Source organism: Amycolatopsis sp. FU40, assembly GCF_021903635.1.
Taxonomy (GTDB): Bacteria; Actinomycetota; Actinomycetes; order Mycobacteriales; family Pseudonocardiaceae; genus Amycolatopsis; species Amycolatopsis dendrobii.
Window position 1 is genome coordinate 1,705,324 of record NZ_CP091381.1, and the last position, 112,954, is coordinate 1,818,277.

General features: G+C 71.4%; 104 protein-coding genes (2 of these 104 running past the window's edge). 63 read left to right on the top strand and 41 right to left on the bottom strand.

Going from position 1 to position 112,954, the window contains the following annotated elements:
* The 3 genes in view from L3Q65_RS08845 to L3Q65_RS08855 are tightly spaced (at most 12 nt apart) and all read left to right on the top strand, a layout consistent with a single transcriptional unit that may run on beyond the window.
* Positions 1-111: the final stretch of a type I polyketide synthase gene (locus tag L3Q65_RS08845; RefSeq protein ID WP_237599302.1), read on the top strand. Its footprint begins 5,103 nt before the window's first position; only the last 111 of its 5,214 coding nucleotides appear in the window; the start codon falls outside the window, past its left edge; the stop codon is at positions 109-111.
* Entirely contained in the window at positions 108-539 is a 432-nt protein-coding gene (locus L3Q65_RS08850) for a thioesterase family protein (RefSeq protein WP_182895078.1), read from the top strand. Before L3Q65_RS08845 ends, L3Q65_RS08850 begins: the two co-directional genes overlap by 4 nt.
* A gap of 12 nt (positions 540-551) precedes the next feature.
* Positions 552-1,247: a winged helix-turn-helix transcriptional regulator gene (locus tag L3Q65_RS08855; protein WP_237599303.1), complete on the top strand. Its 696-nt coding sequence runs from the start codon at positions 552-554 to the stop codon at positions 1,245-1,247.
* 142 nt (positions 1,248-1,389) lie between these two features.
* On the opposite strand, the gene L3Q65_RS08860 is transcribed toward L3Q65_RS08855, so the two are convergent.
* The 6 genes from L3Q65_RS08860 to L3Q65_RS08885 form a co-directional block, all read right to left on the bottom strand.
* Positions 1,390-2,127, bottom strand: a complete 738-nt coding sequence (locus L3Q65_RS08860; RefSeq protein WP_182895080.1) for a twin-arginine translocation signal domain-containing protein — start codon at positions 2,125-2,127, stop codon at positions 1,390-1,392.
* 170 nt (positions 2,128-2,297) lie between these two features.
* Positions 2,298-2,972, bottom strand: coding sequence for a 3,4-dihydroxy-2-butanone-4-phosphate synthase (locus tag L3Q65_RS08865; RefSeq protein WP_237599304.1), 675 nt, complete (start codon positions 2,970-2,972; stop codon positions 2,298-2,300).
* Entirely contained in the window at positions 2,969-3,550 is a 582-nt protein-coding gene (locus L3Q65_RS08870) for an NADPH-dependent FMN reductase (RefSeq protein ID WP_237599305.1), read from the bottom strand. Before L3Q65_RS08870 ends, L3Q65_RS08865 begins: the two co-directional genes overlap by 4 nt.
* A gap of 24 nt (positions 3,551-3,574) precedes the next feature.
* Positions 3,575-4,357: a creatininase family protein gene (locus tag L3Q65_RS08875; protein ID WP_237599306.1), complete on the bottom strand. Its 783-nt coding sequence runs from the start codon at positions 4,355-4,357 to the stop codon at positions 3,575-3,577.
* A gap of 23 nt (positions 4,358-4,380) precedes the next feature.
* Positions 4,381-4,788 (bottom strand): RidA family protein, encoded by a 408-nt coding sequence (locus L3Q65_RS08880; RefSeq protein ID WP_182895084.1) that lies wholly within the window; start codon positions 4,786-4,788, stop codon positions 4,381-4,383.
* Positions 4,785-6,152: a cytosine permease gene (locus L3Q65_RS08885; RefSeq protein ID WP_237599307.1), complete on the bottom strand. Its 1,368-nt coding sequence runs from the start codon at positions 6,150-6,152 to the stop codon at positions 4,785-4,787. The genes L3Q65_RS08880 and L3Q65_RS08885 overlap by 4 nt, the downstream gene beginning before the upstream one ends.
* Positions 6,153-6,344: 192 nt before the next feature.
* Here L3Q65_RS08885 and L3Q65_RS08890 point away from each other — a divergent pair, with 192 nt between their 5' ends.
* Positions 6,345-7,511, top strand: coding sequence for an LLM class flavin-dependent oxidoreductase (locus L3Q65_RS08890; RefSeq protein WP_182895086.1), 1,167 nt, complete (start codon positions 6,345-6,347; stop codon positions 7,509-7,511).
* A gap of 39 nt (positions 7,512-7,550) precedes the next feature.
* Here L3Q65_RS08890 and L3Q65_RS08895 read toward each other — a convergent pair whose 3' ends face one another.
* A complete protein-coding gene (locus L3Q65_RS08895; protein ID WP_182895087.1) occupies positions 7,551-8,135 on the bottom strand; it encodes a helix-turn-helix domain-containing protein in 585 nt (194 codons plus the stop codon).
* 120 nt (positions 8,136-8,255) lie between these two features.
* Complete coding sequence (locus L3Q65_RS08900) at positions 8,256-8,477, bottom strand: hypothetical protein (protein ID WP_182895088.1); 222 nt, start codon at positions 8,475-8,477, stop codon at positions 8,256-8,258.
* 439 nt (positions 8,478-8,916) lie between these two features.
* On the opposite strand from L3Q65_RS08900, the gene L3Q65_RS08905 reads away from it, so the two are divergent.
* The 5 genes from L3Q65_RS08905 (at position 8,917) to L3Q65_RS08925 (ending at position 13,999) form a co-directional block, all read left to right on the top strand.
* The gene (locus L3Q65_RS08905; protein ID WP_182895089.1) at positions 8,917-9,636 is read left to right on the top strand and encodes a GntR family transcriptional regulator; all 720 of its coding nucleotides are present in this window, start codon (positions 8,917-8,919) and stop codon (positions 9,634-9,636) included.
* Positions 9,633-10,568, top strand: coding sequence for a carbohydrate kinase family protein (locus tag L3Q65_RS08910; protein ID WP_182895090.1), 936 nt, complete (start codon positions 9,633-9,635; stop codon positions 10,566-10,568). Before L3Q65_RS08905 ends, L3Q65_RS08910 begins: the two co-directional genes overlap by 4 nt.
* A gap of 14 nt (positions 10,569-10,582) precedes the next feature.
* Complete coding sequence (locus tag L3Q65_RS08915) at positions 10,583-11,605, top strand: ADP-ribosylglycohydrolase family protein (RefSeq protein WP_237600867.1); 1,023 nt, start codon at positions 10,583-10,585, stop codon at positions 11,603-11,605.
* 38 nt (positions 11,606-11,643) lie between these two features.
* Positions 11,644-13,014 carry an MFS transporter gene (locus L3Q65_RS08920; protein ID WP_182895092.1) on the top strand — a complete coding sequence of 457 codons (1,371 nt, stop codon included), beginning with the start codon at positions 11,644-11,646 and terminating at the stop codon, positions 13,012-13,014.
* A 331-nt stretch (positions 13,015-13,345) separates the two neighbouring features.
* Positions 13,346-13,999 (top strand): alpha/beta fold hydrolase, encoded by a 654-nt coding sequence (locus tag L3Q65_RS08925; RefSeq protein WP_237599308.1) that lies wholly within the window; start codon positions 13,346-13,348, stop codon positions 13,997-13,999.
* A 63-nt stretch (positions 14,000-14,062) separates the two neighbouring features.
* On the opposite strand, the gene L3Q65_RS08930 is transcribed toward L3Q65_RS08925, so the two are convergent.
* Positions 14,063-14,272, bottom strand: coding sequence for a CsbD family protein (locus L3Q65_RS08930; protein WP_037812879.1), 210 nt, complete (start codon positions 14,270-14,272; stop codon positions 14,063-14,065).
* A gap of 183 nt (positions 14,273-14,455) precedes the next feature.
* On the opposite strand from L3Q65_RS08930, the gene L3Q65_RS08935 reads away from it, so the two are divergent.
* From L3Q65_RS08935 to L3Q65_RS08965, 7 genes are read left to right on the top strand one after another with little or no spacing between them, the layout of a single operon-like run.
* The gene (locus L3Q65_RS08935; RefSeq protein ID WP_182895094.1) at positions 14,456-14,917 is read left to right on the top strand and encodes an Asp23/Gls24 family envelope stress response protein; all 462 of its coding nucleotides are present in this window, start codon (positions 14,456-14,458) and stop codon (positions 14,915-14,917) included.
* Positions 14,914-15,144, top strand: a complete 231-nt coding sequence (locus L3Q65_RS08940; protein ID WP_182895095.1) for a hypothetical protein — start codon at positions 14,914-14,916, stop codon at positions 15,142-15,144. The genes L3Q65_RS08935 and L3Q65_RS08940 overlap by 4 nt, the downstream gene beginning before the upstream one ends.
* Positions 15,141-15,455 carry a hypothetical protein gene (locus L3Q65_RS08945; RefSeq protein WP_182895096.1) on the top strand — a complete coding sequence of 105 codons (315 nt, stop codon included), beginning with the start codon at positions 15,141-15,143 and terminating at the stop codon, positions 15,453-15,455. Before L3Q65_RS08940 ends, L3Q65_RS08945 begins: the two co-directional genes overlap by 4 nt.
* The gene (locus tag L3Q65_RS08950) at positions 15,452-15,628 is read left to right on the top strand and encodes a hypothetical protein (protein ID WP_037370607.1); all 177 of its coding nucleotides are present in this window, start codon (positions 15,452-15,454) and stop codon (positions 15,626-15,628) included. Before L3Q65_RS08945 ends, L3Q65_RS08950 begins: the two co-directional genes overlap by 4 nt.
* Before the next feature lie 3 nt (positions 15,629-15,631).
* A complete protein-coding gene (locus tag L3Q65_RS08955; RefSeq protein WP_182895097.1) occupies positions 15,632-16,000 on the top strand; it encodes an Asp23/Gls24 family envelope stress response protein in 369 nt (122 codons plus the stop codon).
* The gene (locus L3Q65_RS08960; protein ID WP_182895098.1) at positions 15,997-16,524 is read left to right on the top strand and encodes a DUF6286 domain-containing protein; all 528 of its coding nucleotides are present in this window, start codon (positions 15,997-15,999) and stop codon (positions 16,522-16,524) included. The genes L3Q65_RS08955 and L3Q65_RS08960 overlap by 4 nt, the downstream gene beginning before the upstream one ends.
* The gene (locus L3Q65_RS08965) at positions 16,521-17,084 is read left to right on the top strand and encodes an alkaline shock response membrane anchor protein AmaP (protein ID WP_237599309.1); all 564 of its coding nucleotides are present in this window, start codon (positions 16,521-16,523) and stop codon (positions 17,082-17,084) included. Before L3Q65_RS08960 ends, L3Q65_RS08965 begins: the two co-directional genes overlap by 4 nt.
* Positions 17,085-17,117: 33 nt before the next feature.
* Here L3Q65_RS08965 and L3Q65_RS08970 read toward each other — a convergent pair whose 3' ends face one another.
* The 4 genes from L3Q65_RS08970 to L3Q65_RS08985 are packed head-to-tail and all read right to left on the bottom strand — an operon-like array spanning position 17,118 to position 19,305.
* On the bottom strand, positions 17,118-17,612 hold the full coding sequence (locus L3Q65_RS08970; protein ID WP_182895100.1) for a nitroreductase family deazaflavin-dependent oxidoreductase: 495 nt from the start codon (positions 17,610-17,612) through the stop codon (positions 17,118-17,120).
* A 26-nt stretch (positions 17,613-17,638) separates the two neighbouring features.
* Positions 17,639-18,148, bottom strand: a complete 510-nt coding sequence (locus tag L3Q65_RS08975; protein ID WP_182895101.1) for a pyridoxamine 5'-phosphate oxidase family protein — start codon at positions 18,146-18,148, stop codon at positions 17,639-17,641.
* A gap of 7 nt (positions 18,149-18,155) precedes the next feature.
* The gene (locus L3Q65_RS08980; protein WP_182895102.1) at positions 18,156-18,812 is read right to left on the bottom strand and encodes a TetR/AcrR family transcriptional regulator; all 657 of its coding nucleotides are present in this window, start codon (positions 18,810-18,812) and stop codon (positions 18,156-18,158) included.
* Between the two features lie 55 nt (positions 18,813-18,867).
* Positions 18,868-19,305 carry a MarR family winged helix-turn-helix transcriptional regulator gene (locus tag L3Q65_RS08985; protein ID WP_237599310.1) on the bottom strand — a complete coding sequence of 146 codons (438 nt, stop codon included), beginning with the start codon at positions 19,303-19,305 and terminating at the stop codon, positions 18,868-18,870.
* Between the two features lie 95 nt (positions 19,306-19,400).
* Here L3Q65_RS08985 and L3Q65_RS08990 point away from each other — a divergent pair, with 95 nt between their 5' ends.
* Entirely contained in the window at positions 19,401-20,657 is a 1,257-nt protein-coding gene (locus L3Q65_RS08990) for an alpha/beta hydrolase (protein ID WP_237599311.1), read from the top strand.
* 47 nt (positions 20,658-20,704) lie between these two features.
* Here L3Q65_RS08990 and L3Q65_RS08995 read toward each other — a convergent pair whose 3' ends face one another.
* A complete protein-coding gene (locus L3Q65_RS08995) occupies positions 20,705-21,634 on the bottom strand; it encodes an NADP-dependent oxidoreductase (protein ID WP_237599312.1) in 930 nt (309 codons plus the stop codon).
* A 127-nt stretch (positions 21,635-21,761) separates the two neighbouring features.
* Between L3Q65_RS08995 and L3Q65_RS09000 the strand changes: the two genes are divergently transcribed.
* From L3Q65_RS09000 to L3Q65_RS09025, 6 genes are all read left to right on the top strand, one after another.
* Entirely contained in the window at positions 21,762-22,259 is a 498-nt protein-coding gene (locus L3Q65_RS09000; RefSeq protein ID WP_182895106.1) for a MarR family winged helix-turn-helix transcriptional regulator, read from the top strand.
* 45 nt (positions 22,260-22,304) lie between these two features.
* A complete protein-coding gene (locus L3Q65_RS09005) occupies positions 22,305-22,949 on the top strand; it encodes a metalloregulator ArsR/SmtB family transcription factor (RefSeq protein WP_182895107.1) in 645 nt (214 codons plus the stop codon).
* 32 nt (positions 22,950-22,981) lie between these two features.
* Positions 22,982-23,449, top strand: a complete 468-nt coding sequence (locus L3Q65_RS09010) for a DUF3291 domain-containing protein (RefSeq protein ID WP_182895108.1) — start codon at positions 22,982-22,984, stop codon at positions 23,447-23,449.
* A 112-nt stretch (positions 23,450-23,561) separates the two neighbouring features.
* Complete coding sequence (locus L3Q65_RS09015; protein WP_237599313.1) at positions 23,562-24,041, top strand: DoxX family membrane protein; 480 nt, start codon at positions 23,562-23,564, stop codon at positions 24,039-24,041.
* A 39-nt stretch (positions 24,042-24,080) separates the two neighbouring features.
* A complete protein-coding gene (locus L3Q65_RS09020) occupies positions 24,081-25,307 on the top strand; it encodes a hypothetical protein (RefSeq protein WP_237599314.1) in 1,227 nt (408 codons plus the stop codon).
* Between the two features lie 109 nt (positions 25,308-25,416).
* Positions 25,417-26,004, top strand: coding sequence for a dihydrofolate reductase family protein (locus L3Q65_RS09025; RefSeq protein WP_220508308.1), 588 nt, complete (start codon positions 25,417-25,419; stop codon positions 26,002-26,004).
* Here the strand turns inward: L3Q65_RS09025 and L3Q65_RS09030 are convergent.
* Genes L3Q65_RS09030 through L3Q65_RS09045 form a run of 4 tightly spaced genes read right to left on the bottom strand, consistent with a single transcriptional unit; the run spans position 25,994 to position 31,008 of the window.
* Positions 25,994-27,739 carry an ABC transporter ATP-binding protein gene (locus tag L3Q65_RS09030; RefSeq protein WP_237599315.1) on the bottom strand — a complete coding sequence of 582 codons (1,746 nt, stop codon included), beginning with the start codon at positions 27,737-27,739 and terminating at the stop codon, positions 25,994-25,996. The two genes, L3Q65_RS09025 and L3Q65_RS09030, sit on opposite strands and share 11 nt — an antisense overlap.
* Position 27,740: 1 nt before the next feature.
* Positions 27,741-28,574 carry an ABC transporter permease gene (locus L3Q65_RS09035; protein WP_237599316.1) on the bottom strand — a complete coding sequence of 278 codons (834 nt, stop codon included), beginning with the start codon at positions 28,572-28,574 and terminating at the stop codon, positions 27,741-27,743.
* A complete protein-coding gene (locus tag L3Q65_RS09040) occupies positions 28,571-29,509 on the bottom strand; it encodes an ABC transporter permease (RefSeq protein ID WP_237599317.1) in 939 nt (312 codons plus the stop codon). The genes L3Q65_RS09035 and L3Q65_RS09040 overlap by 4 nt, the downstream gene beginning before the upstream one ends.
* Positions 29,506-31,008 carry an ABC transporter substrate-binding protein gene (locus L3Q65_RS09045; protein ID WP_237599318.1) on the bottom strand — a complete coding sequence of 501 codons (1,503 nt, stop codon included), beginning with the start codon at positions 31,006-31,008 and terminating at the stop codon, positions 29,506-29,508. The genes L3Q65_RS09040 and L3Q65_RS09045 overlap by 4 nt, the downstream gene beginning before the upstream one ends.
* A 173-nt stretch (positions 31,009-31,181) precedes the next feature.
* Between L3Q65_RS09045 and L3Q65_RS09050 the strand changes: the two genes are divergently transcribed.
* Entirely contained in the window at positions 31,182-31,649 is a 468-nt protein-coding gene (locus tag L3Q65_RS09050) for a hypothetical protein (protein ID WP_182895115.1), read from the top strand.
* A gap of 37 nt (positions 31,650-31,686) precedes the next feature.
* Here the strand turns inward: L3Q65_RS09050 and L3Q65_RS09055 are convergent, their stop codons facing one another.
* Together L3Q65_RS09055 and L3Q65_RS09060 are read right to left on the bottom strand one after the other, a co-directional pair.
* Positions 31,687-32,739 (bottom strand): LacI family DNA-binding transcriptional regulator, encoded by a 1,053-nt coding sequence (locus tag L3Q65_RS09055; RefSeq protein ID WP_182895116.1) that lies wholly within the window; start codon positions 32,737-32,739, stop codon positions 31,687-31,689.
* A gap of 147 nt (positions 32,740-32,886) precedes the next feature.
* A complete protein-coding gene (locus L3Q65_RS09060; RefSeq protein WP_182895117.1) occupies positions 32,887-33,870 on the bottom strand; it encodes an NAD(P)H nitroreductase in 984 nt (327 codons plus the stop codon).
* A gap of 230 nt (positions 33,871-34,100) precedes the next feature.
* Here L3Q65_RS09060 and L3Q65_RS09065 point away from each other — a divergent pair, with 230 nt between their 5' ends.
* Positions 34,101-34,361: an ANTAR domain-containing protein gene (locus tag L3Q65_RS09065; protein ID WP_182895118.1), complete on the top strand. Its 261-nt coding sequence runs from the start codon at positions 34,101-34,103 to the stop codon at positions 34,359-34,361.
* A gap of 7 nt (positions 34,362-34,368) precedes the next feature.
* On the opposite strand, the gene L3Q65_RS09070 is transcribed toward L3Q65_RS09065, so the two are convergent.
* Positions 34,369-35,127, bottom strand: a complete 759-nt coding sequence (locus L3Q65_RS09070; RefSeq protein WP_182895119.1) for a GAF domain-containing protein — start codon at positions 35,125-35,127, stop codon at positions 34,369-34,371.
* A complete protein-coding gene (locus L3Q65_RS09075) occupies positions 35,124-35,831 on the bottom strand; it encodes a GAF and ANTAR domain-containing protein (RefSeq protein ID WP_237599319.1) in 708 nt (235 codons plus the stop codon). The genes L3Q65_RS09070 and L3Q65_RS09075 overlap by 4 nt, the downstream gene beginning before the upstream one ends.
* Before the next feature lie 127 nt (positions 35,832-35,958).
* Between L3Q65_RS09075 and L3Q65_RS09080 the strand changes: the two genes are divergently transcribed.
* Positions 35,959-36,426 carry an SRPBCC family protein gene (locus tag L3Q65_RS09080; protein WP_182895120.1) on the top strand — a complete coding sequence of 156 codons (468 nt, stop codon included), beginning with the start codon at positions 35,959-35,961 and terminating at the stop codon, positions 36,424-36,426.
* Here the strand turns inward: L3Q65_RS09080 and L3Q65_RS09085 are convergent.
* On the bottom strand, positions 36,417-37,997 hold the full coding sequence (locus tag L3Q65_RS09085) for an NAD(P)/FAD-dependent oxidoreductase (RefSeq protein ID WP_237599320.1): 1,581 nt from the start codon (positions 37,995-37,997) through the stop codon (positions 36,417-36,419). The two genes, L3Q65_RS09080 and L3Q65_RS09085, sit on opposite strands and share 10 nt — an antisense overlap.
* A gap of 4 nt (positions 37,998-38,001) precedes the next feature.
* Positions 38,002-39,072, bottom strand: coding sequence for an NAD-dependent epimerase/dehydratase family protein (locus tag L3Q65_RS09090; RefSeq protein WP_237599321.1), 1,071 nt, complete (start codon positions 39,070-39,072; stop codon positions 38,002-38,004).
* Positions 39,073-39,328: 256 nt separating this feature from the next.
* On the opposite strand from L3Q65_RS09090, the gene L3Q65_RS09095 reads away from it, so the two are divergent.
* Entirely contained in the window at positions 39,329-39,658 is a 330-nt protein-coding gene (locus L3Q65_RS09095; RefSeq protein ID WP_237599322.1) for a hypothetical protein, read from the top strand.
* Between the two features lie 76 nt (positions 39,659-39,734).
* Entirely contained in the window at positions 39,735-40,559 is an 825-nt protein-coding gene (locus tag L3Q65_RS09100) for a DUF72 domain-containing protein (protein WP_237600868.1), read from the top strand.
* 41 nt (positions 40,560-40,600) lie between these two features.
* On the opposite strand, the gene L3Q65_RS09105 is transcribed toward L3Q65_RS09100, so the two are convergent.
* On the bottom strand, positions 40,601-41,497 hold the full coding sequence (locus tag L3Q65_RS09105) for a LysR family transcriptional regulator (RefSeq protein WP_237599323.1): 897 nt from the start codon (positions 41,495-41,497) through the stop codon (positions 40,601-40,603).
* A 100-nt stretch (positions 41,498-41,597) separates the two neighbouring features.
* Between L3Q65_RS09105 and L3Q65_RS09110 the strand changes: the two genes are divergently transcribed.
* The 7 genes from L3Q65_RS09110 (at position 41,598) to L3Q65_RS09140 (ending at position 49,237) form a co-directional block, all read left to right on the top strand.
* Positions 41,598-42,791 (top strand): CaiB/BaiF CoA-transferase family protein, encoded by a 1,194-nt coding sequence (locus tag L3Q65_RS09110; RefSeq protein WP_182895125.1) that lies wholly within the window; start codon positions 41,598-41,600, stop codon positions 42,789-42,791.
* A 44-nt stretch (positions 42,792-42,835) separates the two neighbouring features.
* The gene (locus L3Q65_RS09115) at positions 42,836-44,110 is read left to right on the top strand and encodes an MFS transporter (protein ID WP_237599324.1); all 1,275 of its coding nucleotides are present in this window, start codon (positions 42,836-42,838) and stop codon (positions 44,108-44,110) included.
* Positions 44,107-44,877, top strand: coding sequence for an enoyl-CoA hydratase family protein (locus tag L3Q65_RS09120; RefSeq protein WP_237599325.1), 771 nt, complete (start codon positions 44,107-44,109; stop codon positions 44,875-44,877). The genes L3Q65_RS09115 and L3Q65_RS09120 overlap by 4 nt, the downstream gene beginning before the upstream one ends.
* Positions 44,874-45,662 carry an enoyl-CoA hydratase/isomerase family protein gene (locus tag L3Q65_RS09125; RefSeq protein WP_237599326.1) on the top strand — a complete coding sequence of 263 codons (789 nt, stop codon included), beginning with the start codon at positions 44,874-44,876 and terminating at the stop codon, positions 45,660-45,662. The genes L3Q65_RS09120 and L3Q65_RS09125 overlap by 4 nt, the downstream gene beginning before the upstream one ends.
* 5 nt (positions 45,663-45,667) lie before the next feature.
* Complete coding sequence (locus L3Q65_RS09130; protein ID WP_220508276.1) at positions 45,668-46,738, top strand: acyl-CoA dehydrogenase family protein; 1,071 nt, start codon at positions 45,668-45,670, stop codon at positions 46,736-46,738.
* Positions 46,735-47,628, top strand: coding sequence for an acyl-CoA dehydrogenase family protein (locus L3Q65_RS09135; RefSeq protein WP_237599327.1), 894 nt, complete (start codon positions 46,735-46,737; stop codon positions 47,626-47,628). The genes L3Q65_RS09130 and L3Q65_RS09135 overlap by 4 nt, the downstream gene beginning before the upstream one ends.
* A gap of 445 nt (positions 47,629-48,073) precedes the next feature.
* Positions 48,074-49,237: a hypothetical protein gene (locus L3Q65_RS09140; RefSeq protein WP_237599328.1), complete on the top strand. Its 1,164-nt coding sequence runs from the start codon at positions 48,074-48,076 to the stop codon at positions 49,235-49,237.
* Here L3Q65_RS09140 and L3Q65_RS09145 read toward each other — a convergent pair.
* Positions 49,234-49,998 (bottom strand): helix-turn-helix domain-containing protein, encoded by a 765-nt coding sequence (locus L3Q65_RS09145; RefSeq protein WP_182895132.1) that lies wholly within the window; start codon positions 49,996-49,998, stop codon positions 49,234-49,236. The two genes, L3Q65_RS09140 and L3Q65_RS09145, sit on opposite strands and share 4 nt — an antisense overlap.
* A gap of 86 nt (positions 49,999-50,084) precedes the next feature.
* Here L3Q65_RS09145 and L3Q65_RS09150 point away from each other — a divergent pair, with 86 nt between their 5' ends.
* Positions 50,085-51,026, top strand: coding sequence for an amidohydrolase family protein (locus L3Q65_RS09150; protein WP_237599329.1), 942 nt, complete (start codon positions 50,085-50,087; stop codon positions 51,024-51,026).
* A gap of 44 nt (positions 51,027-51,070) precedes the next feature.
* Here L3Q65_RS09150 and L3Q65_RS09155 read toward each other — a convergent pair whose 3' ends face one another.
* Positions 51,071-51,997 carry a TauD/TfdA family dioxygenase gene (locus tag L3Q65_RS09155; protein ID WP_304504552.1) on the bottom strand — a complete coding sequence of 309 codons (927 nt, stop codon included), beginning with the start codon at positions 51,995-51,997 and terminating at the stop codon, positions 51,071-51,073.
* Between the two features lie 369 nt (positions 51,998-52,366).
* Here L3Q65_RS09155 and L3Q65_RS09160 point away from each other — a divergent pair, with 369 nt between their 5' ends.
* Genes L3Q65_RS09160 through L3Q65_RS09185 form a run of 6 tightly spaced genes read left to right on the top strand, consistent with a single transcriptional unit; the run spans position 52,367 to position 58,164 of the window.
* Positions 52,367-53,371 (top strand): ABC transporter substrate-binding protein, encoded by a 1,005-nt coding sequence (locus L3Q65_RS09160; RefSeq protein ID WP_237599330.1) that lies wholly within the window; start codon positions 52,367-52,369, stop codon positions 53,369-53,371.
* On the top strand, positions 53,371-54,189 hold the full coding sequence (locus tag L3Q65_RS09165; protein ID WP_237599331.1) for an ABC transporter ATP-binding protein: 819 nt from the start codon (positions 53,371-53,373) through the stop codon (positions 54,187-54,189). The genes L3Q65_RS09160 and L3Q65_RS09165 overlap by 1 nt, the downstream gene beginning before the upstream one ends.
* A complete protein-coding gene (locus L3Q65_RS09170) occupies positions 54,186-55,019 on the top strand; it encodes an ABC transporter permease (protein ID WP_237599332.1) in 834 nt (277 codons plus the stop codon). The genes L3Q65_RS09165 and L3Q65_RS09170 overlap by 4 nt, the downstream gene beginning before the upstream one ends.
* Before the next feature lie 14 nt (positions 55,020-55,033).
* On the top strand, positions 55,034-56,611 hold the full coding sequence (locus tag L3Q65_RS09175) for an FAD-dependent oxidoreductase (protein ID WP_237599333.1): 1,578 nt from the start codon (positions 55,034-55,036) through the stop codon (positions 56,609-56,611).
* A complete protein-coding gene (locus L3Q65_RS09180) occupies positions 56,608-56,961 on the top strand; it encodes a ferredoxin family protein (RefSeq protein ID WP_237599334.1) in 354 nt (117 codons plus the stop codon). Before L3Q65_RS09175 ends, L3Q65_RS09180 begins: the two co-directional genes overlap by 4 nt.
* 27 nt (positions 56,962-56,988) lie before the next feature.
* On the top strand, positions 56,989-58,164 hold the full coding sequence (locus tag L3Q65_RS09185; RefSeq protein ID WP_237599335.1) for an ROK family protein: 1,176 nt from the start codon (positions 56,989-56,991) through the stop codon (positions 58,162-58,164).
* Here L3Q65_RS09185 and L3Q65_RS09190 read toward each other — a convergent pair.
* The 4 genes from L3Q65_RS09190 to L3Q65_RS09205 all read right to left on the bottom strand — a co-directional run bounded on the left by L3Q65_RS09190 (position 58,161) and on the right by L3Q65_RS09205 (position 61,708).
* Positions 58,161-58,649, bottom strand: coding sequence for a carbonic anhydrase (locus L3Q65_RS09190; RefSeq protein WP_237599336.1), 489 nt, complete (start codon positions 58,647-58,649; stop codon positions 58,161-58,163). The two genes, L3Q65_RS09185 and L3Q65_RS09190, sit on opposite strands and share 4 nt — an antisense overlap.
* A gap of 92 nt (positions 58,650-58,741) precedes the next feature.
* Complete coding sequence (locus L3Q65_RS09195; RefSeq protein ID WP_182895134.1) at positions 58,742-59,479, bottom strand: adenylyltransferase/cytidyltransferase family protein; 738 nt, start codon at positions 59,477-59,479, stop codon at positions 58,742-58,744.
* A gap of 70 nt (positions 59,480-59,549) precedes the next feature.
* Positions 59,550-61,121 carry a 4-hydroxyphenylacetate 3-hydroxylase family protein gene (locus tag L3Q65_RS09200; protein ID WP_237599337.1) on the bottom strand — a complete coding sequence of 524 codons (1,572 nt, stop codon included), beginning with the start codon at positions 61,119-61,121 and terminating at the stop codon, positions 59,550-59,552.
* A 23-nt stretch (positions 61,122-61,144) separates the two neighbouring features.
* Entirely contained in the window at positions 61,145-61,708 is a 564-nt protein-coding gene (locus L3Q65_RS09205; RefSeq protein ID WP_037819593.1) for a flavin reductase family protein, read from the bottom strand.
* 128 nt (positions 61,709-61,836) lie between these two features.
* Here L3Q65_RS09205 and L3Q65_RS09210 point away from each other — a divergent pair, with 128 nt between their 5' ends.
* Both L3Q65_RS09210 and L3Q65_RS09215 read left to right on the top strand, forming a co-directional pair.
* Positions 61,837-62,646, top strand: coding sequence for an IclR family transcriptional regulator C-terminal domain-containing protein (locus L3Q65_RS09210; RefSeq protein WP_370648179.1), 810 nt, complete (start codon positions 61,837-61,839; stop codon positions 62,644-62,646).
* Positions 62,647-63,458: 812 nt separating this feature from the next.
* Complete coding sequence (locus L3Q65_RS09215; RefSeq protein WP_182895136.1) at positions 63,459-65,438, top strand: hypothetical protein; 1,980 nt, start codon at positions 63,459-63,461, stop codon at positions 65,436-65,438.
* Positions 65,439-65,548: 110 nt separating this feature from the next.
* Here the strand turns inward: L3Q65_RS09215 and L3Q65_RS09220 are convergent, their stop codons facing one another.
* The 5 genes from L3Q65_RS09220 to L3Q65_RS09240 all read right to left on the bottom strand — a co-directional run bounded on the left by L3Q65_RS09220 (position 65,549) and on the right by L3Q65_RS09240 (position 71,226).
* Positions 65,549-66,514, bottom strand: coding sequence for a M28 family metallopeptidase (locus L3Q65_RS09220; RefSeq protein ID WP_182895137.1), 966 nt, complete (start codon positions 66,512-66,514; stop codon positions 65,549-65,551).
* Between the two features lie 108 nt (positions 66,515-66,622).
* On the bottom strand, positions 66,623-68,236 hold the full coding sequence (locus L3Q65_RS09225) for a M4 family metallopeptidase (protein ID WP_237599338.1): 1,614 nt from the start codon (positions 68,234-68,236) through the stop codon (positions 66,623-66,625).
* Positions 68,237-68,699: 463 nt separating this feature from the next.
* The gene (locus L3Q65_RS09230; protein ID WP_237599339.1) at positions 68,700-69,362 is read right to left on the bottom strand and encodes an alpha/beta fold hydrolase; all 663 of its coding nucleotides are present in this window, start codon (positions 69,360-69,362) and stop codon (positions 68,700-68,702) included.
* A complete protein-coding gene (locus L3Q65_RS09235; RefSeq protein ID WP_220508277.1) occupies positions 69,359-69,748 on the bottom strand; it encodes a RidA family protein in 390 nt (129 codons plus the stop codon). The genes L3Q65_RS09230 and L3Q65_RS09235 overlap by 4 nt, the downstream gene beginning before the upstream one ends.
* Positions 69,745-71,226 carry an FAD-dependent monooxygenase gene (locus L3Q65_RS09240; protein ID WP_237599340.1) on the bottom strand — a complete coding sequence of 494 codons (1,482 nt, stop codon included), beginning with the start codon at positions 71,224-71,226 and terminating at the stop codon, positions 69,745-69,747. The genes L3Q65_RS09235 and L3Q65_RS09240 overlap by 4 nt, the downstream gene beginning before the upstream one ends.
* Positions 71,227-71,293: 67 nt before the next feature.
* Here L3Q65_RS09240 and L3Q65_RS09245 point away from each other — a divergent pair, with 67 nt between their 5' ends.
* The gene (locus tag L3Q65_RS09245) at positions 71,294-71,941 is read left to right on the top strand and encodes a TetR/AcrR family transcriptional regulator (RefSeq protein WP_237599341.1); all 648 of its coding nucleotides are present in this window, start codon (positions 71,294-71,296) and stop codon (positions 71,939-71,941) included.
* A gap of 273 nt (positions 71,942-72,214) precedes the next feature.
* Here L3Q65_RS09245 and L3Q65_RS09250 read toward each other — a convergent pair whose 3' ends face one another.
* Complete coding sequence (locus L3Q65_RS09250; protein WP_237599342.1) at positions 72,215-73,195, bottom strand: GlxA family transcriptional regulator; 981 nt, start codon at positions 73,193-73,195, stop codon at positions 72,215-72,217.
* 132 nt (positions 73,196-73,327) lie between these two features.
* On the opposite strand from L3Q65_RS09250, the gene L3Q65_RS09255 reads away from it, so the two are divergent.
* The 5 genes from L3Q65_RS09255 (at position 73,328) to L3Q65_RS09275 (ending at position 77,085) form a co-directional block, all read left to right on the top strand.
* A complete protein-coding gene (locus L3Q65_RS09255; RefSeq protein ID WP_220508311.1) occupies positions 73,328-74,278 on the top strand; it encodes an NADP-dependent oxidoreductase in 951 nt (316 codons plus the stop codon).
* A gap of 32 nt (positions 74,279-74,310) precedes the next feature.
* Positions 74,311-75,216, top strand: a complete 906-nt coding sequence (locus L3Q65_RS09260) for a class I SAM-dependent methyltransferase (protein WP_237599343.1) — start codon at positions 74,311-74,313, stop codon at positions 75,214-75,216.
* Positions 75,213-75,731 (top strand): oxidoreductase, encoded by a 519-nt coding sequence (locus L3Q65_RS09265; RefSeq protein WP_237599344.1) that lies wholly within the window; start codon positions 75,213-75,215, stop codon positions 75,729-75,731. The genes L3Q65_RS09260 and L3Q65_RS09265 overlap by 4 nt, the downstream gene beginning before the upstream one ends.
* Positions 75,732-75,938: 207 nt before the next feature.
* Positions 75,939-76,352 (top strand): hypothetical protein, encoded by a 414-nt coding sequence (locus L3Q65_RS09270; protein WP_182895144.1) that lies wholly within the window; start codon positions 75,939-75,941, stop codon positions 76,350-76,352.
* Between the two features lie 214 nt (positions 76,353-76,566).
* Positions 76,567-77,085, top strand: a complete 519-nt coding sequence (locus L3Q65_RS09275; protein ID WP_237599345.1) for a hypothetical protein — start codon at positions 76,567-76,569, stop codon at positions 77,083-77,085.
* A gap of 3 nt (positions 77,086-77,088) precedes the next feature.
* Here L3Q65_RS09275 and L3Q65_RS09280 read toward each other — a convergent pair whose 3' ends face one another.
* Positions 77,089-77,499 (bottom strand): nuclear transport factor 2 family protein, encoded by a 411-nt coding sequence (locus tag L3Q65_RS09280; RefSeq protein WP_182895146.1) that lies wholly within the window; start codon positions 77,497-77,499, stop codon positions 77,089-77,091.
* Between the two features lie 38 nt (positions 77,500-77,537).
* On the opposite strand from L3Q65_RS09280, the gene L3Q65_RS09285 reads away from it, so the two are divergent.
* Positions 77,538-78,428: a helix-turn-helix transcriptional regulator gene (locus L3Q65_RS09285; protein WP_237599346.1), complete on the top strand. Its 891-nt coding sequence runs from the start codon at positions 77,538-77,540 to the stop codon at positions 78,426-78,428.
* An 11-nt stretch (positions 78,429-78,439) separates the two neighbouring features.
* On the opposite strand, the gene L3Q65_RS09290 is transcribed toward L3Q65_RS09285, so the two are convergent.
* The gene (locus L3Q65_RS09290; protein ID WP_237599347.1) at positions 78,440-79,624 is read right to left on the bottom strand and encodes an epoxide hydrolase family protein; all 1,185 of its coding nucleotides are present in this window, start codon (positions 79,622-79,624) and stop codon (positions 78,440-78,442) included.
* Positions 79,625-79,925: 301 nt separating this feature from the next.
* On the opposite strand from L3Q65_RS09290, the gene L3Q65_RS09295 reads away from it, so the two are divergent.
* The 7 genes from L3Q65_RS09295 to L3Q65_RS09325 all read left to right on the top strand — a co-directional run bounded on the left by L3Q65_RS09295 (position 79,926) and on the right by L3Q65_RS09325 (position 86,622).
* Entirely contained in the window at positions 79,926-81,581 is a 1,656-nt protein-coding gene (locus L3Q65_RS09295; protein WP_237599348.1) for a hypothetical protein, read from the top strand.
* Positions 81,582-81,615: 34 nt separating this feature from the next.
* Complete coding sequence (locus L3Q65_RS09300; RefSeq protein ID WP_237599349.1) at positions 81,616-82,020, top strand: DUF6389 family protein; 405 nt, start codon at positions 81,616-81,618, stop codon at positions 82,018-82,020.
* Entirely contained in the window at positions 82,017-82,439 is a 423-nt protein-coding gene (locus L3Q65_RS09305) for a hypothetical protein (protein ID WP_237599350.1), read from the top strand. Before L3Q65_RS09300 ends, L3Q65_RS09305 begins: the two co-directional genes overlap by 4 nt.
* 78 nt (positions 82,440-82,517) lie before the next feature.
* Positions 82,518-82,922, top strand: a complete 405-nt coding sequence (locus L3Q65_RS09310) for a hypothetical protein (RefSeq protein WP_182895150.1) — start codon at positions 82,518-82,520, stop codon at positions 82,920-82,922.
* Positions 82,923-83,420: 498 nt separating this feature from the next.
* On the top strand, positions 83,421-84,440 hold the full coding sequence (locus L3Q65_RS09315; protein WP_182895151.1) for a streptomycin biosynthesis protein: 1,020 nt from the start codon (positions 83,421-83,423) through the stop codon (positions 84,438-84,440).
* 94 nt (positions 84,441-84,534) lie between these two features.
* The gene (locus L3Q65_RS09320; protein WP_182895152.1) at positions 84,535-85,833 is read left to right on the top strand and encodes an acyltransferase domain-containing protein; all 1,299 of its coding nucleotides are present in this window, start codon (positions 84,535-84,537) and stop codon (positions 85,831-85,833) included.
* 24 nt (positions 85,834-85,857) lie between these two features.
* Positions 85,858-86,622 carry a thioesterase II family protein gene (locus L3Q65_RS09325; RefSeq protein WP_182895153.1) on the top strand — a complete coding sequence of 255 codons (765 nt, stop codon included), beginning with the start codon at positions 85,858-85,860 and terminating at the stop codon, positions 86,620-86,622.
* Positions 86,623-86,635: 13 nt separating this feature from the next.
* Here the strand turns inward: L3Q65_RS09325 and L3Q65_RS09330 are convergent, their stop codons facing one another.
* Positions 86,636-88,318 (bottom strand): non-ribosomal peptide synthetase, encoded by a 1,683-nt coding sequence (locus L3Q65_RS09330; RefSeq protein ID WP_237599351.1) that lies wholly within the window; start codon positions 88,316-88,318, stop codon positions 86,636-86,638.
* Positions 88,315-89,556 (bottom strand): acetyl-CoA carboxylase biotin carboxylase subunit family protein, encoded by a 1,242-nt coding sequence (locus L3Q65_RS09335; RefSeq protein WP_182895155.1) that lies wholly within the window; start codon positions 89,554-89,556, stop codon positions 88,315-88,317. Before L3Q65_RS09335 ends, L3Q65_RS09330 begins: the two co-directional genes overlap by 4 nt.
* 150 nt (positions 89,557-89,706) lie before the next feature.
* On the opposite strand from L3Q65_RS09335, the gene L3Q65_RS47580 reads away from it, so the two are divergent.
* The 5 genes from L3Q65_RS47580 to L3Q65_RS09360 form a co-directional block, all read left to right on the top strand.
* Positions 89,707-90,189: a transposase gene (locus tag L3Q65_RS47580; protein WP_182895156.1), complete on the top strand. Its 483-nt coding sequence runs from the start codon at positions 89,707-89,709 to the stop codon at positions 90,187-90,189.
* 234 nt (positions 90,190-90,423) lie between these two features.
* Entirely contained in the window at positions 90,424-91,665 is a 1,242-nt protein-coding gene (locus L3Q65_RS09345) for an aminotransferase class V-fold PLP-dependent enzyme (RefSeq protein ID WP_237599352.1), read from the top strand.
* A gap of 17 nt (positions 91,666-91,682) precedes the next feature.
* Positions 91,683-103,181, top strand: coding sequence for a non-ribosomal peptide synthetase/type I polyketide synthase (locus L3Q65_RS09350; RefSeq protein WP_237599353.1), 11,499 nt, complete (start codon positions 91,683-91,685; stop codon positions 103,179-103,181).
* Positions 103,182-103,219: 38 nt separating this feature from the next.
* Positions 103,220-107,791: a type I polyketide synthase gene (locus L3Q65_RS09355; RefSeq protein WP_237599354.1), complete on the top strand. Its 4,572-nt coding sequence runs from the start codon at positions 103,220-103,222 to the stop codon at positions 107,789-107,791.
* Positions 107,788-112,954 carry the 5' portion of a non-ribosomal peptide synthetase gene (locus tag L3Q65_RS09360; protein WP_237599355.1) on the top strand. It continues 2,834 nt past the right edge of the window, so the window shows 5,167 of its 8,001 coding nt (coding positions 1-5,167); it begins with the start codon at positions 107,788-107,790; its stop codon lies beyond the right edge, outside the window. Before L3Q65_RS09355 ends, L3Q65_RS09360 begins: the two co-directional genes overlap by 4 nt.

Below are 112,954 nucleotides of genomic sequence, written 5' to 3' on the forward strand. Positions count from 1 at the left end.
TGGCTCGTCCTTGCCGCCGGGGACGCGCGGATCGCCTCGGCCGTGTTCACTGTGGACGGTTACCGCCTGCCGATCGCGATCGCCCTGCTGACGGTTGGCGGCGTCGCATGACTCCCGCCTACCGGTACCGCCACCCGGTCACGCTGGAGGAGACCAATCTCGTCGGCAACGTCTACTTCGCGCATTACATTCGCTGGCAAGGACATTGCCGGGAGAGCTTCCTCGCCGAGCACGCCCCGGACGTCCTCGCGTCGCTCGCCGACGGCTTCGCCGTGGTCACCACCGGCTGCGGCTGCGAGTACTTCGGCGAACTGACCGCAGGGGACGTCGTCGAACTGCGGATGACCCTGAGCGAACTCGAGGGCAACCGGGTGGCGATGGCGTTCGACTACTACCGGACCGAGGTCGCGGTGCCCCAGCTGGTGGCCCGGGGCCATCAGTCGGTCGCCTGCATGACCCGCGGGCCCGCCGGGCTCGAACCGGTCCCGGTCCCCGGACAGCTGCGGACAGCCCTGACGCCGTACTTGAAAATCCAGTAGTACGCTGGGCTGGTGACGACCACCGCCCGAGGAGAACGGCAGTACCGCCAGTACTGCGGGCTCGCCGCCGCCCTCGACACCGTCGGCGAACGCTGGACGCTGCTCATCGTGCGCGAACTGCTGCTCGGCCCGCGGCGCTACACCGAGCTGCTCGCGGACCTGCCCGGCATCGGCACCAACCTCCTGGCGGACCGGCTGAAAAAGCTGGGCGCCGCCGGAATCGTCGAGCGCTCCGCAACGGGCACCGGACACGCCTACCGGCTCGGCCCGCTGGGCGAACAGCTGCGGGAACCCGTGCTGGCGTTGTCGAAATGGGGCATCGGGCTGCTGGGCGAACCGAGCGCGGACATGGTCACGCGCCCGCACTGGGCCCTGCTGGCGGTCCAGTCCATGGCGGACGCGAGCCGGCTGCCGGCGGTCGCGGAAACCTACGAATTCCAGGTCGACGCCGAGACCTTCCACCTGACCGTCGACCGCGGCGCGCTCACCACGGCGCGCGGCCCCGCCGAGGCCCCGGCGCTGAGCATCCGCACCGACGCGACAACCTTCGTCCGGATCGGCGCGGGGGCGCTGGGCCCGTTCGAAGCGCTGGCGACCGGGAAGCTGACGTTCTCCGGCGACCCGGACGCAGTGGTGCGCTGCTCGACCGTGCTGGGGTTGATGGCGCGGCCCGAGCAGATGGTTCGTGAGCGGCTGCGCCGGTTCTAACCGGGGTGAACACTCACGAGACCCACGCCGCCGGAAACGCGCACCAGCACCGGCAGCCATCCCACTCCCGACCCCCTGACCTCGCAAAGCGACCCAGCCCGCCCGGCAAGGACGAACCGGGCCGCTCAGCACGCCCGAGACCTCAGAGCCCGCCCACCTTCACCGGGAACTTCTGGATCGTCGCGATCGTGGTGTCCGGGTCGTCCGGCAGCACCAGGTCGATCGGGTTCTGCAGCTGGTAAAGATCCCCTCGCGGCGGGAACTGGGTCAGCTTCCCGACCAGCAGCCCCGGGTCCTTCGTGGTCAGCACCAGCGGCTCGTACGCCTTCCGGGACCGGATGCCCGCCCGGCGCAGCATGTCGTCGGGCTGGTCGATCGTCATGGTGAAGCTGAGCACCATGACCTGCTCGAAGCGCGGCGGGAACCGCTGGGTCAGCTTGAGCAGGCTCTTGGCGTCCACGTCGACGTCGTTCTGCTCGATCGTGATCGTGCCGCCGCCCTGCTCCGCGCTGTCGCCGCCGGGCAGTTCGGCCGACACCCGGTGCCCGACCACCCGCAGCCGCACCGAGTTGACCGGGTCGTCGGGGTTCACGTCGACCCGCACCTTGATCCCGCCGCGGAAATCGACGCTCACCAGGGAGGTCCGGATCTGCAGCGGCGTGTTGATCGCCAGGCAGCTGCACGGGATCTCCGCCCCGATCGGCGGGAGACCGGTCTGCTGCGGGAAGGCCTGGGCCTGCTGCCCGCCCAGCAAGCCGCCGGCCGCGACCCCGCCCACTCCCAGCGCGGCCGCGGCGGCGGCGCCCTTCAGGAAGTCCCGCCGGTCCTTGCCGGACCCTTGCCCGGGCTGGTCGGGTTTCTCGTCGTTCGGAGCAGGCATCCCCTACCTCCGCGGGTGCGTTTCGAAGACTCTGGCTCGCTTGAATTTAAGGTAGTGCCCGCGTTGGCGAACAGGGCCCGGAGCAAGATCGACCCGGTCGTGTCCGTCCTCGGCGACCCATGGCGACCGGACCCGGGGGAGTGCGCCAGCCGGACAGGCGACACCGGTCATCAGGTCGGGTGTCGCTCGCCGGAACCGGCCGCCGAGAGCGCACGACACGATGCGTCGCGCGGGATTCCGGAACGGCCCGCCGCAGCCGAATCGAGTAGCGGCAACCCGTGCGTGGCGGCGAAGGCGGCCGCTTCGCCCGGCGTCGCCATTCGCGTCGGATCTTCGGGGCTGACCAGCGCGGCGAACGCGGCCGCAGCGGGCAGTCCGGCTCGCAGGCACAGTTCTACGCTCGCTTCGGGGACCCCGAAGACTCCGTCCGGACGGGTGGCGTAAGGCAGCACGTGTCCTGGCCGGTTGAGGTCTTCCGGCCGGGTGTCGCGGTGGGCGAGGCGCCGGATCGTCTCCGCCCGGTCCGTGGCTGAAATCCCGGTGGCGACGCCATTCGCGGCGTCGACCGCGACACACCAGCCACGCTGGTCGTCGTGGCGGAAACTCGGTCGCATGGGCGGCAGTTCGAGCGCGTCGCACCGATCGCCGGGCAATGCGACGCCGACCAGACCGGAGGAATGCCGGATGACGAACGCCAGCGCCGCGGTGGGCGCCTCCGCGGCGGGCAGGACGAGGGCCGCGTCCTCGAGGGCGGTGAGCACGACCGGCTGGCCGCGCGCGAGGGCATCGAGCAGAGCGTCGATCGGGCGTACGTCGAGCGAAGTCGCTTGAACCGGCAGCGTCATGCGACCGTCCGGATCTCCGCCGTCGCGAACCGGGCCACCTGCTCGGCGACGGTCGCGAGCTGGGCGGCGAGTTTCCGGTCGGCGACACGGCCGTCGGCGGCGAACGGCTGGGCAGTCGAGTCGACCACGACGCCGAGCGGGGTCGGCCAGCCGCGCAGTGCGTGCACGGTCGAGCGCAGCGACGTCAACGTCGTCACCCCGGCTTGCGGACCGTACGCGCTGACGATGCAGCCGACGGCGCGTCCGTGCAGGTAAGGACGGTCGTCGTCGGCGAGGTCCTGGAGGTAGTCCAAGGCGTTCTTGAGCAGGCCGGACAGTCCGCCGTGGTAGCCGGGCGTCGAGATCAGCACGCCGTCGGCGCGGCGGACGGCGTCGAGAAACGCGGTCGCGGAAGGGGAGCGATGCGCGAGATCCGGTTCGTACATGGCGAAATCGAGGTCTCGCGCGGTGAACAGTTCGGTGCGAGCCCCGTGCGCCCGCACGGCGCCGAGGACCGCGCGGAGGGCTCGTTCGGAGGAGGAGTCGGGGCGGACGGTGCCGCCGACGCCCACGATCATGGGTTCCTGGACGGTATGCATGGCGAACCGGCTTCCTGCGGTGGGTTATCGCGATCGGGCGGAATCGGGGAAGTCGAAGCGGGCGACTTCCGCGAGCTGGTCGCCCAGGGTGGCGACCATCGACTTGAACCCGCTCGCGCCCGCTTCGGCGGTGGCCAGGGTCGGGTCGCCGAGGTAGCCCTCGGCGCCGAAATCGTTGGCCAGCCAGCCGAAAGCGACGCTGCCGCCGAATCGGGCGTGGACGTTGCCGGCCATCCGCGCGGGGATCCGCCGTTCCGCGGCGGAGAGGTCGACCAGGTCGGGACGCAGGTGCAGCATCAGGGACGTTTCCGCGGCGCCGCCGTGGACGCCGAGCCCGTCCTCGCTCGCTGCCCAGGCGGGATCGTGCTCCTCGGCGAGGAAAACGTTGATGCCGAAGGTCAGGAGGCCGTAGGCCAAGCGCAGATCGCGCAGCGCGGTCTGGATCTCGGACACGTTCCCGCCGTGGCCGTTCACGAGGACGATCCGGCGGATGCCGGCGGCGGCGACCGAACGTCCGATGTCGTCGAGCACCGCGGCGAAAGTCGCGGTGGACAGGGAAAGGGTTCCGGCCGCCCACGTGTGTTCGACAGAGCGGCCGTAGCTGATCGTCGGCAGCAGCCAGAGGTCTTCGCCTTGGGCGGCAACGACTTCTTTCGACACTGCTTCGGCGACGAGTGCGTCGGTGGCCAGCGGGAGGTGCGGGCCATGCTGCTCGATCGCGCCGACGGGCAGCACCGCGATCGAGGACGGCCCGCACGCTGCCTCGACCTGCGAGGCCCGCAGCTCGGCGAAGAACCGTGAAGCCATAAGGAATTCTCCTTCCAGCGCGCTCAGGCGCCGAGATAGGCGACGGCCCGGATTTCCACCCGCATCTCCGGGGTGGCCAGCGGGGGGTAGATCAGCAACGACGCGTACGAACGCTCGGACAGCAGTTTCGGCGCGTGCTCGGCCAGCCAGCCGTCGCGCACCCGCATGTACTCCGCGCGGTCGGCGGGATCGGCGAGGAACTGGTCGAACTGCACGATGTCCTCGAAGTCCGCGCCCGCGTCGGCGAGCAGCCGGTGCACGCGGTCGAGCGTGACCAGGGTTTGCGCGGCGACCCCGTGGGCGGGCCGGCCGTGCTCGTCGGTGACGCCGTCGATTCCGCTGAGGAAGACGAAGCCGCCCGCCGCGGCTCCTCTGCCCCATGGCTGGACCGTGGTGCCGTATTTCAAGGGGCCAAGCGCTTGTTTTGTCACTCGTCGGCCTTTCGATAGCGTCGGATGAGGTAGTAGGCCAGGGCGGCGACCGCGCCCGCGACCCACGGGGTGAGGTCGCCGAACTGCGGGAAGCGCGCCGCGAACGCGCCGGTGTAGAGGCTTTGGTCCATGAACGGCACGGAGACCGCGATGGCGATCACGAACGCCGCCAGGCCAGGGCGGAACCGCCGGGCGCGGTCGAAATACCGCCGCGGGTCGATCTCCTGGCGGCCGAATACCACGGCGTCCACGACGACGATCCCGAGCCAGGGGCCGATCCAATACCCCATCAGGAACAGGAAATTCTGGAAGGTGCCGAAGACGGATCCGGCGTTGTGCCCGGCGACGAAACCCACTGCGGTCCCGAGTACGCCGATGATGATCGCGGAGATCCAGCGGCGAACCTTCGCACCCGCCATCAGCAGGCCGAGCGACGCGGTGTAGATGTCCAGGACGCTGCCGGAGATCGAAGCCGCGAGCAGTGCCACCAGGATGACGGCGGCGAGGCCGGCCGGGATCAGCTTCGCCACCAGGTCGGTCGGACTGTCCACAGTGATCACGGTGCCGATCGCCGCTCCGACGACCGCCATCCACAGCCCGGCCAGCGACGCGCCGGAGAACGCCGCGAGCAGCACCCGCCGCCGGGACGTGTCGCGCGGCAGGTAGCGCGTGTAGTCCGAACCGCCGATCGACCAGCCGAACGTCCTGGTCGAAGCGAGGGCGACGGTGGTCAGCATGCCTCCGGCGACTCCGCCCGCGCCCCGGTGCAGGACGTCGCCCGGCGCGGCGAGATCGCCTTTCGCCAGGCCGTACCAGGTGAGGATCACGAACAGCACGGACGCGACGATCGCGAGGAAGCGTTCGGCCTGGTGCACCAGATCGTGCCCGACGATCGCGATGACGATCTGCACCGCCGCCACCGCGACGAGCGAAACCAGGAACGGCAGCCCGAACAGTTCGCGGACGATGTAGGCGCCGAGCACGGTGTTCACCGCGAAGTAGCCGAGGCCGGTCAGGCACAGGAGCAGCACCGGCAGGAAATTGCCGTAGTAGCCGAACGGAATCCGCGACTGGATCATCTGCGGCACCCCGGCGCGGGGTCCCATCGAGGCGGCGAAGCCCAGCAGGACGCTGCCGATCAGGATGCCGACGGCCAGCGAGAGGACGGCCTCGCCGAAGCCGAGGCCGAGGAACGCGGTGGGAATGGCGCCGACCGCGAGCGCGGAGTACTGCAGATTTCCCGCGAACCACAGGGAAAAGGCGGAGCGCGGCGAACCGTGGCGCTGGTCGTCGGGAATCCTTTCGATGCCGTGGTGCTCGACGGACACGGCGGGTGGGCGGACTGCGTGGGCGTCTTTGACCATCTGTCCTCCAGCGGAGAGCCCCCTGCGACGGAAGTGTTGATATAGGTAACACGGCTGGCACAGCCTGCGCTGTGCCTTCCCGAGATGTCAAGAGGCCGCTGGGGTCTTGACACTCCGCAGGTCGCACCGCACAGTGTTGATATTACTTACATTTGCCGACGACCCGGCGAGCCCGGGCGGGATGGAGGCGCTGTGCGGCACGGAGTGTTTTTCTTCGGCTCGGTCGAGATGCCGGACGTGCTGGCCGGGAACCCGGTGCCCGCCGCGCGGCGCCGCGCCACTCGCGAGCAGGTGTGGCACGCGCACGAGCGGCTGGTCGGGATGGGCGAGCTGGCCGAGGAGCTGGGGTACGACAGCTATTGGCTGGCAGAGCACCATTTCCAGCACGAGGGCTACGAGGTCGTGCCCAACGCGATGATGCTCGAAGCGCATCTGGCCGCGCGGACGTCGCGGATCCGGCTGGGTTCGATGTTCAGCATCGTCCCGCAGTGGAATCCGCTGCGGCTGGCCGAGGACTTCAGCAGCCTGTTGAACCTCTCCGGCGGACGAGCCGTGCTCGGCGTCGGCCGGGGAACGGTTTCTCGCGAACTGCGCAGCCTCACCGCGCATCAGGCGGACATCGGCGTGATGACGTCCAGCGAGGAACGCAAGGTCATCGACGCGCACAACCGCGAGGTGTTCGCCGAGTACATGGACATCGTGCGCACGGCGTTGAGCCAGGAAACCTTCTCGTACAACGGGAAGTTCTTCGAACTGCCGCCGCCGGACAACCGCGACCCCGAGCACGAGGCGGACACGCTGACGCTGGTGCCGGGTCCGTTGCATCCCGTGGAGATCTGGCAAGCGGTCACCAGCCCGCCCACTTTGGACTACGCGGCCGAGGTCGGCCACGGCTGTGTCTGGTGGAACCAGTACCACGGATACATCCGCGAGCAGTGGGAGCGGTACGCCGAACTGTACGAACGGCGCCACGGCACGCGGCTGGCCCCGGGGCAGAACCGCATTCTGGTGCTGCCGGTGCACATCGCCGACACTCACGAGGAGGCTTGGCGCACCGGGCGGATCGGGCACGACGAGTTCTGGAACCTGCTCGCGCCGTTCGGCTGGAGCAGCGGCTACCGCGGCGACGACGGGAAGCGGGCCCCGGCCGGGCTGGTGCCGACGCTGGAGCAGTCCACGCAGCAGAAGTGCTGGGCGGTGGGCACGCCGGAGGAGGTCGCGGAGATCGTGCAGCACCACAAGGACACGCTCGGCCTCGAACAGCTCGTGGTGTTCCCGCATTTCCCCGGGCACACCTACGACATGGCCGCCGAGCAGATGCGGCGCTTCAGCGAACAGGTCGTTCCGCTGCTGCGCTGAGCCTTTTTCCGGACCGCGCGGCTCGCCAGGGCCGCGCGGTCATTCCCCTGCGTTGATCAGCAGGACCCGGACCGGTTCGTCGCCCAGCCTGCGCCAGCGATGCGGCCGCGACCCCGGATAGGTCGCCACGTCGGCCTCGCCCAGCTGCTCGCGGCGCCCGTCGGCGAAATCCAGCTCGATCCGCCCGGTGACGACGTAGAGCATCTCCTGCCCGACGTGCTCGAAATACTCGCCGAACTCGGCCGGTCCGCCGGTGTATTCGATGGGCTGCACCGGAAAACCCGCCCTGGACAGCGCCCGCGCCGTGGACCCGGTCGGGATCTCGGCTCCGGGCATCACCATTCCCTCGTCGGCGCGCAGCAATCCGACGCCTTGTTCCGCAGGTCCCGCGAGAAGCGCGGACACGGTGGTGTCCAGCGCGACCGCGATGCGCTGCAACGTGCTGACGCTCGCGGCGGCCAGGCCGCGTTCGAACTGGCTGAGAAAAGCGTGCGACAGGCGGGAAACCTCGCCGACTTGCTTCAGGGTCAGCCCTCGGCCGCGCCGCAATTCGCGCACCCGCGCCCCGAGCATCCGCGCCGGATCCGGCGCGTCTCCGGCATCGGGGGCGGGAGGGGTTCGCATGGGGCCGACTATACCGGAGCCGGGGTGCTCCGAAGTGGACGCCGGATCCGAATGCGGCGATGTGCAAGGGAAATCCTTGCCGGGGACCTTGGCGGCGCGCCGCCGTGGGGAACCGCGAACTCACCAGCAGGCACCGGTGTGCATGCGTCCGCCTCGGCAGACGCGTTCGAAGGCCTTGATCGAGCTGCAGAAGCCGTCGAGAACGTCGGTATTGACGGCGTCCTCGACGGTCGCGCCGTCCTGGAGCGCGGTCCAGACGCCCGGTGCGAGCTGTACGGCCCGGGCGGTGCCCTGCATCTGGAACCAATTGCGCACCTGGCTCGGCAATGACGAGACCTGCACGACCTTGGGGTAGCCGGCCGGAAGCGGTGCGGATGGCGAGGATGTCGCCGGTGCTTCCGCGGTGGTGGAGACAGCGGTCGTGTCCGACGGCGGCGGGCTGGCGGACGACGGAGCGCTCGAAGCCGCGGCTGACGAGGACGGCGTGCCTGGCGGGCTCGCAGCTTGAGTGCCGGGGCCTGCGCACGCGGCACAGGCGAATGCGCAGAGCGCGCTGAGAAGTACGCGCTTGCCCGGTCGTTTGCGCTGCGTCATCGCGGTTCAACCTCCTTGGCCGTGCCAACGCGGATCTCGTTCGCTGAGCGCCTGACCAGTCCGGCTGGTGCTCTTCGAGTCGGCGCCGGCCGGACGGCTGTTGCTCGGCTGGACCGGCTCGTCGTCGAAAAGCGATGCCAGAGGCAAGGGCGGCGAGCCAGTTGACACACTTAGTACACTAAGTTGCATGACCGGTCGACCCAGTCGTGCGCCGCTGTATCGCACGATTCAGAGCGAGATCCAGCGCGACATCCTGAGCGGCAGGCTGAAGCCGGGGGACTGGCTCCCGTCGGAGAGCCAGCTCCGGGCGCAGTACGGGGTGTCCCAGACGTCCGTCCGGCGCGCCTTTCAGGAGTTGCAGCGGCTCGGGCTGGTGGAGCGGTTCCACGGCCGGGGCAGCATCGTCGCGTCGAACGAGATCCGGGCGATGAGTCCGATGCTCGGGCTGGGGCGCGAGCTCCGGCAGCGCGGCTTCGCGATCCGGCCCGAGTTGCTCGGCAATGCCGAGGAACCCGCCGGGAAGGCAGTCGCCAAGGCGCTCGACCTCGAACCCGGCGACACCGTGAGCCACATCGAGCGGCGGTACTGGATCGGCGACGATCCGTTCGTCTTCCTCGACCACTATCTGGCGCCCCAGCCGGGAATCGACTTCGCCGAGTTCACCGGGGATTCGCTGTACGCGTTCCTCTCCGGCCGCGACGCGCAGCCCACGCACGCCCGCGAACGGGTCAGCGCCGTCAATCTCTCCGCGGCGGAGGCTGAGCGGCTCCAGGTCGAGCCCGGGGTCGCGGCGATGCTGCGCGAGCGCACGTCCTTCGGAGCCGATCAGCGTCCGGTGGAGTTCACCCGGTACATCCTGCGCGGCGATCGCTACCACCTCGACATCGACCTCAGAAGCGAGCGATGAGCGCCGGGCCGCGGCTCGTCGTCGTGGGGGACGCGAGCATCGACTACTTCGTCCAGGTTCCGCACATCGCGGGCAACGACAACAAGGCCATCGGCTCCCTGTCCGGCGTGTACGGCGGCGGAATGAGCGCCAATCTCGCCGCCGCGGCGGCGCAGCACGGCATCGCGGTCGACCTGATCACGAAGACCGGCGCGGGGCCGGACACCGACGCCGCGCTGGCCGAGCTCAGCAGGCTCGGCGTGTCGATCGAGCATTCCCTCCGCGACCTCGAGCATCCGACCTGGATGTGCTTCGTCCAGCTCGACGCGAGCGGCGAGAAGGCGCTGACCGGCGCGGACACCGGGATCAAGATTCCGGCGATCGACGAGATCGACGCGTCGGTCCTGGCGGGCGCGGACATCGTGGCGCCGCTGGCCGACGACCTCGGGTGGGCGGCCGCCGTCGGCGAACTCGCCCGGGAACGCGGAGCGCGGGTCGCCGTCGATCTCGAACCGGACGCGTTCGAGCCGGGCCAGCCTGAGTTCGCGCGGCTGCTCGGGCTCAGCGACATCGTCTTCGTCAACGCCGCCTCGGCGGCCAAACTCGCGGCCACCTCGCGCGGTGCGGCCCGGCGGCTGATCCAGCTCGGCGCGGAACTCGTTGTCATCAGCGAAGGCGCGCACGGAGCGTCCACTGTGGACAAGGACGGCATCGTGCATCGCGCGCGGTTGAACGGCGAGGTGACCGCCATCGACACGACCGGTGCCGGGGACGCGCTGGCCGGGGCGTTCCTGGGCGCGTTGCTGGCCGGAGCCGAAGCAGCCGAAAGCCTTCGCCGGGCAGTAGCCCAGGCGACCCGTTGCGTCACCGCTGTCGGCGGACGCACCTATCTGTCCGGCTCGCAGCGCGGCGACTGGCCAGACGACCTGATCACGATCACGACTGAGAGGTAACCGACTTGAATTCTGTGCTGCGTTCCAAGATCCACGGCAGTCTCGCCGCGGCCTGCCTGGCCGACGCGCTCGGCGCGCCGACCGAGGAACTGAGCCGGGACCAGATCCGGGCCGCGTTCGGCGGCTACGTCACCGAATTCCACGCCCCGCTCCCCGGCGCGCCCTACGCCAAGGGGCGCGCTGCCGCGCAGATCACCGACGACTCCAGCCAGATGATCCTGCTGACCCGGCTGCTCGCCCGCACCGGAGCCGCGCTGAGCCCGGACGACATGGCGCGGCTGCTGATCGAGTGGTCCAAGAACGAGAACTACTTCCCGCACTTCGCCGGGCCGACCACCCGCGAGGCGATCGCCCGGCTGGAACGCGGCGAGGACCCGCGCGAGGTCGGCCGCACCGGGACGATCATGACCCAGGGCGCCAGCAACGGGGCCGCGATGCGGGTCGGGCCGGTCGGCCTGTTCCATCACGGCGACCCGGACGCGGCGGTCCGTACCGCGTTCACCACGTGCGTGCCCAGCCACAACACGCCGCCCGGAGTCGCGGGCGCCGCGGCCGTCGCCGCTGCTGTCGCGCGGGCTTGCACTCCCGGAGCGGAGATCGTCGACATCGTCCGCGCGGCCGTCGACGGCGCGCGAGCCGGTGCCGAACTCGGCCGGACCGAGGGTCGCGACGTGCCGGGCGCGTCGGTCGAACGGCGGATCGAGCGGGCGGTCGCGCTGGCCATCACGGCTCGCGACGACGAGCACGCGATCGACCTGATCGCCGGGGAGATCGGCGTCGGCCTGCCTGCCGCGGAAGCGGTACCGGCGGCGCTCGGGTTTTTCGTCGCCGCAGGCGGGGATCCGGTGCGCGTCGCGCGGCTGGCCGCCAACGCGGGCGGGGACAGCGACACCATCGGCTGCATGGCGGCCGCGATCGCCGGCGCGTACCGGGGGATCGAGGCGATCGACGCGGACGCCGTCGCCGAGGTGGAACGCGCGAACGACCTCGACCTCGCCGCGCTCGCCGACGAACTCCTGGCCGCCGCGCAGCACTGACCCTCTCTCCCCGCCCCGATCCGAAGGGACGCTCGACGATGAGCGCACGAAGCGAAGAATTCGCCACGGTGACCTGGAAGGAACGCCTCTCCTTCGGAGGCGGTGATCTGGCCACGAACATCGCCTGGGGTGCGCTGGCCACCTACGTGGTCTTCTTCTATACCAACGTGATCGGGGCGGCGGCGTCGGCGGTCGGCACGATCGTGCTCATCGCGCGGCTGTTCGACGGCGTCGTCGACGTCGGGATGGGCGCGATCGTCGACCGGACCTCGACCCGCTGGGGCAAGGCACGGCCCTGGGTGCTGTGGGCCGCCGCGCCGTTCGCCGTCGCGCTGATCCTGGTGTTCACCGTGCCGGGCATGGAACCGGCGCCGACGCTGGTGTACATCGCGATCACCTACGCGCTGATGAACATCGCTCTCAGCGCGGCGGTGATCCCGTACGGAACGCTGAACACCCGGATGACGCGCGACTTCACCGAACGCTCCCGGCTCAACGTCACCCGGATGTTCGGCGCCACCCTCGGCTCGCTGGTCGTCACCGTCCTCACCCTGCCGCTGGTGAGCGCGCTCGGCGACGACCAGCGCGCGTGGATCATCACGTTCTGCCTGTTCGGTGCGGTCGCGGCGGTGCTGTTCTTCATCACCTTCCGCAATACGCGGGAACGCATCGTGGACACCGCCCCGCCGAAGGACCAGCCGGGGATCGTCGAATCGCTGAAGCTCGCCGGGCGCAACCGTTATTGGCTGCTGCTGTTCGCGATCTTCATCGTGTTCAGCGTCGCGGAATCGCTCTACACCGGAGCGACGGCCTACTTCGCCCAGTACTTCCTTGGCGACGCCGGATTCGCCGCGCTGATGTCGTTCATGCTCTACATTCCGGCGCTGCTCGGAATGCTGTTCATGCAGCCGGTGTACCAGCGTTTCGGCAAAGTCGCCCCGATGATCGCCGGCGCCGCGATCTTCGTGGCGGGGTCGGTGATCATCGCCGTCGACCCGACGGACATGACGCTGGCGGTCACCGGTTCGATTCTCCGCGGCATCGGGCGGATCCCGATCTTCGGCGCGATCTGGGGCATGCTCCCCGACACCATCGAGTACGGCGAGTGGAAAAACGGCCGCCGGCTGGAAGGTGTGCTGTACAGCGCGGGAAGCATGGGCCAGAAACTCGGCTACGGCCTCGGTGCGGCGGTGCTGGGCTGGGTCATGGGCGCGGCGGGCTACAACGGCTTGAACCGCACCCAGCCGGATTCGGCGCTGTCGGCGATCAACGCGTTGTTCGTTTATGTGCCGATGGCGTTGTTCGTGCTGTTGATCGTCCTGTTCTGGGCGTACCGCCTGGAACGGATCTACCCGACAGTGGAGAAAGACCTGGCCGAACGGCGTGCGTCGGCTGGAGTCGCGTCGTAAGCGGTCTCGAGGTGGGGTTGTCCCTACCGTGCTCGGGCAGCCAGCGGTATCGAGGTTGACCGGGTTGTTCGCCACGCTGATGTAACGGAAGTTCCGTTGCGTGGAGGGGGATTCGGTGACCGATTCTGGTGTGCGGCGGGGAAGATCGAGTCGGCCGCTGGCTGCTCTGACGGCGGCGGTCGTCGCGGTCGGCGGTGTGGCCGGGTGCGCTGCCGGCGCGGCTGGTCCTCCGGCCGCCGGACCGCATCTGGTTGCAGTGAATGGCCGCAAGATGGCGTTTTCCGTCGCTCCTGGGCGATAGCCCGCCATTGTGCTCGACGCGGGCGGCGGGATGGATTCTTCGGAATGGCGCAAGGTCGTCCCGGACCTCGCGGCCAGGACCGGATCCGAGGTGATCGCCTACGACCGGGCGGGGGAAGGCAAGAGCGACGAGGCGTCCGGCCCGTGGCGAGCGGACAATGCCGCCGCTGATCTCGCGGCCGGACTGACGCAGCTGGGGGTGACTGGAAACGTAATCCTGGTGTCGCATTCGCTGGCAGGCGAAATCGCCTTTTCTTTTGCCCGGAGCCATCCGAAATGGGTTACGGGTGCGGTGTTCGTGGACGCTAATCTGCCGCAGTTCTTCACGCCGAGCGAGACCGCCAAGCTGGTGGCGTTGAACGAGAAACAAGTCGAAGCGCTCAAGAAAGCGCCGTCCACCCGGCAGACCCGTCAGCTGCTCGCCCAAGCCGACGGTTACGGGCCGGTGCACGCGGCGTACCACAAGCTGACCTGGCCGTCCGGCATTCCGGCGGCCGTGATCGTGTCCGCCGCGACGCCGTTTCCGGCTCCCGAGGACGCGCAGTTGTGGCGGCAGGCGCAGCAAGACTTCGCGCACGCCGCGCCGAACCGGACCCTCGGCACCGCCGAGCACAGTTCTCACGACGTCCCGATCGACCGGCCGGACGCGGTCGTCGCGGCGGTCGCGAATCTGCTGAAACAGTGACCGGCGGAAAGCGAACGCGGGACCCCGGCGTCGGGCCGGGGTCCCGCGTTCTTCAGCAGAAAGTCAGTCTTTCTTCAGCGCGTTCTTGACTTTGCCCGCCGCGTCGCCGAGAGCGTCCTTCACGTTTTCGGCGGCTTCCTTGATCCCGGCCTTCGCCTGGTCGGCTTTGCCTTCGTTCTCCAGCTTCTCGTCGCCGGTCAGCGAACCGGCGGCTTCCTTGGCCTTGCCGCCGAAGTCGTCTGCCTTGGCGCCGATCTTGTCGCCCATCGACATGGGTCTCCTCCTTCATTGCCGAACAACGAACGCGGGAATGCGTCAGCGTGAACGACAACGCGGATCCCGAATCGTCACTCACTCGATGATGTGATCGTCATCACTCGTTCGGGGAGTGAGTTTTGCGTGGCCGCCGGGTCGAACCGATGAACTGAACAACGGGAACCGACTGGAGGAGAATCGATGGCTTCGACGACTGACGCGGCGGCCAAGTCCCAGGACGTGGAGAAGGTCAACGCCGGTCCGCTGACCAGTTCGCAGGGGAGCACGACCGTCGCGGACGTGGTGGTGCAGAAGATCGCCGGGCTGGCGACGCGGGAGATCCCGGGCGTGTACGACCTGGGCGGCGGCGCGGCGCGGGCGTTTTCGGCGCTGCGCGAGCGGATCCCGGGCGCTACGGCCTCGGCCGGGCAGGGCGTTTCGGTCGAGGTGGGGGAGAAGCAGGCCGCGGTGGACCTGCAGATCGTGGTCGAGTACGGCGTCTCGATCGCGGAGGTCGCGCGCTCGATCCGGCGGAACGTGATCAGCGCGGTGGAGGGGATGACCGGACTGGAGGTCGTCGAGGTCAACATCAACGTGGGCGACCTGCACCTGCCGTCCGACGACGAGGAGGACGCCTCCGGCGACAGCGGCCGGGTGCAGTGAGCGCGGTCGCGGGGCCGGGCCGGATCCTCGCCGCGGTGCGGACGCCGGTGACGGCGGACGTGCGCGGCGGGCGGTCCGGCCGGGCCGCGGCGTTCGGAACGGTCGAGGGCGATGGCGCCCGCTCAGGCGCAGCGGCCGCCGTCGCGAGCCGGACCGTCGCGGTGGTGCGGAAGCGGCCGGATGTGCCCGAGGCGATCGGGTCCTGCGACGGCGGACGGGCCCGGTGACCCCCCTGGACGAAGCCCGCCGGATCGTCGCCGCGGTGCGCGGGCTGCCCGAGGTGGCGGACGTGCACAGCGGCGAGTTCGGCCGGGTCGCGACGCTCGGGGCGGGCGGCCGGGTGGGCGGTGTGCGGGTGACCGAGGAGGACGTCACGGTCGGCGTGACGGTCCGGGCCCCGTTCTCGGCAGCGGACGTGGCCGCCGCGGTACGGGCGGCCGTCGCGTCGGGGCGGCCGGTGCACGTGGTCATCGCCGACGTCGAAGTGCCGGCTTCGGGGGAAACCGAGCCGGGAAACCGGAAGGAGACGGTGTCGTGAACGCAACGGGATTGGGGCTGATCACCGGCCTCGCGCTGGGCCTCGCCGCCGCGATCGGCGGGTTCGGGGCGTTCCTGCTGGTCCTCGTGCTGGGCGCGGTGGGACTGCTCGTCGGCCGCCTGCTCGACGGCAAGCTCGATCTGTCGCAGCTCACCGGCCGCGACCGGGGGTGAGCCGTGGCTGTCGCAGCGGAGGAACGGGGCGGCCTCACGATCAGCGAGCACGTCGTCGAGCGGCTGGCCGCCCACGCGGCGAGCGAGATCGACCGGGTCGGCGGGGCCGCCGGGCGGACGCTCGGGATCAGCCTCGGCGGCGAAGCGCTGGACCGGTCGGCCAAAACGTCCGCCCGGATCGCTGGCGGCGAGGTGGAGCTGGACGTGCGGATCTCGCTGGAGTACCCGGCCCCGGTCGGCGCGACGACCGAACGGGTCCGCGGCCATCTGCGCGGGCGGGTCGAGGAACTGACCGGGATGCCGGTCCGGCGAGTCGGCATCACGGTGACGGCCTTGCACGCCGAGGCCGCCGGGCAGAGGAGGGTTGAGTGAAACGCCGAACCCGCCGGTCCGTTCCGGCGAGCTTGACCGCCGGTGTGCTGCTGGCCGGGTGCGTATTGGCGGCCGTCGCGGCGATCCAGCGGCTGACCGGGCACCAGCCGTGGCTGGACTATCGCGCGGTCGCGACCGCGGTCCACGACGCGCGTTGGACGGACCTCGTCCCGGCACTGGTTTCCGCAGCGGTGGCCCTGCTCGGGCTGGTGCTGCTGTGGGCCGCGCTGCTGCCGGGCAAACGCCGGATCCTCCCGTTGACCGGAGATCCGGATTCCGGGGCCGACACCGTGGGCTACCGGTCCGCGTTGCGGGCAGCCGCGGCGGGCGTGGACGGTGTCGAGCGAGCCCGGCTTTCGACCGGACCGCGCAAGGTCAAGGTGCGGGTGAAAACCGCGCGCACCCGGACGGACGGGTTGGCCGACGCGGTCCGCACGGCCGTCGAGTCGCGGCTCGACCACATCGCACCGGCTCGGCGGCCCGCGGTGTCGGTGCGGGTCCGTGCTACGAGGGAGGGATCATGAATCGTCCGGCCGCGCTCAACCGGTTCCTGCTCGCGGTGCTCGGTCTCGTGCTGCTCGCCGCGGGCGGATTCGGTCTGGCCACCCACTTCCGCGTGCTCAGGCTCGTGAATCCCGAAGCGCCGCTCGTGCCGGGCACGGAAGAGCCGCCCACCTGGGCGTTTTACGTGATCGCCGCGGCGGCGGTAGCGGTGGGCCTGCTCGCTTTGCGCTGGCTGCTTGCCCAGCTCGCGCACCGGCCGCGCACGGGAGTGTGGCGGTTCGAAACCGATCCCGCCTACGGACGCACCGAATTGCGCGCTGACGACGCGGTGGCTCCCTTCGCCGAAGAACTGCGCGGGTATCCCGGAGTGCACAAGGCGAGCGCGTCGCTCGCCGGGACCCGGGAGTCGCCGTCCCTGGCGTTGATCCTCACCTGCGAGCAGGACGCGGATCTGGGCGAGATCCGCGGCCGCGTCACCGGGGAAAGCCTGCCGCGGCTCGAGGAAGCGCTGGAGCTGAAGGACATTCCGGTCGCGATCGAGTTCCGGTTCACCGGGCGGGCGGCGTCCCGCGTCGGATGACGATCGGCGAGGGTGCCGACCCCGCGCACGCAGTCAGCGCGGAGTGAGCACCACGACCGGGATCTCGCGCTCCGTCCAGGCCTGATACTTCGCGAAATCCGCGTACAGCTCGACCAGCCGCGGCCAGAGTTCGCGCCGTTCCTCCGCCGACGCGACTCTTGCCGTGACCGGGACGTCGCGGCGGCCCTTCAGATGCACGCGGGTCTCCGGTTCCGCGCGCAGATTGAAGTACCACTGCGGATGCTTCGGCAACCCGCCTTGCGACGCGACGATCACCAGGTCGTCGCCGGACCGCAGGTACAGCAACGGGGTGGTGAACAGCCGTCCGGACTTGCGGCCGCGGTGGTCGAGCAACAGCGTCGGCACGGGCTTGCGGAAGCCCGCGCCGACGCGCCACTTGTGGCCGACCCGGCCGTTGGTCAGGGTGAAGACCTTCGCCTGGACCCGCGCCAGGTATTTCATGAGCGCCGCTGTCACCGGCGAGTCCAGGCCGTTCGGCTTCTGTGCGGGAAGGGAAAAGCGTCCCATCGTGACCTCCTGGCGGGGCGGACGCGTCAGCGGGCAGGCGGGTGCTGGGCGGCGGTCGAGCCGGCGAGGGGCATCGGGCCGAGCCCGAGCTTGCGGTGGTCCCAGGACCGGACCCGCTCCACGTCGACGCGGATCGCGACCCGTTTGCGGAGCATGAATTCCACCATCGGCTTCGCCTCGTCGGTGTACTCGCCGTGGTATCGCTGCCAGACGTTGACTCCGACCGCCCACAGCGCGTCCGCGTCGTCGACGACCTCGGCCCGCCCTTCGAGCGAGACGCCGCGCAGGACGTCGTAGGTCAGGCCGTCCTCGATCAGCACGGTGACGCGCGGGTCGCGGCGGAGGTTGACCGCCTTCTGCGCCTTGGCTTTCGTTTCGAACCACAGCACGCCGTCGATGACCGCGTACCACATGGCGACCGCGTGCGGATGCCCGCCGGGGCCGAGCGACACCAGCGTCGCGGTGCGCTGCGCGTCGAGGTAGGCCGACACCTCCCCGGGGGTCATCTCGATCTGCGCTCGCTGATTGGTTCCCATCGGTTCCTCACTTCCTGCGGCGGGCCCCGGGCGGGCCGGCGAGTACGGAGGTCACGACGTCGACGAGGTCGTCGACGATCTGGCCGGTGGTCCAGTCCGCCGCGTCCGGCCCGTGCAGGCGGCGGGTGCGGCCGACGTCGCCGAGGACGTTCAGCGTCACGGTCATCGCTTGGGACAGCCGGAAATCGAGCGTCCGGCGGGGGACTCCGGGGCTGAGCCGGTCCAGTTGTTCGACGAACGCGGCGTTGCGTTCGAAGAACGACTCGGCGATCGCGTCCAGTCCGTCGCCGCCGGTCGCCAGCAACTGGCCGACCAGCCGGATCCAGCATTCGCCGCCCGATTCGAGCACGGCGACCACCGGCTGCACGAACGCGCGGGCCAGTTCTCCTGCGGTGACGTCTTTTCCGGGCGATTCCCGCAGCATCGCGGTGCGTTCGCCGGTCACCTGGCCGAGCCGGCTGCGCAGGACCGCGTCGAGCAGCCCTTCCTTGGAACCGAAGTGGTAGTGGATCGCCGCGACGTTCGTCTGTGCCGCTTGCATGACGGTCCGCAGCGACACCGCGCCGACGCCGTGCTCGGCGAAAAGCCGTTCCGCGGCGGCGATCAGGCGCTGCTCGGTCGCCGCTCCGCGAGCGGCGGGGACCCGCGCGGCTTCGGTGCCCATGGCGCGGACTCTATCAGCCAATTCAATCAGTTGATAGAGTTTGCCGCTTCGCTGGTCAGAGGCGGTCGTAGAGCGAAGCCAGCCGGGCGAGCACCGTGCCCGCGGCTTCGATCGCGCTTTCGTCGAGGTCCTGGGTCAGTTCGCGCAATCCGGCGGCGAGGTCCTGCTCGCGCTCCTCGTGCCGTCGACGGCCCGCGTCGGTCAGCGCGACGATCGACGTGCGGCGGTCCCCGGAGGCAGCCCGTTCACGCGTGACGTAACCGGCGTTGGTCAGGCCATTGACCAGTTGGGTGACTGCCGCTCCGGTCGTTTCGACGTGCCCGGCAAGCTGGTTGACCGTCATCGGCCCGTGTTCGGCCAGGCTCTTGAGCGCGCGGGCGTGCGCGAGCGAAAGGGCTTCGGCGCTGCGGGTCGCGCGGCCGCGCAGCCGGGAATCGGCCGCGCTGAGCCGGTAGGCGGCTCGTGCCAGCCGGGTGATCGCCTCGTCGCCCATCGGTTCGTTCTCCTGTGGTGCCCGCCGCATTCCTTGCCGCGCGGAGTCTAGCCGTGGCATAGTAGCTAAGTACTTAGTTAATTGAGGAGGCGATCATGACGGCACGTTCGGCCGGGCAGAGCTGGGCCCTGGACATCGCACTGGCGCAGGGCGGCTTCGACGCGTTGCACCCGGAGGGCAAGGGCACGCTCGAACAGCTCGGGCACGATCACGCCGACTTCGACAAGGTGTTCGCGATGGTCCGCGCCGGAGCGATGCTGCCGAAGGCGTGGGCCGTCGTCGCGGGGCAGGCGGAGGAGCGGGCCGCGCACCACGAGCGGCTGGGCTACCGCAGGACGGCGTCGGACCTGTACCTGCGGGCAGCGGTGATGTACGGCCGCGCGCAGTACTCGATCTTCGACTCCGGCGACGGGCGCAAGGCGAAGTTCCGCGAGCGCTGCGATTCGTGCGTGGCGCGGCTGGCGGAGCTGCGGGGCAACACGGTCCGCCGGGTCGAACTGGACTTCGAAGGCGGCAAGATCTTCGCCCTTCTGCACCTGCCGGCACAGCCGGTTTCCGGTGCCCCGGCAGTGATTCTCGGTCCCGGCATGGACATGATCAAGGAGGACTACATCTTCGCGGCCGAGCGCTACTACACCTCGCGCGGCGTCGTGGCGCTGTCCATCGAAGGGCCGGGACAAGGGGAGACGCGGGCGCGCGGGCTGACCGTGACGCTGGACAACTACGAGCGCGCTCTCGAAACCTATGCCGCGCACCTCGCCGGTCTGTCCGAAGTGGACGAAGACCGGATCGGCATGTTCGGCATCAGCATGAGCGGCTATTGGGCCCTGCGCGCCGCGGCGATGTCCGGCACCCGCCTGCGCGCGGTGGCCGCGTTCGAAGCGGTGTCCGGCGACTTCGAGACGATTTTCGAGCGGGCACAACCGAGTTTCAAGAACAACTACCTGTACATGGCGGGCTATGCCGACGAGGCGGCGTTCGACCGCGACCTCAAGGCGAAGATGCCGCTGGGCGACCTCGTCACCGGCATCCGGTGCCCTGTGCTGCTCGGCATCGGCGAATTCGACGAGCTGACGCCGGTGGAGAGCGCGCTCGAGACTTACGAGAAGATCCGCGCGCCCAAGGAAATGCGCGTCTACGAGGACGAATTCCATCCGCTGGGCGGAACGGCGGCGGAGGTCTTCGCGTTCGGTGCGGAGTGGCTGACGCGCGGCCTGGACGGGGAGTTCGACACTTCCGGGCGGGACGAGCGGTTCTTCGTCCACCGCGACGGCCGTACGACCGAGGGAACCGCGGACCCGCGTTGGTGGCTCGGCGCGACTCCGGCCGACCTGGCGGAGGCTCGGAGGTAAGCGGTTCGAGCGCTGAAGGCGGGGCCTCCAGCGCTCGAACCGGAGTTTCAGGGAATGAGGACGGTCTTGCCGACGAGTCGTCCCGACGCCGCTTCGTCGTGCACAGCCGGGAGATCCGCCAGCGGCCGCCGGTCGGCGACGGTGATCCGCAACGTCCCCGCGTCGACGCGCTCGACGAGTTCGGCCAGCCGCTCGGCGTCGCTGACGACGAACACCCGCGCCGTCCGGATCCCGCGTCCGGGATTCTCCGGCGGGGGAGTGGTGGTGCTGACCAGCGCTCCGCCGTCGGCGACCAGATCGGCGAGCGCCGCGGTCTCCTCCGGCGTGGTCGGCACGAGGTTGAGCACGACGTCGAACGGCGCTCCGTCGGCCGCGTCGGAAGCGAAGTCGAGGTGTCCGATGATCCGATCGGCTCCGTATTCGCGGAGGCGTTCCTCGCTGTGCGGGCTCGAGGTCGCGGTCACCGCCGCGCCTGCCTGATGGGCGAGCTGAACGGCGAAGCCGCCGACCGCCCCGCCCGCGCCGTTGATCAGGATCGTCTGGCCTGCTCGCAGTTCAGCGTGGTCGAAGAGCGCTTGCCGGGCGGTCAATCCGCCGACCGGCAGCGCGGCGGCGTCGGGCAGATCGACCGTCTTCGGGGCGGCGGCCAGCGCGTCGGCGGGAACGACGGCGTACTCAGCGGCCGCGCCGTCGGCGTTCATCGGCAGGAAGGCCACGACCGGGTCGCCGACCTGACGGCCGTCGACCCGGGGCCCGAGTTCGGCGATCGTCCCGGCGACCTCGATGCCCGGCACGTGCGGGAAGGCCAAGGGGAACACCTCTTGCAGACCGCCTGCCCGGATCCCGAGGTCGACCGGGTTGAACGAGGTGGCGGCCACCTCGACGAGCACCTGCCCCTCGGCGGGCGCCGGCCGCTCGGCGTCCTCGATCGCCAGGACTTCGCTTCCGCCGTAACGGTGGTAGCGCGCTGCCTTCATGACATCCTCCAGAATATGTTTCGAAGTCGAAGCATCTGACGGCAAGTATGCTTCGATGTCGAAGCAAAGTCTCGGAGACGTGAGGACGACCACAATGATTCGACTTCGAAGCATCTAGACTGGCGGCATGGCGGACGTGCTGGAGCCCAAGCAGCTCAACACCTACTTCGCGCTCATGGAGGCCGTGAGCCTGCTGCAACACGCCGTCAGCCAGCAGTTGCGAGCCGAGGGCGGCCTCAGCTACGTGCAGTTCGAACTCCTCGCCCGGCTCTCCAGCTCCGACGGGCCGCTGACGATGACGGAACTGGCCGACGGCGTCGTCTACAGCCGCAGCGGCCTGACTCATCAGGCGGGCCTGCTCGAAAAGGCGGGCCTGGTCACCCGCGGTCCCAGTGCTGACGACCACCGGGCCACCGTCGTCGGCATCACCGAGGCGGGCCGGGAGCTGGTCGCGAAGGTGCTCCCCGGGCATGTCGACGCCGTCCGCCGGCTGCTGTTCGCCCCACTGTCCACTTCGGACCTGGACGCGCTGGGCGGCATCATGGCCCGCGTCCGCGACCACATGCGCGCCGAACCGCCGCGGTCGGTCGCGACGCGGAGGAGCCCGAAGGGGAGCGGCGCCTAGTCCGCCTCCTCTAACGCGCAAGCTCGTTGTTCTTAGACTGGCGGCGTGGAAGACATCGAGGCGATCGCCGTCTTGCAGGATCCGGTCCGGCGGCGGCTGTATGACTACGTGGTTTCCCAGGATCACGACGTGAGCCGGAACGAAGCGGCCGAGGGGGCCGGGATCCAGCGCACGCTCGCCGCGTTCCACCTCGACAAACTCGTGGCCGCCGGGCTGCTGGAGACGGAAAGCAAGCGGCTGAGCGGACGTTCGGGCCCGGGCGCCGGCCGTCCGGCGAAGCTCTATCGCCGGTCTGCGGCTGAACGCCAGTTCTCCGTCCCGGCGCGCGACTACCGCACCGCCGCCGACCTGCTGGCCGAGGTCGCCGAGATCGCCCGTCTCGACACCGAGCTCCAAGCCGCCGCCCGTCGCGAGGGCCGCGCCGCTGCCTGCGCGATCGAAGACCTCGCCGCGGCGAAGGAACTGCTGGCCGCCCGGGGCTACGAACCCCGCTCGGACGGCGACGTCCTGCGCCTCGTCAACTGCCCGTTCCACGTCCTCTCGCAACGGCATCCGGGGCTGGTGTGCGGCATGAACCTGGCACTGCTGGAAGGACTGCTCGACGGCGCCGAAGGCCTGCGAGCGCGGATGGACCCGCGTCCCGGACTGTGCTGCGTCGTCGTCGAGTCTTCTAAAAATAATGAGAGTTGACATAGAAGGCGCGGCGATGGTGAGGTGAGGGGGTGACGGAATACCACCTCGCCCAGCTCAACGTGGGCATCCTCAGGCACCCTCTCGAAGACCCCCGGATGCACGGCTTCACGTCGATGCTCGACACGCTCAACGAGGTCGCCGACAACGCGCCCGGCTTCGTGTGGCGCCTGGTCGAGGACGGCGGCAACGACGCGACCGCGATCCGGACCTCGCTCGGCGACGACGTCCTGGTGAACATGTCGGTCTGGGAGAACCGCGACGCGCTGTGGGACTACGTCTACCGCAGCGGCCACCTCGACATGCTGCGCCGCCGGTCGGAATGGTTCGAGCTGCCGAAGGCGCCGTTCCAGGTGCTGTGGTGGGTGCCCGCCGGGCACGTCCCGACGGTCGAGGAGGCCGTGGAGCGGCTGGAACTGCTGCGGGAGAAGGGGTCCTCGCCGAGCGCGTTCGGTTTCCGGGACAGCTATCTGCCCGAAGGCGCCGCCTCCGCGTCGTGACGTCCGCCCCCCTTTCGGCGACACGTCCGGCGGGTCGCCCGGCCCGGCCCGCGGGATGGCTAGGGTGTCCGGCGTGGCGAACATGTCCCGTTGGTCGGATGAGAATGGCGGCTTGGACTTCGGTCTGCTGGTGCTGCGGCTGATGCTGTCGGTCGCGATGGGGGCGCACGGGCTCACGCAGGTCTTCGGCCTGTTCGGCGGCGCGGACATGGCGCACTTCGAGAACCTGTTGCGCGGCTACGGGTTCAGCCACAACATCGAATTCCTGACTTGGCTGACCGGCATCACCGAGGTCGGCGGCGCGGTCCTGCTGGCACTGGGCCTGCTGACCCCGCTCGCCGCGGCCGGCCTGCTGGGCGTGGCCATCAGCGCGGTCCGGGTGAAGTGGTCGGGCGGCCTGTTCGGCAGCAGCGGCCCGGGGTTCGAACTGGAACTGACGCTCGCGGCGATGGCACTGGCGCTGTTGCTGACGGGGCCGGGGTGGTACGCGTTGGACCGGCATACGGCATGGCGGCAGAAGCCCCTGGGGTTCGCGGTGGGCGGGCTGTTCCTGGCGATCTGCGCGGCGATCGGGGCGGGATCGCTGTTCTGATCGTCGACGGCGGCAGTCCCGGTCTGGAAAGCTGAACCCGTGTTGGCGCGCGAGGACGACGGTGACGAGCTGAACGCGGAGTTCTCCGTGGTTTCCGACGGCGAGCGATTGAGCTTGGTGCTGGAGAGCGCAGGCGGCCGGGGAGCCGGGCCGCTGCCGCGCAACTCCCAGTACAACCGTGCCCTGACGCTGTTGCTCCGCCGCCTTCGGGACCGGCAAGCGGTCGTGGTCTCCGGGGCAGTGGTGTCGTCGCGGACCGCCCACCTCTCGGAGGACGAGCGCAGCATCGTCCCGGTTCCGATCCGGTTGGCCGACGAGCGCGACATCGACCAGGTGCGGCGGCAGATCACCCGGGCGTCCGGGAAAGTCGGCTTGAAGAACGGCGCGACGAAGGAGAGCAACAACCAGAAGCGGATCGAGCTGCGGCTGGAGGTTCCGGGCTGCGGCCCGGACGATGCGGCGCGGCTCGAGGCCGGTCTCGCCGCACCCTCGGCGAACGAGGCACTGGTGGGCGACCTGCTCCGCAGCCTCAAGGGCGAGACGATCCGGACGGTCACCGGCAAAGAGAACCGGATCCTGGATGTCGAGGACGGATCGGTGCTGGTGAGCACCGACCGGTCCCCGGAAGGGCAGCCCGTTCCCGTCGTCGACGTCCAGCACGGGCTGGACGTGCTCGCCGCGCGCGGCACGGTCCAGGTTTCAGTCGAGGAACTCGGTCACCGAAGTGCTTTCGTCGGGGCGGTCCTTGCCACTTTGCCGCACGTCACCGCCGTCAAGTCCCCGGCAACGGTGACGTTGCACGGTTCGGTCGCCGAGCCCGACGCGACGGACGTCCACTACGGCGAGCTGGACGTGCGGGCCCAGGTGAAAGTCCGGACCGAACAGGGCAAGCTCCGCCGGTTGCTCGCCGACAATCGCGAGACCGCACCCTGCGCGTTGTGCGGCGACGAGTTCCCTCTGGAATTCCTCGTCGCCGCGCATGTGAAGAAACGGGCCGCCTGCACCGACGACGAACGACGGAATCTTCGCGACATCGCCATGCTCGCCTGCAGTTTCGGCTGCGACGTCCTCTACGAATCGGGCTGGGTCACTGTCGACGAAACCGGCTGCATCCGGACCGTCGACCTCGGCAAACTGCCTGCCGGAAGCCTGAAGCTGCGCATGCAGCACCTGGCCGGACGGCGCTGCGGCGCTCATCGGGAAGCTTCCGAACCGTACTTCGCGTGGCATCGCACGACCACGTTCGTGGGCAAGCTGGCCGACTGAGCCGGGGCTCGACGCATGGCGCTCCCGCCTCCGTCCTGCTATCTTCCTCCCAACCGCTTGCAGATCGCAATCACTCGGGAGGATCGCCGTGCCGGACACCACCTGTCACATGTCGATGTCGCTGGACGGTTTCGTCGCCGGGCCGGCGCAGAGCCGGGAAGATCCGCTCGGCAAGCGGGGGAAGGAACTGCACGGGTGGCACATCGGCGATCCCCGCGCCACCGATGCCGACAGGACCGCGAGCGAATGGCTCATGCGGCCGCGGGGCGCGTATGTGATGGGGCGGAACATGTTCGGCCCCGTCCGCGGCGAGTGGGACGAGGACTGGTCGGGCTGGTGGGGTTCCGAGCCGCCGTATCACGCGCCGGTTTTCGTGTTGACTCATCATGCTCACGAGCCGATCGAGATGGAAGGCGGGACGACGTTCTATTTCGTCACCGAAGGTTTCGACGCCGCCTACGCGGCCGCGTGCGAGGCCGCGGGGGACAAGGGCGTCGACATCGCCGGAGGTGCCTCGACCGTGCGGCAGGCGCTCAAGGCCGGGGTGATCGACGAGTTCACGCTCGACATCGCGCCCGTTCTGCTCGGGTCGGGCGAGAGCATGTTCGACGGCGTGGAGTCCTTCGGTTTCGAGCCCGTCGAGGTGCTGCATTCGCCGCTGACCACCCACATCCGCTACCGCCGCGTCAGTTCGTAGGCACCTCCAGCGTCGCGGCGAGCAAGCTTCGCGTGTACGGATGCGACGGCGAAGCGAGTACCCGCTCAGTCCGTCCCGATTCGACGGCCCGGCCTTCGCTGAGCACGACGACCTCGTCCGCGATGCTGCGCACCACCGCGAGGTTATGCGTCACGAAGATCATCGAGGGGCCCTCGTTCATCAGGGAGCGCAGGAGTTCCACTACCGACGCCTGCACCGAAACGTCCAGAGCGGACGTGACCTCGTCGCAGATGATCAGCTTCGGTTCGCACACCAGTGCCCGGGCGATCGCGACGCGCTGGCGTTGCCCGCCGGAGAGCTCCGACGGGTAGCGGCCGGCCAGCCGCGCGGGGATTTCGACGCGGTCGAGTGCGGCGCGGGCCCGGCGGCGGCCTTCGCGCGTGGTCACGCCGAAGTAGTGGCGCAGGGCGACCAGCAGGCCGTCCTCGACGGTCCGATGTGGACTCAATGAGCCATAGGGGTTCTGGAAGACGTACTGCAGTTCGCGCCGGGTGCGGGAGTCTCGCCGGGCAGCGGCGGGCGGGACAGGTTCGCCTGCGAACACCATCGAACCTTGGTGCTCGGCGTGCAGTCCGGCCAGGCAGCGCGACATGGTGGTCTTGCCGCTGCCGGATTCGCCGACGACCGCCAGGCATTGGCCGGGCCGCAGGTCGAAGGAGACGTCGAAGACGACCTGTCGGCCGCGGTAGCTGGCGGTCAGTCCGGAGACCGACAACAGCGCCGCCTGGTCCGCGGCAGGTGCGTTCGGTTCGGGAGCGCGCGGCACATCGTGAACGCTCCGAGCTGCTTCGTCGGCGTGAATGCACCGGGCGAGGGTTCCGGAAGCCGAGCGGGCCAGCGTCGGATGCGTTGTGCTGCAAGCGGTGGTGGCGTAATCGCAGCGTGGCGCGAAGGTGCATCCGACACGAGGATCTTCAATACCGGGCGCCCGGCCGCGGATGGGGACCAGCCGGTGCCGGTGGGTCGCGGAGGGCACGGCCGCCAGCAGGGCGCGGGTGTAGGGATGCGCGGCGCGGGTCAGGACCTCGCGCGCGGGGCCGTGTTCGACCGTCTCGCCGCCGTACATCACCAGCACCTGGTCGGCGACGTCGGAGACCACCGCGAGATCGTGCGACACGTAGATCGCCGCCAGGTCGCGGGCCCGGCACAGTTCCCGGACCAGGTCGAGCACGCGGGACTGGGTGGCGACGTCGAGGCCGGTCGTCGGCTCGTCGAGCACGATCAGCCGCGGTCCGGCGGCGACGGCCATCGCGATGGCCACTCGTTGCTGCTGGCCGCCGGAAAGCTGGCGCGGGCGGCGGCGCAGGAACGCGTCGTCGCCGGGCAGCCCGACGGTGTCCAGCAACTGCCGTACCCGGGTTCGTGCGGGCTGGTCCAAACCTTCGGTCAGCTGGGTCGAGACCCGCAGGCCCGGGTTGAGCGCGGTCGCCGGGTCCTGGGGTACATACGCGACTTTCCGGCCTCTCGCGCGGCGCAATTCCGCGGCGGGCAAGGAAAGCAGGTCGACGCCGTCGACCACGACCCGTCCGCCCGTGATCTTCGCGCCAGGCCGGGCGAAACCCAGCAACGCGAGCGCGAGCGTGCTCTTGCCGGAGCCCGATTCGCCGACCACGCCGAGAACCTCGCCCCGGCCGAGCTCGAAGCCGATCTCCCGCACGATGGGGTTCCCGGCGGCCTCGACGGTCACGCCCGACACCACGACTTCCTTGGCCACGTCAGCTCTTTCCTTCCGTGCGGCTGACCGTCCGGGCGACCGACTCGGCGACGAGGTTGCCGCCGAGCGCCATCATCAGGATCAGCGCGATCGGCACCAGCACGGGCAGCGGCGCGGCGGCGAGACCGTCCTGGTTCTCGCTGACCATGAGGCCCCAATCGGGAGCGGGCGGCGCGATGCCGAAGCCGAGGTAGTTCAGCGAGGCGATCGCGGTGACCGCCCACACCAGCCGCATTCCGGTCTCCACCATCAGCGGCGACGTCACGCCGGGCAGCACTTCGCCGAGGACGATCTGCCGCCCGGGCAGCCCGTTGGCCCTGGCCCACAACACATATTCGCTGTCGAGCACCGGCAGCGCCGCGCCTCGCAGCACCCGCGAGACGCCAGGTGCGAACGCCACTCCGACGAGTGACGCGGTGAGCAGCGGATGACGGCCGAACGCGGCCACGAAGACCAGCACGAAGATGGTCTCCGGGAAACTCAGCACGACGTCCATCGCTCGCATGAGGACGGTGTCGGCGAGCCCGTCGCGGTAGGCGGCCGTCAACCCGACGAGTGCGCCGAGGACCACGCCGACGGCGGTCGCGAGGAGCGTCATCCAGGTGAGGGTGCCGCCTCCGGAAAGCAGGCGGCTGAGCACGTCCCGGCCGAGAAGATCCGTGCCCAGCGGGAATTTCGCGCTCGGTCCCTCCAGCGGCGGCGCGACGATGGCGGTCGGCGGCCACGGCGCGAGCAACGGGCCGAAGACGACGATGAACCCCGTCGCGGCAAGCAAACCGAGACCCAGCCGGGCGCGTCCGGTGCGGGCCGCGCGGCGCACCACTGAGACGCTCATCGGGCCCGCTCCGCCGCGGCGAGAACGTCCGCGAGGAGATTGCACAGGTAGTACGTCGCCGCGAGGATGAGCACGCACGCCTGCAAGACCGGCAGATCATGCGAGTTCACCGCGCTGACCAGCGCCGTGCCGAGGCCGGGATACGAGTAGACGTATTCGACCACCACGACGCCGGTGATCGTGACGGCTGCGACCAGGCCGGCGGCGGGCAGGCTGGCCGCGAGGGCGTTGGGCAGCGCGTGCCGGAACAGGACGCGGCGGCGGCTCAGTCCTTTGAGGACGGCCATCTGCGCGTATTCGCTGTCCAGCGCGTCGATGACCGAAGCGCGGACCAGGCGGCCCAAGTACATCACCCCCATGAACGCGAGCGTGGCGACCGGCAGCACGAGTTCCGCCGGATGCCACCACGGCAGGTCGCCGGGCGGGATGTCCGAAACCCCCGGCAGCACCCCGAGCATCGAGGTGGCGAAAAGCGCGATCAGCAGCATCCCCACGACGAACGGCGGCAGCGCCATGCTCAGCGACGTGACCGCGACGAACGCCTTGTCCGCGAAACTGTCGCGGTGCGCGGCGCTCAGCACCCCGGCGACCACCGAAAGCGGCAGGATCAGCAGCATCGAAACGAAGCCGAGGGTGAACGAGTTCAGGATCCGCGGCCCGAGGATTTCCGAGACCGGTTCCCGGTTCTGCAGCGACACTCCCGGGTCGCCGGTGAGCAGCCCGCCGAGCCAGTGGCCGTACTGCGAGACGAGCGGCTGGTCGAGCCCGAGCTGATGACGCAGCGCGGTCACCTGCTCGACGGTCGCGTCCTTGCCGAGGATGATCTGGGCGACGTCGCCCGGCAACGCTTGGGTCACCAGGAAGACCAGGATCGAGACCACCAGCAGCACGAGCACGCCGAGCGCGAGCCTGCGCACGAGCCATCGCGCGGTCATCCGACGGTCACCCCGGTCAGGAACGACAGCGGGCGGCCGTTCACGTCCGGCACCAGCCCGTGCACGGCCGGCCGGTGCGGCATCAGCACGTCGGAGAACGCGGGCGTGATGTTCGGGCCGCTCGTGTGCTCGATCTCGTGCATCCGGTTCATGAGCGGGCACTGGTCCTGTTCGGGGGAGGAGAACAGTTTCCCGGCGAGTTTCACGAACGCGGGGTCGTTCCAGTTGGAGCCGTTGCCGATCCGGTCCGGCAGCAGCGAGCCGAGCACCGACGGCAGGTAGGGCACCGGGTTGTAGTCGACGAAAGCGGGCCATTTGCCCCATTTCGCCAGGAGTTCCGGGGTCGGGACCACGTTGACGCTCACTTTCACCCCGGCCTGCGCGGCGTTCTGCGCGAAGACCTGCGCCAGTTCCGACATGCCCGGCAGCAGGCCGTCGGTGGTGATCGCGAACGACAGATCGGTCTGCCCGGCCTCGGCCAGCAGCCGCTTCGCCGCCGCGATGTCCGGAGCCCGCTGCGGGATGTCGGGCGCGGCGCACGGGGGCGCGGTGGTCTCGTAATCGTTCGCGATCCGGCCGTAGCCGCTGAAGACGTTGGACACGATCTGCTGCCGGTCGACCAGCAGCCGCAGGGCCTGGCGCACCCGGACGTCGCTGAACGGCGCGACCGCCGTGTTGAGCCCGATCCGCAGGCTGAAGTTCCCTTTGCTGTCCAGCACTTGGATGCCGTCCCGGCCGACGAGCGACTTCGCGATCGTCGGGGTCGTGTTCGACGCGATGTCGACCCGGCCGGACAGCAACGCGTTCGCCTGCGCCTGCTGGCTCGGGTACTCGATCAGCTGGACGGCGTCGAGCCGGGGTTTCTCGCCCCAGTACCCGTCAAATCGCTCCACTGTGGACTCCCGGCCCGGTGCGAACGACTTGACCGCGAACGGTCCGGTGCCGATCGGTTTCGCCGGCGCCGACCCGGTTTTGGTCATCGGCAGCAGGACACTCGCCCAGATCTCCTTGAACGGGCTGAACGGTTCGCTCAGTCCGACCCGGACGGTGAGCTTGTCCACCGCTTGAATCGAACCGGGGTCGATCATCTGGATCAGCGCGAGGCCCTGCGTCGCGTGCCCGGGATCGCGCAGGTACTTGATGCTCGACACGACGTCCGCTGAGGTGAACTCGGCGCCGTCGGTGAACTTCACGCCGGGACGCAGCGTGATCGTCCACTGTGTCCGGTCGGCGTTCGAGGTCATCCCGGTCGCGAGCCGCCATTCGGCTTTGCCTGCCGGGTCAAGGGCGGTGAGGCCCTCGAAGAGCAGGGAGCTGCGCAGTTCCTGGATCGGGCTCTGGCTGCCGACGTAGGGATTGAGGCTCTCGCCCGCGTCGGCGGAAACGGAGACGCGAAGCGTGTTGGCGCCGCCCGCGGTCGCGTCGTACGGAGGGCTGCAGCCGGCGAGCAGCGCCGCGGCGAGCAGGAGGGTTGGCAGGCATCGGGGTCTGCGCGACACTGGGGACCTCCAGGGAAGCCAGAAATCTAAGCGATTAGATACGCCGAACGTCGCCACAGGGTACGGGCAGTTGCTCCACGAGGGAAGAGTCTACAAGTGGAGAAGCTAATCGTTTAGAGTGAGCTGTCGGCCGAGTCGGCCCCCGCCGGTGGAGCAGAGGAGGAAGCAGCCGCATGACCAGTCCGTACGAGCGCCTGTTCGTGAGGAAAATGCCCAACTGTCTCGACGACCTCGTCAACGAGGGAGCCGCGGCGGGCGTCGTCGAACCGCCCAACGTCGGTGAATCGCTCGCCCTGATGCGCGCGAAAGAGGTCCCGGAGAGCAAGATCCACCTCACCTACACGTGGATCAGCGAATGCGACACTCCGGTGCAGTGGGTCAAGGAACACCAGCACGACTACGACGAGGTCCTGATCTGGCACGGCAACGACCCGGCGGACCCGGACGACCTCGGCGCGGAGATCTATCTCGACATCGAGGGCCATCGCCACGTGATCACGACCAGCGGTTCGGTCTACCTGCCCGCGGGCACGCGGCATTGCCCGCTCGGCTTCACCCGGGTCGACCGGCCGTTCCGGTTCAGCGCGCTGTCGCTGAATTCGGAGTACGCGTCGGACGAGCACAACACGCTCGCGCTGTGACGGACTGCCCCGCCGCGCGGTGGCCGCGGCGGGGCGGTCATCCGCTCGCGGCCGCTCCGGCGTGCGCGGTTTCCTCGGCGGCGCCGGGTTCGCAACCGCAGGTCACGCCGATGCTGAGCGTTCCTTCCAACACGGAGGAATCGCCTCGGCCGTCGAGCGCGTCGAAGGCCCGGACCGCGAATTCCTCCAGCGGAACGCGGACGGTCGTGAGCGGAACGTCGCCGAGCCGGGCCTCCCGGGTCCCGTCGAAGCCGACGACCGCGAGGTCTTCCGGCACGCGCAGACCGAGGCTGTGCGCGATGCGGATGGTCACCAGCGCCTGCTCGTCGGTGGTCGCGTAGACCGCGCGGATCCGGCGGCCGCTCGTCAGCACCTCGCGCACCGCGCGGCCCGCCTCGACCTTGTCGAAGGACGTCCGGACCAGCCTGCCTTCGGCGGGCAGCCCGGCGTCCGCCATCGCCCGCCGCCAGCCGCCTTCGCGTCCTTCCGCCGGTCCTGCCGCGAATTCGCCCGCCACGCACAGAATGTCTTCGTACCCGTGCCCGAGCAGATGCTCGGTGACCAGCCGCGCGCCGTCGAAGTCGTCGAACACCACGCTGGGCGAGTCGTCCGGCGCCGCCCATTGCAGGAACACGCACGGCGTTTCGGCCGACAGCCGCGGTTCTTCGCCGGTGGTCACGAAAATCCCGCGCGGGCGCAATTCGGAGAACGCCTCGCCGTACTCGTCGGCGAGGCCTGGGCGGTAATCGGTGTTGCCGAGCAGGGTGAGCAAACCCCGGCGGCGTCCTTCCGCTTCGAGGCAGCGCGACATCTCGCCGAAGAAGGCGTTCGCGGTGTCCGGCACCAGCAGACCGACCAAATTGGACCGTCCGCCGCTCAACGCCCCGGCGAGCGGATTGCGCCGGTAGCCGAGCATCCGGATCGCGTCCTCGACCTTGCGCCGCGTCTTCTCGGCCACCGGACGCGGCCCGTCGTTGACGACGTAGCTGACCACCGCCGTGGAGGTTCCGGCCAGCCGCGCGACATCGGAAAGAACCGGCCGGCGCCCGGGACGCTCGGCGCGGGGGAATTCGCCGGTTTCCGCTGCCACGGTGCCACTCTAAGGCACCAGCGCGAGAGCCGCGTCCAGCCAGCACAGTGGACACCCGCCGACCGCGTGCCGAGGCTGAGCATGGCGCGTCCGTGAGGGAATCAGAGTTCCCCTCACGGACTTTCTGCCGAGCGCGGGCGAATCCGGTCAGCCGTGATACCTCGCCGGTGCCTGGAGCGGTTCGAGCACGTCGTCGACGCTGGCCTGCGAGCGCGTCCGCTGGAGCCGCTTCACGCCGACCGGCGGCCGTCCCACCCACAGCACCGCCTGGGGCTCGTGCCCGAGCGTGACGCGGTCCGCGAGAGTTTCGCGCAGCCGCCGGCTGGCCCGGTTCAACCGGCCGGACGAGAGTCCGTGCGCGGTGGCGGTCAGCAGCACCGAGCTCAGTGCCTCTCCCGCGCGCAGCCAGGCGAGGTGGTCGTCGCCGGGCGTGCTGAGCACCAGCAGCGACGCACCGTCGCTGCGAAGTTCCGCTTCGTCTCGGGGGAACCGGTTTCCCGTCGATCCCGCAGCGGCGCGGACCAGAACGCCCTGGGGAGTTAGCGACGCGCTTCGCGCGTACGACTCTTCACGACGCATCTGGGCGGGAACCCGGGCGCTTTCGCCGATCGCGGTCATGAGGTATCTGCGGACTGCGCGGTCTTCCACTGGGTGCACTACCGCGCCTTCGCGGGCGGCTGCTTGCGAAAGCCGGTCAAGGCAGTCCGACGGCACGGGCCGTCCGCCGCACGGCCGCAAATCCTCGCGGCGCCGGGCGATCGACGTCGCGAGGGCAGCTTCCCCGGGGGCCGGTTCGCCCGGCCGCGGCGTCACGACGGCCAGATGGCCCGGTTCCTTCGGGCACGGCAGCCGGTCCACCGCGCAGGCCCAGCCGAGACCGGCGAAGGCGATCCGGAGGTGGTGCAGGGCCGCGCCGCTGGTGAGCGTCTGCCATCGCCCGGCGGGGTCGTCGGCGGTTCGCCAGCGGGCCGGGTCGGCGTACAGGTGGAGCGCGCGGTACCCGATGCGCCAGTGCCAGAACGGGGCGTCGGAGGCACCCGGCGCGAGGAGAGCGGCGGCGACCGCGGCCTCGACGGCGGCGGGGCTGGGAACCCGCGAATTCGCCGGTGAATCCGGCAGTGAGTTCGGCATTGTTGCTTCCCGCTCGGGTTGGGGGAGTGCGTCCGGTCGGTGCCTGGCTCCATGGTGCGCTCCCGCACTGGCCCGCGATAGGGTCCAAGGTTCATCAATTCGGCGCGACCTGGTTCAGGAACGCGCGCGCTCCGCGCATACCGGACGCGGCGCTCCTGTCCGTGATCGCGGCCCGATCCGCCCGCTGGGAGGTACTGGCGGGCGTCCCCGCGAAAGAGGACGGTAGGGGCATGGCCCTTCAGCTTCCGGACGACGCCGAGAACGCCGCGGCGGCCCGGATGCTGCGCGCGTCAGTGGCCGCGCGGGCGACGATCGACGAGGCGGTGGGCATCCTCCAGGGCAGGCACGGACTTGATGCCGAACAGGCCTTTCGTGCCTTGGCCGGAGGCGCGGGCGTCCAGGGCACGGGAGCGGAAGCCGCGCGGGTGGCGGCGGTCGCCGACGCCGCCGCTGAGGGCGGCGCGGACCCGGATTACGGGGACTGGGCCTGAGCGACGGTCAGGTGGCGAGGGCGGCCGGGTCGAGGGTGTGGTCGATCAGCGCGCGGGTGACCTCGCGCAGCGGCCGGTCGTGCCGGGTCGCGTAGCCGTTCACCAAGGCCCGGGCGGTGTCCGGGTCGGTGCCGAGGGTTCCGGCGACGACGCCGACGGCCTGGCTGTGCTGGACCCGGTCGTTCAGCGACGTGAGGGTCGCCTCGAACAGCCGGTCCGAGCGCCGCGGGCCGGTTTCCTGGACCAGGGCCAGCACCGCGAGGTCCGACACCACCTGCGCCAGGGCCGACTGCCACGGCTCCAGTTCGGTGGGCGCGGCGAACAGCAGGTTGAACCCGCCGACCGCCTCGCCGTCCAGCCGCAGCGGCACCGCGACCACGGCCTGGTACCCGGCGTCCAGCGCGGCGGCGGCGAAATCGGGCCAGCGGTCCAGCTTGCGGGTCAGGTCGGGCGCGGCGACCACGGCCGCAGTCGTGATGCAGTCGACGCACGGGCCCTGGCGCAGGTCGGTCTGCAGCAGCTCCAGGAACTGCGTGGTCTCGTCCGACGTCGCCACGACTGCGGGCTCGCCGCGCGGATCCTTCAGCAGCACCCCGGTGCCGCGCGCGCCGAGAAGGCCGGTGCCGACCTCGGTGATCAGGCGCAGCACCGCGGCGTTGTCCGGGTTTCCGACCAGCCGGGAGGTGATCGCGGCGAGCGCGGCGGGCGCCTCCGCGGGCAGGAGACCGGCGGTCGTCCGGCGGCCGGTGCTTTCGTGGTGGGTCATTCGGACGACTCCTCAAGGGTGATGCGGCGCTCCAGCACGTCCTTGGCCACGTCGAGCAGCGGCCGGTTCGTGCTGTAGGCGTGGGCGCGCAGGCGGGCGAACGCGTCGTCGAGGCTGATCCGCAGCTGGGCGGCGAGCATGCCGGTGGCGATGTGGACGTCCTGGTAGGAGACCACCGTGCGCGGGGCGAATTCGAGGCCGGCGCGTTCGGCCTCGCGGGACTGCCGCAGCAGCGCCGCGGTCGCCAGGTCGGCGGCGAGCGCGGCGTCTCTCGTCTCCGCGCTGGTCAGCCCGCCGGGGCGGCGCCGGACGAGTTCGAGGGTGCCGAGCCGGATGGCCCCGAACCGCAGCGGGAACGCGAAGGCCGCGGCGAGGCCGGTCGCGAGCGCGGTCTGGGCGAACCCGGGCCAGCGCACCTGGTCGACGGTCAGATCCGGGACCAGCACCGGGCTTCCGGTCTCGAAGGCCTCCGCGCCCGGCCCCTCCCCGGCGGTGTACTCCAGCTCCGCGAGCCGGGCCGCCCACGGATCGCTGGCCCCCAGCACTTCCTCCGACCGGGGGTCCGCCCGCAGCGACAGGATCGCCGCGTCGACCTGGTCGAGCGTTTCCACACAGGCGAGGCACACCCGCTGCGCCCAGCTGTCGCGGCTGCCGTCGGCGCCGGGCGCGGCGGCGATCGCCGTCCACAGCGGCTGCCGCTCCACTGCCGTGCCCCCTTCGCACTGCCGGACATCCCGGACCCTCCACCCTACGAGACGTCTCGCGGGCGGGCAGGCCGGGCGTTTGCCCGCCCCGTCCGGGGGAATCCGGCGGGCGACAAGGAGGATACGCATGGTCGAAGTGAGTGCGACGGTGCCCGCGCCGCCGGAAGCGGTGTTCGAGGTGCTGGCGGACGGCTGGTCCTATTCCGGCTGGGTCGTGGGCAGCTGCCACATCCGCGACGTCGACGCGAGCTGGCCTCAGGTCGGTGCGCGGATCCACCACAGCGTCGGGGGATGGCCGCTGCAGCTGGAGGACACCACGGCGGTGCTGGCGGTCGAACCCGGGGCTTCGCTGGAACTGGAAGCCCGGGGCGGCGCGCTCGGCACGGCGCGGATCGAACTGTCGCTGGTTCCGGACGGGGCGGGCGAGACGACCGTGCGGATGGCCGAGCGGGTGACCGGCGGAATGGGCGCTCTGCTGCCGGAAAGGGTGCAGGCGCTGGTGCTGGGGCCGCGGAACCGGGAGTCGCTGGCGCGGTTGTCGGCGTTGGCTTCGGGGCGCTGGCGGGGGACCGGCGAGCCCTCCGGTCAGCCGTAGACGGCTCGGTTCGCCGCGCGGATCACCGCGGCGTAGCCCGGGCCGAGCAGGTGCTCGCGGGCCAGCGCGGCACGGGCGGCGTTCGCGCCCGGCCCGCCGTGGACCGCGCCGCCGGGATGGGCCGCCGCGCCGGCGAGGTACAGCCGGTCCACCGGGGTGTCCGCGCGGCCGAGGCCCGGCACCGGGCGGAAGAACAGCTGCTGGTGGATCGCCGTGGTGCCGCCGTTGACCGCGCCGCCGACCAGGTTCGCGTCGTGGTCGGCCAGCTCCGCCGGGCCCTGCACGCGGCGGGCCAGGATCAACTCCCGGAACCCGGGTGCGTTGCGCTCCACCGTCGCCTCGATGCGTTCGGCCTGCCGCCGCACCGTGTCCCGGTCGCTGCCGCGCGGGACGTGCGTGTAGGCCCACACGGATTCGGTGCCGGCGGGCGAGCGCGTCGAGTCCGCTGTCGTCATCTGGCCGAGCAACAGGAACGGCTGTTCGGGGACGCGGTCCCGGGCCAATTCCGCGCCGAAAGCGGACAATCCGTCCTCGTCGCATCCTAAATGGACGGTTCCAGCGCCGCGAGCGTCCCTCGCGGTCCACGGGATCGGCTCGGACAACGCCCAGTCGAGCTTCACCGTCGCGCTGTCCCATTCGAACACCCGGAGATCGGCCAGCAACCGCGAAGGAAGCCATTCCGGTGCGACGAGGTTGCCGTACAACGTTTCCGCGGTGACATCGGCCAGCACGGCCTTGCGAGCCCGGATCGGCTCGCCGTCCGCGCAGCGCACCCCGACCGCCTTGCCGCGCGCCACCAGCACCTCGGTCACCGGAGTTCGGCAATGGACAGATCCGCCCTTGGAGCGGAGCCTGCGCGCCAAAGCGGCCGCCAGTTCGCCCGCGCCGCCCTCCGGGACCGGGAATCCGATGTCCTGGGCCAGCATGCCCAGCAGCCAGCCGAAAACCGCGCTTCCGGCATTGTCGACGGAAAGGTCGCTGTGCGCGGCGTTTCCGGACAGCAGCAGCCGGGCGCCCTCGCCTTCGAAGCGTTCGCGGGCGAATCGGCGGGCGGGCAGCGTCAGCATCCGCGCGAGCCGCAGCAGTTCGGCGGTTCCGGTGCGGCGCAGGAATCGGGCACCGGCCCGCAGCGGCGGGAACGGCGTGAACAGCGCGTCGAGGAATTCGTCGCGGAATCCTTGCCATTGCGAGAAAAGCTCCCGCCATGAGTGCGCGTCTTCGGGGGCGAACTGCGCGACCGATTCCGCGGTGCGGTCGAGGTCGCGGGAAAGGACGGCGCAGCGGTCGTCCGGGAAGACGTGCGCGAGTGCGTCCGGCGCGTGGAGCCAGCGCAGGCCGTGCTCGGTCAGGTCGAGGCCGCGGAGCACAGGGGACGCCGCGCCGAGCGGGAAGAACGCGGCGCACAGGTCCGAGCGGAAGCCGGGAGCGGTGATCTCCTCGGTGCGCAAGGCCCCGCCCGGGTCGGGTTGTTCTTCCAGGACGACGACATCCCAGCCCTCGTCGGCGAGCAGGTTCGCCGCGACGAGCCCGTTGTGCCCGGCCCCGATGACGATCGCGTCGGCGGTGTGCACGGGCTCAGGCCTGCGACTGGCGGGTCGGGCGGCCCCGGCCCAGCGTCCGCGCGCGGTCGAGCAAGCCGGGCCGCGCCGAGGCGAGCGGGGCCGACGGCGCGCCCTCCTTCCGGCGCATCCCGGCGACCAGGTCCTGGACGGTCTCGGCGGAGCTGTACCGCGGCGCCCAGCCGAGCACGAGCCGCGCCCGCGAGGTGTCGACCAGTGCGGCCCGGTCGGCGAGTTCGAGCCAGCCAGGGTGCAGCGGCTGGATTCCGGCCAGCCACGCCGCGCGCGCGACTGTCCGCGCGACCGGCTTCGGCACCGTGACCCGGGCGCCGCCGACCGCGTGCGCGAACGCGGACGCGTCGAGCACGTCCTCGGCGGCGAGGTTGAACGGGCCGACCGCGCGCTGGGCGAGGGCCAGCCGGAACGCCTCGGCGACGTCGTCGGTGTGCACGGCCTGCAGCCGCAGCCCCTGCCACAGCGGCACCGGCGAGAACCGGCCGCCGATCAAGCGGGGCGGCAGCGCGGGCGGGAGCAGCCACCGGGTGAATTCCCCTGCCGCGCGCCGTTGCAGGATCGCGCACGGGCGCATCCAGGCGACGGCGACGTCCGGGTGCGCGGACGTGAACAAGTCCAGTGCGTCTTCCAGATCCGCTTTGCCCCGGCTGTATGCGCTGGCTGCGATTCCGCGGCAAGGCCAGTCCTCGGTGACTTTTTCGTCGTTCGGCTCCGGCGCGTAGGCCGCTGCCGAAGACGCGCACACCACCTGTCCGACGCCTGCGTTGCCGACGGCCTTCAAGACGTTCGCGGTGCCGCCTTCGTTGGTGCGCGCCATCGGCGGGTCGCCCCATGCGGGGGAGATGGCCCACGCGAGGTGCACGACTGCGTCCGCGCCGGCGAAGATCTCCGTCAGCGCTTCGTCGGCGCCCGGCGCGCCGATGTCCACCGGCTGCCACTCCGCGCGCGAGTACGGCTGAGCGGCGCGATCCGGCACCCGGCGGGCGACACCGACGAGGTCGTGGCCGGGTTCGAGGGCACGCAGCAGCGCGGTGCCGACGTTGCCGCTGGCGCCTGTGATCACGATCCGCATGCGGGCCGTTTACCCGCTCCGCGCTGTCGGAAACCCGCCGGGGCGCTTCCCCGGTGCCCGCGCGTGTGCCGTCGCGCACACCGCGGCGGCTCCGAAACCCGGGCCGTCCAGCAAGAGCGGCGGATGCCGGAATCGCCTGGTCACGCGCTGCTGTCCAGTCCAATTTGACACCTGATGCGAACACATGTTCGACTCCCGTCCCGGGGCGCCGAGAACGCGGACGGCCCGGAGCGGGAAGCGAGCAGGTGAGCCAGAGGTGAGCGAGTGGCCGTCGACCGTGCGGAAAGTGGATCCGCCGATTCCGGTGTGGGTGGGCGTGCGCAAGCTGCTCGTGCTCGGCACGGAGATCCTCGCGCCGCGCGATCGCGCCGGGCTGCGGATCGAGACCGAGCATCCCGGGCTGCTGTTCGAATGGGCGCGCCGCGAGGACGGCGGGCTGCTCGGCTGGGTCACCTACCAGCTCGTCACCGCGGACGAGCAGTGGTCGCGGCCGGTCAGCCACTACGTGCCCGCGCACCTGCTCCGCCGCCGGGGGCCCGCGCGCCGGCAGCAGTACGGCGATTACCGGCCCCGGACCCACGGATGACCGCACCCGGGTAGTAATTTCCCTCGCGAGCGAGGGGAGCGGACGAGAAGTGGCACGTCTTCATGTCGGCTGCGCGATGTGGACGCACAAGGCGTGGCCGGGGCGGTTCCTGCCGCCGTCGCTGCCTGCCAAGGAGCGCCTGCGGGCCTATGCGGGCTGGTGCAACGCGGTCGAAGGCAACACCACCTTCTACGCGACCCCGGCCCGGAGCACCGTCGAGACGTGGGCGGAGCAGACCGGTCCCGACTTCCGGTTCGTGGTCAAAGTGCCCAAGACCGTGACGCACGAGCGGCGGTTCGCCGGGGTCGAAACCGAGATGCGGGCGTTCCTGGACGCGCTCGAACCCCTCGGCGAGCGGGCCGTGCTGTGGACCCAGGTGCCCGGTTCGTTCGGCCCTTCGGACGTCGACGTGCTCGGCCGGTTCCTGCGCCGTCTGCCCGCCGCCCTGCGGCGCGCCGTGGAGGTGCGGCACCCCGGGTTCTTCACTGACGCCGGCGCGGCGTCGCTGCTGGAGGGGACGCTCGCGACCGCGGCCGCCGAGTGGGTGCCGTTCGACACCACGGTCTTTTTCCAGCGCCCGCCGACGAGCGAGGCCGAGCAGGACGCCTGGGCGAAGAAACCGCGGCTGCCGCGCCGGACGCGAGCGCTGACCGACCGGCCGGTCGTCCGTTATCTGGGCCGGGACTCGGTGGCGGAGACGGTCGAGGGCTGGCAGCCGTGGGCCGAGGTGGTCGCGGGCTGGCTGCGGGAAGGCCGCTCGCCGACGGTTTTCCTGCACACTCCCGACAACGACGAAGCGCCGGCGCTCGCCCGCCGGTTCCATGACGACGTGCGTGCGTTGGCGCCCGATCTGGATGCGTTGCCCGAGCCGGAGCCGGTGGAGCCCGCGACGCTGTTCTGAGGCGCGCGAACCCGCGTCCCGGCCGCAACCGGCGGCAGGAGTCAGGCGGATCGCGCCAGGGCCAAGACGCGCTCCACGGCCGGATCCCGTTGTCCCGCACGGGTAGCGGCGACGACCGTCAGCGCCAGATTGTCGTCCGGTCCGTCTGGATCCAACGTCCGGAACACCACCCCGGGCAGCGCCCCGGCGGGCACCTGCTCGGGCACCAGGCACACACAACTCCCCGCCGCGACATGGCTGATCAGGCCGGGAAGGCTGTCCGCGCGGGCTCCGTCGCGCGGGGCGAAACCGGCGGCGCGGCAGGCGGCGGCGACCTGTTCGGCGAGGCCGGCCAACGCGGTCAGCGAGGGCAGCGAGAAGCTCTCGCCGGCGAGGTCGGTCAGCCGCAGGGTCGTGCGCTCGGCCAGCGGATGTCCGGCGGGCAGCGCGACGGCGAGCCGCTCGGTCGCCACCGTGCGCAGGCCGAGTCCGTCCGGGTCGGCGAGCGGGCCGCGCACGAAGGCGAGGTCGAGCCTGCCGGAGCGGACCATCGACGCCAGTTCGGCCGAGGTGTTCTGGTGCAGGTGCAGGCGCAGCCCGGGGAAACGGTCCCGCGTCAGCCGGAGCACCCGCGGCAGGAACGTGTAGGAGATGCCGCTGATGAAACCGAGGTGCAGTTCGCCCTCGGTGCCGCTCGCGATCCGCTGCGCGCGGCCGACGGCGGCCTGCTGCGCCTCGAGCAAATGCCGGGCGTCGCGGGCGAACGCGGAGCCTGCCGCGGTCAGCCGCACGGCGCGGGTGCTGCGGTCCAGCAGCCGCACGCCAAGGCCGCGTTCGAGGCGCTGGATCGCCTGGCTCAGCGGCGGCTGGCTCATCGAAAGGCGCGCGGCGGCCCGGCCGAAATGCTCCTCCTCGGCCAGCACGATGAACTGCTCCAGCAGGCGAGTCGTCAGATCCATATGGCACAGCATATGGATAACCGGCCAAGAAGTATTGGCCGTAGATGAATGACCTCGTCTTGACTGGGCGCAGCTGCCGAGGAAACAGGAGGTGCGGGCGATGGCGCCTGGCGAGGTGGACGACGGGAAGCCGCGAGGCCCGCTCACCGGAGTGCGGGTGGTCGAGCTGGCCACCGTGATCATGGGCCCGTACGCGGGCGCGCAGCTGGCCGACCTCGGCGCGGACGTCGTCAAGGTCGAGGCTCCGGGCGGGGATCCGACCCGGCACTTCGAGCCGCGCCGGCACCCCGGGATGGCGGGTGCGGCGCTGAACTTCAACCGCAACAAGCGCAGCGTGTGCCTCGACCTGAAAACCGGGCCCGGGCGCGACGCGCTGCTCGCGTTGCTGGGCACCGCGGACGCGTTCGTCACCAACATCCGCCCGGGCGCGCTGGGCAGGCTCGGACTGGCCTACGCCGACCTGGCGGCCGGGCACCCCGGGCTCGTCTACGTGAACGCGCAGGGGTTCCGGAGCGATTCGGAGCTCGGCGACAACGCCGCCTACGACGACATCCTCCAGGCCGCCTCCGGGCTGGTCTGGTTGAACGAGCAGGCCACCGGCGAGGCCTATTACGTGCCGACGGTGCTGGCGGACAAGGTGTGCGGCCTGTTCATCGTCCAGTCCGTGCTGGCCGCGCTGCGCCATCGCGACCAGACCGGCGAGGGCCAGCACGTCGAGGTCCCGATGGCGGACACGATGATCGCGTTCAACCTCGTGGAGCATCTCGCCGGAGCCTCGCTGGACCCGACCGAGGAGCCGGGTTACGGCTATCCGCGTGTCCTGAGCAAGCAGCGCCGGGCGTGCCGCACGGCGGACGGGTGGATGTGCATCCTGCCGTACAACGACCGCAACTGGCGCGATTTCTTCGCCCGCGCGGGCCGTCCCGAGCTTTCCGCCGACCCGCGCTTCGCGACCATGCCGGCCCGCGTCGCGCATGCCGACGAGTTGTACGGCCAGGTCCGCGAACTCACCCCGCAGTTCACTTCCGCCCAGTGGCAGGAATTCTGCGACCGCGTCAGCATCCCCGCGCATCCCGTGTACAGCCTCCAGGAAGCGGCCGAGAGCGACTACGCCCGGCAAGGCGGTCTCGTCCGGACAGTCCAGCACCCGACCGAGGGCGCCTGTCGTCTCGTGGCCCCGCCGGTCCGCTACTCCCGCACGCCGCCCGGGATCTACCGGCAGTTCCCGCCGGTCGGCGCGGACACCGCCGAGGTGCTGGCCGAAGCGGGCTTCGACCCGGCCCGCCTCGGCTGACCCCAACCGTCCCCACGACAACGTCGTCGTTCCGAGGAGAACCCATGGCGCCATCCGAACCCCTCGCCCCGCGTCCCGGGCGGGCGTGGACCGTCACCGCCCTCGTGCTGCTGTTCCTGCTGCTCAACTACGCGGACAAGACCGTCGTCGGCCTCGCCGCCGAGCCGATCATGAAAGACCTCGGACTCGGCGAGGAGCAGTACGCCTTCGTCCAGTCCAGTTTCTATTTCCTGTTCAGCGTTTCCGGCATCGTCGTCGGGTTCGCCGCCGCGAAACGCCGCACGACGCGGGTCATGGCCGTGCTCGCCCTGGTCTGGGGCCTGACCGCGCTGCCCATGGCGGCCGGACTCGGCTTCGGCGCCTTGGTCGCGTCGCGGATCGCGCTCGGCGCGGCGGAAGGGCCCGCGGTGCCCGCGGCGACGCACACCGTCTACGGCTGGTTCCCCACGCGCGACCGTGCGCTGCCCAACGCGTTGGTCCACATCGGACCGACGCTCGGCGTCGTGGCGAGCGCGCCGCTGCTCAGCTGGATCATCGCGGACTTCGGCTACCGGAGCGCGTTCGGCGTGCTGTTCGCGCTTTCCGTGCTGTGGGCCGCGGCGTGGCTGTTGTTCGCGAACGACGGCCCGTACGCCAAATCCGCCGTACCGTCCGGCGTGCGCCGCGAACCGGTGCCGTACCGCGTGTTTTTCCGGTCCGGAACGGTGCTCGGCGCGATCCTCACCGGGTTCGTCGCCTTCTGGGCGACCACCACCGCGCTGGGTTTCCTGCCCCGCTACCTGTCCGCCGGGCTCGGGATCGGGCATCAGCAGGCAGGCACCCTCTCCGCGTTGCCGTCGTTGTTCGCGACCGTCGTGATCGTGGTGATGGGTGCTGTCTCCACGCGGTTCCGGCGCGGGGGAGCGGGCAGCCGCCGCGCGTACTGTCTGCCCGGGATGGCGCTGCTCGCGCTCTCCGGCGCCGCGATGATTCTCTTTCCGCACACGGAAAAGGTCATGGCGATTGTGTTGATCACGGTCGCGTTCGGGCTGCCGAGCGCGTTCTATCCGATGGTGTGGCTGCTCATCGGAGAGCTGGTCCCGCCGGAGCGCCGCCTCGCCGTGACCGCCGCGACGACCGCTGTCGCCACCTCCGCCGGAGTGTTCGCGCCGTTGGTGATGGGCGGTTTCCTCACCGCGGAAAACGGCTATGCGGCGGGATTCGGCGTGTGCGGCGCGCTGTTGCTGGCGGGCGCGGCTGTGGGCACTGTGCTGATCAATCCCGAACGAGACCAGCGGCGGCTGCCCGCGTTCTCCGTGAAAAGCGTCAGTGCCGCATGAAGCGTACCGACGAAGACGGAATCGCCGCCGTGGTCCTCGACTCTCCGCACAACCGCAACGCGCTGTCGGTCCGGCTGGCCGGCGAACTCACCGCGCAGCTGAGCCGAGCCGCCGAGGATCCGGCCGTCCGTGCGGTGCTGCTCACGCACACCGGCGAGACGTTCTGCTCGGGGATCGACCTGGCCGAAGCCCGCGCGGGCACCGGTCTCACCGCCGAACAGCTGACGAACCTGCTGCGCATGATCGTCGAAATGCCGAAACCCGTGGTCGCTCGCGTGACCGGGCATGCCAGGGCAGGAGGGCTCGGGCTGCTCGGCGCCTGCGACATCGTCGTCGCGAGCCCGGCCGCGAGCTTCGCGTTCACCGAGGTGCGCATCGGGCTCGCCCCGGCCGTCCTGTCGACTGCCGTGCTCCCGCGCGTGGATTCGCGGGCCGCCTCTCGCTACTACCTCACCGGAGAACGCTTCGACGCCGCCGAGGCCGCCCGGATCGGACTGATCACGCTGGCCGCGGACGACGTCGACGAGGCGCTCGAACCAGTGCTCGCCGGACTGCGCGCCGCCGCACCCGGGGCACTCGCCGCCGCCAAACACCTCACCACGACAGCCGCGCGGCAATTCTTCGGCGCCCACGCGAGCGAACTGGCCGCGCTCGCCGGGCGCCTCGGCGCCGGTGCCGAGGCAAGGGAGGGGATCGCGTCCTTTCTCGAACGCCGAAGCCCGGTCTGGGCGGCAACCCGTTTCTCCCTCAGGAAGGAGTCGCGATGACTTCCACCCCCGGTCTCGACGTCCGCGTCGAAGACCACGTCGGCTGGATCGTCCTCGACCGGCCGCGGCAGAAAAACGCCTTCACCGGCGACATGCTGCGTGCCTGGGCCGAGGCGTACCGGGCTTTCCGAGCGGACGACCAGGTCCGCGCGGTCGTCGTCACCGGCACCGGCGACGCTTTCTGCGCAGGAGCCGATCTCGCCGACCTCGGCCAGTCGCGCACCCCGCTGGGCAGCAGGCGGCTGATGACCGAGCACGTGCACCCGGTCGCCATGGCCGCGGAAGACCTCGCCAAACCGCTGATCGCCGCGGTCAACGGGGCGGCGGTCGGCGCGGGCATGGACATGGCCCTGATGTGCGACTACCGGATCGTCTCCGAGCGCGCCCGGTTTTCGGAGGGGTACGTGCGGGTCGGCCTCGTGCCCGGCGACGGCGGCTGCCATTACCTGCCGCGGATCGTGGGCCGGTCGCGCGCGCTGCGGCTGCTGTGGACCGGCGAGTTCGTCGGCGCGGACCAGGCGCTGGCCTGGGGCCTGGCGGACGAGACCTGCCCGCACGACCGGCTGGCCGTGCGGGCCCGGGAGTTCGCCGGGACGCTGGCGGCGCGGCCGCCGGTCGCGGTCGAGCTGATCAAACGCGCGGTCCGGGCGGGCGAGCACGCGGATCTGCGGACCTCGCTGGATCTGATCGCCTCGCACCAAGCCGTCGTCCAGTCGACCGCCGACTCCGCCGAAGCGCTCGCCGCGTTCGCCGGCGACCGGCCGGCGCGCTACACCGGGGAGTGAGCCAGATGACCGAAGATCTCCGCCGCCGGGTGCGGGATTTCCTCGCCGCCCACCCGTTCACGCCGCGCTGCGATTCCTGGGCGGGCTCGTACGACCTGGACTTCAGCCGCGAACTCGGCGCGGCCGGGCTGCTGGCCGTCTCCTGGCCGGAACGTCTCGGCGGCGGTGGCGGAACGGCCGTCGACCGGCTGGCCGTCACCGAGGAACTGCTGCGCGCCGGTGCTCCGCTGGCCGCGCACTGGGTGGGGGAACGGCAGATCGGCCCGACCCTGCTCCGGCACGGCAGCCCGGAGCTGCAGGAGGAATTCTGCCCGCCGCTGGCGCGCGCGGAGTGCACGTTCGCGCTCGGGATGAGCGAACCGGACGCCGGTTCGGACCTCGCTTCGCTGCGCACGTCCGCCGTCCGCGACGGCGACGGCTGGCGCATCACCGGGCGCAAAATCTGGACCAGCGGCGCGCACCGGGCAAGCCATCTCTACGTGCTGGCCCGCACCTCGCGCGAAGCCGACCGCCACGACGGGTTGACGGAGTTCGTCGTCGCGCTGGACTCCCCGGGGATCACCGTCACGCCGATCCTGGACCTGCGCGGCGAACACCACTTCAACGAGGTCGTCCTCGACGAGGTGGCCGTTCCGGACCGGTGGGTGATCGGCCGCGTCGGCGAGGGCTGGCGGCAGGTCGTCGGGCAGCTCGCCTTCGAACGGGGCGGTCCGGAGCGGTTCCTCTCGACGTATCCGCTGTTGTCGGCGGTACTTGCCGCCGGGCTGGCGGACGACACTGCGCGGCGCGGGCTGCGCGCATTGGCGGCGCGGTTGCAGATCCTGCGCGCCTGGGTGCTGGAAACGGCGCAGGTGCTCGACGCCGGCGGCTCCCCGGTCGTGCCAGCCGCGACGAGCAAATATCTCGGCCACCACTTCGAACTGGGCGTCATCGAGTGGGCGCGGCCGCTGATGCCGCGCGCGGCGCCGGAGGTCCGCGCGCTCTACGACCAAGCCCTCGCCGCCGCACCCGCCTCCGGCCTCCGGGGCGGCGCGGCCCCCGTCATGCTGTCGATGATCGCCAAGGACAACCGATGACAACGCACTCTCTGGAAACCGACCTCGACGTCTCGGTCACCGAGGTGATCGCGGACTGGGACCGGCCCGGCGACCTCCGCGAGCACTGGCGGATCGCGACCGGGCTCGGCTGGACCGCCATCCTGGACGACTTCCCGGACCAGCGAGAACTCCTCGACGCGGCGTGCGGCGCGGTCACCGCCCTCGCCCGCGGCGGGATCGCGCTCCCGCTCCGCCAGACGCTGGTCGCCCGCGCCGCGGCCGAGGTGCCACTGTCCACAGAGGACGCCATTGCCGGGCATCCCGCGGCACAGGGAATCTGGGCGCCGATCGCGGACGTCCTCGTCGGTGCGGACGGCGCGCCCGCTGAGGCCGGGCGAGATTTCGCGGGCCGGCCGTATTCTGTCTCTTCGTCGCCGGAGATCCCGTTGCGGGTCGCCGCGTTGTCGGAAATCCTCCGCTGCCAGGAAATGCTCGGCGCGGCCCAGGGCGCGTTCGCCGAAGCCCGCCGGTATGTCACCGAACGCGTGCAGTTCGGCAAGCCGCTGGCCGCCATTCCCGCAGTGCGGACCACGCTCGGCCAGCTGAAAGTCGATGTCCGGCAATTGGAAACGGTTACGCACGAAGTCAGGCTCCGCCTCTTCGGCGACGAGGCCGCGCTCGCCTTCGCGCTGGCCACCGCCCGCGCGGTCGCGGCGGAGGTCGCCCCGCGGATCGCGCAAACCGCGCATCAGCTGCACGGCGCGATGGGCATCACTTACGAGGCCGCACTGCATTGGCGGACCAAACTGCTGTGGGCGGACTGCGACGAAGGCGCACTGTGGGGCGACGACGGCATTGCCGACATCCCGGTTGACGAAACCGCCCTGTGGTCGTTGACCGCTCCGGGGGACCGCGGCCAGCGTTATTAGCAAACCTGATCGCGAACAATGGAAATTCGAGGGCGATCAGGACGGTTTTCCTGCGCCACTCGGCCCAATTCTTCGCGGCATGGCTTTCGGTTGTCTCCTTTCGTGGTGAACTCGACGCCGGCCGGTCTTCGCGGGAAAAGGGGATGAGTCGTGCTGGTGCGTTCTGTGTCATTGCTGGGTTCGAGTGTGCTCGCGGCCGGTGCGCTGGCGGTGCCCGGGACGGCCGTCGCGCCGGTCCCGTGCGACGAGGCGAGTCTCGTCGCCGCCGTCAGCGCTGCCAACGCCCATCCGGGCAGTTCGATCGACCTGACGGAAGGCTGCACCTATCAGCTCACTGAGGCATTGCCCGCGATCTCCGCCGCCACGACCGTCAACGGCCATCACGCCACCCTCGCTCGCACGCAGACGGCCGCGCTTCCGGATTCTGCGCACCGACGCGGCCGGGGTGTCGATTCTCGATCTGTCGGTCACCGGCGGCCACACCGCGCCGGGCGAGGACGGCGGCGGCATTCTCAATACCGGCGCACTGGTCCTGACCCGGGTGACGATCCGCGGCAATTCCACCGGAGACGGCCCGCCCGCAACCGACGGCGGCGCCGGGGGCGGCGTGTTCAGTTCGGGCGGCACGCTGTCGATCGCCGACAGCACGGTCACTGGCAACGTCACTGGCAGCGGCGGTCCGTGGGCCCGGGTCGGCACGGGCGGTTTCGCCGGTTCCGGCGGCAATGGCGGCGGAATCGGGGTCCGCCAAGGCACCTTGACGGTCGAGCGCAGTTCGGTCGGCGGAAACCGGACCGGGAACGGCGGAGACAGTTCGGCGGCTCCCGGCGCCGAGGGGGACAGCTGGGCGCACGGCGGCTACGGCGGCGGGATCTGGAGCACCCAGCGCACCACCGGCACCGATAGCGCAGTGTGCGACAACACCGCGGGCGACGGCGGGACCGGCGGACCGGTCGGCAGCTCTCCCAGCGGATCCGCCGGTCATGGCGGCCCCGGCGGAAACGGCGGCGGCGCCTACGTCGCGGGCACCGCGACGTTCACGCACAGCATGTTGTGCCGCAACAGTTCCGGCGGCGCGGGTACTGGCGGTTCCGGGACCGCGCGCGGGTACGACGGAAACGCGGGCGACGGCGGCGGACTCTGGACCGGCTCGGGCATGGCGACCCTCGCCGACACCACGATCACCGACAATCGCACCGGCTCGCCCGGCACCGTCCGGCCCGGAACTCCCGGCTCCGGCGGCGGGATCTACGACCACACCGGCGACCTGACCGTCACCGGCGGCCGTCTCGCCCGCAACCGCAGCGGCCGAGACGGCGGCGGAGTCGGCCTGCACAGCACGCGGAAGCGGCCGGTCGCGCACTTCCGGATCACCGGAGCGAAGATCACCGGCAACCTTGCAGGCGGAAACGGCGGCGGCATCGCGGTCTCCAGCGTCCACGACACCGCGGCGCACGTTCTCGCCGACAGCGTCGTCACCGGGAACACCGCGGCCAGGGGCGGCGGCATCCACCTCGGCTCCGGCAACACGGTGCAGCTGGACCACGACACCATCGGCGGCAACCGTCCCGACGACTGCGTTCCGCCCGGCTGCGGAGGGTCGCGCTAGCCGGCCGGGACGAACGCGATGAGCCGCTGATGCGGATCGTCGACGACCTGCAGCACCACCTGGTCCAGCGTTTCCCCGACCCCGTCCGGCCGCCGCAGCCGCACCCGCAGGTGCGTGTGCGGCCGGACGACGTCGTTGCGTTCCCAGAGCGCGGCGAACCCGGGGTCCGTGCGCAGCAGTTCGTCGATCCAGCCGCCGGTCGGCGCTCCGGCCGGGGTGCTCGCGCGCACGATGCCGATCACGGTGCGCCGCATCGCTTCCAGGTCCGCGAACCGGCTCTGGAGGACCGGATCGGTGAACAGCATCTGCACGTACCGGCGGCGCTCCGGCGGGACCGCGCCGAAATCGGTCAGCAGCCGCGCGGCGGCGGCGTTCCAGGCCAGGACCGACGTCGCCGGTCCGACGAGGATCGCGGGCACCTCGCCCATCCGGTCGACCAGCCGGCGCAGCGGATCGCTCGGCTCGGGGTTCGGTGGAGGGGCTTCGCCGGCGACGACGAGATCGAGTGCGTACCGCGTCTGGTCGCCGTCGAGCCCGAGCGCGTCGGCGATGCGGCGGACCACGTCGGCGCTCGGCATGACCCGGCCCTGCTCGATCCGCGTGTAGTACTCGTCGCTGACGAACGCCAGCGCCGCGACCTCGCCGCGCCGGAGACCAGGCACCTGCCGACGCCCGGTTCCGGTGGAGGCGGGCGGCGGGGCCTCGTCGCGGCGGGCGTGCAGGAAGGCACCGAGCTGGGCGAGCCGGGGGTCGCGCGCCATCAGCGCGGGCTCCGGCTCCGCCGCCGGGGGAGGGGGATCGGATTCTCCCCCTCCCGCGCCGGCTGCCGCGGGCGCACGGTGGAGGCATGATCGACCGCGAACGCATCGACGTCCACACCCACCTGGTCCCTCCGTTCTGGGGCGAGGCCCTCGCACAGCACGGCGGCGACCCGTCGGGCTGGACGCTGCCGCCGTGGACGCCGGACGACCACCTGAAGTTCATGGACGCCAACGGCATCGCCACGAGCGTACTGTCGCTCACCGCCCCCGGCGTGACGGGCTGGACCGGCTCGGCGCGTCGCGAGACGGCCCGCCGCGTCAACGAATACACCGCCGAACTGGTGCGCGACCGCCCGGACCGGTTCGGCTTGTTCGCCACGGTCCCGCTGCCCGACGTCGAAGGCGCGGTCGCGGAGGTCGACCACGCGTTCGCCGCGCTCCGAGCCGACGGCGTGGTCCTGCTCTCCAACTACGACGGCGTCTACCTGGGCGACGACCGGTACGCCCCGCTCTGGGCGGCACTCGACCGGCAGCGCGCGGTGGTCTTCATCCATCCCGCGCACCCGCTCGTGCCGCTGCTTCCGGGGATCCCGGGGCCGCTGGTGGACTATCCGTTCGACACCACCCGCAACGCGGTGCACATGGTGTTCCACGGCATCACCGAGCGGTACCCGAACGTGCGGATCATCCTCGCGCACGCTGGCGGGTTCGTGCCCTTCGCGGCGTTGCGGTTCTGCCAGATCCAGGCCTCACTGGAGCCGGGCGGGCCTGCCGCGGAGGACTTTCTGGCACGGTTCCGCAGTTTCTACTGGGATACGGCGTTGTCGTCGGGCGAGTACGCGTTTGGTGCGCTGGCTCGGTTCGCTGACCCCGCGCGGATTCTTTACGGCAGTGACTTTCCTTATGCGCCACCGGAAGTGGGTGCTCGGTTCACGGAGATCCTGGACGCGGACAGCGGATTGACCGCTGAACAGAGCCGGGCGATCGACTCCGGAAACGCCCGCGCCCTCTTCCCCCGACTGGGCTGAACCGCGTCCGGCCGTGCTGAACCCCCGCACGGCCGGACGCCCGTTCAGGGCAGCGGCGCGTACGCCGCCGCATCACCAGCGCGGGCAGTGCTGCGCACTCCGTCGACGCTCACCGGCACGTCACCCGACACAGTGACCCGGTGCAGGCGGCGGGGAAGGTCGTCGTAGTCCGCGACGCCGTAGTGCTGCGTAGCGCGGTTGTCCCAGATCGCGACGTCGCCGGGAGCCCACTGCCAGCGCACGGTGTTCTCCAAGCGAGTCACGCGGGTCTGGAGCAGTTCGAAGACCGCCGCCGATTCGGTGCTGGACAGGCCGACCAGCCGCTTCACGAAATGCCCGAGGAGCAGGACCCGTTCGCCGGTTTCCGGGTGGACGCGGACGACCGGGTGTTCGGTTTCGTAGACCTCCGAACGGAATTCGTCGCGATAGGACTGTTCTTTCACGTCGACTCCGCCGACGCGGTATTCGTCCGCGCGGCCGGCGTAGTCGTGCGTGTTGGTGTGCACGGCCCAGAGCCGTTCGGCCAGTGCCCGCAGCGAGGCGGGCAGTTTGGCGTACGCGTTGGCGGTGTTCGCCCAGGTCGTGCTGCCGCCGTAGGCGGGGAGGGTGACCGTTCGCAGCACGCTGATCGCCGGGATCCGGTCCACGAACGTGACGTCGGAATGCCAGCTGTTGGCTTTCCCGTGCTGCGCGTCGATCGGCAGGATGTTCCCCAGCCCGGTGCTGCGGACCGTCGGATGCGGCTGGGTGAGCCCGCCGAGCAGCCGGGCGAACGCCTGCTGCCCTTCGTCGTCGAGGTGGTGCTGCTCGCGGAAGAAAATCACTTTGTTCGCGAGCAGCGCGCCCCGGATCTGCGCGACGGTGTCGGCGGGAAGGTCCCCGCCGAGCCGGATTCCGTCGATCCTGGCGCCGATATCGGCACCGATCTTGTGCACGGCGAGGCGCGTGTCCACTGCGTCGGCGAGGGTCATCGGATACTCCCATTCGGTGTGCTCGGCTGCTTTCCAGACTGGGCGCCTGCGAGCCGGGAAGGCAAGATTGCGTTCAGGGTGAACCGAATTCGTCCCAGAATCCGGGCAGGCGCCCGGAGTCCGGGATGTGGGACGTCGTTGCCTGCCGGAAAGCCTGCTGCCAGCCTGATCCGCATGTTCCCGGACCCGGCTCCGACCGGCCGTCCGCACGCCGGCCCCCGGCGGCGGGCCGGTGCGGCCTGTCCTGGTTCCCGCTGATCCGAATCGACCGGGGAATCGCGCCGGTTCCGCGTCGTATTCGCAAGGCGGATGCCGGTTCCGCCAATTCGTTTCTCCCTTTTACCCTGCGTGAAAAAAGGACGTGCCACCGTGACCACGAGCCGAAGGCAATTTCTGGGACTGACCCTCGCGGGATTCGCGGCGACGGCGGCAGGCTGCGCCGCGGCGAGCGGCGGCACCACGAAAACCCTGCGCTACCAGGGCTGGGCGGGCCAGGTCACGCCGCCCGAACTCGCCGCCGACCTCGGCTATCTCGGCGATGTGACGCTGCAGTGGGTGGGCGACACGATCAGCGGGCCGCAGGACATCCAGTCCGCGGCGACCGGTCAGGTGGACTTCGGCGGCGCGTTCAACGGAGCGATCGTCAAGCTCGCCGCGGCCGGGGCCCCGATCACCTCGGTGCTCGGCTACTACGGCGTGGACAAACTGGAGTTCAACGGGTACTACGTGCTCGAGAACAGCCCGATCCGCGGCCCGCGCGACCTGGTGGGCAGGAAAATCGGCATGAACACCCTCGGTGCGCACTCCGAGGCGATGCTCGACATCTACCTCCAGCGGAACGGACTGCCCCCGGCGGACATCCGCAAGGCGGAACCGGTCGCGCTGCCCCCGGTGAACACCGAACAGTCGCTGCGCCAAGGGAACATCGACGTGGCGGTGCTCAGCGGCATCCTGCGCGACAAGGCGCTCGCCCGCGGCGGCATCCGGCCGCTGTTCACCGACTACCAGCTGCTCGGCGCCTTCACCGCCGGAACCTACGTGCTGCGAAAGGACTTCGTCGAACGGAACCCGGACACCGTGCGCACGTTCGTCAGCGGAGTGGCCAGAGCCATCGAATGGACCAAGACGACGCAGCGCGAGAAGGTCGTCGAGCGCTTCACGAAGATCGTCAAGGGCCGCAACCGCAACGAGGACACCGGCCCGCTGAAGTACTGGAAATCCTGGGGCGTGGCCGACAACGGCGGCGTCATCACCGACCGGGAACTCCAGCTCTGGATCGACTGGCTGGGCGGACGCGGCGACATCCGGCCGGGCTCGGTCAAGGCGGGCGATCTCTACGCCAACAAGTTCAACTCGTACGCGAAAGGCCAGTGATGAGCGGGGTGCACAGCGGGATCACGTTCGCCGGCGTCGGCAAGGCCTTCCCGGCCCGGGGTTCCGGCGGCCTACTGACCGCGCTGTCCGGGATCGACCTGGAGATCGGCGCGGGCGAGTTCGCGGTGATCGTCGGCCCGAGCGGCTGCGGCAAATCGACGCTGCTCGACCTGCTCGGCGGCCTAGCCGAACCCGACACCGGGCAGATCCGGCTCGACGGGACGCCGGTGCGCGGGCCCGGGCGCGACCGGGGGATCGTGTTCCAGCAGTACGCGTTGCTGCCGTGGCGCACAGCTCGGGGCAACGTCGAATTCGGCCTGGAGGCCACCGGCGTGCGGCGGGCCGACCGGGCGCGGCGAGCGAAGGAGTACCTCGATCTCGTCGGCCTGCTCGAGTTCGCCGACCGGCATCCGCACGAACTGTCCGGCGGCATGAAACAGCGCGTCGCCATCGCGCGCAGCCTCGCCTACGACCCGGACGTGCTGCTGATGGACGAACCGTTCGCCGCGCTCGACGCGCAGACCCGGGAGTCGCTGCAGGACGAACTGCTGCGGATCTGGCGGCGCACCGGGAAAACCGTCCTGTTCATCACGCACAGCATCGACGAAGCCGTCTACTTAGGACAGCGCGTCGTGGTGCTGACGTCCCGGCCGGGCCGGGTCAAGAGCGTGGTCGACATCGACCTGCCGCACCGCGGCGACGGGGCGGACGTCCGTTCGACCGGCGAATTCGCCCGGTATCGGCACGCGATCTGGGAACTGCTGCACGACGAGGTGGCCCGGGCACACGAACTGGAGAAGGAGGCCGTCGGAGCATGAGCGTCACCACTGTCCCGGAGACCGCGAGAACCGAGCGGAGGGAACCCGCGGCGGTCCGCCCGCGCGTCCGGCGCGGCCGGCTCCGAGCGGTCTTCGTGAAGAGCATCGCGCTGGTCCTGCTGCTCGCCGCGTGGGAGATCGCTCCGCGCGCGGGTCTGGTGGACCCGGTTTTCCTGCCGCCCTTCCACACCGTCCTCGGCGCGCTGGCGGACCTGGCCGGCAACGGGCAGCTCGCCGCCAACGCCGGGGCCAGCCTGACCCGGTCGCTGGCCGGATTCGCCGTCGCCGTCGTGACCGCGGTGCCGCTCGGCGTGGCGATCGGCTGGTACAAACCGGTTTCCGACGTGCTGACCCCGCTGGTGCAGGTGTTCCTGAACACCGCGGCGCTGGCGCTGCTGCCGGTGTTCGTGCTGATCCTCGGCATCGGCGAGACCTCGAAGATCGCCATCGTCTTCTACGCCTGCACCTGGCCGATCCTGCTCAACACCATCAGCGCGGTGCGGTCGGTCGACCCGACCCTGCTCAAACTGGCCCGGTCGCTGGACCTGTCGGCGCCGCGGCTGTTCGCGCGGGTCGTGCTGCCCGCGTCGGTGCCGACGATCTTCACCGGGATCCGGCTCGCCGGGGCCGCCGCGATCGTCGTCGTGATCGCCGCGGAGATGGTCGGCGCGAAGGCCGGGCTCGGCTACCTGATCAACTTCTCGCAGTACAACTTCGCCATCCCGCAGATGTACGCCGGAATCGTCGCGATCTCCGTTCTCGGCGTCGCGTTCAACCAGCTGCTCGTGACCGTCGAACGGCGGTTCACCTCCTGGCGCACGGATCGCTGAGAAAGGACTGACCGATGGAAACGCTCGAGTTGACCGCGGACGTGTTCGTGGCGGGCGGCGGCCCGGCCGCCACGTGGGCGGCGCTGCACGCGGCCCGCGACGGTGCGGATGTCGTACTGGCGGACAAAGGTTATTGCGGAACCAGCGGCGCGACAGCCGCCGCGGGTACCGGGGTCTGGTACGTGCCGCCGGACCCGGCCGCACGGGAAGCGGCGATGGACTCCCGCGAGGAACTCGGCGGCAGGCTCGCCGACCGGAGGTGGGCGGCCCGGGTGCTGGACGAGACCTACGAGCAGGTCAACGAACTCGCCGTCGCGGCCCGGTTCCCGTTCCCCGTCGGCCCGGACGGGCGCCAGCTCCGCAACGGGCTCCACGGCCCGGAGTACCTGCGCCGGATGCGCGTTCTCGTCCGGCGCGCCGGGGTGCGGATCCTCGACCACAGCCCGGTGACCGAACTGCTCGCCGATCCCTCCGGGGCGGTGGCGGGCGCGGCCGGCCACCGGCGGCAGAGCAGGCAGGACTACCGGGTCCGGGCGGGCGCGGTCGTGCTGGCCACCGGCGGCTGCGCGTTCCTGTCGAAGGCGCTGGGCTGCGACGTCAACACCGGGGACGGCGCGCTGTTCGCCGCCGAGGCCGGGGCCGACCTGTCCGGCATGGAGTTCTCGAACGCCTACGGCATCGCGCCGGAAGGCACCTCGGTCACCAAGACCGCGTTCTACCATTTCGCCACCTTCTTCCGGGCCGACGGCAGCGTGCTCGAAGGCGCGAGCGGCGTCCGGCGCTCGCCGATCGCGCGGGAACTGCTGCGCGGCCGGGTGTTCTGCCGGCTGGACCGGGCCGGCGAGCAGACCCGCGCGGCGATGCGGCTGGCCCAGCCGAACTTCTTCCTCGCCTTCGACCGGATGGGCATCGACCCGTTCGCCGAGAAGTTCCCGGTCACCCTGATCGCCGAGGGCACCGTCCGCGGCACCGGCGGCATCCGGATCGTCTCGGACGACTGCGCCACCACGGTCCCCGGCCTGTACACGGCGGGCGACGCGGCCACCCGCGAGCTGATCTGCGGCGGTTTCACCGGCGGGGGCAGCCACAACGCTGCCTGGGCGATCTCGTCCGGCACCTGGGCGGGCCGGGGAGCCGCCCGCTACGCCCGTTCCCTCGGCTCCCGCGCGAACAGCCGCCGGACGCTCGCACTCGGCGAAGCCGGGCTCCGGCCAAGCGGACGCGCCGACGGCGACCACCGCGAGGTGATCGCCGCCGTCCAGCGCGAAGTCCTGCCCTACGACAAGAACTACCTGCGCCACGGGAATGTGCTGGCCCCGGCGCTCGCCTCGCTGGACGACGTCTGGACGCGGCTGCGAACGTCGCTGGGCGGCAGCGGCGAGCTGTCCGTCCGCACCCGGCAAGCGGCGGCGATGGCCGCACACGCGCGGTGGATGTACCGCTCGGCGCTCGCCCGCACCGAGACGCGCGGCATGGCGAAGCGGCTCGATTTCCCCGCGCAGGACTCGGCGCAACGGCATCGCCTGCACACCGGCGGCCTGGACACGGTCTGGGTCCGTCCGGAAAGGACGGTCGTGGAGGCGGCGTCGTGATCGAACTGGTGTCCGCGGACCGCTGCATCGCCTGCGACAAATGCATCGCGGTCTGCCCGACGAACGTCTTCGACCGCGGCGCCGGCGGCATCCCCGTGATCAGCAGGCACGACGACTGCCAGACCTGCTTCCACTGCGAGGCGAATTGCCCGGCCGACGCACTGTTCGTCTCGCCGCGGACGTCCCCGGAACCGGACGGGGCGCTGGCGAAGGACGCGGACCTGCTCACCGACGGCGGGTTGCTGGGCAGCTACCGGGAACGCCTCGGGTGGGGAAAGGGGCGGGCTCCGGCGTCCAGCCTGGCGATCGGCCCGCCGTTGCGCCCAGGCGCGGATCCGATCACGAGCTGAACGCGCGAGTCCGGTGGGAGCTGACCGATGACGACAAGTGTTCTCGCGGTACCCCGCGACCACCGCAGCACCTCCGCCGCGGCCGTGCTCCGGGCCGTGCTCGCGCGCGGCCCGCTGGCTCGCGATTCGCTCGCCGAGTTGACCGGCATCAGCCCCGCCGGGGTCAGCAGGCAATGCGCGAGTCTCGCCGGCCTCGGTCTGCTCACCGCCCGCCCGGCAGCTCCGCCCGCGAACCGCCGCACAGCCGGGCGGCCGAGGACCGAACTCGACATCGCCGCCGACCGGCACGCGGTGTTCGGCGTGCACATCGCCCACCACTTCGCCACGCTCGCCGCACTCGACCTGCGCGGCCGAGTCCTGGCCTCGGAACGGATCCCGCACCGGGGCGGCGAACCCGAGCAGATCCTCGCCGGGACCGCGGCACGGCTGCGGGAATTCCGGCGCCGCCACCAGCGGGGCCGGATCCCGGTGGGACTCGGGGTCGCCAGCGGCGGCTGGGTCGACCCGGACACCGGCGCGATCGTCGAACATTCCTCCCTGGGCTGGTACGACGTGCCCGCAGGGCCGATCCTGGCGGAGCTGTCCGGCCTGCCCACCCGGGTCGACGGGCATGCCCGCGCGCTGGCCTCGGCGGAGGCGATGTTCGGCATCGCCCGCGGCTGCGGATCTCTGGTGCACCTGTTCGTCGGCAACGTGGTCGACGCCGCCATCGTGTCCGGCGGACGGCTTTGCCGCGGCCCCGGCTCGGCGGCGGGCACCGTCGCGCACCTCCCGCTCGGCGCACTGGACACGCCGTGCGCCTGCGGCCGGTCCGGCTGTTTCGAAGCCGACGCCGCCGAATGGGCGGTCACCGCCCGTGCCGGCCGAGCGTCCATTGCGGACGTAGTCGACGCGGCCGGATCCGGAGACCCGGCCGCACTCGACGTCCTGCTCGCCCGTGCCCGCGTGATCGGCCGGGCGGCGGCGCTGTTGTTCGACGTGGTGAACCCTGAAGTGCTGGTGGTCGCCGAGCCGGGGATCGCCGGCCTGCCCGCCTGCCGGGACGTCGTGCGCGCGGAGGTGTCGGCCCGGTCGCGCGGGCGCGTCGACGCGGCGGCCCGGGTGCTTCCGACGAGTTTCCCGGGCCGGGATTTGCTGGGCGTGGCGGCGGGGGCGGTGCAGCTGGACGCGCTCTACACCGACCCGCACGCGTTCCTCGCCTAGCGGACTTCGGCGAGTTTCCCGGTGGCGACGTCGAAAACGAAGCCGCGCACGGAGTCCTGGTGCGGGATGAACGGACTGGTCCGGATCCGGGCGAGCGACTGCCGGACGTCCTCCTCGATGTCGCTGAACGCCTCGGCGGCCCAAGCGGGCTTGATCCCCGTTTCCCGCCGGATCGAGTTCCGGAATTCGTCGTCGCCGAAAGTGAGCATGCCGCAGTCGGTGTGGTGGATGAGGATGATTTCCGTCGTGCCCAGCAGTCGTTGGCTGATGGCGAGAGACCGGATCTCGTCCTCGGTCACGACGCCGCCCGCGTTCCGGATGACGTGCGCGTCGCCTTCTTCGAGGCCGAGAACGCCGTAAACGTTGAGGCGCGCGTCCATGCAAGCGAGAACAGCGACGTGCTTGGCGGGCGGCAAGGGGAGCGGCCCGGTGAAATTCGCGGCGTACGCGGCGTTGTTGGCCAGAAGCTCGTCGGTGACGGACATGATGATCCTTCCGCGAGAAGAGTGGACGCGCCGAGTGCACCGCTCTCCGCCACTGTGCGCAATCGTGTCCACCACCTGGGCGGCCGGAAGCATTACCGTGCGTCGACGAGATCCACCGCGGTCGGCCCGTCCGGCAGGTCCGCGAGCAACAGCCCGGCCTCCACCTCGACGGTCCGGTCGCCATGCGGGGTGCGCGCCCAGTATTTGCCCGGCGGCGGCAGCAACGTCGTGCACGGCGTGACGATTTCGCCGTCGACCGTCCCGTGCACGCGATGCGGTCGGCCGAGAATCGCCGCGGCGCCAACGAGATCGCCCGCCGTGACCAGCGTGCGGACCAGCGTCGAGGAACAGCCGGGAAGCAGGTCGAGGGCATGCGCGGTGAAACCGGAGACAGGCCCGAGCTTCCGCAGGAGGGCGGTGTCCCCGGCGCCTCGGTGGCCGAAGCGGAAGTTGCTGCCGGTGACCACTGCGGTGGCGTCGAGGGTGCGCCTCAGCACGCCGTCGACGAAATCCTCGGCGGACGTCCGCGCGAGGCATTCGGTGAACGGGAGGACGAGCACCTGGTCGGCTCCGTGCCGACGGGCCAGCTCGGCTCGGTGTTCCACCGTCGCCACCGGTGTCGTGTCGCGCGGCCGTCCGGCGATGGTCGCCGGATGCGGGTCGAACGTCGTGAGGACCACCGGCGCTCCGCGCTCGCGGCCCAGGCGCACCGCGTGGTCCAGAACCCGTTGGTGGCCGCGGTGCAGTCCGTCGAAAACGCCGAGCGCGACGACGGACGGGCCCCAGCCGTCCGGCACCTCCGCGGTGCCGTGCCAGAAAACCGTGCTCACGCGAACCTCCCGCGTTCGGGCAGCGCTGGGAACCGCGGCGCCCCCGGGGACGCGAGGGCGCCGCGGCGGATCAAGAGCCCCGCTTCTTGAGGAACGAGACGTCGTCGTTGCCGATGAGGTCCGGCACGGTCCAGCCGTCGAGGTCGTATTCGGCGAGGCACTGCTCGGCCAGGCCCTTCATCGACTCGGTGGTGCCCTGGGCCTCGGCGGCGAAGAGCAGTTCCGCCTTGACGTTTTCGTGGTTGCCGGAGTAGTTGCGTTCGTAGAGTTCGTGCCGTCCGCCGAACTCCGAGCCGACGGCGTCCCAGAGGGCTTTCATGACCTTGACCCGGTCGACGGCTTCGTAGCCGTTGGAGCCGCGCACGTACTTGTCCAGGTACGGCCGGACTTCGGGGGTTTTGAAGTCGATGGAGTGCGAGTTGAGGTAGATCAGGCCGCTGGCCACGTCGGATTCGATGATCTCCTTGATCCGGGGGTAGGCCTGGATCATCAGCATCCGGTAGGTCAGGCCGTAGTCGAGCTTGGGCAGCAGCGCCCCGTTGGTCCATTCGTCGGGGTTGCGCGCCATCGCGTCGGCGAGCGCGAAGAAGGTGTTGCGCCATCCGACGACCTCGCCGACGCGGGTCTGCACGCCGCGGAAGTCCTTGCTGCCGGTGATCTCCAGCGCCTTGAGCAGGAGTCCGGCGATGAAGTCGATTTTGGTGGCGAGCCGGATGCAGCCGTGGAAGGTGAAGCGCGGGATGAAGCCGGAGACGGGGAAGAACCCGTTGATCTTCTCGATGTCGCCGTAGAGGAACACGTTCTCCCACGGCACGAGGACTTTGTCGAACACGAAAATGGTGTCGTTCTCGTCCATCCGGGAGGACAGCGGGTAGTCGAACGGGCTGCCCATCACCGCCGCCTGCTGCGTGTAGGAGGTGCGGCAGATGAGTTTCACGCCCGGCGCGTCCATCGGCACCGTGCAGATGAGCGCGAACTCCTTCTTCTTGATCGGCAGCCCGTAGTGGGCGATGAAGTTGTAGTTCGTGATGGCCGAACCGGTCGCCACGACCTTCGCCCCGGACACGATCAGGCCCGCGTCGGTTTCCTTCTCCACCTTCATGAACACGTCGCCGACCTCGTCCGGCGGCAGGTTCCGGTCGACCGGCGGGTTGATGATCGCGTGGTTCCAGTACAGGACCTTCTCCTGCGATTCCTTGTACCAGCGCTTCGCGTTGTCTTCGAACGGCGCGTAGAAGTCGGAGTTCGCGCCGAGCGTGCCGAGGAAGCTGGCCTTGTAGTCCGGGCTGCGGCCCATCCAGCCGTAGGTCATCCGGGACCAGGTTTCGATCGCGCGGCGGTCGGCGAGCAGGTCGTCGACGGTGTGCGGGCTGCGGAAGAACGGGTGGGTGACCCCGCCGTTGCCGGTGTCGGTCGGCACGGTCAGCTCGTCGCGCGTCTCGGGCGAGTGCAGCGCGTCGTACAGCCGGGCGGTCATCCGGACCGGGTTGCGGAAGGCGGGGTGGGTGGTGACGTCCTTGACGCGCTCGCCGTAGATCCACACCTCGCGTCCGTCCTGAATGGACTGGATGTACTCGTCGCCGGTCATCGGCGCGGAGGCGGTGGGGGCGGCGGCCGCGGAGCGGTCCTGCTGGATGGTCATGGCGATGTCCTTTCGGGTGGCGGTCAGGCGGCGTGCGGGCGCAGCGGGGTGAACGTGGTCGAGGCGCCGAACCAGCCCGCCTCGGGGCAGTCGAGCGAGCCGCCCCAGTGGGTGCCGGTCTCGCGGGGGCCGAGTTCGCGGAACGCGCCGGCGTAGAACAGCAGCGGCTGCCGGTTTTCGACAGCGACGTCGACGACCTCGCCGACCACGATCAGGTGGTCGCCGCCGTCGTAGGTGCGCCACGGGCGGCACGAGTACACCGCGGCGGAGCCGACGAGGACCGGTGCGACCGGCCCTTCGGCCCATTCGGGTCCGGGATCGGCCGGACGTCCGGCGAAGTGCCAGGCGGTGTCGGCCTGGTCGGCGCCGAGCACGTTGACGGCGAACGCGGCGCCGTCGAGGTAACTGCAGGCCTTGGACTGCCGGGTCAGCGTGACCTGGCACAACGCGGGTTCGAGCGAGACCGCGGTGAACGCGTTGACCGTCGCCCCGTGCGGGGTCCCCTGGTCGCTGCGGCAGGTCACCACGGTGACGCCGGTGGCGAACCTGCCGAACGCGTCGCGCAGTTCGCGGGACGGAACCGTCATCTCGCACCTCCTCGTGCGATGTACGCTATGCGTACGGAGTGAACGCTATGCGTGCAGTGAGTGGAAGGATGCATCAGGAGGCGACGGAGGTCAAGGGCGATACCGGAGCGGGTGAAATACTGCGGAGCGTGACGGCAGCCGGAAACGAGCGCGACTTCGTGCAGAGCCTGGAGCGCGGCTTCGCCGTGCTGCTCGCCTTCGACGAGGAGCGCACCAACCCCACGCTCACCGAACTGGCGACCGCGACGAACCTGTCGCGGCCCGCGGTGCGCCGCCTGCTGCTGACCCTGCAGCGGATGGGCTACGTGACCAGCGACGGGCCGCGCTGGTCGCTGACCCCGCGCGTGCTGACCATCGGCCAGCACTACACGGCGACCCGCGCGATGATCGACCTGGCGCATCCGCACCTGCTGCGGCTGGCGGAGATGACCGGGGAGTCCGCGTCGCTGGCCGAACTGGACGGCAACGAGGCGGTCTACGTCGCCCGCGTGCCGGTGCGGCGGATCATGAGCATCAACGTCGCGGTCGGCACCCGGCTGCCCGCGCACGCGACGTCGATGGGCCGGGTGCTGCTCGCGTGGGCGGGCCCGGGGCGGATCACCCGCTACCTGGAGGAAGCCCCGCTGCGCTCGTACACCGCGCGCACTGTCACCGATCCGGCGGAGCTGCGGACCGCGCTCGCCGCGGTGCGCGACGCTGGTCTGTCTATTGTGGACGGTGAGCTGGAGGAGGGCCTGCTGTCCGCGTCGGCCCCGGTGCGCGACCGCACCGGAGCGGTCGTCGCGGCGCTCGCCTCGTCGACAGCCGCCGGACGGCTCGCGCCGGAGCGGCTGCGCAAGGAAACCGTCCCGGTGCTGCTCGAAACCGCGGCAGCGATCAGCGCGGACCTCGGGTACGACCCGAGGCCCGTGCCGGTGAAACGGGACGGCTTCTACTGAGTTCGGGTCATCCGATCAGCGACGGAATCTGCGTGAGCGCCCCGTCGTGCGCGACGATCCTTCCCCGCTTCATTGCCAAGCTGCGCGGAGGGGAAAGCACCACGGTTCACCCGGCAGCACAACCAAGTCGGCGACATCTCCCGGCGCGAGACCGGACTTCTCGTAACCGAAGGCGACGCTGGGGATGCTGAGTTCGCTGGGCCTGGTGGAGATCCAGGCCGACCGGGGCGCGTTCGTGACCGAAAGGACGTCGCCGCGCAGTCGCGGGAGGTGCAGCGTTCGCTCACCGACATCGATCTGGTCCGGGCGGTCCTGGAAATCGGAGCGCTGCGACTGGCTCGGCGGCGCGGCGTGTCCGCCAAGGGGCAGGCGACCGTGCGGAAGGCACTGGACGGGCTGGAGAAAACCGTCGCACCGGGCGCTGGTGCGGGCGACCGGATCCGATTCGCTGATCCGGCTGTGGGACGAGCACGCCGCCGAGATCGACCAGATCGTGCAGATCGGCCCAAGGGGCACGTGACGGACGCGGAAGACTTGGCCCGGCACCGGCTGCTGGCCTGGGGGAATGCTGGACGGCGACGTCGACGCGGCCATCGAGGCGGGCCAGTTTCTGCCCGAGGTTTGCCGCGATTTCCTTCGCCGGTTGCTGGGCTGAGGAACCCGGCATCATCCGGATTCCGTTCTCTGCTCGCTGATTTCCCACGAATGACGTGGTCGTCCACGCCGCTGACCACATCGGACTTTGCGCCTTCGGCGCAGCCGAAAACCGGCGTCCGCGAAAATTGTCAGACCTCGCCGCTACCTTGCTGGGCATGACGCTACTGGGGTTCTCCGAGGAGGACGAGTACCTGCCCGACTACGGCACCATTGTGCTTCGAGACGTATACCGCGACAGCAGTGTGCCCGTGCTGGGCAACGACCTGCTTGGCGAAAGCGCGACGAACGCGTTGTCCGGCACGGTCGCGACAGCAGGCGACGGCTGGCTGCACTGCACCGCCAACGACCCCTGGCAAGCAGTGCGCTGCGAGGCCCACGACGGGCCGCCGGAACTGCGGCTCGAGGAATGGGAAGACGTTGTCGAGTCGCCGTTTCACAGCCGTTCCGGGGCCGTGAGCCTGGCATTGCTGACCGGCGGTGCCACCGGCGACCAACTGAACCTGGGCGCGCAAGGCCTTTTCCGCACCCGGATCTGCCGCAAACCAGCGGAACCCGGGGAAGAGGGCGACGTCTGGCTGATCCAGTTCTGGCCGGCGCCCGACCGGCCGGAGCCGCCGCGGTGGCTCAACCGCACCCGCGCCACGCTGCACCCGGAAAACCCGGGCTGGCAACAGGTATTGGGATACCACTTGATCGAAGTGTCGTGGTACTTCACGCTCGCCGGCATGCCGCGCCGGGACGGCTGGCTCGACGAACCGTTGCCCGGCGAGCCGCCCTCGGACACTGTGTGCGCGCAGCTGGGCGTCGATCCGCCGCGCACGCGACGGGACGCGATTCCCCTGCTGGTCGCGGCAGGACTGCTCGTGGCGGACGGCTCCGGCGGCTACTCGGCGGGAACGCCGCGGCGGGCCACGGAAGTCCTCGACCTCCCGGCGGACCTGGCCGCCCGGTTGGATGCGGCGGCGGTGCGGGCCGTGTACGTCTGGCTCGCGGCCGACCTCGTCAGCATCGCGGCCTGGTCGAATCCGGCGCACGTCAAGGATGTCGCTGCTTTGCTGGCCGTCCCGGAGGAAACCGTCGAGCCGTTGCTCGAGTATGCGGTCAGCGACAAGCTGATCCGCCGGGAGGACGACACTGTCGCGGCGCTTCCCCGCCCGCCGCTGCCGCAGCAGGTGCCCCGCGTGACAATCGTTCACCGGGAGGAACCTCCGACCGTGGCCGGTGCTCCGCCGCGAGCCGGGTTCGTCTCCGGCGACGGCACGGTCGGCGTATGGCACGCGGGAGAGTTCGCGATTCTCGGCCGGGTCGAGAGCGACTACCGGTACCGCGCTTTCGAGACCCTGGCCGGAATTTACGTCGCGGCGTCCGGCGGGCAAGGACAGCTGATCGACTGGTCGGGCACTGCCCGGCAGCTTCCGGTGGACTTGGACATGGGGCCTGTCCGCAGCGCGGACGGACGCTACCTGGCGGGCGTGCAGACTCACGTCGGCAGGCGGTCGTGGGACCAGGTGCATTTGTACGACGTGACAACGGAAGAATCGTGGAGCCTGCCGAAATCGCCTGAGCTGACCCGAAGGGTCCTGGGCATCCACGACGGGGCGGTCTATTTCGTCACCGGTTCCGGAGGCGGGCCCTTCGTCGCTTCCCGCTGGACGCCGGGTCACGAACCGGCGGACCTCGCGTCGCCGATGCATCTGCTCGACCCGTTGTCCGGGGCGCAATTGCGCGAAGAAGCCTGGGGAATGGCGGTGGTCACCACGTCCGGGGAACAGCTGGCGGCGAGGGAACCCTACCGCTGGCGTTTCGTGCCGGGCGGCACGCGGATGTATTCGTTCCGGTACGACCCGCCCTCCGCGGAACTGCTCGACCTGGCTACCGGGTCGGTCACCGCCTGTCCGCTCCCGGCGGCCTGCGACCTCGGCGACACCGCGCCGACCGCGCCGGTCTGGGAAACCCCCGACACGGTGGTCTTCTCCCAGCCGCACCACGGGTGGACTCGCCGCATCGTCCGATGGCACGTGCCTCGCGCCGAGTTCGAGCATTTCGACCTGCCCGAAATCGCGGGATACCGCCCGTTCCCGGTCGAACCGATCCTCGCGGGAGAACCGGGCGCCGGAAAGCCGGTCCGGTCATGACGAACGTGTCGGCCGACTATCGCGGGCATCCGTCCGGGGGACGCTCCGGGCCGCCGCCGCAGTTTCCGCGGCGGCGGCCCGGAGCGGTTGCCCGGCTCCGGCGTTCAGTGTCAGCGATGCGCGACCGCGACGGGCGCGGCGACCGCCAGCTTCCACACCGCGTACCCGATCGCGTCGGAGTTCTTCTCCAGCGGCGTGTCCGGGATGTTCGACGTCGTGTCGCAGGCGCGGTGGTAGCAGTTGTCGAACGCCGCGCCCGGCGTGCCGCCCCACTTCTCGGCCTGTTCGTAGCTCTTGATGTCGCCGGCGCCCGTCGCGAGGCCGCCGACCGGGATGCCCGCGCGCTTGAACGACGCGTGGTCGGACCGTCCGTCGCCTTCGGTGTCGCCCTCGGTCTCGATGTTGATGGAGGCGAAGTACTCGTCGAAGACGGCCTTGACCGAAGCGACGTCGTCGTAGACGAAGTAGCCCCAGTTCTTCGAACCGATCATGTCGAAGTTGAGGTAGGTCGTGATCTTCGCGCGCTCGGTGCTCGACAGCGTGCTCACGTAGTACCGCGAGCCGACCATGCCGGACTCCTCGTCGGCCCACCACGCGAACCGGACGCGCTTGGCCATCGCCGGGTTGGTGCGGGCCAGCGTCAGCGCGACCTCGAGGATCGACGCGCTGCCGGAACCGTTGTCGTTGATGCCGGGGCCGGCGCTCACCGAGTCGAGGTGCGCGCCGAGCATCAGGACCTGGTTCGCGTCGCCCTGCGGCCATTCCGCGATCAGGTTCTGCGAGCGGCCGGTGCAGCTCGTGCAGGTCTGCCGCTTCGTGGTGTAGCCCGCGTTCTTGAGCAGGTTCTCCACATAGGACACCGACGCGGCGTAACCGCCGCCGCGCGGCGAGCGCGTGCCGCCGTTGTTGCGGGCGATCGCCTGGAACTGGTTGAGATGGGTCTTGATGTTGGCCAGCGAGATGTCCGGGGCCGCGAGCGCCGAGGCGGGCGCGGCGGTGGCCGCGGGCACGCTGACGACGCCCAGTACCGCCACCAGGGCGGTGACCCCGGCGCCGAGTCTTGTCTTCCACTTCATGACGGTGCGTTCCTTCGGTTGGGGTTGGGGGAGCGGGTGTTTCCGGGGGAGGGGCCGGGCGGGCCGGGTCCCGCCGCGCGGCGGCGAGCGGGACCCGGCCGCGTCAGGTCAGCGCGCGGCGCGCGTCGTGCAGGTCGGCTCGCCGGACACCGCGGGAACGGAGACGGCGTTCCAGGCTGCCTTGGTGGCGTTGAACTCGGTGCAGCTGCCCGGGTAGAGCGCGATCGCGGCCTGGAGAGTCGCCTTGCGGGCCGCCTTGTGGTTCCACGACGAGGTCTTCTTCAGCAGGCCGTTGTAGAAGATCTTGGCGGCCTTCTGGATGCCGACACCGGTGACGCTGCTGTTGTTGCAGGTCGGGCTGGCGGGCTTGCCGCCGCCCGGGTTCGAACCCTCGGCGAGCAGATAGAACCAGTGGTTCTGCGGACCGGCCGCCGCGTGCACCTCGGTGCTCGGGATCGACGACGAGTAGCAGTTCGGGTCGCCGGCCTTCGACGGGTTGTACATGTAGCGGATCGGGCCCTGGCCGACCAGGTTCACGCCCTCGCCGACCTCGTAGTCCGGCCGGTCCTTCGCGTTGTTCGCATACGCTTCGGTCATCGCGCCGAAGATGTCGCCGGTCGACTCGTTCAAGCCGCCGTTCTCGTTGCCGGAACCCGCGCCGCCCGGGGTGGTCTGGAAGATGCCGTGCCCGAACTCGTGGCCGACGACGTCCATCGACGTGGCCTGGCGCTGGTTGTCCTGCGAGTGCCCGAAGTGCGTCGACGAGCCGTCCCAGTAGGCGTTGACGTCGTTGAGGCCGACGGATGCCGGATAACCGCGTCCGCTGCCGTTGATGCCGTTGCGGCCCAGCCAGTCCTTCAGCATCTTCCACTCGGTCTGGACGCTGAAGAGAGTGTCGACGCAGCCGGTTTCGAGGTTCGTGCCCGAGCCGTTGCCCCAGCTGTTGTCCGGTCCGCTGTAGACAGACCCGCCCTCGCGGCCGCAGCTGATGCCCGGGCGGCCGGGGTCGCGCATCGAGTACGAACTGCCGGAACCGGTGGTGTCGATGGAGACGGTGCCGGCGTAGTAGCTGTTGCCGGTGCCCGCCGCGTTCACCGCGTTCGGACCGGCCTGGGACTTGGCTCCGGAGCTGAAGGTCTTGATGTCGTCCCGCTGGTCGAGCACCGCGCCGGTGGCGGCGTCGACGAACACGTGCAGCCTGCTCGGCGCCGCGGCGGTGCGCCCGGTGACGACGACCTCGTAGGCCAGTTTCGGATTCGCCCCGGCCAGCACCACCTTTTCGGGTGCGCTCACACTGTCCACAGTGGGCAGTTGGGCGCGTGCGGTGGAAGCGGCCTTCGCGGCGTCGAGCTCTGCCTGCGTCCCGACGGCGATGGGTGCGGTTTCCGCGGCGCTGGTGTCGCGGACGTTCCCGGCTCCGTCCGCGACGACGACCGCGTCCCCGCCGACGACCCGCAGGCCTTGGTAGGTGCGCTCGTAGGCGCTGTAGAAGAGCCCGGCGTCGCCCGCGGTCTGGCCGACGCGCCGGAACGCCTCCGCCGGGCCGCGGCTGAGCCGGCCGAGCCCGGAGGCGACCGCCTGGTCGGCCGCGCGAGCGGCGGCCGCGTCGGGGGACGCGGGCTGGGCTTCGGAAGCCGCGCTCGCCGGGACGGCCGGCAACGCGAGGGACATGGCGAGACCGGCGGCGGCCGCCAAGCCCGTGGTGAGTCCGCGATGGGGCATCGAGGTCTTCCTTCCATGAAGGCAGGACGATGGGTGCGGGGAGAGGGAAAGCGCCCGGCCGCTCACGGTGGGTATGCGGCCGAGCACAGTCGAGTAAAGGATCGGCGCAGAGGGGCGTCAATGCTCCAAACGGACCAACGGAATGTTCCGGATTCGGCGGTCAATTGGTATATGCCTTGCCGGTGCTGGGATTCCTCGCGCGTTCGGCGCTCAGCCGACTTTCGTAGGGAATGTCCCGGGTGCCGTACGAATGTCGGAAGAGTCCGGGCTGCGCAATGGCCGGGCGGAGGGGGAAGAGCGATTCCCCGGCGGGCGCGCGTTCGGCGGTGCCCGCTGCGGGTGGGCGAGGTGCTGCCCGGCGAACTCGATGGGCTCGCGGCGTCGACCCGCCGGACCAGAGCGCCGCCCGACCTGATTCCCGGACTCCCGGAACCTGTTCGCTGACTGGGACGACGTCGATGCCTCAGCGAGGTCCGGGCCGGCACCCCTCCGGCCCTGTCATGGCCGCGCACACTTCGGCGGCCGCTGTCCACAGTCCGAAATGGCCGGTCGCGACGGTCCGGCACACCATCCCCTGTTCCCGGGCGCGGGCAGACATAGCCGAGAAAGGAGAGTGCTCGCCGAAAAGAACGCAGCGGCCAGGCGGCCGCGGGCCGGCAGACGGCGGCGGCAAGGGTTCTTCGTGGCTGGCGAGGTCGATCGGCCGCAGCCGGGAGACCACGTCGGCGTGGGTGAACCCGAGCGCGTCGAGCCCGAACGGCGGCACGGTCCGGCCCGGCGGGTCGTGGGAACGCGCCGCCTCGGCGAACAGCCGACGCAGCATCGGCATCAGGTCGAACGCGGATTCACCGGGCGAGGGAAGGAAAGCGTCGAGATAGATCGCTTCGCGCACCTGCTCCGGATGCGCGTCCGCGACCCCGGCGACGACCATTCCGCCGTAACTGTGGCCGACGAGGACGACCTGGTCTTCCAGCAGCAGCGCGACTTCGTCGAGGTGCTGCACCAAGCCTGGGCCAGTGAGCGTGGGCGCGGCAACGGTGTGCCCTTGTTCGGACAACCGCGCCGCGATCCGGTCCCATACCCAACCGCCGCACCACGAGCCGTGCACCAGGACGTAGTGGCTCACGGCGTGGGCACTTTCGCGACGACGTCGACCTCGACCAGCACATCGGGGGCGAACAGTGCGGCGACCCCGACCATCGTGCTCGCCGGCGCTGTGGGCACGCCTTCGCGCAGCGCGCCGAAGAGGCCGGAGATCAGCTCGGGGCGGTAGTCCACGACGTAGACGGTTTCCTTGACGACATCCTCGCGTCCGCAACCGACCGCGGCGAGCGCGATGTCGAGGTTCTGCGCGATCCGCCGCATCTGGGTCGCGTGGTCCTCGCCGCACAGGTTCCCGTGCTCGTCCCAGGCGACTTGCCCGGAAAGGAAAGCGAGGTCGCCGACGCGCACGACCGGAGTGAAGGCCCCGGGAGAGCGGTGGAGTCCGGCGGGCGTCAGGTGCTCGGTCATCGCCGCACCGCCGCTCCGGCCCAGTCGGTGATCGCGGCTTCCCGGAGCGCGGCGTCCGGCGGATCGGTTGCGCGGCGGACCCACGCGATGTGTCCGTCGGGCCGGACGAGGAGTTCGCTGAGGTTCTCGGGTCTGGTGCCGGCCACCGTGATCCGGTCTTTCCACCCCTCGGCGACCTGTTCCGCGCCGTCCCCGAAGTAAGCGAAGGTGCCGCTGTGCACCAGATCCGCGCCTTCCGGCCCGAACATCCGGCCGGTCGCGCGGGCGCCGATGAGCGGGTCGCCCTCCGGTGCCGGATAGGACGTCGACAGCGCGGACACCAGACCGGCCAGCCGGGCGTTGACCTCGGGGATTTCGAGCAGCGAATCCAGCAGTCCGCGCAGCGCGGCGACCGGGCGCCGGTAGCCGGGAACCAGGGTGAGTTCCAGCAGCAGCGTCTGGGCCCGGGTGTTGTCGGTGACGAGCTGCCCCGCCGGGAACCGCTCCGCGTGGTAGGTGTCGAGCAGGCCCGGCGGCGCCCAGCCGGTGATCTCGGCGGCGAGTTTCCAGCCGAGGTTCATCGCGTCCTGCAAACCGGTGTTGAGGCCCTGGCCCGCCGCCGGGAAATGGATGTGCGCCGCGTCGCCCGCGACGAAAACGCGGCCGGACCGGTAATTCTCGGCCAGCCGCGTGGCGTTGCCGAACCGCGAAAGCCAGCGCGGCTCCGCGATGCCGAAGGACGTCCCCGTCAGCTCCACCAGCGTCGCGCGGAACTCCTCGAAGGTCACGGGTTCCGTTGCCGGGACACGCATCCGCTCCGGACTGGTGACCACGATGCGGGTCAGTCCTCCGGAAAGCGGGGCGATCAGCAGGGGAGTCCGTCCGGCCGCGGCGATCGCCTCCTGGTCGGCGACGGCGAAGTCGCCGAGCATCGAGCTCATCGTGCCGTCCGAGCCCGGGAAACGGATGCCGGCTGACTCCCGGACCTTGCTCCGGCCCCCGTCGCAGCCCACGAGATACGCGGCGCGCAGCCGGAAGTCCCCGTCCGGCCCGATGCCCGCGACGTCGACCCCGTTGTCGTCCTGGGCCAGCGACACGACTTCGTGCCCGTAGGAGATTTCGGCGCCGAGTTCCCGTGCGCGTTCTTCGAGCAGTTGCTCGGTCCGCGCCTGCTCCAGAAACAGCGTGTAGCCGTGGCGAGTGTCCAGCACGGAGAAGTCGAGCCTCCGCGACAGCCCGGCGAAATGCCAGCCCGGCACGGTTCGGCCCTGGGCGAGAAACCGGTCGGCGATGCCGCGCAGCTCGAGGATCTCGATGCTGCGCGGATGCAGCGTGAGCGCGCGCGACTGCCCGTGCCGCGCTTGCTGTCGTTCGAGGATCCGGACCCGCACTCCGGCCAGCGCCAGTTCGGCCCCGAGCAGCAGCCCAGTCGGGCCCGCCCCGCTGATCACGACATCGGTGTCCACAACCGCCTCCACTATTTTCCGAACGATGTTCATTTAAGCCTGCCGTCAGTGTCCTGAGGAAGCGCGAAGCTGTCAAACACGCTGCTAGGCTCACCTCGACATGACCGCGCACCAGCCCCGCACCCGAGGACGTCCGCCCGCCGCCGACCGGGCCCACGTCACCGCCGCCGCGCTCCGGCTGCTCGACGAAGAGGGCCTCGACGCGCTCACCATGCGAAAACTGGCCACGGCGGTCGGCGTCCAAGCGGGCACGCTCTACGGCTACTTCCCGACCAAAACGGCCTTGCTGACCGCGATGGCCGAGTCGATGCTGAACGGCTGCCGCGCCGCCGCCGACGGAATCGCCGATCCGCGCGAACGGGTGCTGGCCCTCGCGAGAAGCCTGCGCACCGCGCTCCTGTCCTATCGCGACGGTGCGCGGGTGTACGCGGGCACGCACGCCGTCGGACCGAACACCCTAGGCTTCGCCGAAGCCCTCAACGGCGCTTTGCGAGAGTCCGGCCTCGACGCCGCGGCGGCGATGAAAACCGCACTGCTGGTCCTGCACTTCGCGACCGGCCACGCCCTCGAGGAACAAGCAGCGATCCAGTCCGGCCCCGACCTGCCCGCCGGCATCGACCGCCTGCGCGAGGCGATCCAGGACGGGGGTTATCCGCATCTCGCCGAGGCACAGGACCATCTGACCGGAGCGGACTTCGCCGAACTTTTCGAGCAGGGCTTGCGCTTGCTCACCGCGGACCTGCCCTGACGGCCGGGTTTCACCGTGCTGTCCACGGTTCCGGTGCCGGGCTTGAGGAACGGGTCGCGTCCCGGACCTGCCCGTCGGCATCGGCCGCCAGCGCGAGGCGATCCGGTGCGAGGGTTATCCACGTATCGGCGAGGCGCAGGATTGCCTGACCGCAGCGGCCCTGCCCGAAGGGCGGATTTCACCGCACTGTCCACGGTTCCCGCGCGTCGTGGGCCCGGCTTGAGAAACGGGCAGCGACCCAGTTCTGCCCGGACCCGCCCTGTCGGCCGGATTTCACCGTGTTGCCAACGCCTCCGGGGCGTTGTGGGCCCGCCGGTAAGCCAGCGGCGACAGACCCAGGTTGGCGTGGAAATGCTTGCGCAGCGCGACCGGATCGCCGAAACCGCACGCGGTCGCGATGCGCGCGACGGGCAGGCCGGTGGTCTCCAGCAGCAGCCGGGCGTGCGCGAGCCGTTGCTGTGCCAGCCATTTCAGCGGGCTGCTGCCGACCTCGCTGCGGAATCGCCGGGTGAAGGTGCGCGCGCTCATGTGCGAATGCCGCGCCATGTCGTCGAGGGTGATCGGTTCGGCCAGCCGGTCCAGCGCCCACTGCCGGGTCGCCGACGTCGAGCGGTCGGCGTCGTGCGGAACCGGGTGCTCGATGAACTGCGCTTGCCCGCCCTCCCGCCACGGCGCCACCACACACCGGCGCGCGGCGGCCGATGCCACTGCCGCGCCGTGGTCTCGGCGGACCAAGTGCAGGCATAAGTCGATACCGGCCGCTCCGCCCGCGGAGGTGAGGATGCGGCCGTTGTCGACGAACAGCACATCCGGGTCGACTTCGACCTGGGGGAACAGCCGTGCCAGCGCGTCGCACAGGGCCCAGTGCGTGGTGGCCCGCGCGCCGTCCAGCAGGCCGGCCGCCGCGAGGAGGAACGCCGAGGTGCACAGGCTGACGATGCGGGTCCGCGGCCCGATCCGGTCCAGCGCGGCGGCGATGTCCCCGGGAAGTTCGCCGGTCGCCAGCAGGTGTTCGCCGGGCTCCTGGGTGGCGAGCACGACGGTGTCCGCGGTCTCCAGCGCCGATTCGTCGTGCTCGACGACGATCCGGTAGTCCTCGTGCGTGCGCACCGGACGGCCGCCGAGCGAGCAGGTCGCGACGGAGTACAGCCGGGTCCCGTCCGGTTCGCAGGCCTCGTTGAACACCCGCGCCGGGATGCCCAGGTCCAGGGGCAGGACACCGTCGAGGGCGAGAACTGCGACACGATGCGGCATGGCTGGAATAGTACGATAGGTGTCTTCCCGGCCACTCACTCCTCGCCGCGAACGCGGGCCACTCTGGTCTGGCGCCGCAGTCCCGGCGCGCGATCAGCGACAGGAATGAGCGAGAACACCATGAGCGAGCACATGCGGGCGATCACCATCCGGGAGTTCGGCGGGCCGGAGGTGCTGACCGCCGAGCAGGTCGCGCGACCCGAGCCGCTGCCGACCGAGGTGCTGGTGCGCGTGCGCGCCGCCGGAGTCAACCCGGTGGACTGGAAGACCCGCGAAGGCCACGGGATGGCGGGAATGCAGACGTTCCCGCTGGTCTTGGGCTGGGACGTCTCCGGCGTCGTCGAAGAGGCCGGCTTCGGCGTCACCACCCTCGCGCCGGGCGACGAGGTCTACGCCATGCCTTGGTTCCCTCGCGCCGCGGGCGGTTACGCCGAGTTCGTCACGGCCCCGGCCCGGCAGTGGGCTCGGAAGCCAGCCAGCCTCGACCACGTGCACGCGGCCGCCGTGCCGCTGGCGGCGTTGACCGCGTGGCAGGCGTTGGCCGACACGGCTCAGGTGCAGGCCGGACAGCGAGTCCTGATCACGGCCGCTGCCGGCGGGGTGGGCCACTTCGCGGTCCAGTTCGCGCGGCACCTCGGCGCCCACGTGATCGCCACCGCCAGCGCCGCCCGGCACGCGTGGCTCGAGGAACTCGGCGCCGTCGAGACCATCGACTACACCACGACCCGCTTCGAGGACGTCGCCAACGACGTGGACGTCGTCATCGACCTGATCGGCGACGCGAAGGACCAGACCAGTACCCGCTCGCTCAAGACGGTGCGCCCCGGCGGCCTGCTGGTCGCCGTCCCCTCCGGTGTTTCGCCGGAACTGGCCCAGGCAGCGAAAGCCGCTGGTGTGCGCGTCACGCCGTTCCTCGTCGAGCCGGACGGCACCGCGCTGACCACGATCGCGGGCCTGATCGACGCGGGGGAGGTCGCCGTCGAGGTGGAGGAAACCTTCCCGCTGGACCAGGCGGCGGAGGCGCATGCCCGCGGCGCGGCCGGTCGCACCCGCGGCAAGCTCGTCCTCACTGTCGCGGAGTAGGGGGAGCACGACCGGATGGATAGAGTTCGCGGATGGCGGTGCTGGAGATCTCCGATCTGGTGGCGGAGTGGGATCCGTCGACCGGCGAACGCCTTCCGGTCCTCCGGGCGGACGTGGTCGCCGCGCTGCGCGCGGCCGGTGATGAACGGGCGGCCCGGATCGTGCGGCGGATCCCCGTCCTCGGCGAGGTATTGGATCCCGCGGCGGTGGACCGGCTGCTGATCCGGGCCCACACCGAGTTGCAGCGGCTCAACGAGGAAGTGCGGATGGCGCAGCGCTTCGCTGAACTGCTGGCGCCGATCCTCGCCGCGGTCCGGGCGCGGGGGATCCGCCCGCGGGTGGTGGACATCGGCTGCGGGTTGGGGTTCATCGTGCGCAGCCTGGCCAGTTCCGGTGTGCTCGGCCGCGACGTCGACCTGGTGGGTGTGGATTTCAACCGCGCTCTCGTGGCCGAAGCGAGCAGACTGGCCGAAGACGAGCGACTCCCGTGCGCGTTCGTGTGCGGGGACGCGTTCGCGCTGGCCGAGGACGCCACCGTGTACCTGTCCAGCGGGGTGCTGCACCATTTCCCGGCCGACGCGCTGCCGGATTTCTTTCGCGCCCAAGACCGCGCGGGCACGGAGGCGTTCATCCACTACGACCTCGCCGCGACCCGGCTGGCGCCGTTCGGCGCCTGGCTGTTCCACCGGGCCCGGATGCGGGAACCGCTGGGACGGCACGACGGCGTCGCCTCCGCGCGGCGCGCCCACGGCGACCCGGTGCTGCTGTCGGCCGCCGCGCACGCGGCCGGGATGGAAACGTTTCTCTTCGAAGCGACCAGGTACACCAACCCGCTCTGCGCGGCGATGCGTCCGGTTGTCGGCCTCCGTCCGCAGCTGACCGGCGACGTCCTTCGCGCGCTGGGACGCCGCGCCCGCGGGCTGGCTCCAGCGAGATGACCGTGCTGGTTCCGCTTTCGCTGGGCACACTCGCGCTCATCGACGCCGCTCTCGCCGGGTTCCGGGCCGCGACCGGACGCAACGCCCGGATCCGCAAGCGCGCCTACTACCTGACCGCCTCCCGCCGGGGCCTGGCGAGCGGTGCCGCAGGCCTCGGCTTGCCGGCGTTGCTGATCGCGGCGACCTTGCCGTTCTCGTCGGACCCCGGCGCCCGGTACGCCGGACTGGTCGGCGCGGGTGCCCGGATGCTGCAGGTGCTGACCCCGTTCGCGGTGGTCGTGGTGCTTTCGCTGCTGGCGTACTGGCTGCTGCCGATGCGGGGGAGCACGTTCGTGATCCTGATCGGGCTCGGGCCGTTCACGCTGGCGAGGCCGGCGGTCGTGCTCGTCGCTGTGGTGTGGTCGGCGGCACCGTCGGGCGACTGGCTCGTCTGGGCGGTCGCGCTCGCGGCGGCGGTTGCTGTGCTGGCGGTGGAGCCGATGGTCCACCGGCGCTGGTACCGGAATCCCGGGTGAGCGTTGTGCCGATGCCGGAATAGCACGACCCGGTGAACACGGCTGGCGTGATCGGGTTCTCCGGCGAATAGTTCAGCAACAGCGGAAATGCGCACCGAAAGGTCTTGAGTCCCGGGAGGAAGTGACGTCCGGCGGTGGGCGTCTTGCGCTGCGCGCGGTGGAATCGGGATCCTGGGCTCGTCGGGGACGCCGGGGAGGAGCTGGGCGATGGACGACGTGGAGCTGACGCATCGCGAATGCGTCCGGCTGCTCCGGTCACCCGAACGGGGCCGTCGCGGGATTGTCGCGATCGACGGGCTGAAGCCGGTCGATCGGGTCTGCCTTCTCCTCGACGCGGGGGACGTGCTGATCCCGACCGGGCCGGACAGCGGGCTGGTGCGGGCCGCGGCGTTGCGCCCGGTTTCGCTGGAGTTCACCGATCGGGGCAAAGACGGGCAGTTGCGGTGGACCGTCCGCGGGATCGGGCTCGCCCGGCCGATGACCGGGCTCGACGTTCCGCATCCGGTGCCGCGCAGCACCGTGCTCGCCGCGGCGCCCGACGCGTTCCGCAACGGGGTCCGGGTCGTCGTGGCCCGGTACCGCGGCAACCGGTCCGCGATTCCCTCGCCGCGCGTCGGCTGAGAAGGCCGCGCGGCGGGCTTGGTAACCGTTTGGCGACGCCGCCGCACGGCCCAACCCAGGCGGTTGCGACCGGATAAGATGCGTTTGCCTGAAATCAGTTGTTCATGCGTTTCGCGAGCGGCTGGGTGATCAGGAGGGGGACTGCGAGGCGAAGCCGGGCCGTGCACAGGCGGCCGGGCCGCCGAGCGGCGGCGTCATTCAGTCGGAAGGAACCATGAGCGCACCTGTCAGCATCGCGAGAACCAACGTCAAGACCTTGACGTTCATCACCATCTGGATCCTCGTTGCCGGCGACGTATTGCTGGGCACGGGATTCATCATGCTCATCACCGCGCCGCCGCACAGCGGAGCCAACATCGGCGCCGGGGGAGCCTTCACCTTCGGCCTCGGCGGGACCGTGGCGGGCCTGCTGATCGGCATGGGGACAGCGGTGGCCGCGCTGCGGGTCCGGAGGCGCGAGGGGCGCCGCGACGCGCATCTGCTGGCCTGGGAGAAGCGTCTCCGGCGCTTGACGGCGGCCGCGGTCGGCCTGGTCACGATCGGGGGCCTCGTGCTGTGCTGGGCGACTGTCGTTTTCATGCAGGGACGCGTCGGAAGCGGCATCGTCAATTCTTACTCGCTTTTCGTGACCGGTATGTGCATCGCTGGGTGCGGTTTGCTCGCCGGGACCCCGCACACGCTGTACTGGCTGTCGCGCCAGCGGACCCGCCGCCATTTCGCGCGCCGGGCATAGCGGTCACGCGGGCCGCATCGTCCGCATGGTGCGCTCGAACTCCCAAAAGGCCCGCACCGCAAGGATTTTGCCTTCGTCGTCGACCCGGTAGACGAACACTCCTTCGGCTTCGAGCACCTGCCCGCCGTTCTGGCTGCGGACCTGGCCGGTGAAGGCGACCTCGTTTCCGCAGGCGAAGGAGTCGTCGAAGAGGAACTCGACCGACTCGCTGGGCGCGATCGCGCGGTCCCAGAACGCCGAAATGGCGTCGCGGCCGCGATGCCCGGCGCCTTCCGGGTCGAACAGCGAAGGGCCGACCGGGTCCTCCACGAGGGCGTCCGCGGCGAACAGCGCCAGCCAGGCCTCCTTGTCCCGCCTCCGCACGGCGGCGTGCAAGGCCTGGCTGGCGGTGCGAGCGGGATGGGCGGTGGTCATCGAGCCTCCTGGGGTCGATCGTCGCTAGCCTGGGAACCATGGTGTTCGACTCCACGCGGCTGGATCTGCGGCCGTACGCCGGGTTCGCCATGGAGCGGTACGTCCGGCGCACGTATTGCAGCTGGGAGGACGCCGGCTGGGAGTCCCTGCTCGTACAGCGGTTCGAGCACGTCCCCGTCGCCGAGGAAATGGCGTTGCCCGCCGCGGCGGATCTGCATTTGGTGTTGCCGGTCGGGAGAAGCGCGGAGATGGAGACGTGCCGGGGCGGCCGGTGGGGGCGCACTCCGTGGACGCCGGGGCGCGTCGAGCTGGTGCTTCCGGACCAGCCCGCTGTGCGGCGTTACCGGGCGACGGGCGTGCTGGACAGCGTGCAGGTCCACATTCCGCGCGGCACCGTCGACGCGACCGCGGCGCAGCTCGGCGGCGGCGCGGTGGACTTCGCTGCCGTGGCCGCGTCGCTGGCGGCGGGGGATCCGCTGGTCGAGGAGATCATCCGAGCCGTCGGCGCCGCGGGCGGGGCCGACGACCTGTACGCCGAGTCCGCGGCGGCGTTCCTGACGATGCAACTGCTCACCCGGCACACCCGGCGGTCCGCTCGCGCCGCACCGGGGCGGGAGAACGCGCGGGTCCGGGCGGTCGCCGCGGCGATGCGCGAGCGGCTCGCCGAGCCGATCAGCCTGGCCGACCTCGCCGGCGAGGCGCATCTGAGCGTCTACCACCTGGTCCGGGTCTTCAAGGAAGCGACCGGGGAGACGCCGTACCGGTATCTGACCCGGTTGCGGATCGACGAGGCGAAACGGCTGCTGCGCGGCACCGAGCTGACCATCGCCCAGATCGCCGGGCGCTGCGGATTCGCCAGCCCGGCCGCGCTGTCGACGGCCTTCCTGCGGCACACCGGGACGCGGCCCTCGGCGTACCGCGATTCCTGACGGGCCCGGCATCAGGGCTTGCGCTGGTGCCGGAACGCGTCCCGGATCTCGGACACCAGCAGATCCGGCTGCTCCAGGCCGGGGAAGTGGCCGCCGCGGTCGAGTTCGTGCCAGGAGCGCAGGTCGAGGTAGCGGCGTTCGGCCCAGTGGCGGACGGTCGGCCAGGGATCGGCCGGGAAGATCGAGCAGGCGGTCGGCACGGTCACCGGCTGCGCGTTCTCCGCTTCCGCGCTGCGGGCCACCCAGCGCATCGCCTCCCAGTACCAGCGCGAAGACGACGCGCCGGTGCCGGTCAGCCAGTACAGCGCGATGGTGTCGATCTGCTGCGCAATGCTTACCCCGCCGCCGGATTCGGGCCGGGTGTCGGAGTAGGCGGCGAATTTCTCGCCCAGCCACGCGGCCAGCCCGGCGGGGGAGTCGAGCAGCGAGTAGCCCAGGGTCTGCGGGCGGGTGCTCATCTGCATCCCGAAGCCGTAGCCGTCGGCGAGGTGCAGGTTTCGCCGGTCCAGGACGCGTTGTTCGGCCGGGCCGGGCGCGAGCAGGTCGTCGGGCAGGGGCGAGGCGATCGGCATCGTCAGGTGCAGGCCCGCGACGCGTTCGGGGACGAGACGGGCGAGTTCGGTGCTCACGAACGCGCCCCAATCCCCGCCGTGGGCGCCGAACCGCGGATAGCCGAGCACGGTCATCAGCCGCGCCCACGCCCGTGCGGTACGGCCGGGATTCCAGCCCTGTTCGCGCGGCCGGTCGCTGAACCCGAACCCCGGCAGCGCCGGAATCACCAGGTGGAAGGCGTCGCGCGCGGAACCGCCGTGCGCGGCCGGATCGCTCAGCGGGCCGATGACGTCCTCGAACTCGAGAATCGAACCGGGCCAGCCGTGCGTCAGCACCAGCGGAAGCGCGTCCGGCTCGGGGGAACGCACGTGCCAGAACGCGATCCCCAAGCCGTCGAGGACGATCCGGTAGTGCGGGATGGCGTTCCACCGCTCCTGCCGCGCGGGCCAGTCGTGCTCGCGCCAAGCCGTCAGCAGGGTCGACAGCTGCGCCAGCTGGATGCCTTGGGCCGCGTCCGGCACGGTCTCGTGCTCGGGAAGGCGGACCCGGTCCAGTCTGGCGCGCAGATCGGCGAGGTCCGCGTCGTCGACGCGAACGGCGAAGCGTTCGGGGGCGGGCGTCTCGCCCGCAGAAATGTCAGCCACGCAATGAACCGTAGGGCCGGGGGCGCGCTCGCCTCAATGTCCGATATTGCTGTGTGTGAGTCAATAATTGCTGTGCGGCAGCCCGGCAGCCCGGCAGCCCGGCAGCCCGGCAGCCCGGCGGTCCGCGCGGTGCGCCCGCTGGCGTCAATTATCTCGCCGGCCGGACGGTACACAATAAGCCCAGAAAATATGTAGTCGATTATTTTCCCTTGCTGAATCATTTTTCCGGACGATGTAACGGGAGGCGTTTCCCTCTCGATTACGAACTGATCAGTCGAACGAATCCCCGGATGGGAAGCGCATGTCGACAGAAAATGATCTCCACTTCGCCGAATCTTATGTCGTGGTGCGCGAAAAGCGACGGCGGGTGCCGTGGCCGCTGCTGACCGTGACCGCCGTTGTCGTGCTGGGCTTGTACTCCTGGTGGCTCGGCCCGGTCGCGCTGGTGGCGCCATGGGATAATTTCATCCTGCTGGACGGCGGTTACCGGATCGCGCAAGGGCAGGTGCCCGGAACAGATTTCTCTAATGCCATCGGCCCGCTCGTCTATGTGCTCGCTTCGCTCGGCATGCAGATGCAGGCGGTACCGTCATTTGCCGCAGTGACCTACGGCTGTTTGCTGTTTCTTCCGATCGCGACGGTGCTCGCCGGATATGTCGCGCACCGGCGGTTGCCCGGCGGGTACGCGACCGGGTTTACCGTATTCATGGCTTTGCTCGTCATTTCCGTCCGGCCGCCGGGGTACTCTCCGGGCACGACGACGTACGCGATGCTCTACAACAAGTTCGGCTGGCTGCTTTACTCCGCGCTTTTGCTCGCTGTATCAGTCCCTCCGCGCACCCGGCGCCCGCTGGCCGACGGCGCCGCGATCGGCCTGATGCTCGGTTTGCTCGCCTACGACAAGGCCAACTTCTTCCTGATGGGCGTGCTCGCTGTCGTCCTCGGACTGGTCCTGCGGACCCTCGCCGCCCGCGCGCTAGCCGGTGCGGCCGGCGGATTCGCGCTGGTCGTCGTGGTGTTCTGGCTGGGTTTCGGGATCGGCCCAGTCGGCTACGCGAGCGACGTCGCGACGGCGTTCGCCGCGCAGGGCGCCGGGAAGCGGCTCGGCCTGCTGCTGCACAGCATCGCCTACAACGCGCCAGTCGGGGCGCTCGCTTTGCTCGTCGTCGCCGGTCTTTTCTGGCTCGCCCGGCGGCGCGGAGAACCGGCCCGGCCGTGGCGGCTGCTCGTGCTCACCCTGTTCGTGCTCGGCTCGAGCGTGGTCATTTCCGCTGCCGACAGCCCGGAGAAGTCCGACCTCGCCGCGCTCGCCGTCATCCCGCTCGTGCTGGTGGCGGCGCTGAAACCGGAGTTGCCGCGCTGGAGCGGAGGAGACGGCCGGCGCCGGATGCCGGTGCCGCTGCTCGCCGGGCTCGTCCTGCTGCTCGTCGCGACGACCGCGCCGATAGCCGGGAAAGACGCGTTGGCGCTCGGCATCAGCGCGGCCCGCCGGGAGGTCGTCGCGGCGCCGCCGCCGTCGCAACGGATTGCCAGCCCGCATCTCGGCGACTTCGTCGTCCCGGCGGACGCGACGTGGCAGACCGCCTACCGCACCGCGTCCGCGGTCCCGTCGATGCTCGACGACGGCCTCGCGTTGCTGCGCCGCCACATCCGGCCCGGCGACCGCGTGGTCAGCATGTCCTTGGCCAACCCCTTCGCCTTCGCGCTCGACCTGACGCCGGCGACCGGCGGCCCGCTCTGGTGGGACCTGGGGATCAGCTTCGACGAGCGCACGCACCCGGCGGCCGAGCAGGTCTTCGGGGAAGCGCAGTGGGTCATGGTGCCCAAGCTGCGGCCCGGGCAGGGTTGTTGCCAGGACACCGTCGAGGCGATGACCCGCGTCTACGGCGGTTACCTGGCGGACAATTTCCGGCTTGCCGAGTCCACAGAGGATTGGACGCTTTTGACGCGCAGTTGAACAGCTCTTGACCTTCGAGGCTAAGCTCCCTGTCGTGGACACGGGTGGCTACCGGGCCGTGGTGACCGGGATCCTCGGCTCCGCGTCGCACGAAACCTCCGCCCGGCTCGAGCAGTTCTGGGCCGCGGCGCGCGCGGACGGCGTCGAGGGCGTCGTGATCGATGTCTTCGTCGACCAGGACGGCGAGGGCCCGTTCGACGTCTGGGCCCGGTTCGAGGGACGCGACGCGTTCGCGCTCGACCGCCGGTTCGGCGACGAGCGGCATCTTTTCGGTGTGGCGTGGGGCGAAGACGGCTGGGAGCCTGGCGTTCCGCCGCGGCCGAGCGGGTGGACGCGCGACGACCTCGAAGCTGCCGTCGTCGAGGTGGTGGCGCAGTGGATCACGCCGCTCGTCCCGGCCGGAGCGCCCGAGGGCTTCTGGCGGATCGGGTCCCCGTGAGCGCGCGATCGCCGGGAAGCCTGTCGTTCCGGGCCGTCTACGGCGACCCGGCGATTCCGACGGCCGTGATTTCCGAGCTGGCCCGGCTCAAAGCCGGCTTGCGTCCGCTGGACTGGCAGTTCGGCTACGACCTGTTCGTGACCGTCGGCGGCGACCTCACTGTCGTCACCGAGCCGACCGCCCTGCTCCGCCCCCGGGTGATGCTCGCCGAACGCAGGGCGAGCGGCGAGCTGCGCCTCAACAGCGACGACGTCCTGCGGACGACGGACCCGGCGGCCCTGTTGCGGCCGGCGGTGCATGACGCGCTCGGCGAACTCGTCACGCGGGTAGCTCGGCGGGTCCCCGGATTCGACGCGGAGTCCGAGCGTGCCCGCTTCGCTTTTCTCCGAAGCTCCGCCGTGGAGGGAACGCCGTCGTGACGCGCCCGGACATCGTGACCTACGACGGTCTTCCGGCCGGCGCGGACGCACCGGGAATGGCGCGTCCGCGAGGACAGCGTGGACGCCGTCCTCACCGCACTCGACGATGCCGAGCCGGACGCCGTCACCCGATACGGCCGGTCCGCGGCCTGCCTGGTGCTGAACGCTCCCGTGCGGCTCGTCGACCCGGCCGGCCGCGAACCGTACGCCGGAGTGTCCGAAGAGGACACCGGCCGGTTCGCGGTCGACGGATACGGCCGGACGCTCGGCGCCTCCCGAGTGCGGGCGACGATCGGGTCCGCCGCTTCCTCGCTGTCGCTGTGGCTTTCGTTCCCGGCCGACGACCGCCTGAGCGCCGCGGCCGCGCAGGTGCAGAAGCACGCACCAGTGCGTCTCGCGGCGAAACACTGGCGACGCTGGACGCCGGGCCGGGACGAAGCCGGCTACCGGTCGGGCAAGATCCCGTCGCCGGTCGCTCGGTGAGCAGCTTCGGCGGGAAATGCTCTTTTCGAGCGAAATCGCGTCTTCCGGTGAATTGACGCACCGAGCGGAGAGTAATTCCGCAAAGGGGCTCGTGCGGAAATAAGAACGATGGTCGGCGGCAGGCCGCCGGAATGGCTGGCGAGACGCGGCAGCTGTCTGTTCGCCGGGCTTGACAGACTCCGCTATCGTTCGCCGCGAACCGCTGCCGCTCCGCCGGAGGGCGTGCGAGCGCAGGGCAAAGCTGCCTTTTCCGCTGGTGCCGGTGTTCAACTGGTTGCCCCGGACCGCCCGAACGGACGAGTTGTTTGCCGCCGGTTGCGGTGAAGAGTTTGCCGTTGCTAGGGTCATCTTGTTGGTTAAGGCCGAAATGCCCGGGAAGAACTGGGGTCGTTTCCGAGCGCGTTTCGCTGTCCGGCCTCCGCAATCGCGGAGCAGGCCCGGGTCCGTCCGATCCCTCGTTCTTCTTTTCCGCTGTCCGAATATCGTGAGGGAGCGCTGATGGTGCAGCCGGGTCGTCCGCCGCGGGACGGCATGCGCGGCGAGTCCGGGGCGTGCGCGGACTGGGCGCGGGCCGAACTGGAAGGCTGCCCGGTCGAACAGGTCGCGGTGGCCGGGCTTTCCGTGTCGGGATGGGTGCGCGGCGGGGGCGGGGACGACGCCCACGTCGGCCTGCTCGCGGAAACCGAGGCGGACCTGCCGCCGATCGTCGTGCACGTGCCGTCGATGCGCGTCGTCGACGGGGTGCACCGCGTGCGCGCCGCGGCGGCCCGGGGCCGTGCGAGCGTCGCCGCGGTGCTGTACGCGGGCAGCGCGGCGGACGCTTTCGTGCTGTCGGTGTGGCTGAACCGCGTGCACGGGCTGCCGCTGGACCGCGTCGACCGGCGCGCGGCGGCGGAGCGGATCCTTGTCTCGCACGGACATTGGTCGGACCGCAGGATCGCGGCGGCGGTCGGATTGGCCGCGGGAACGGTGGCCGGTCTGCGCGGCCGTTCGACTGGCCAGAATGATCAGTTGGACAGACGGGTGGGCCGCGACGGCCGGGGCCGCCCGGTGAACGCCGCGGCGGGCCGCCGGCTCGCCGGGAAACTGCTGACCGAGGAGCCGGGCGCGTCGCTGCGCTCGGTGGCCCGGCGCGCCGGGGTTTCCCCGGCCACGGTGCAGGACGTGCGGCGGCGGCTGAGCGCCGGGGACGATCCGGTGCCCGCGCAGCGCCGCGGTTCGCCGCCGCCGCGCCGGGTCCAGTCCTGGGCGGTCTCGGCCGCGGAGCTGCGCCGGGCGCTGGAGCAGATGAAACGGGATCCCGCGCTGCGGTTGAGCGAATCCGGCCGGGCGCTGCTGCGGTGGCTGGACCGGCACGCCGCGGGCATCGCCGAATGGGGCCAGCTCGTGCAGGCGGTGCCGAGCCACTGCCGCGCGCTGGTGGCGGAATTCGCCAGGGTGTACGCGGCGGCCTGGGCGGATCTGGCCGGTTCGCTGGAGAACAGCGGCGCGGCCGGGCTCGAGACCGCCCGGGGCTAGGGAATGCGGTGCCGCAGGTGATTCCGTTCTCGAGGACCGCACTGGCGCGCTGGCGGCCGGACGCGGGACCGCTGGGGGTTAGGGGAAAAATGTGATGCTGCATCTGATTCCGGTGAGCGGAGCCACTGCCGAGGACCTCGAGGACCGCACCGTCGCGCTGGCCGCCGAACTGGAGACCGCCGCGGGCGGGCTCGCCGCGGTGGCCAAGGCGATGCCGCTGGATCCGGCGCACCGCCACCGGCGCTGTGTGCTCGCCTACGACACCGCGCACGCGCTGGCCACGGTCCGGGACCGGGACACGCGCTGGCTGCTGACCCGGTCGCCGTCCGGCAGCGAACCGGCGGCGGCCGGGACGCCGTCGGTCGCCGTGCTGTTCGCCGGGTTCGGCAAGCTGTCGGTGGTGCGCGGGTCGGATCTGTACGACCGGCTCGGCCGGTTCCGCGCGGTGGCCGACCGGCTCGGCGAGCTCCTCGTGGCCGAGTTCGGCGTGGACCCCCGGCAGGCGATGTTCGCCCCGGCGGGCGATCCGCGGTCGGCGGAGTACGAGGAGCTGCTGCGCCGCAACACGATCGGGCATCCGGCGCTGTTCGTGCTGGAGTACGCGCTGCTGCGGGTGTGGCGGGACTGGGGCGTCGAACCGGCGGCGATGCTGTCGCACAGTCTCGGCGAGTACGTCGCCGCCACGGTCGCCGGGGTGCTGGAGGCCGAGGACGCGCTGCGGCTGATCGTGCGCCGCGCGCTGATGGTCGACGAGCTGCCGCAGGGCCGGATGCTCGCGGTCTCGCTGTCCAGGGAAGAGCTGGAACCCTATCTGCGCGAAGGGCTTTGGCTCGCCGCGACGAACGGGCCCGACGTGAGCATCGCCGCCGGCGGCACCGCCGACACCGAGGAACTGCGCGCCCGGCTGGCCGCCGACGGCATCCGCTGCGGGATGCTCGACACCACCCACGCCTTCCACACGCCGAAACTCGAGCCGGTCCGCCCGCGCCTGGTCGAGGCGGCCGCGTCGATGACGAGGAAGCCGCCGCGGCTGCGGTACGTCTCGTGCCTGACCGGCACCCGGCTGAACCCGCGCCAGGCCACCGATCCCGAGCACTGGGGACGGCACATGTGCTCGCCGGTGCTGTTCGCCGAGGGGCTGCGCGCGCTGTGGCGCCGTCCGCCCGGCGCGGTGCTGGAGATCGGGCCCGAACAGACCGCGCTGAACATGGCCACCCGTTTTCTCGCGGCGAGCGGAGCCGAACCCGCGCCCGTGGTGGCGTCGCTGGCGCCGTCGCCGTACTGGGAATCCCACACCGACAGCCTGCTGGCCGCCGCCGCCCGGCTGTGGCTGGAAGGCGTCCCGGTGAACTGGGACGCGATCCGGTCCGACCGGGCCGCGGCGGAGAACTGACACCTCTGGACAGGAGCGCACGGCATGGCCGGAACGACCCGCAATCCCTGGACGCTCACGCCGCAGCCGAGGCCCGGCGCGGCGCTGCGGCTGATCTGCCTGCCGCACGCGGGCGGCGGCGCGGCGGCCTACCGGGACTGGCCGGGCTGCTTCAGCAGCGACGTCGAAGTCACCCTGGTGCAGCTGCCCGGCCGCGAGAACCGGATGTTCGAGACCCCGCACTCCCGGATGGACACCCTGGTCCCGGAGCTGGCCGAGCAGCTCGGCCCGCTCACCGCGGACCGGTACGCGCTGTTCGGGCACAGCATGGGCGCGCTCGTCGCGTTCGAACTGAGCAGGCGCCTCGCGGCGGACCGGCGGCCGGAGGTGCTGATCGTGTCCGGGCACCACGCCCCGCACCTGGAGCGCACCGGCCCGCACCGGCACGCGCTGTCGGAGGCCGAACTCGTCGCCGCGCTGCACGAACTGGGCGGGCTGTCGCCGGAGGTGCTCGAGAACCCCGAGTACCTGAAGCTGGTGCTGCCCACGGTTCGCGCCGATCTGGCGGTGGTGGAGGAGTACAGCTGGCCGGGCGGGGAACCGCTGGACCACGACCTGGTCGCGCTGGGCGGGGCGGAGGACCGGATGGTGCCGCCCGCCGACCTGCGCGCGTGGGAGCGGCACACGACGGGACGGTTCAGCCACCGGGTTTTTCCGGGCGGGCATTTCTTTTTGCAGGAGCACCTGGCCGACGTGGTCGACGAGGTGCGGCGTGCGCTTGTTCCGGGGGAGCGGCGGGTGGCGCGGTAGCGTGCCGTGCTGGTCAGTGTTCTTCCAGTGAACGGGCCAGTTCGCCTGCGGTTTCGGCCAGCAGGAGGTCCGCGAGTGCGATCGGGAGTCCGGTGGCGCGCCGCAGTTCCGCGGCGACGCGGTTCATCCGCAGCGAATCGCCGCCGAGTTCGAAGAAGTTGTCGTCCATGCCGACCGCGTCCACGCCCAGCACCGCCTGCCAGGTCTCGGCGACCAGCTTCTCGGCCGGGGTGACCGGTGCCGGGCCTGTCTCGGCGGACGGCTCGCCGGGCACCGGCAGCGCCGCGACGTCGACCTTTCCGTTGGGGGACAACGGCAACGCCGGAAGCCGCAGCACCGACGACGGCACCAGGTAGGCGGGCACCCGCTCGGCCAGCCATGTCCGGAGCGCGCTGAGGTCGGCCTCGTCCCGCTCGGGCACCACGTACGCGAGCAGCCGGGAGCCGCCCGCCTCGTCCGGTACGCCGACCGCGGCGGCGGCGCGGACGTCGGGGTGCTCGCCGAGGACGGCTTCCAGTTCGCCGGGTTCCACCCGGAAGCCGCGGATCTTCACCTGCCGGTCGGCCCGGCCGAGGAACTCCAGCGCGCCGCCGGGCAGACGCCGCACCAGGTCGCCGGTGCGGTAGCGGCGCGTGCCGTCCGGGCCCGCGACGAACCGGGCAGCCGTCGCGCCCGGCCGGGCGTGGTAGCCGCGGGCCAGGTTCGGGCCGCTCACGTACAGCTGCCCGGTTTCCCCGTCCGGCACCGGGGCCAGCCGGTCGTCCAGGACGTGTGCGGCGACCCCGGCGAGCGGCCGCCCGATCGGCATCGTGGACCGGCCGTCCGCGGCCAGTGCGCCGAGGCCGGGCTGGAGGGTCGCGAAGGTGGTGCACTCGGTCGGCCCGTATCCGTTGACGAGCACCGTTTCCGGCGCGAGCGCGGCGGCTTGGCGGACGACGTCGGCGCGCACGGTGTCCCCGCCGGAGAACAGCAGGCGCAACCCGGCCGGCAGGCGCTTCTCCGCGGTCACCAGTTCGTGGAACAGCCCCGCGGTGAGCCAGGCGACGCTGACCTCGGCTCGCTCCATGAACTCCAGCAGGTCGCTGGTGCCGAGCGCGCCGGGCGGTGCGACGGCGAGCGTGGCGCCGCGGGCGAGGGCGCCCCAGATCTCGAAGGTGGAGGCGTCGAAGGCGAGCGGCGCGTACTGCATCACCCGGTCGCCCGGCTCGATGCCGAGCCCCGGCTGGGTCACCAGGTTCGCCACCGCCTCGTGGGTGGCCGCCACGCCCTTGGGCGTCCCGGTGGACCCCGAGGTGTAGACCAGGTACGCGGGATTGCCCGGGAGCGGAGCCTCGGGCAGTGCGGTGTCCACTGTGGAGTCGAGATCGGCGGTGCCGGCGAGGACGAGCCGGGCCCCGGAATCGGCGATCGTCCGGGCGCGGTGCGCGTCCGGGTGGCCGGGATCCAGCGGGACGTAGAAGCCGCCGCATTTCAGCACGGCGAGCATCAGGAGCACGGCTTCCGCACTGCGCGGCACCTGGAGCGCGACCGGGGTTTCGCGACGCACGCCCAGCGCGGCCAGCGCGGCCGCCAGCTCGTCGGAGCGGGCTTTCAGCGCGGCGTAGGTGAGCGTGCCGCCGGGGTGGTGCAGGGCGATCGCGTCGGGTGTGACCGCGGCCTGGCGGTCGACGAGTTCGGGCACGGTGCTGCCGGTCATCGGGCCACCTCCGGTTCGGCCGCCGGGCGAAGGGATTCGCCGACGAGCTGGCTGAGGAAACGCAACTGGGCGTGGTCGGCCACGGCGCCGTACACCGTGCCGACCCGGCTGCTCGCGCCGGTCGCGACGGCGGGCAGCACGCGGGGCAGGTCGGCGAGGTCGACCTTGCTCACGCCGGGCAGGGCGCGGACGGCGGCCGCGCCGCTGATCCGCCGCACCACCCTCGTTCCGTCCGGCGCCAGCACGAAATGCTGGAAGGACACCCGGTCCCAGCGCGGCCGGTCCGGGACGCCGGCGGCGCCGAGCGCGGCCAGCAGGGCGAGCCGGACCAGGTCGGGGCCTCCGGCGCGGCGGACCAGATCGGCCACGTGCCCGCCGAGCCGTCCGTTGACCTCGATCAGCCGGGGGCCGTCGGCGGTCAGCTTGATCTCGGTGTGCGTCAGGCCGTGCCGGAAGCCGAGCGCGGCGAGCGCGCGCCGGGTCAGGTCTTCGGTCTCGGCCCGCAGGTCGCCGGGAAGGTCCGCCGGGACGAACATGCCTGTCTCGCGGAAGCCCGCGGCGAGCGGGAGTTTCCCGGTGACCGCGAGCGGAACCGTGACGCCGCCGGAGGTCAGCGACTCCACGCTGACGTAGTCGCCCCACCCGCCGAGCGGTTCGCCCTGGAGGAATTCCTCCAGCACCAACCGGTCTTCGGGACCGGCGAGCAGCCGCCGGGCCCGTTCCCCGCCTTCGCCGGCCGAGGTGACGAGCGAGGTGTTCCGGCTGGACCCGCCGACCGCCGGCTTGAGCACCGCGGGCAGGCCGACTACGGCGAGCGCGGCGTCGAAATCGTCCGGCGCGTCGACGCGGGCGATGCGGGTGGCGTCCACCCCGGCCGCGGCGAACGCGGCCCGCTGGGCGGCCTTGTCGGTCAGGAGCTCCGCGGTTTTCCGGTCCTGGTAAGGAAGTCCGAGCGCCTCGGCGAGTCCGGCGGTGCGGCGGAGCTGGTACTCGGCGAAGGTGACGATCCCGGCCGTGTCCCGGCGGCGCAGTTCCGCGGCGGTGCGCCGCAGGTCCCAGCCGGTGGTGTCGAGGGTTTCGCCGAGGTCCGCGAGCAGCCCGGCCACCTCGGCCGGATGCTCGTCGGCCCGGTCGTAGACGAAAACCGGGGTGCACACGCCCCGCGCGGCGCGCAGCACGTCGGCGGGACCGGCCGAGCCGAGGTCGTAGACGACCGCGACCCTCGGCGGTGCGGGCATAGTTCGCTCCCGGAGTGCTTTTCGGGGGGATTTTCGCGCCCCGACTCTATCGGCGGCCCCGGGTTCTTGTCATCGACGGCGAATCGCGGGAAATAGCTGCGCAATGAACGCGATTGCCCGATCGGCGGGCGCGGTGCGATGGTCTTTTTCATGGCCGATGCGTTGATGCGGAGAGTGGTTCCCGACGAGTTGTGGGAATTGGTGGAACCTGTGTTGCCGAAAGCCCCGAAACGTCCGCAGGGCGGCGGCCGGGCCCGCGCCGAGTCGCGCCGGGTGTTCGCCGCGGTGGCGCTGGTGCTCAGCGGAGAGACGTCGTGGCGGGCGGTGCCGCCGTCGCTCGGGGTCGCCGTGCCGACCGCGCACCGCTGGTTCGCGCGGTGGACCGAAGCCGGGGTGTGGGAGCGGCTCGCGTTCGCCGCGCAAACCCGGGAAATCGACCCTGAGCTGGACGAATGGCTCACCTTCCTGGTCGAGGCGGCGACCGCGAGGGCCGGCGCGGCCGACCGGCGGAGCATGTCCGCGATGGCCGCGGGAACGCGGGTCGAGGCACCGGTGCGGCTGCCCGGCCAGGTCCGGCGCGAGGATGTCCAACCGAGACGGCGCGATTCCGGGCCGGTCCGCGTCGCGGTCTGATCCGACCTGCGGAAATGCGCGGGAGACAATCGCGGCGACGCTGTCTCGGACCGGTGTTCGAGGCTGCTTGCCCCCGCGCTTTCCGGTGGTACTGTCGAACTCGTCCGGCGATCGGAAACTGATTGCCGGAATATGTTCCGCGACCGGTCCGGCCGCGTCCGTTTCTTTTCCGGCGCGCCATTGCGGATCCGGTTTTCCCCTGCTTGCGGCACTGATATCTCGGAGGTTGCTGGCGTGTGCGGCGGTCGGATTGAGCTAGCCGATCCGGAGGCGGTCGGCGGCGCGGCGCGCTTCGACATCGCGCGGGCGCGGGCGGAGACCGCCGGCTGCGGCGGGGTGATCCATCTGAACAACGCGGGTTCGGCGCTGATGCCGGGGCCGGTGCTGGACCGGGTGGTCGGGCACCTGGAACTGGAGGCGCGGATCGGCGGGTACGAGGCCGCCGAACTGGCCGAGGCGGAGGTGTCCGGCGTCTACGAGTCGGCGGGAGCCCTGCTCGGCTGCCTGCCGTCGGAGGTCGCGCTCACCGAGAACGCCTCGCGCGCCTGGCAGGCCGCGGTGCAGGCGGTCCCGCTGGCGGCGGGGGACCGGATCGTGGTCGGCGCGGCCGAGTACGTGAGCAATCACCTGGTGCTGCAAGCGGTCCGCGAGGCGACCGGGGCCACCGTCACCGTGGTCCCGGACGACGAGCACGGCCGGTTCGACGTCGAATTCTTCCGCGGCGTGCTCGACGAGCGCACGAAACTGGTGGCGCTGACCCACGTTCCGGTCTACGGCGGCCCGGTGAACCCGGTGCGCGAGGTCGGCGGGCTGCTCCGCGACGCACCGGCGTTCTACCTCGTCGACGCGTGCCAGACAGCCGGGCAGCTGCGGCTGGACGTGGCGGCCATCGGCTGCGACCTGCTGACCGCGGCGGGCCGCAAGTACCTGCGGGGCCCGCGCGGCACCGGGCTGCTCTACGTGAACTCGGCGCGGATGCCCGAACTGCGCGGAGCCTGCCTGGACACGCGCGGCCTGCGCTGGTCGGGCAACGGCGAGGTCAGCGCGCGCCAGGACGCGCGGCTGTTCGAGAGCTGGGAGGCCAGCTTCGCGATCCGGCTCGGGCTCGGCGCCGCCATCGACTACGCGCTCGCCTGGGGTCTCGACGCGATCTGGGAACGGATCCGGCTGCTGTCGGCGCGGCTGACCGAACGGCTCGGCTACGTGCCGGGCGTGCTGCTGCCGGACAACGCGGCCGTGGCGCCGAGCGGGCTGGTCCGGTTCCGGCTGCCGGGGGCCGACCCGCACCGCATCCGCCGGGAACTGCGCCGGGGCGGCGTGAACGTGTCGGTGTCCGAGCGCGAGCTGGCCCCGCTGGATCCCGCGCAGCGCCGGGAAACCGCGCAGCTGCGCGCCTCGGTCCATTACTACAACACCGAAGACGAGATCGACCGCTTCGGCGACGCGCTCGAACTGCTGCTCAAAAAGGACGCCTGAGAACAGGGGAAGACTCGATGGAGCAAGGAACCGGGCTGGAGATCGCCGTGGTCGGCCTCGGCGGCAGGTTTCCCCAGGCCCCGGACGTCGCGCGGTTCTGGTCCCTGCTGTGCGACGGCGCCGAAGGCATCCGCGAACTGACCGAGGACGAGCTTCGCGGGTCCGGTGTGGACAGTGCGGAAGCCGCGGCGGCCGGGTACGTGCGCGCGGCCGCGGTGGTCGAGGGCGAGGACCGGTTCGACGCCGGCTACTTCGGCTGCACCCCGCGCGAAGCGGCGCTGCTCGACCCGCAGCAGCGGCTGTTCCTGGAGTGCGCGGCCGAGGCGCTGCAGTCGGCCGGGCACGACCCGGAGCAGGAACCGGGCGCCATCGGCGTGTTCGCCTCGGTCAGCGTCAACGAGTACGGCCTGCGCAACGTCTATCCGCACCGCGGTCTGGACGACGTGGTCGGCTACCTGCAGAAGCTGCTGGCCAATGACAAGGACTTCATCGCCAGCCGCACCGCGTACAAGCTCGGCCTCCGCGGACCCGCGGTGACCGTGCAGACCGCGTGCTCCAGTTCGCTGGTCGCGATCCACCTTGCCTGCCAGTCGCTGCTGGCCGGGGAGAGCGATCTGGTGCTGGCCGGCGGGGCCACGGTGCGGGTGCCGCAGCGGATCGGGTACCACGGCGGGGAGAACGGCATCGCCTCGCCGGACGGGCACTGCCGCCCGTTCGACAAGCTCGCGGCGGGCACGGTTCCCGGCAACGGCGCCGGGGTGGTGGTGCTGCGCCGGCTGCAGGACGCGCTCGACGACGGCGACCCGGTCCGCGCGGTGATCCGCGGTTCGGCGATCAACAACGACGGTGCGGCGAAAATCGGCTACACCGCGCCGAGCGTGACCGGGCAGGCGGAGGTGATCCGCGCCGCGCTGGCCGCCGCCGAGGTGCATCCGGACACCGTCGGCATGGTCGAGGCGCACGGCACGGCGACCCCGCTGGGCGACCCGATCGAGGTCGCCGCGCTGACCCAGGCCTACCGCTCGGCGGGAGCCGCGGGCGAACGGTACTGCGCGCTGGGCTCGCTCAAGGGCAACGTCGGCCATCTCGATTCCGCGGCGGGCGTGGCCGGGGTGATCAAGGCGGTGCTGGCGGTCGAGGCGGGCCTGATCCCGCCGAGCCCGCATTTCGCCGAGCCGAACCCGGAGATCGATTTCGCCCGCAGCCCGTTCTACGTCAGCACGGGCCTGCACGAGTTCCCCGGCGACGGCCCGCGCCGGGCCGCGGTCAGCTCGTTCGGCATCGGCGGCACGAACGCGCACCTGCTGCTGGAGCAGCCGCCCGCCAAGGCGGAGCACAAGCGGGTGCGCGCGGCCGAAACGATCGTGGTTTCGGCGCGGTCGGCCGCCGCGTTGCAGCGGTCCGCCGAGCGGCTCGCCGACCACTTGGCGGCCCGCGAGGGGACGAATCTGGCCGACGTCGCGCACACGCTGCAGACCGGCCGCACGGCGATGGCGCACCGCCGGGCCTTCAGCGCGCACGACGTCGAGGAGGCGGTGCGTGCGCTGCGGGATCCCGAGGCGGGCGCCACCGCCGAAGCCGGTGAAGGCACCGCCCCGGTGGCTCTGCTGTTTCCCGGACAGGGCAGCCAATACGCCGGCATGGGCAGCGGACTGCACGCCGAGGAGCCCGCGTTCCGCGAGGCGCTGGACGACTGCGCGAGCCTGCTGGACTTCGACCTGCGCGCGCTGCTGTTCACCACGGGTGACGAAGCGGCGGAACGCTTGGCGCGCACGGAATTCACCCAGCCCGCGTTGTTCGCCGTGCAGTACGCGGTGGCGCGGTTGTGGGAGTCGCGGGGAGTGCGGCCCGCCGCGATGCTCGGGCACAGCATCGGCGAGTTCGTCGCGGCTCATCTGGCCGGGGTGTTCAGCCTCGAAGACGCGGTGCGGCTGGTGGTCCGGCGCGGCGAGCTGGTGCAGCGGATGCCCGGCGGGGCGATGCTCGCGACCCGGCTTCCCGCGGTCGAACTGGCCGCCCTGCTCGACGGCGAGGTAGCGCTGGCGGCGGACAACGGCCCGGCCGATTCGGTCGCGTCCGGTCCGGTGGCGGCCGTCGAGGCCCTGCGGGACCGGCTGGCCGAGCGCGGGGTGCGCACCCGGTTCCTGCGCACGGCGCACGGGTTCCACTCCTCGCTGGTGGACCCGGTGCTCGGCGAGTTCCGCGCCGCCTTCGACGGCGTCGTGCTGCACGCGCCGCGGATTCCATACGTCACCAACGTGACCGGCACCTGGGTCCGGCCGGAGGAGGCGACCGATCCCGCGCACTGGGTCCGGCACCTGCGGGGCACGGTCCGGTTCGCCGAAGGCGTCCGCACGCTGCGCGAGGAGGTCGGCGGCGTGCTGCTCGAAGCCGGGCCGCGGCGGACGCTCAGCTCGCTGGCCGCCGCGCAGACCGGAGCCGAAGGCGTCGTCCCCACGCTGCCCGCCGCCGATCCGGCCACCGAGGGCGCCCAGCTGGCCGCGGCCACCGGTGCGGTGTGGGCCGGGGGAGTGCCGGTCGACTGGGCGGGGCTTCGCGGGGCGGAACGCCGGTCCCGCGTCGAACTGCCCGCCTATCCGTTCGAACGGCGGCGGTACTGGATCGACCCTCCCGCCGACGACGGCGCGCGGGCAGCGGGCCCGCGGATCCGGACCTGGGAATCGGGTGCCTCGCCCGCTGAAGGCGGACCGTTCCTGCTGCTCGCCGAACCGGACCACCCGCTGGCCGCCGAACTCGGAAACGCCGCAGCAGCAATGAATCCGGACGACGTCGAGGCCGCCGCACGCGAGCACGGCCCGCTGCGGCTGGTGACCTCTCAGGAACCGGACCGCTTCGAACACTTGGTCTCCGCCGGGCTGCTCACCGGCATCACCGTGCTCGCCCAGGGCGGGCTGGCGGTGGAAAGCGCCGATCGCGCGAAGGAGTTCGCGGTCACGGTGGCTGCCGTCGGAGCGCACCGGGTGGTGGACGTGGACCGGCTCCCGGCCGGTGGCCGCCGGAGGGCCGCGGTAATGCGCTCGGTGCTCGCCGACGCTTCGTCGGTCGAAGGGCCGGAGGTCGTGGCGTATCGCGGAGAGCGGCGTTACGTGCCGGGGCTTCGGCCGGTGGACAGTGGCGGGCAGGGCTGGCTGCGTGCGGGGAGCACCTTCGCGGTGGCTGGCGCGCGCGGGCCGCTCGCCGATGCACTTGCTGATGTCGCGGTTCGTCCCGCCGCTGAACTGGGTGCCGCGGACGGTGTGCTGTTCGAAGGCGGCCCGGCCGGGGACGTCGAGCGGATCGGGCGCGAACTGCTCGAGACCGCCGTCCGGCTGAACGCGGAAACCGTGCTGCTGGTGCTGCCGTGCACCACCGGCCAGGAGCGGGTTTTCGCGCGCCGCCTCGGCATGTTCGCCGCAGAAGCCGACGTGGACTGGGTCGTGCTGGAGTGGGACGGCGAGCCGCGGCCTGGCGAATGGGCCGCGGCACTGGCCGCCACCCGTGCGACGACGCTGAGCGCGGCTGCCCCCGCCTCGGCGTGGGTCGACACGGGGGACACCGAGGAAACCCCGGTGGAAACGCCGCCGCGGACCGCTGTCGAGGAGCAGGTCGCCGGGGTGATGGCGAACCTGCTCGGCGTGCCGGATGTCGGGCTGCGCAAGGACTTCTTCGCCCTCGGCGGGCATTCGCTGCTCGCCACCCAGCTGGCCGCCCAGCTCGCCGGCCGCTTCGGCGTCGAGCTTTCGGTGCGGGACCTGCTCGCCGAACCGACCGTGGCGGGCATCGCCGCGGCGCTCGACGGGCTGCGCGCGGCACCGGCCGCGCAGGCCCTCCCGGAACTGCGCCCGACGCCCGCCGACGGCCCCGCCCCGGCGTCGTCGACCCAGGAAAGCCTGTGGTTCCTTCAGGAACTCGATCCCGGCAGCGCGTTCTACGTGATGGCCAACGACGTCTGGCTGACCGGCGAACTCGACACCGGCGCCCTGCGCGCGGCCTTGGCCGAACTGGTCCGCCGCCACGAAACGCTGCGCACCGCGATGCCGCTCGCCGACGGCCGCCCGGTGCAGGTGGTCGGCCCGCCGCGCGAGCAGCCGCTGCCGGAGCTGGATCTGTCCGGTGCGGACGATCCGGAAGCCGAGGCCGCGCGGATCGCCGCCGGATTCTGCCGCGAGCCGTTCGACCTGCGCGCCGGGGACTTCCTGCGGACGCGGCTGCTGCGCCTGTCGCCGACGCGGCACGTGCTGCTGGTCTCGACCCACCACATCGTCTCCGACTACTGGTCCAGCGGCCTGCTCTTCCACGAGATCTTCCGGCTGTACGAGTCCTTCGCCGCCGGTCGCGCGCCGGAGCTGCCCGAGCTGGCCGTGCAGTACCGCGACTACGCGCGCTGGCAGGCCGCCGTGCACGAGGGCCGGTACCTGGACGACCAGATCGCCTACTGGAAGCAACGGCTGGCCGGGGCCGCGCCGCTGCTCGAACTGCCCGCCGACCGGCCGCGTCCCGCGGTGCAGAGCCGCCGCGGCGGCTGGCAGGAGTTCTCGCTGAGCCCGGCCGCCGCCGACCGGCTCAAGGAACTCGGCCGGGAGACCGGCGCGGCGCCGTTCATGGTGCTGCTGGCCGCGCTGAAAGCCGTGCTGCACCGCTACACCGGGCGCGAGGACCTGCTCGTCGGCACGTTCAACGCCAACCGCACCAAGGCCGAGCTCGAACCGGTGATCGGCCTGTTCGCCAACACGCTGGTGCTGCGCACCGAGGTCGGCGGCGAGCTGAGCTTCCGCGAGCTGCTGGCCAGGGTGCGCGACACCTGCCTCGGCGCCTACCAGCACCAGGACGTGCCCTTCGAACGGCTGGTCGACGAGATCGCGCCCGGCCGCGACCTCAGCAGCAACCCGCTGTTCCAGGTGATGCTGGTGCTCGAATCCGCGCCGGTGGGCGAGATCGGGGCGAGCGGGCTGGAGGTGGACGTCCGCGCGCTGGACAACCGCACCGCCAAGTTCGACCTGCTGTTCATCGTCTTCCCGGGCGAGGACCGCGGCGCCTTCCACGGTCTCGTCGAGTACAACGCCGACCTGTTCGACCCCGGAACCGTCGAGCGGATGGCCGGGCACTTCACCACCTTGCTCGCCGCCGCCGTCGAAGCGCCGGACACCCCGGTCGGCCGCCTGCCGCTGATCCAGGCGGGCGAGCGGGCCCTGCTCTCGCGCTGGGCCGGGAACCCGGACCCCGAGCCCGCCGGAGAAACCCTCGTCGACCTCTTCGAACGCGAGGCCGCGGCGAACCCCGCACGGCCCGCCGTGCGCACCGCGGACACCACGCTTTCCTACGGCGCGCTGGACGAATCGGCCAACCGGCTCGCCCGGCGGCTGGCCGAACTCGGCGCCGGGCCGGAAGCGCCGGTCGCGGTCTGCCTGCCGCGCGACGAGCGCCTGGTGGCGACCCTGCTCGCGGTGCTCAAGGCCGGATCCGCCTACGTGCCGCTGGACCCGGCCTACCCGGCCGAGCGGCTGGCCTTCATGCTCGCCGACTCCGGCGCCTCCGTCGTGGTCGCGACCGAGGCGGACGCGGCGGCGCTGGCCGGTTCTCCCGCGTATGTGCTCCGCCTCGACGATCCCGCCGAAGCCGCCGGGATCGCCGGGCACGCGGCGACTCCGCCGCAGCGGCGGCTGACCTGCCGTTCGGCGGCCTACCTGCTCTACACCTCCGGCTCGACCGGACGGCCGAAGGGCGCGATCACCGAGCACGGCGGCCTGCGGGTGCTGCTGGACTGGGGCCGCGGCCTGTTCTCCGACGAGCTGCTCGCCGGCATGCTGGCCTCGTCCTCGGTCTGCTTCGACTCGTCGGTGTGGGAGCTGTTCCTCCCGCTGAGCCACGGCGGCTGCGTGGTGCTGGCGGAGAACGTGCTCGCGCTGCCGCGGCTGCCCGAGCAAGTGGCGGCGGCGGTCCGGATCGTCAACACCGTGCCGTCGGCCGCCGCGGAACTGGCCAGGACCGGCGGGATCCCGCGCGGGGTCGAGGCGGTCAGCATGGCTGGGGAAGCCCTGCCGAACGCCGTGGCCGCCGACCTGCACCGGCTGCCGGGCGTGCGCCGGGTGCTCAACCTGTACGGGCTGACCGAAGCCAGCGTCTACTCGACCTTCGCGGACCTGCCGGGCGGACCGGCGGACGGCAACGCGACCATCGGCGCTCCGGTGCCGGGTGTTCGCGTCTTCGTGCTGGACGAGCGGCTGGAGCCAGTGCCGCTCGGCGTGCCGGGAGAGCTGTACGTGGCGGGACCGGGCGTCGCGCGCGGCTACCACGACCGGCCCGCGCTGACCGCCGAGCGGTTCCTGCCGGACCCCTCCGGCACGCCGGGATCGCGCATGTTCCGCACCCGCGACCTGGCGCGCTGGCGGCCGGACGGCACGCTGGAATTTCTCGGCCGCGCCGACCACCAGGTCAAGGTCCGCGGGTTCCGGATCGAGCTCGGCGAGGTCGAAGCCGCCCTGCGCGGCCGGGCCGGGGTGCTCGAAGCCGCGGTCACGACAACGACCGAACGCGGCGGCACCCAGCTGGCCGGTTTCTACGTGCCGGACGGGGAAGATCCCGGCGAGGACGCGATCCGCGCCGCCTTGCGCGAGATCCTGCCCGAGTACATGGTGCCCGCGCACCTGCGCCGCCTCGCCGCGCTGCCCCGCACGCCGAACGGCAAGTTCGACCGCGGCGCACTGCCCTCGGTGTCCGCTCGGAGCGACGGTCCGCGCGGCGCCGCGCGGACCGCCGCCGAAGAGGTGGTCAGCGGGATCTGGGCGAAGGTGCTCGGGGCGGGCGAGGCCGGCCCGGAGGACAACTTCTTCGCGCTCGGCGGCGATTCGCTGCGGAGCCTGCGCGTGCTGGGCCTGCTGCGGGAGCGGGGATTCGCCCTCGAACTGCAGGACCTGTTCCGCTGCCAGACCGTCGCCGAGCTGGCCGCCGCGCTCGAACACGGCGGCCAGGTCCCGGAGCCGACCGCGCCGTTCGACCTGGTGTCCGGAACCGACCGTGCGCTGCTGCCGGACGGCCTCGCCGACGCCTACCCGATGGCCGCGGCGCAGGCGGGGACGCTCTACCACAGCACGATCGACCCGAACACGCCGATCTACCACGATCTGATCGGCTACCACGTCCGCGCGCCCTACGACGAGCAGGCACTGCGCGGCTCGCTGGCCGCGGTGGTCCGCAGGCATCCGGCGCTGCGCACCTCGTTCGACCTCGTCGCGTACAGCGAGCCGATGCAACTGGTCTGGGACAGGGCCGAACTGCCGCTCGAGTTCGGCGATCTGCGCGAACTCGCCGCCGCCGAGCAGGAATCGCGGATCGAGGCGTGGCTGGAGGAGGAAAAGACCCGCGGCTTCGACTGGACTCGCGCGCCGCTGGCCCGGATCAGGGTGTTCCGCCGGGCGGCGGACCGCTTCACGGTCGTGGTCAGCTTCCACCATTCGATCCTCGACGGCTGGAGCATCTCGACGCTGTTCGGCCACTGGCTGAGCGACTACCGGCGCCGGCTGCGAGGCGAGCCCGGCGGGCTGGACGAGCGGGACGCCGGCGCCTACCGGGAGTTCGTCGCGCTGGAGCGCCGCGCCGCGCGCGACCCGCAGCAGCGGGATTACTGGTACCGCAAGACCAGCGCGCTGCCGTCGCTGCGGCTGCCGGAGACCGCGGGCACGGTCGCCGGGCCGCGGGGCGCGGCACGGCAGTACGTGCTCGACGGCGGGGTCGCCGACCGGCTGCGGGAGGCCATGCGCGCCGAAGGGCTCACGGTCAAGTACGCCTGCCTCGCCGCGCACCTGTGGGTGCTCGGGCAGGTGACCGGGCACGCCGAGGTCTACACCGCGCTCGCCGCGAACGGACGGCCGCCGCAGCCGGGCGTCGCCGAGGAATGCGGGCTGTTCGTCAACGGCGCGCTCGTGCGCACCACGCTCGCCGACGGCAGCTGGACCGATCTCGCGCGCACGGTGTTCGACGCCGAATGCGAGCTGATGCCCTACCGGCACTTCCCGTACGCCGAGGTGCACCAGCTCGCCGGGCCGGGCCTGGTCGTGGAGACGGGGGCGAACTTCGTCCGCTATCTCGCCTACGAATCCTTGGCGGACAACGAAGACGTGCACGTGCTCGACTCGACCCTGTTCGAGGAGACGGAATTCCCGTACGCGGTCTACTTCGTCGCGGACCCGCAGAACGCCGAAATCCTCATCCGGGTCCAGTACGACGGGCACCGCTTCGGCCCCGACTGGATCGACGAGGTCGCCGGGCAGTACCTGGACGCGCTGGAACGGTTCGCCGCCGATCCTTCGGCCCGGTACGGAAAGCCGGCCGGGTTGACCGACCGGGTGGCGCAGCGGTTCGGCCTGCCGCCGGGCGGGATCGAGCGGATCAGCGCGTTCACCCCGGTGCAGCGCGACCTGTATCTCGAACACGCGGCCCGGCCCGACGTCGGCGCGTTCATCCCGGCCTTTTCGCTGGATCTCGGACCGGACGGGGACGCCGAGCGGTGGCGTGCCGCGGTGCGGTCGGTCACCGCGGCCGAGGAGCTGATGCGCTCCGCGCCAGTGCTGCTCGACGGGGAACCGGCGCTTGCCGTGCTCGCACCGTCCGAAGCGGACTGTCCGCTGCTCGACGTGCGCGAGGCGGCCGAGCAGCCGTACGGCCTGCTCGACGCGATTCCCGAGCACGCGCAACGGCCCTACGCCCCGGAGGGCGAGCCGCTGATCCGGCATCTGCTGGTGCGGGACGAGCACGGGCATCTGCAAGCGGTCGTCGGCGCGCACCACGCGGTGATCGACGGGCCGTCGGTGCCGCTGATGTTCCGGCGGCTGGTCGACGCCTACCGCGGCGTCGCGGCGGAACGGGACGGCGCGGAGTCGTTCCTCGACCGTGTGCCCGAGATCGCCGCGCGGTTCGACCGCCCGGAAACGCTGGACTACTGGCGCGGCCTGGCCGCCGGTTCGGCGGCGCTGGAGATCCCGCCGGTGCCCGAGGGCGACGGCCGGGCGGTGCTGCGGCCGATGGCTTCGCTGGAAGGCGAGGACCTGGCCGCCCTTCGCGGCTGGTGCGAGGCCAACGGGCAGCGGCTGCCCGGTTTCCTGCTCGCGTTGTTCGCCGTCTTCGCCGGACGGCATTCGGCGGGGGACGACGACTACTTCGTCTACACGCTCGCCGGCGGCCGTCCGCCGGAGCAGGCCGGTTCCCTCGGCTGCTATCTGCACGTCCTGCCGGTGCACGTGCCGCGGCCGGGGCCGGCGGAATCGGCGGCCGAGTACGCCGCGCGCTTCCGGCAGCGGCGGCGGGACGCCCGCGGACACGAGGCAGTGTCCGCGTTCCAGCAGCGCCGGATCCTGCCCGAGGACAACCTCCGGTTCGTCTTCAACTTCCTGCCCGCGAACCTGGTCGCGAAGGTCGGCGGGGACATCGGGTACGCCACCTACGAGGACGTGCCCTTCGACGAGGCGCATCTGACCCTGCGCGAGTACGAGGACCACGTCGAGCTGCTCTTCCAGTGCGCGCCGGAGCTGTTGTGGGGCGAGCATTTCGCCGCAGAGTTCGCCCGGTTCGCGGTCGCCGCGGTGTCCGGCGGCCCGCTGTCGGCGGTGCCGTCGGTGCACGGCGAAGCGGAGGCCTGGCTGAAGCGGGTCAGCGCCGGCGCCGTCGGCGAACCGGGCTGGGACACGGTGCTGGAGTGGGTCGAGCACACGGCGGCAGCGCAGCCGGACACCGTGGTGCTGTCCGAAGGGGACCGGCAGTTCACCCACCGCGAACTGGGCGAGCAGGCGAACCGGCTGGCCAGGGAACTGGCCGCGCTGGGCGCCGGGCCGGACGAGGTGGTCGCCGTCGCGGTGCCGCGCTCGGCCGAGCTGGTGGTCTCGCTGCTGGCTGTCGTCAAGACCGGGGCCGCGTTCCTGCCGGTCGACCCGGAACTGCCCGCCGAGCGGACGGCGATGATGATCGGCGACGCCGGCGTGCGGCTGGGCGTCACGGTCGCCGGCGCCCTGCCGGTCCTGCCGGAGTCGAACTGGCTGGTCCTCGACGACGACGCCACCGCGGCGCGGCTCGCCGAATCGCCTTCGCACGACCTGAAACCGGAGATCTCCGCCCGCACGCCGATGTATGTGCTGTTCACCTCGGGGTCCACGGGCAGGCCGAAGGGCGTGGTGGTCGAGCACGGCGGCGCGGTGAACCGGCTGCGGTGGATGCAGGACGAATTCGCGCTGACCGGCTCCGATGTCGTGGCGCAGAAGACGCCCGCCGGATTCGACGTGTCGGTGTGGGAGTTCTTCTGGCCACTGGTCGCCGGTGCGCGGCTGGAGGTGCTGCCGCCTGGTGCCCACCGCGATCCCGGTCAGCTGGTGAAGGTCGTCCGCGCGGCGGGAGTCTCGGTGCTGCACTTCGTGCCGTCGATGCTGAGCGTGTTCGCCGAAGACCCCGAAGCGCCGGAATGCACGACCGTGCGCGACATCGTGTGCAGCGGCGAGGTTCTGCCGGGTGCGCTGCGGGACCGGGTGGCCGCTGTGCTGCCGGGGGCGCGGCTGCACAACCTGTACGGCCCGACCGAGGCTTCGATCGACGTGACGCGCTGGGCGTGCGCGGAGGATTCCGGGCCGTCGGTGCCGATCGGCCGGACCGTGCCGAACACCCGGCTGCACGTGGTCGACGCGGCGGGCGGGCTGGCCCCGCCGGGGGTGGCGGGCGAATTGTGCATCGGCGGGGTGCAGGTGGCCCGCGGGTACGCCGGCCGCCCGGGGCTGACCGCCGAGCGGTTCGTGCCGGATCCCTGGGGGCCGGCCGGTTCCCGGATGTACCGCACCGGGGACCGCTGCCGGTGGCGCGCGGACGGCGCGCTCGACTACCTCGGCCGCGACGACGGCCAGCTCAAGATCCGGGGCCAGCGCGTGGAACTGGGCGAGATCGAGGCTGTGCTGGCGCGGCACGAGGGCGTGCGGGAGGCGGTGGTCCGGGCCCGCGACGGCGGTCGCGGCGAAGGCGACGTGCTGCTCGACGCCTACCTGGTGCCGTCCGGCTCCGGACTGTCCACAGAGGACGTCCGGGCGCGGGCGAGGGCAGTGCTTCCGGGCTACATGATCCCGGCGACCTGGACCGTGCTGGACACGCTGCCGGTCACCGCGAACGGGAAGCTGGACCGCCGTGCCCTGCCCGCTCCGGCCGACGCCGCCGGAACCTCGGCCTCGGCGGTGCCCGCGACGGAACTGGAGAAGGCCATCGCGGCGGTGTGGGCGGAGACGCTGGGCCGTCCGGTGCCCGGGGTCACGGACAACTTCTTCGACCTGGGCGGCCATTCCTTGCTGCTGCTGCGGGTGCACGCCCGGCTCCAGCGGGCGCTCGGCAGGCCGCTGCGGATCGTGGACCTCTTCAGCCATCCGACAGTGCGCGCGCTCGCCGCGCATCTCGGCGGCGCGGACGGCGGCGAACCCGTCGCGCCGAGGGCGGGCAGGCGGCGGGCCGCCGCCGAACTGCGGCAGAAACGCCTCGGGGCCAGGGGCGCGCGGTGAACGAGACGAACGACTTCCGAGACGGTCAGGTGAGGTTTGTGAGTGATCCGGTAGACGCGATCGCGGTCGTCGGCATGAGCTGCCGGTTCCCGGGCGCGGACGATCCCGAGCGGTTCTGGGCCAATCTGGCCGCGGGCGTGGAGTCGATCTCCACGTTCGACCGGGACGAACTGCGGGCCGCCGGGGCCGATCCGGCGGTGCTGGACCACCCCGGGTTCGTGCCGAGGGGCGGCGTGCTCAGCGACATCGACCGGTTCGACGCCGCCTACTTCGGGTACAGCCCGCGCGAGGCGGAGCTGATCGACCCGCAGCAGCGGCTGTTCCTCGAATGCGCGGCGGGCGCGCTCGACGATTCCGGCTACGACCCGGCGCGGTTCGGCGGCGTGGCCGGGATTTACGCGGGCGTCGGGCTGAGCTCGTACATGTGGAACAACATCTACCCGAGCGAAAGCGAACTGGCCGACGTCAGCCAGATGCAGATGATCCTGTCGGTGGACAAGGACTACCTGGCCACGCGCGCGGCGTACAAGCTCGACCTGCGCGGGCCCGCGGTCACCGTGCAGAGCGCCTGCTCCACCTCGATGGTGGCCATCCACCTCGCCTGCCAGGGGCTGCTCACCGGCGAATGCGACCTCGCGCTGGCCGGCGGGGCCTCGCTGATCCTGCCGGAGGTCCGCGGGTACGTGTACGAGGAGGGCGGCGTGCTCTCCCCGGACGGGCACTGCCGCTCGTTCGACGCCGCCGCCAAGGGCACCGTGCCCGGCAGCGGGGTCGGCGTGGTCGTGTTGCGGCGCTTGGAAGACGCGCTCGCCGACGGCGACACGATCCACGCGATCGTCCGCGGTTCGGCGATGAACAACGACGGTTCCGCGAAGGTCGGCTACACCGCGCCGGGCACGCGCGGGCAGACCCAGGTGATCACCGACGCGGTCAGCGCCGCGGGCGTGGAGGCGGACACCATCGGCTACGTCGAGACGCACGGCGCGGCCACCCCGCTCGGCGACCCGATCGAGATGACCGCGCTCGCCGACGCCTTCCGCGCGCTCGGCGCCAGCGGCGGGCACCGGTGCGCGATCGGCTCGCTGAAGTCGAACATCGGGCACCTCGACTCGGCGGCCGGGGTGGCCGGGTTCATCAAATCGGTGCTGATGGTCAAGCACGGCAAGGTCCCGCCGAGCCTGCACTTCCGCGAGCCGAACCCGAACATCGACTTCGCCTCGACTCCGTTCTACGTCAACCGCGAACTCTCCGACTGGCCGGTGACCGGGACGCCGCGCCGGGCGGGGATGAGCTCGTTCGGCATCGGCGGGACCAACGCGCACATCGTCGTCGAAGAGCCACCGCCGCCGCGGCGGCGCGGGCAGACCGCGAAACCGCGGCCGGTGCTGCTCTCCGCCCGCACTCCCGCCGCGCTGGAGCGGGCCACCGACCGGCTGGCCGAGCACCTGCGCGCGCATCCGGAGCTGTCGCTGGCCGACGTGGCGGGCACGCTCGCCGCCGGCCGCCGGGTGCACGCCCACCGCCGCGCCGTCGTGGCGGCCGACACCGCGGGCGCGGCGAAGGCGCTGGAAAGCCGGTCGCCGGAGGTGTTCACCTCGGCCGGGCCCGCCGGGACCCGCTCGGTGGTGTTCCTGTTCTCCGGCGTCGGCGACCAGTACCCGAACCTGTGCTCCGGGCTGTACCGCGACGAGCCGGTGTTCCGCGCCGAACTCGACCGGTGCGCCGAATTGTTCGCCCCGCACCTGGGTTTCGACCTTCGGGAGCGGTTGTTCGCCGCTCCGGCCGAACCGCCGCGCGAACTGCCCGCCGACCCGCTCGCCCGGATGCTGCGGGAACGGGAGGCGGGGCCGCTCGACGAGACGATCGTCGCGCAACCGCTGCTGTTCTCCGTCCAGTACGCGATGGCGCGGCTGTGGATGCACTACGGCGTGCGCCCGGACGCGCTGCTCGGCTACAGCGTCGGCGAGTACGTCGCAGCCGCGGTCGCCGGGGTGTTCTCGCTGGCAGACGCGGCCTGGCTGGTGGCGCGTCGCGCCCGGCACATCGGCGGTCTGCCCGGCGGTGCGCTGCTCGCGGTGATGAACTCGGCCGAACAGGTCGAGCCGCTGCTGGAGGGCCAGCTGTCACTGTCCGCTGTGGACGCTCCTTCGCTGTGCGTGGTCGGCGGTCCGGCCGAGGAGGTCGACGCGCTCGCCGAACGCCTTCTCGCCGACGGGATCGCCAGCCGCCGCGTGCCCGCCGAGCACGCGTTCCACACGGCGATGATGCGCCCGCTGGAGGAAAGCCTGCGCGCCGACTTCGCCGGGGTGGAGCTCAAGACGCCGGAGATCCCGTACCTGTCCAATGTCACCGGCCAGTGGGTCGCCCCGGCCGAGGCGGCCGATCCCGCGCACTGGGCCCGGCACAGCGTGGCCACCGTCCGGTTTTCCGACCAGATCGCCGCGATGTGGCAGCTGACCGCGCCGGTGGTGGTCGAACTGGGACCGGGCCGCGCATTGGGGAGCCTGCTGGTGCAGCACCCCGACCGCGCCGACGACGGTCTCGTGCTGGCGTCCTCGCCCGCCGCGCACGATCGCGCGGACGACCGGACGGTGCTGCTCGAAGCGCTGTCCCGGGCGTGGCTCGCCGGGGTCGAGGTGGACTGGGCCAAGCTGCACGCGAACGGCGAGTGGGGGCGGGCGAGCCTGCCCGGCTACCCCTTCGAACGCGCCGGCTACTGGCTTTCCGCGCGTGCGCCCGGCAAATCCGGTGCGGCCGCGCCGGTCACCGGACGGCAGGCCGATCCGGCGGACTGGTTCCACCTGCCGGACTTCTCGCGCAGCCTGCCGCCGCGGGCCGAGCCGGACGCGGCGGCAGGCGAGACCTGGCTGGTCGCCGGGGACGCCGCGTCGATCGCGGAAGAGGTCGCCGCCCGCTCGGCCGCGAGGGTGATCCGGGTGAGCTGGGCCGAGGAGTTCGCCGACTGCGGCGACGACCGCTACACCCTCGATCCCGGCGATCTGACGGGCTGGCTGAGCCTGCTCCGCGGGCTGAAGGGCGCGGCGCCCGGGCGCGTGGTGTTCGGGGCGGACGGCCCGCAGTGGGACTTCACCGCTTTCCACGGCCTGGTGCTGCTGATGCGGGCGTGGACCGAATGCGGGCTGGTCGACGACGTCGAGATCGGCGTGCTGTCGGTGTCCGGCCTGGTCGTGGCGGGCGAGACCGAGGTGCGGCCGGAACGCGGCATGACGGCGGCGCTGTGCCGGGTGATCGGCCAGGAACTGCCGCAGGCCCGCTGCCGGTTCGTCGACACCGCCCCGCCCGCCTCGGCGCGGCAGCGCGCCCGGCTGCTGACCCACCTGCACGCGGAAATCGTGGCGGGCACGGACGATTGCGTCGCCTACCGGGGCGACACCCGCTGGGTGCGCGGCTTCGTGCCCGCCCGGCTGGAGGCCACTGGAGCCACGCGGCTGCGCGAGGGCGGCTGCTACCTGGTTTCCGGCGGGCTGGGCCGGATCGGCGCGGTGATCGGCGATCTGCTGGCCGCCCGCCGGGCCCGGATCGGGGTGATCCGGCGCTCGGCGGTCCCCGCCCGCGACCACTGGGATTCCTATGTGGCCACGGCGGATCCGGACGATTCCGTCGCCGCGGAGATCGCCGCGATCCGGCGGCTGGAGGCGGCTGGCGCCACGGTGGCCACCGTGGCGGCCGACGTCGCCGACGACGAGGGTTTCGCGGCCGCGGTGGCGAAGCTGGAGCAGGAACTCGGCCCGTTCGACGGCGTGTTCCACGTGGCCGGGGTGGTGACCGCGGACGGCGTGGTGCCGCTCGCGCAGGCGACACCGGAGAGCGCGGAACCGCACCTGGCCGCGAAAGCGCGGGGCGTGCGGGTGCTCGCCGGAGTGTTTTCCGGACGGGAGCTGGACTTCGTGCTGCTGTGCTCGTCGATCGCGTCGGTGCTCGGCGGGATCGGGTTCTCCGCCTACGCCGCGGCGAATCTGTACCTCGAGCTGTTCGCGGCCGCGCGGTCCGCCGACGGCGGCACCCCGTGGACGGCGCTGGCCTGGGAGGGCTGGACCGTCGAAGGGGACGACGCGGCCGCGGCGACCCTGCGCGAGTACCTGATCGACGAGGCCGACGCGACCGCCGTGCTCGACCGGGTGCTCGCCGGGAGCCTGCCCGCCCAGCTGGTGAACTCGACCGGCGATCTGCGGTCCCGGTTCGACCAGTGGTCGGGCGACGAGGCCGGGTCCGCGCCGCGCCGCGGCGGCGGGCACGCGCGCCCGGACCTGCAAACCGCATACGCCGCACCGGTGACCGACACCGAGAAGCTGATCGCCGAGGTGTGGGCGGGCCTGCTCGGCATCGACCGGGTCGGCCTGCACGACAACTTCTTCGAACTCGGCGGCCATTCGCTGCTCGGCACCCGGGTGATTTCGCGCCTGCTCAAGGAACTGCGGGTCCAGGTGCCGCTGCACACCCTGCTGACCAGCCCGACGGTGGCCGAGCTCGCCGCCGCGGTGGCCGGACTCCAGGACGCCCCGGCGGCGCCGTCGATCACCCGCGTCGACCGCGGCGGCTACCGCCGGAGCGGCGAGGCGGCCGAGCCGACAGGAGCGACGACCCGATGAACAGCGACACCCCGGAGATCCACCGGTTCCCGGCGTCCTTCGCCCAGCGCCGGCTGTGGCTGGTCCAGCAGGTCGATCCGGGCAACCCGTTCTACCTGATCCCGATGGGGATGCGGCTGCGCGGCGAACTCGACGGGCCCGCGCTCGAGCGGGCGCTCGCCGCCGTGGTCGACCGGCACGAGGCGCTGCGCACCGGGTTCGCCGTCGAGGACGGCGAGCCGGTGCAGGTGGTGCACGGCCGGGTGGACGTGCCGCTGCCGGTGGCCGATCTCAGCGCGCACGCCGATCAGGCGGCCGAGCTCGCCCGCCTGGAGACCGAACTCGGCTCGCGCCCGTTCGACCTGGCCGCGCCGCCGCTGCTGCGCGCGCTGCTGGTGCGGCTCGGCGAGGCCGACCACCAGCTGCTGATCACCGTCCACCACATCGTGTGCGACGCCTGGTCGCAGGACATCTTCTTCCGCGAACTGGGCGAGTGCTACGCCGCCTTCGCCCGGAACGAGACGCCCGAGCTGCCCGAACTCGCCGTGCAGTACCCGGATTTCGCGGTCTGGCAACGGGATCTGGCCGGCACCCCGGAGTTCGCCCGGCAACTGGACCACTGGCGGGAGCACCTGCGCGACGCGCCCCGGCTCTCGGCGCTGCCCCTGGACCGGCCGCGCCAGGCGAAACGCGACCATCGCGGCGCCTGGCACGATTTCGTGGTCCCCGCCGCAGTGCTCGACGACCTGCGCGCGCTGGCGAGGGCGCACAACTGCACGCTGTTCATGGTGGTGTTCGCGGCTTTCTCGGTGCTGCTGTCGCGTTCGGCCGGGCAGGACGACCTGGTGATCGGCTCGCCCATCACCGGCCGGGGCCGCCCGGAACTGGAGGACCTCGTCGGGTTCTTCGTGAACACGCTGCCGCTGCGGGCCGATTTGTCCGGCGACCCGGCGTTCGCCGACCTGCTCGCCCGGGTGCGCCGGACGTGCCTGGACGGGGTGGCCAACCAGGACGTGCCGTTCGAGAAGCTGGTCGAGGAGCTGGCCCCGGACCGCGATCCCAGCCACGACCCGCTGTTCCAGAACATCCTGGTGTTCCAGGGACCGGCGAGCGCCGAGGTCGGCGTCGGCGATCTTTCCCTGGAATACCAGGGCAAGAACAACAACACGGCGAAATTCGACCTTTCGCTGTACGCGGGCGAGGCCGAGGACGGCCTGCGGTGTTCCTTCGAGTACGCCACCGCGTTGTTCGACCCCGAGACCATCGAACGCCTCGGCCGCCGGTTCGCCACGCTGCTGGCCGGGATCGCCGCGAACCCCGATGCCCGGCTGTCCGCCCTGCCGCTGCTGGACAGCGGTGAACGCGACCGGCTGCTGGCGTGGGGGCAGAACGGCTGGCCCGAAGTGCCGGTGCCGGAAGCCACCCTGCCGGAACTGGTGCTCCGGGCCGCGGAATCGGCTCCGGACGCCACGGCGGTCTGGCACGCGGACCGCGTCCTCACCTACCGCGAACTGGAACGGGAGTCCGGGCGGCTGGCCCGGCGCCTGCGGGCGGCCGGGGCCGGACCGGGCACGCGGGTCGGCGTGTGCCTGCCGCGCACCCCGGACCTGGTGGTCGCGCTGCTCGCGGTGCTGCGCGCCGGGGCGGCGTATGTGCCGCTGGACCCGGAGTACCCGGCCGGGCGGCGACGGCTGATGCTGGCCGACGCGGCCGCGCCCGCGCTGGTGACCGACGAGCCGGGCGGCTTCGACGGCTATCCGGGCAAGGTGCTCGCGGTCGACGGCCCGGGCGACGAGGCGCCGCTGCCCGAACCGCCGCCGTCCGGGCAGAGCGCCGCCTACGTCATCTACACCAGCGGTTCGACCGGAAGTCCGAAAGGGACAGTCATCTCGCACGATGCCGTGCGGCACCTGCTGTCCTGGGGCCGCGACCTGCTCGACGACGACGAACTGGCGGGCGCGGTCGCGACCTCCTCGGTCTGCTTCGACGCCTCCGTGCTCGACCTGTGGGTGCCGCTCGCGTTCGGCGGCCGGGTGGTGCTCGTCGACAACGCGCTGCACATCGGCGCCTTGCCCGGGGAAGCGGCCGCGATGGCGCGGTACTTCTTCGCGGTGCCCTCGGTGGTCGGCGAACTGCTGCGCGCCGGGCATCTGCCCGACGGCCTGCGCACCTGCATCGCGGGGGGAGAGGAACTGCCCGCGGCGACCGCGCGCGCGATGTTCGACGCCGGGGCCGCCCGGGTCGTCAACGTCTACGGCCCCACCGAAACCACGGTCGTCGCCACCAGCCTGGAACTGACCGCGACCGAGCAGCCGGACGTGCACCTCGGCGCCCCGCTCGGCCACGCCAGGGTCTGCGTGCTCGACGACGCGGGCGGGCTCGCGCCGACCGGGGTGTTCGGCGAGCTGTGCATCGCCGGTCCCGGCGTCGGTCTCGGCTACCTCGGCAATCCGGCGCTCACGGCGGCGCGGTTCGTGCCCGACCCGTGGCGCGCGGGGGCCCGGATGTACCGCACCGGCGACGTGGTGCGCTGGCGGTCCGACGGCGGGCTGGAGTTCCGCGGCCGCGCCGACCACCAGGTGAAGATCCGCGGGTTCCGGATCGAGCTGGGCGAGGTGGAGGCCGCGCTGGCCGCGTTCCCCGGCGTCGCCGAGTCCGCGGCGAAGGTCGTGACCACCGACGCGGGGGAGCGGTTGCTCGCCGGGTACCTCGTCGGGGAAGCGGAAACCGATGCGGTGAAAGCGTTCCTGCGCGAGCGCCTGCCCGCCTACCTGGTGCCCGGCGCGCTGATCCGGCTGGGCGAGCTGCCCCGCACGGTGAGCGGGAAACCCGATCGCTCGCGCCTGCCCGATCCTCGGCCCGCCGCCCGCGAGACCCCGCGCGTCGCCCCGCGCAACCGGATGGAACGGCTCGTCCTCGGCGTCTGGCAGGACGTGCTGTCCCGCCGCGACGTCGGGCCGCACGACAACTTCTTCGACCTCGGCGGCCATTCGCTGCTGCTGATCCGCATGCACACCGCGCTGACCGAGGCGTTGCCGGTGACCGTGCCCTTCGCCGAGCTGTTCCGCCACACCACCGTCAGCACGCTCGCGGCCTATCTCCGCGAACTCGCCGAACCCGCCACGCCGAAAGCCGTCCCGAAGGAGGAAAAACCGGTGCGCAGCAGCGAGAAACCCAGCGACACCGACATCGCGGTGGTCGGCATGGCCTGCCGCTATCCCGGCGCGAGCAGCCCGGAGGAGTACTGGCGGGTGCTGCTGGAAGGCCTCGAAACGATCAGCACCGCCACCCCGGACGAGATCCGCGCGGCCGGGTTCGGCGACGACGCGTTCGCCGAGGACTTCGTGCCGCGCGGCGGCGCGCTCGCCGGCATCGAGTACTTCGACGCGGGCTATTTCGGCTACAGCCCCAGCGAAGCGGCGCTGATCGACCCGCAGCAGCGGCTGTTCCTGGAATGCTCGGCCGAGGCGCTGCAGCGCGCCGGACACGACCCGGAGCAGTTCGACGGCGGCATCGGCGTCTACGCCGGGGTCGGGCACAGCGACTACATGTGGAACAACACCTTCGTCAACCAGGAGACGGTGCCCAACTCCAACGGCGCGCACCTGCTGATCTCCTGGGACAAGGACCATATGGCCACCCGGGTGTCCTACAAGCTGAACCTGCGCGGCCCGGCGATGACCGTGCAGACCGCGTGTTCCACCTCGCTGGTGGCCACCCACGTCGCGGCCCGCGCGCTGCTGTCCGGCGAATGCGACATGGCGCTGGCCGGCGGCGCGTCGATCCTCATCCCGAACGTCGGCTACAAATGGGTCGAAGGCGGGATCTTCAGCCCGGACGGGCATTGCCGCCCGTTCGACGCCGCGTCGCAGGGCACGCTTCCGGGCAGCGGGGTCGGCGTGGTCGTGCTGCGCAGGCTGGCCGACGCGCTCGCCGACGGCGACCCGGTGCACGCGGTGATCCGCGGTTCGGCGATCAACAACGACGGTTCGGCGAAGGTCGGCTACACCGCGCCGGGCGTCGCCGGGCAGGTCGAGGTGATCCGCAAGGCGCTGGCCGCCGCGGACGTCGAACCGGGCAGCATCGGGCTGATCGAGGCGCACGGCACCGGCACCGTGCTCGGCGACCCGATCGAGGTGACCGCGCTGACCCAGGCGTTCACCGGACCGGGTCCGCTGCCGCCCGCGTCGTGCGCGCTCGGGTCGGCCAAGTCCAACTTCGGCCACCTCGGGACCGCCGCCGGGGTCGCCGGGCTGATGAAGGCGGCGCTCGCGGTGGAGCACGGAGTCGTGCCGCCGTCGCTGCACTTCGAACGCCCGAACCCGAACACCGATCTCGAGGGCAGCCCGTTCTTCGTCAGCAGCGAACCGGCCGCGTTCCCCGGCGAGGGCCCGCGCCGCGCGGGCGTCACCGCGCTGGGCATCGGCGGCACCAACGCGCACGTCGTGCTGGAGCAGCCCCCGGCGAGGCAGCCGTCGACCCCGGGCCGGGGCTGGCAGGTCCTCCCGCTCTCTGCCCGCAGCCGCGGCGCACTGGAGACGGCGGCCAAGGAACTGGCCGACCACCTCGCCGGCACGCCGGACATCGACCTCGCCGACGTGGCCTACACGCTGCAACTCGGCCGGACCGCGCTGGACCAGCGTCGGGTGGTGCTGGCCAGGACGACCGCCGAGGCCGCCGGCCTGGCGCGCGACGGCGGCGAGGAATTCGTGCGGGTGCGCGAAAGCGGCGACGCGCAGAGCTCCTGGACGCTGGTGCTCCCCGGCGGTTTCCCGGTCGTGCCGGGCAGGGCGGCGAAGCTGTACTGGCGGCTGCCGGTGATCCGGTCCGCAGTGGACGAATGCAGCGAACTGCTCGCTCCGGGCCTCGGCGCCGATCTGCGCGAAGCGGTTTTCCTCGCGTCCGCGGACGAACCGGTGGATCCGCGCTTCGAGCACCCCGCGCGGTTCGTGACGCTTTACGCACTGGCCCGCGGTCTCGTGGAGCTAGGCCTGCGGCCGGACGAGATCGCCGCGTCCGGGGCGGGCGAGCTGGTGGCCGCGTGCCTGACCGGAGTGCTGGACCTGCCACAGGCGGTCGCCGTGCTGCTGGGCCAAGGCGCGCCGGAGGTCGGTGCCGCGCCGGAGACGCCGTGGAGCTCGGTGGCGTGCGACGGATTCGTCACCGAGGACGAACTGGCCGATC

What these genes read in the sequence shown, in the direction of transcription:
- L3Q65_RS08970 (WP_182895100.1), bottom strand. Translation starts at nt 17,612, where the DNA reads ATGGGACGCTTTTCCCTTCCCGCACAGAAGCCGAACGGCCTGGACTCG.
- L3Q65_RS09090 (WP_237599321.1), bottom strand. Translation starts at nt 39,072, where the DNA reads ATGCGGATCGTGATCACAGGCGCCAGCGGCAACGTCGGCACCGCGCTG.
- L3Q65_RS09335 (WP_182895155.1), bottom strand. Translation starts at nt 89,556, where the DNA reads ATGCCCGCACCGCCGAGGGTCGCGGTCGTCTACGACCTCGGCTCGGCC.
- L3Q65_RS08975 (WP_182895101.1), bottom strand. Translation starts at nt 18,148, where the DNA reads ATGGGAACCAATCAGCGAGCGCAGATCGAGATGACCCCCGGGGAGGTG.
- L3Q65_RS08850 (WP_182895078.1), top strand. Translation starts at nt 108, where the DNA reads ATGACTCCCGCCTACCGGTACCGCCACCCGGTCACGCTGGAGGAGACC.
- L3Q65_RS09255 (WP_220508311.1), top strand. Translation starts at nt 73,328, where the DNA reads ATGCGGGCGATCACCATCCGGGAGTTCGGCGGGCCGGAGGTGCTGACC.
- L3Q65_RS09240 (WP_237599340.1), bottom strand. Translation starts at nt 71,226, where the DNA reads ATGAACATCGTTCGGAAAATAGTGGAGGCGGTTGTGGACACCGATGTC.
- L3Q65_RS09165 (WP_237599331.1), top strand. Translation starts at nt 53,371, where the DNA reads ATGAGCGGGGTGCACAGCGGGATCACGTTCGCCGGCGTCGGCAAGGCC.
- L3Q65_RS09170 (WP_237599332.1), top strand. Translation starts at nt 54,186, where the DNA reads ATGAGCGTCACCACTGTCCCGGAGACCGCGAGAACCGAGCGGAGGGAA.
- L3Q65_RS09250 (WP_237599342.1), bottom strand. Translation starts at nt 73,195, where the DNA reads ATGCCGCATCGTGTCGCAGTTCTCGCCCTCGACGGTGTCCTGCCCCTG.
- L3Q65_RS08930 (WP_037812879.1), bottom strand. Translation starts at nt 14,272, where the DNA reads ATGTCGATGGGCGACAAGATCGGCGCCAAGGCAGACGACTTCGGCGGC.
- L3Q65_RS09270 (WP_182895144.1), top strand. Translation starts at nt 75,939, where the DNA reads ATGGACGACGTGGAGCTGACGCATCGCGAATGCGTCCGGCTGCTCCGG.
- L3Q65_RS08985 (WP_237599310.1), bottom strand. Translation starts at nt 19,305, where the DNA reads ATGGGCGACGAGGCGATCACCCGGCTGGCACGAGCCGCCTACCGGCTC.
- L3Q65_RS08895 (WP_182895087.1), bottom strand. Translation starts at nt 8,135, where the DNA reads ATGCGAACCCCTCCCGCCCCCGATGCCGGAGACGCGCCGGATCCGGCG.
- L3Q65_RS09350 (WP_237599353.1), top strand. Translation starts at nt 91,683, where the DNA reads ATGGAGCAAGGAACCGGGCTGGAGATCGCCGTGGTCGGCCTCGGCGGC.
- L3Q65_RS09245 (WP_237599341.1), top strand. Translation starts at nt 71,294, where the DNA reads ATGACCGCGCACCAGCCCCGCACCCGAGGACGTCCGCCCGCCGCCGAC.
- L3Q65_RS09130 (WP_220508276.1), top strand. Translation starts at nt 45,668, where the DNA reads ATGACCGAAGATCTCCGCCGCCGGGTGCGGGATTTCCTCGCCGCCCAC.
- L3Q65_RS09295 (WP_237599348.1), top strand. Translation starts at nt 79,926, where the DNA reads ATGTCGACAGAAAATGATCTCCACTTCGCCGAATCTTATGTCGTGGTG.
- L3Q65_RS09265 (WP_237599344.1), top strand. Translation starts at nt 75,213, where the DNA reads ATGACCGTGCTGGTTCCGCTTTCGCTGGGCACACTCGCGCTCATCGAC.
- L3Q65_RS09155 (WP_304504552.1), bottom strand. Translation starts at nt 51,997, where the DNA reads ATGACCCTCGCCGACGCAGTGGACACGCGCCTCGCCGTGCACAAGATC.
- L3Q65_RS09000 (WP_182895106.1), top strand. Translation starts at nt 21,762, where the DNA reads ATGGCGGACGTGCTGGAGCCCAAGCAGCTCAACACCTACTTCGCGCTC.
- L3Q65_RS09190 (WP_237599336.1), bottom strand. Translation starts at nt 58,649, where the DNA reads ATGTCCGTCACCGACGAGCTTCTGGCCAACAACGCCGCGTACGCCGCG.
- L3Q65_RS08920 (WP_182895092.1), top strand. Translation starts at nt 11,644, where the DNA reads ATGAGCGCACGAAGCGAAGAATTCGCCACGGTGACCTGGAAGGAACGC.
- L3Q65_RS09115 (WP_237599324.1), top strand. Translation starts at nt 42,836, where the DNA reads ATGGCGCCATCCGAACCCCTCGCCCCGCGTCCCGGGCGGGCGTGGACC.
- L3Q65_RS09150 (WP_237599329.1), top strand. Translation starts at nt 50,085, where the DNA reads ATGATCGACCGCGAACGCATCGACGTCCACACCCACCTGGTCCCTCCG.
- L3Q65_RS09225 (WP_237599338.1), bottom strand. Translation starts at nt 68,236, where the DNA reads ATGCCCCATCGCGGACTCACCACGGGCTTGGCGGCCGCCGCCGGTCTC.
- L3Q65_RS08875 (WP_237599306.1), bottom strand. Translation starts at nt 4,357, where the DNA reads ATGGCTTCACGGTTCTTCGCCGAGCTGCGGGCCTCGCAGGTCGAGGCA.
- L3Q65_RS09275 (WP_237599345.1), top strand. Translation starts at nt 76,567, where the DNA reads ATGAGCGCACCTGTCAGCATCGCGAGAACCAACGTCAAGACCTTGACG.
- L3Q65_RS09280 (WP_182895146.1), bottom strand. Translation starts at nt 77,499, where the DNA reads ATGACCACCGCCCATCCCGCTCGCACCGCCAGCCAGGCCTTGCACGCC.
- L3Q65_RS08990 (WP_237599311.1), top strand. Translation starts at nt 19,401, where the DNA reads ATGACGGCACGTTCGGCCGGGCAGAGCTGGGCCCTGGACATCGCACTG.
- L3Q65_RS08925 (WP_237599308.1), top strand. Translation starts at nt 13,346, where the DNA reads ATGGATTCTTCGGAATGGCGCAAGGTCGTCCCGGACCTCGCGGCCAGG.
- L3Q65_RS09110 (WP_182895125.1), top strand. Translation starts at nt 41,598, where the DNA reads ATGGCGCCTGGCGAGGTGGACGACGGGAAGCCGCGAGGCCCGCTCACC.
- L3Q65_RS09050 (WP_182895115.1), top strand. Translation starts at nt 31,182, where the DNA reads ATGACCAGTCCGTACGAGCGCCTGTTCGTGAGGAAAATGCCCAACTGT.
- L3Q65_RS08995 (WP_237599312.1), bottom strand. Translation starts at nt 21,634, where the DNA reads ATGAAGGCAGCGCGCTACCACCGTTACGGCGGAAGCGAAGTCCTGGCG.
- L3Q65_RS09285 (WP_237599346.1), top strand. Translation starts at nt 77,538, where the DNA reads ATGGTGTTCGACTCCACGCGGCTGGATCTGCGGCCGTACGCCGGGTTC.
- L3Q65_RS09320 (WP_182895152.1), top strand. Translation starts at nt 84,535, where the DNA reads ATGCTGCATCTGATTCCGGTGAGCGGAGCCACTGCCGAGGACCTCGAG.
- L3Q65_RS09330 (WP_237599351.1), bottom strand. Translation starts at nt 88,318, where the DNA reads ATGACCGGCAGCACCGTGCCCGAACTCGTCGACCGCCAGGCCGCGGTC.
- L3Q65_RS09100 (WP_237600868.1), top strand. Translation starts at nt 39,735, where the DNA reads ATGTGGACGCACAAGGCGTGGCCGGGGCGGTTCCTGCCGCCGTCGCTG.
- L3Q65_RS09205 (WP_037819593.1), bottom strand. Translation starts at nt 61,708, where the DNA reads ATGACGGTTCCGTCCCGCGAACTGCGCGACGCGTTCGGCAGGTTCGCC.
- L3Q65_RS09120 (WP_237599325.1), top strand. Translation starts at nt 44,107, where the DNA reads ATGAAGCGTACCGACGAAGACGGAATCGCCGCCGTGGTCCTCGACTCT.
- L3Q65_RS08905 (WP_182895089.1), top strand. Translation starts at nt 8,917, where the DNA reads ATGACCGGTCGACCCAGTCGTGCGCCGCTGTATCGCACGATTCAGAGC.
- L3Q65_RS09235 (WP_220508277.1), bottom strand. Translation starts at nt 69,748, where the DNA reads ATGACCGAGCACCTGACGCCCGCCGGACTCCACCGCTCTCCCGGGGCC.
- L3Q65_RS08965 (WP_237599309.1), top strand. Translation starts at nt 16,521, where the DNA reads ATGAATCGTCCGGCCGCGCTCAACCGGTTCCTGCTCGCGGTGCTCGGT.
- L3Q65_RS09315 (WP_182895151.1), top strand. Translation starts at nt 83,421, where the DNA reads ATGGTGCAGCCGGGTCGTCCGCCGCGGGACGGCATGCGCGGCGAGTCC.
- L3Q65_RS09220 (WP_182895137.1), bottom strand. Translation starts at nt 66,514, where the DNA reads ATGAAGTGGAAGACAAGACTCGGCGCCGGGGTCACCGCCCTGGTGGCG.
- L3Q65_RS09185 (WP_237599335.1), top strand. Translation starts at nt 56,989, where the DNA reads ATGACGACAAGTGTTCTCGCGGTACCCCGCGACCACCGCAGCACCTCC.
- L3Q65_RS09065 (WP_182895118.1), top strand. Translation starts at nt 34,101, where the DNA reads ATGGCCCTTCAGCTTCCGGACGACGCCGAGAACGCCGCGGCGGCCCGG.
- L3Q65_RS08910 (WP_182895090.1), top strand. Translation starts at nt 9,633, where the DNA reads ATGAGCGCCGGGCCGCGGCTCGTCGTCGTGGGGGACGCGAGCATCGAC.
- L3Q65_RS09070 (WP_182895119.1), bottom strand. Translation starts at nt 35,127, where the DNA reads ATGACCCACCACGAAAGCACCGGCCGCCGGACGACCGCCGGTCTCCTG.
- L3Q65_RS09135 (WP_237599327.1), top strand. Translation starts at nt 46,735, where the DNA reads ATGACAACGCACTCTCTGGAAACCGACCTCGACGTCTCGGTCACCGAG.
- L3Q65_RS09060 (WP_182895117.1), bottom strand. Translation starts at nt 33,870, where the DNA reads ATGCCGAACTCACTGCCGGATTCACCGGCGAATTCGCGGGTTCCCAGC.
- L3Q65_RS09200 (WP_237599337.1), bottom strand. Translation starts at nt 61,121, where the DNA reads ATGACCATCCAGCAGGACCGCTCCGCGGCCGCCGCCCCCACCGCCTCC.
- L3Q65_RS09125 (WP_237599326.1), top strand. Translation starts at nt 44,874, where the DNA reads ATGACTTCCACCCCCGGTCTCGACGTCCGCGTCGAAGACCACGTCGGC.
- L3Q65_RS08885 (WP_237599307.1), bottom strand. Translation starts at nt 6,152, where the DNA reads ATGGTCAAAGACGCCCACGCAGTCCGCCCACCCGCCGTGTCCGTCGAG.
- L3Q65_RS09025 (WP_220508308.1), top strand. Translation starts at nt 25,417, where the DNA reads ATGTCGATGTCGCTGGACGGTTTCGTCGCCGGGCCGGCGCAGAGCCGG.
- L3Q65_RS09040 (WP_237599317.1), bottom strand. Translation starts at nt 29,509, where the DNA reads ATGACCGCGCGATGGCTCGTGCGCAGGCTCGCGCTCGGCGTGCTCGTG.
- L3Q65_RS09105 (WP_237599323.1), bottom strand. Translation starts at nt 41,497, where the DNA reads ATGGATCTGACGACTCGCCTGCTGGAGCAGTTCATCGTGCTGGCCGAG.
- L3Q65_RS09260 (WP_237599343.1), top strand. Translation starts at nt 74,311, where the DNA reads ATGGCGGTGCTGGAGATCTCCGATCTGGTGGCGGAGTGGGATCCGTCG.
- L3Q65_RS08860 (WP_182895080.1), bottom strand. Translation starts at nt 2,127, where the DNA reads ATGCCTGCTCCGAACGACGAGAAACCCGACCAGCCCGGGCAAGGGTCC.
- L3Q65_RS08870 (WP_237599305.1), bottom strand. Translation starts at nt 3,550, where the DNA reads ATGCATACCGTCCAGGAACCCATGATCGTGGGCGTCGGCGGCACCGTC.
- L3Q65_RS09080 (WP_182895120.1), top strand. Translation starts at nt 35,959, where the DNA reads ATGGTCGAAGTGAGTGCGACGGTGCCCGCGCCGCCGGAAGCGGTGTTC.
- L3Q65_RS09325 (WP_182895153.1), top strand. Translation starts at nt 85,858, where the DNA reads ATGGCCGGAACGACCCGCAATCCCTGGACGCTCACGCCGCAGCCGAGG.
- L3Q65_RS09035 (WP_237599316.1), bottom strand. Translation starts at nt 28,574, where the DNA reads ATGAGCGTCTCAGTGGTGCGCCGCGCGGCCCGCACCGGACGCGCCCGG.
- L3Q65_RS09215 (WP_182895136.1), top strand. Translation starts at nt 63,459, where the DNA reads ATGACGCTACTGGGGTTCTCCGAGGAGGACGAGTACCTGCCCGACTAC.
- L3Q65_RS08865 (WP_237599304.1), bottom strand. Translation starts at nt 2,972, where the DNA reads ATGACGCTGCCGGTTCAAGCGACTTCGCTCGACGTACGCCCGATCGAC.
- L3Q65_RS09175 (WP_237599333.1), top strand. Translation starts at nt 55,034, where the DNA reads ATGGAAACGCTCGAGTTGACCGCGGACGTGTTCGTGGCGGGCGGCGGC.
- L3Q65_RS09145 (WP_182895132.1), bottom strand. Translation starts at nt 49,998, where the DNA reads ATGGCGCGCGACCCCCGGCTCGCCCAGCTCGGTGCCTTCCTGCACGCC.
- L3Q65_RS47580 (WP_182895156.1), top strand. Translation starts at nt 89,707, where the DNA reads ATGGCCGATGCGTTGATGCGGAGAGTGGTTCCCGACGAGTTGTGGGAA.
- L3Q65_RS08935 (WP_182895094.1), top strand. Translation starts at nt 14,456, where the DNA reads ATGGCTTCGACGACTGACGCGGCGGCCAAGTCCCAGGACGTGGAGAAG.
- L3Q65_RS08980 (WP_182895102.1), bottom strand. Translation starts at nt 18,812, where the DNA reads ATGGGCACCGAAGCCGCGCGGGTCCCCGCCGCTCGCGGAGCGGCGACC.